We start from the raw sequence: 115,343 nt of genomic DNA, 5'->3' as shown, positions 1-115,343 counted from the left end.
TCAACTGCGGCCCGGGCGCGCCGGGTTGGCGCCGTGCGTGTGGGAGGCGGCGGTACTGGCGCACGAGCGGGAGGCGTTCGTGCGGCGGGTGCTGGACGGTGCCGGTCCGGTGGCGGAACGGCTGGCGGCCTGGGCGGCGGATGTGCTGACGGGTGAGGTCCGCTAGAGCAGCCCGGGAGTCCTGGCGCGAAAGCATAATGAAAGTCGTTTTCATCTAGGGTAAAGTGCGTGCTGCCGGGGTGGTCGCGCCCCGCCGCGCCCTGGCGGCATGCACATCCACACCCAGCATCCGGAGTCCTGCCATGTCCGAAAGTGAACCCACCGCTGACGCCATGGACGCCGTTCGACTGCCGGTCGTGGTGGTCGCGGGCCTGCACGCGGCCCGGCGCCGCCAGGCCGTGCTCGAACTGCTCGACGGCTGCGTCGAGGCCGTCGTCCTCCACCACGACCTGCGGGACGCCACCGACGGCATCGTGTACCGGCGGATCCGGGACGGCGGGGGCGAGTTCGCCCCGACGGCGGTTCCGCTGACCAATGACTGCCCCTGCTGCGCGCTGCGCGAGGACCTGCTGCCCGAGCTGCTGCGGATCGCCGAGCGGGGTCAACACGGGCTCGCGATCGTGGAGTTGTGGGGCGCCAGTGATCCCCATCCGGCGGTGGAGCTGATCGCCGAGGGCGAGGTGGACGGACGCCCGCTGCACGAGGTGATCGAACTCGCCGGTGTCATCACGGTGGTGGACCCGTTGCACCTGGTCGCCGACCTCTCCGTGCCGGACGAACTCGGCGCCCACGGTCTGCAGGGCTGTGCCCAGGACACCCGCACCCGGGCCGAGGCGCTGGCCCACCAGATCGAGTACGCCGGTGCGCTCGCCGTGCCACGGGCGGGAGCCGAGGGCGGTGACGCGCCCCGGCGGCGGACCGCACTGGCGATGCTGCGGCAACTGCACCCCACCGCGCGCATCGTCCGGCTCGCCACCGGCGAGCTGATCCGGGCCGCGCTCGCCGGTTTCGACGTGCCCGCCGCCCGGGACCGGGTCAATCCGGCGCTGGCCCTGCTGCCGCAGGAGCGCGACGAGGCGGGTGTGGCCACGGTGGTCTGGGAACGCCGCCGCCCGCTGCACCCGGCCCGGCTGTACGAGGCGCTGAACCGGCTCGTCCCGGCCGCCCAGCGCAGCCGGGGCCGGTTCTGGCTGGCCAACCGGCCCGACCAGCTGCTGGCCTGGGACGCGGCCGGGGCCAGCCTGGCGGTGGAGGAGTGCGGCCCGTGGCTCACCTGCCTGCCGGACGCCGCCTGGGAGCTCTACCCGCCCAGCCGCCGCGCCGCCGCGGCCCTGGACTGGCATCCCCTGCACGGTGACCGGGTGCAGCAACTCGCCTTCACCGCCGCGGGCCTGGACGCCGAGGGGATCGTCCGGCTGCTCGACTCCTGCCTGCTCACGGACGCCGAGCTGGTGGGCGGCGAGGCGGGCTGGAAGGCACTCGCCGACGCCTTCGAGGGCCTGCTCGACCCGGTCTCCTGACCGGCAGCCCCGAGCCCGAGATCCTGCCCGGCGGTCCGCCCCGGCGCCCCGATCCGGCCGCCGCCCCCGGTGCCTAGTCGGCTGCGAACGGCCCGTCGGTGACGAAGCGGTGCAGCTGGTGGGCGAAGGTCCTGGCCTCGGCGGCGGGCCAGGAGCCGAGGGCGGCCTCGATGCGGGAGGCCAGGCGCCGGCGGCTCTCGGCCACCACCGCCTCGCCCTGCTCGGTGAGGATCAGCAGGGCCGCCCGCCGGTCGGCCGGGTCGGGCTCGCGGCGCACCAGGCCCGCGTCCTCCAGGCGGGAGGCGCGCCGGGTGACGCCGGACCGGTCCAGCCCCACCTCGGGCGCCAGCTCGGCGGCGCTGCACGGGCCGGTCCGGGCCAGACCGCTGAGCACCGGGTAGGTCAGCTCGTCCACGCCCTCGCCCAGGCCCTCGGTCAGGCCGCGGTAGAGGCGTTCACGGGTGGTGCGCCGCAGCAGCAGCCCCAGCGCATCGGCGATCTCCCGGCCCACGTCGTTCTCCATGGCTCCAGAGTAGCGTGCGCTGCGCACGCTTCGCACGTTCAACACTCCTTCACCATCCCCTTGCGATTCCCTCGCGATTCGGGGTCCCACGGCTGAGAGCCGAGCCCCCGTGCCTCGTGGGCCCGTTCAGTCGGCCGGCCGGACGGGCCCACCGCCGTTCGCGGCCAACTCGGCGCGCAGTTCAGCCAGGTGGGCATCCGCATGGTCGTGCGGCAGGTACTCGACCACGTCGAGGAAGCGGAACATCACGTTGGTCCCGGTCACCGCGAACTCGTAGTCGCCGAACCCCACCACCGCACCCAGCGCCCCGCGCACCGCCCCGCGCACGACGTGCCCGGTCAGCTTGTCCGGCTGCTCCGCCGTCAGGCTCCGGCGCGCGTTGGGCCTGGCCAGGTACGGGCAGACCATCGAGGCGTACAGCATGCACGCGCGGTGCCCCGGCCCCTCCAGGGTCGGGGCCATGTTGCGGTACGGCCGCCCGGCCGCCAGCGCTTCGCCGATCGCGGCGCTCTCGCCCGCCCCGACCACCCGCCACACCGGTCCGCGCGGCATCAGCGTGTTGCAGACCGAGCAGAGCCGCTCGCGCGCGCAGTCGGCACTGCGTCCGTAGTCGGTCAGCGCGAACTGCGGCTGCCCCTCCTCCCACGGAGTGATGGCGGGCACGGGGTAGCCGCGGTCGTCCCGCGGTCGGTCCCGGACGGTCGGCGGCATGGGTACGAGATCGAAGCGCACGTACCCATACTTACCAGGCGGCATGGACCTGCCTACACCCTGTGGGCTCCACGTTCACTGCTTAAATGAATATTCACCCTTAAATTTGTCATATCTCCCCTCGTCGAAGTCTCGCCCCACGATGCTGTGGTGGCCGACCGTCAGGTCGGCGGAAGACCGTACTCACGTGGGGTGGGAACTTTGCTGAAACGAGGAGCGCGATGGTTCGCTGCAGGGGTGGCCGCGCTCACCCTGGCAGCGACCACGCAGGCCGTGGTGCCGGCCCTCGCGGCCACGCCGCCGCAGCTTGATCTGAAGGTGCTGCTGGTCGGTGGGGGATCGGACGACCCCACCACGACCGCCTGGCAGAAGGCGCTCGACACCGAGGGTGTGCCGTACACGCTGGTGACGGCCGCCGGGGCGATCGGCAGCGAGACCGTGACGCTGCCCGCGCTCTCCAGCGGGACCCACGGCTACTACAACGGCGTGGTGATCGCCGACTCGCCCACCTTCTTCGCCGCCGGCCAGCTGGGCGGCCTGGACAGCTACGAGTCCAGCTTCGGCGTGCGCCAGCTGGACGGCTACATGTACCCCTCGGCCTCGCTCGGCCTGACCGCCGCCGGTTCCGGTACGGTGACCGGGACCGCACAGCTGACGGCCCCGGCGCTCGCCCAACTCCCCGAGCTGAAGGGCCCGGTGCCCTTCGAGTCCGGCTCCTACGGCTACCCGGCCACGCCGGTGGCCGGCGCCCCGGTGACCCCGTGGCTGGAGAACCCGGCGGGCCAGACGCTGGCCGCCGTCTACCAGCACCCCAGCGCCGACGCGCAGGCGGGCGTGTCCGAGCTGTCGCTGACCTTCGACTACAACTCGACCATGCTGCCCTGGCTGCTGCTCTCGCCCGGGCTGATCGACTGGGTCACCCAGAACACCCACCTCGGCCTGTACCGGAACTACTTCGGTCAGGACATCGACGACATGTTCATCTCGGACAACGAGTGGAGCCGGCAGTACCAGTGCACGCCGGGTGCCACCGACCCGAACGACGTGCTCTGCCCGCAGGGGGTCGGCGGCAACGCGGCCGACGGTCCGCCGGACGTACAGATGAGCGCGGCGGACGTCGACTACGTGGCCAACTGGGAGCAGCAGACCGGCATCAAGCTGGAGTTCGCGTTCAACGCGATCGGCGCCTGCACCGCGCCCAGCAGCACCACGACGTCCGGCGCCAACTGCTCGGGCAGCACCACGGTGAACGGCAACACCTTCACCGACCCGGGGCAGACGGTGGACAGCGGCTACCCCAACGACGCGGCCTTCGTCAACGAACTCCTCAAGCAGCAGGCCTCGTTCAACTGGATCACGCACACCTGGTCGCACATGTACCTGGGCTGCCAGGTCGGCGGGCCGCAGCCGGCGAACGCGCCGACCGCGGGCACCGGCGGATCGCTGGCGGCGGGCGGCTACAGCTACGAGGTCACCGCGGCCACCGCCTACGGTGAGTCGGAGCCCTCCACCCCGCAGCAGGTCACCGTCGGCGCGAACGGCTCGGTCTCGCTGAGCTGGCCGGACGCCCCGAACGGCGGCGGCCCCTCGCTGGCCAAGCTGGAGTCCGAGTACTTCGGCGGCACCGGCTTCTGGGGCTACGACATCTACCGCGCCCCGGCCGGCTCGACCAGCTTCGGCCTGGTCGGCCAGGTCAAGGAGGACCCGACCGGCGCCACCGGCAGCTACTCCTTCACCGACACCGGGGCCACCGCTCCGGGCGGCGGCCCGGGCAGCACCAGCACCTTCCCCACCGCCACCGACCCCGGCATCGGCTGCTCCTCGGCCGCTGCCTGGCTGCCGGCCACCAGCGCCAACCCGGACTCCAGCATCGAGCAGGAGATCGGCCTGGACGACGCCTTCGCCGCCAACAACGGACTGACCAACTTCAGCCCCAGCGGCCTGGTCACCGGTGAGCACTCCGGCCTGGAGAGCCCCACCATGCCGCAGTCCATGGCGGACATGGGGATCAAGGTCTTCGGCAGCGACGCCTCGCGCCAGCCGCAGAGCTACACCATCTCGGGGACCTCGGCCTCCGGGGCGAGCAACACCGCGTCCTCCGCGCCGCGTTACCCGAGCAACATCTACTACAACGCGTCCAACTGGCCGGACGAGCTGAGCGAGTACAACACCGCCTACGTGGCGACCGGCTCCTCGATGGGCGACTCGCTGTACCCGGCCGAGACCGGCAAGTGCGAGGACACCCCGTCGACCACCTGCACCACCACCCCGGCCGGCGAGAGCTCGGTGCTCGCCAGTGAGTCCCGGATCCTGCTCGGCCACGTGCTGGCCGACGACCCGCGGATGAACTACGCGCACCAGACCAACCTGATCGGCCCGGCCACCCAGACCGTCAACGGGGTCACCTCCGACTACGGCTACACGATCCTGAGCCTGATCAACGACATGCTGGCGCAGTACAACAGCTGGTACACCGCGCCGCTGACCCAGATGACCGACGCGAGCACCGCGCAGACACTGGGCCAGTCGGCCGCCTGGGCCGCGGCCGAGCAGGCCGGCACCGTCACCGCCTCGGTGCAGAACGGCAACGTGGTGATCGCCGACTCCGGCAGCGGCTCGGTCGACGTCCCGGTGACCGTCCCGGCCGGGACCACCGTCAACGGCGCGGCCTTCGGCCAGTCCTACGGCGGCACGCTCTCCGCCTGGACCCCGATCGCGGCCGGCGGCTCCACCACGCTGACCATCAACGTCGCCCCGCTGATCACCAGCGCGGCCACCGCCGCCGCCACCGTCGGCGCCGCGTTCAGCACCACCGTCACCGCCACCGGCTCCCCGCTGCCCGCGCTCAAGGAGAGCGGCGCCCTGCCCGGCGGTGTCACCTTCACCGACAACGGCGACGGCACCGCGACCCTGGCCGGCACCCCGGCGGCCGGCAGCGGCGGCAGCTACCCGCTGGTCGTCACCGCGACCAACGGCGCGGGCTCGGTCACCCAGAACCTGTCGCTGACCGTTGCCCAGGGCCCGGCCGTCACCAGCGCGGGCACCGCGGCCTTCACCACCGGTACCGCGGGCACCTTCGCGGTGACCACCTCCGGCTACCCGGCCCCCGCGCTCAGTGCGAGCGGCACCCTGCCGAGCGGGCTGAGCTTCAAGGACAACGGCGACGGCACCGGCTCGATCGTAGGCACCGCCGCCTCGGGCACCGCCGGCAGCTACCCGGTGACCGTCACCGCGACCAACGCCTCGGGCAGCAGCTCCGCCCAGGTCACCGTCACCGTCACGCAGGCCACCGGTCCCTCGGTGACCAGCGCGAGCTCGACCACCCTCACCACCGGCGCGCCGGTCAGTTTCGCGGTGACCGCCACCGGCTACCCGGCCCCGGCCCTGAAGGTGGCCGGGGCACTGCCGAACGGCCTGTCCTTCAAGGACAACGGGAACGGCACCGGGAGCCTGACGGGCACCCCGGCGGCGACCAGCGGCGGCGTCTACCCGCTGACGCTCACGGCCACCAACCCGGTGGGCGCGGCGACCCAGGCGCTGGCGGTGACGGTCGACCAGCCGCCGGCGATCACCAGCAAGGCGAGCGCGACCGCCTTCCTGCTGATCCCGTTCAGCTGCACCATCACCACGACCGGTTTCCCGAACGCGGTGCTGAGCGAGAGCGGCACCCTGCCGGCCGGGCTGCGGTTCACCCCCGGGGCCAACGGCACGGCGACCATCTCGGGTTCCGAGCTGGCGCTCGGAGCCTTCCACCTCACCATCACGGCCAAGAGCGCGGCGGGCACCGTGAGCCAGCCCTTCACGCTCTACGCGACGCTGTGAGCCGCTGAGTCGGTGCGGTAGCCGACGCGGCACGGCCGCCCGGGACTTCGGTCCCGGGCGGCCGTGCTGTTTTGGCGGGGCCGCGCCGCCGGGCTCAAGGCGCTCCGGCGGCGTGTTCGGCGGCGTGTTCGGCGAGCAGCCGGGCGGCGCGCTCGGGGGTGAAGTCCATCGAGGTCAGCACGGCGGGGACGGTGATGCTGGGGAACAGGTGCCGGAGCAGCACGCAGAGGCGGTGCGGCAGGTCCTCGTAGCGGCTCATCGCGAAGGACATCAGCTGGATGCCCGCGAAGGTGGCGACCAGCAGCTCGGCGGTCTCGGCCGGGTCCACCTGGGGCAGCAACTCGCCCTGGCGGGCGGCGGCTTCGAGGATCTCCCGGTTGCGCCGGCTCCACTCCTCGAACGGGCCGCGCTGGTCCAGGCCGTCGGTCTGCCGGTCGAGGGTGAGCCGGACGCCGGCCCGCACCAGTGGGTCGGTGCGCAGCCGGTGGGCCAGCACCACGGTGGAGTCGACCAGTTCCTGCAGCTTGACGCTCTGCGGGTGGAGCGCGGCGGAGTGCTGCTCACCGAGCACGCACCGGGCGAGGTCTTCCTTGGACTGGAAGTGGAAGTAGAGGGCGCCCTTGGTCACGTCGGCCACCTTGAGGATCTCGGCGATGGTGGCGGCCTGGTAGCCCTGCTGCTCGAAGACGGTGGCGGCCGCTTCGAGGATCTTCCGGCGGGTGCGGATCGCTCGGTCCTGCTTGGCCACAGTCGCCCCTTTCCCGGGCTGTGCCGGCGCGGTGTCGGCGGTGCTGGTCGGCGGCGTTCAAGTGGGGAGCAGCGGGGGCCAGGCCTCGTCCGAGTGGTGACGCTTGAAAACAAAACCGACGCGTCCGTACGGTACCACCGCCCCCTCTCGGGCCCGATCGGTGGCCGACAGCGAGTCTGACGACCAGTCAGCAGGTGGTCCGCAGTTGTACATCTTCGGTGCCTGACGCCCTCTCACCTCGCCTGTCACGGAAGGATTTCGAGGATGCGGGGAAAGCCCCGGAGGATCCTTGAAAGCCGCTGGAGAGGTATGTTTCCATGTCTCGCCGGTGGTGGCCGAACGGGCGGCCGGACACGGGGCACAGCGGCCGGGCCGCGGCCACCACCCGCATACCGTGACTTCTTGAGCTGGGAAGGCGTGCCCTCGAATGGCCATCACGATCGAAGCCTGGTTCGACTACCGATGCCCGCTGAGTATGCTGACCCGCCGGTTGCTGACCCCGGTGGCCGCCTCGCACGGCGCCACGTTGCGCTGGCACCCGCACGAGAAGCAGGGCGGCCAGTCCTGGGACCCGGTGCCGTCGGCCCGGGTGTGGCGGCACGGGGTGCGACCGCTGGCCGAGCGCCTCGGGGTGACCGTCTCCGAGCGCCCGCCCGCGCCGGCCAGCGACTACCGACTCGCCTTCCACGGCTACCAGTTCGCCCTGGACCAGGGGCGCGCGGAGGCCTACGGCGACGAGGTGTTCGCGGCCCGCTTCGTGGCCGGGCTGGACCTCGGCGACCCGCAGGTGCTGACCGCGGCGGCGCAGCGCGCCGGGCTCGCCGGGCCGGAGTTCCGTGCGGCCGTGCGCTCCGAGCACTACGCCGACCGGCACCGCGCGGCACTGGTCGCGGGCTGCGGCCACGGCCCGGTCCGGTTGACGCCGACCACGGTGATCGGCGACCGCCGGATCGAGGGGGTGCCCGACCTGGCGCAGCTCGACCGGCTGCTCACCCGCGCGCAACTCACCGCCCCGGCCGCCCCGGTGGCCACGTCCGAGGCCGTCCTGCTGGGCTGAGCGGCGCCGCGCCGGCGGTGAGGCGTGCGGCCGCTCAGCGTGCCCGGCTACCGCTGAGCGCCCGCCCTGCGGGCTGCCCGCCCGCCGCCTCCAACTGCCCGACCGCCGTGTCCAGCAGCGCCGCCAGCGCCTCCGCGATGCCCTCGGGCAGCCGCTCCAGCAGCCGGGCGTGCTCGGCCGCCGCCGTGTCGGTGACCAGCCCGGCCAGCCCGCGCCCCTCCTCGGTCAGCTGCACCCAGGAGCTGCGCCCGTCCTCGGCGTTGGCCTCGCGGTTGACGTATCCCGCCTGCGCGAGGCGGTTGATGATGTTGCTCGTCCCGCCCGAGGAGAGTCCGCAGCCGGCCGCCAGCGTGGTGGGCCGCAGCCGGTGTTCGTGTGCCCGGTAGAGCGCCAGCAGCACGTCCGCGTCGGCGTGGGTGAGGCCGGCCTCGACGGCGGCCGCCTGGGTGGCGGCGTTCACCAGCTGCGCCAGCCGGGCGGCCTGGCGGGCCAGCCGGTCCAGGGCCGCGGGGCCGCCGGCTCGTTCGGTGTCGGGCATCTCTCTCCTTCTGCTGCGGTGCGGCGCACCCCTCATCATGCCGTCGCCGGACGGCTGCGGGGAGTATTCCCCCGATCTTCCCATCAAAAAAGGTTTCGAAGAACCTTTCTGCTGAGGGTGCAAACCCTCATCTACCCCCACAACACCACCCGTATCAGGCGGTCGGCGGCCGGTTGCCGCCCCGGGATCGGCGAGCTAGCATCTTCTTCGAAAGCTTTATTGAAAGCTATTAGTCGAGCTGAAGGGTGACGGCATGTCCTCCCCGGAGAGTCTGCGCGAGCTGGACGGTCACGCCCAGGCGGACCTGGTCCGCCGCGGCGAGCTGACCGAGAGCGAGTTGCTGCGGTACGCCGTCGAACGCATCGAGCGGTACGACGGACGGCTCGGTGCGCTCGCGGTGACCGCCTTCGACCAGGCGCTCGCCGAGGCGGCCCGAGCCGAACGGGCCGCCGGGCAGCGCGCCAAGGAAGGCACCAAGGAGCGCACCGGTCCGCTGCACGGCGTGCCGTTCCTGCTCAAGGACCTCGGGCCCACCGTGGCCGGCCTGGAGGCCACCATGGGATCGCGGTTCCTGGCCGGCTTCACGCCGCGCCAGGGCAGCGAGCTGACCGACCGCTTCCGCTCCGCCGGGCTGCGGGTGCTCGGCAAGAGCAGGACCGCCGAGTTCGGGGTGCTGCCCACCACCGAACCGGTCGCCCAGGGCCCGACCCGCAACCCCTGGGACCCGACCCGCAGCGCGGGCGGCTCCAGCGGCGGCGCGGCGGCGGCCGTGGCGGCGGGCCTGGTGCCCGTCGCGCACGCCAACGACGCGGGCGGCTCGATCCGGATCCCGGCGTCCAACTGCGGAGTCTTCGGCCTCAAGCCCACCCGGGCGCGCACCCCGCTGGGGCCGGCCGTCGGCGACCTGATGAACGGCCTGGCCGCCGAGCACGTGGTCAGCCGCTCGGTGCGGGACAGCGCGGCGGTGCTCGACGCGATCGCCGGGCCCGCCCCCGGTGACCCGTACTGGGCGCCGCCGATCGCCGGACGGTTCGCCCAGGCGGTCCGCCAGGGGCCGGACCGTCCGCTGCGGATCGCCTACACCACCCGCCCCGGCACCGGCCCGCTCGACCCGGCCTGCGCCACCGCCGTGCTGGACGCGGCCAAGCTCTGCGCGGACCTGGGCCACCAGGTCGGCGAGGCCGCGCCGGAGGTCGCCTTCGCCGAACTGGTCGACCCGTTCCTGGTGCTGTGGGCCGCCGGGGTCTCCTCGGCGATCACCTCCTACGCCCAGCTCAGCGGCCGGATCCCGAGCGCGGACCGGTTCGAGGAGCTGACCTGGCAGCTCTACCAGCAGGGCCGCACCCTCAGCGCCTCCCAGTACCTGCTGGCGGTCGGCACCCTGCAACGCGCCGCCCGCTCGATCGCCGGCTTCTACCAGTCCTACGACGTCCTGCTGTCGCCGGTGACCGCCTGGCCGGCGCCGGAGCTCGGCACCTTCGCGATCGGGAGTCCCGATCAACAGCTCATGCGGGCCATCGAGTTCTGCCACGAGACCCCGCTGGCCAACCTGACCGGCCAGCCCGCCATGTCGGTCCCACTGCACTGGACCGAGGCCGGGCTGCCGATCGGGGTGCACGCCACCGGCCGCTTCGGCGACGAGGCCACCCTGTTCGCCCTGGCGGCCGAGCTCGAAACCGCCCAGCCCTGGGCCGACCGCCTGCCGGCGCTCGCCCACCTGCGATCGGAGAGCTAGCCTTGCTGAAAATCACCGTGGTGCCCCGGAACTCCGCTCACTGGCTGGAAGCCGGCGAGCTGGTCCGCACCACCTACGCCAACACCTACGGGGCGATCGTCAGCCCCGATCCCGACGCCTTCATCGTCGCCACCACCCAAGCCGCGGACGGCGTGCGCCGGATCGCCGGCTGCGCCGGGTGCAGTTACGCCTCGGGGACACCGTTCTTCTCGGAGCGCTATCTGGACGTCCCGGTCGAGACCGCGATCGCCGAGCGCCTGGGCGTCCCGGTGGACCGCTCCCGGGTGATCGAGATCGGCCCGCTGGCGGGGCACGGCGGGGCCGGCCGGGAGATGATCCGGCTCACCCCCATCATCGCCTGGTCGATCGGCATGGAGTACATCCTGTGCACCGTCACCGACTACCTGCGCACCGCGCTGCAGCGGGTCGGGATCACCTTCACCCCGCTGGGCGTGGCCGACCCCGAGCGGCTGCAGCCCGGTCAGCGCGACGCCTGGGGCAGCTACTACGCCGGCCGGCCGCAGACCGGCTTCATCGAACTGCGCGCCCTGGCACCGCTGTTCGCCGAGGCCACCGGACGCTACGCGTTCCTGGACCCGGAGGTCGGACTGCTCGCCGAGGCGAGCGCACCCAGGGAGGTGGTCGGCGGTGCGGGCCGTTGACCAGGCGCTGAGTGAATTCGGGGAGAGCGAGCGGCCGTTGGTGCGGGTGCTGGACGAGCACGGGGCGACCGTGGCCCGGCACAGCTACCGCGAGATCACCCGGGCGGCCCGCGCACTGGCCGACCGCCTCGCACTCGCACCGGGCCTGCGGGTCGGGGTGATCTGCGGCAACACCCCCGAATTCGTGGTCGCCGACCTGGCCTTGCTCGCGTTACGGGCCACCGAGATCCCGGTGCCGCTGGCCTTCAGCCGCGAGCAGGCCGCCGGGCTGCTCGAATCCGCGGACCTCTGCCTGGTGGACGCGCAGGGTGCGGCCCGGCTCGCCGAGTGGGGCCTGGGCGCGGTGCTGCCCTCGGGCTGCCGGGTGGTGCTGGCCACGCTCGACGGCGGGTCCGCCCCGTGGCACCCGAACGCGGTCGAGGAGCCGGACGAGGAGTGGATCTGCAAGATCATCCACACCTCCGGTACCACCTCGCGGCCCAAGGGCGTGCGGATCCGGGCCGCCGGCATCGGCGCGCTGATCGACTCGCTGCACACCGCGATGCCCGCCAGGGCGTTCGGCGCCTACCTCTCGCTCGTCCCGTTCAGCCTGCTGATCGAGCAGGTCACCGGCCTCTACCTGGTGCTGCTGGACGGCGGCTGCGTCACCCTGCTGCCGCCCGGCTCCGCCCTGGTCGGCACCAGCGCGGGCGCGGTGGAGAGCGCGCTGCCGCAGCTGGCCGCCGCCCGGCCCACCGCCGTGGTCGCCACCCCGGCGCTGGCCGCCGCGCTGGCGGACGCCGCCGGGCGCGCCCGGCGGGCCGGACTGCCGGTCAGTCGGACCCTGTTCGGCACCGAGCAGCCCCCGCTGATCTGCTGCGGCGGTGCGCCCGTGCACCCCGACACGCTGCACGAGCTGGACGGCCACGGGATCGCCGTCCACGAGGGCTACGGGCTCTCCGAGAACAGCTCGGTGGTCAGCTGGAACACCCCGGCGGCGCGCCGGATCGGCACGGTGGGCCGCCCGCTGGCGCACGTGCGGGTCCGGCTCGCCGAGGACGGCGAACTGCTGGTCGCCAGCAGCTCGTTGTTCGCCGGCTACACCAGGCCCGACCCCTCCAGCTGCGCCGTCGTCGACGGCTGGCTGCACACCGGCGACCTCGCCGCGATCGACGAGGACGGCTACCTGACCATCACCGGACGCAAGAAGAACATCATCATCACGGCCGCCGGGCGCAACATCGCCCCCGAATGGGTCGAGGCGCAGTACGCCCGGCTCCCGTTCGTGCGCGCCGTCGGCGTGGTCGGCAACGACCTGCCCGCGCTGCACGGCCTGTTCGTCATCGACCCCGCCACCGACCCGGCCGAGGCCGCGGACGCGATCACCGCCTTCGGAGCCGAGCACCTGTCCGCGGTCGAACGCGTCGCGGAACTCCACCTGCTCCGCGCCGACCAGGACGGCTACCGCCGCTACTTCACCGTCACCGGGCGGCCGGTGCGGGCCGCGATCACCGCCGACCTCGCGCTGCTGGCGACCACCCGGCCCAGCACCCGGCCCAGCACCCGGGGCACCACCAGGGGCACCACCACACCCGACACCGACAAGGGGACAGCCATGGCCACCACCCGACCGGACGTGCGGCCCTACGGGACCGGCACCGGCAAGCTCGTCCAGCCCGCCCCGGGCCGCACCACCCTGGCCGATCTCGACCCGCGGCAGACCATCGACCTGCTCGCCGAGTCCGGCTTCCTGGTGCTGCGCGGCTTCGACCCCTCGATCGAGGACTTCTCGCTCTTCGTCAAGCAGCACTCCGACCGTGTGACCCTGGACCCGGCCCGCTCCTTCCACGGCGGCGACGTCGCGCAGAAGGTCGACGCCGGCACCGACGAGCTCGGCCTGCACATCGAGAACGGCAACAGCCCCTTCATCCCCGACCTGACCTGGTTCCTCTGCGAGAAGGCCGCCGCCTCCGGCTCGCAGACCACGGTCTGCGACGGCTACCGGGTCTGGGACGCCGCCACCGAGGCCGACCGGGCCGCCTTCGCCCAGGACATCGTCTACGCCCGCCGGGTCGAGGAGGCCAAGTGGCGGCAGTTCGTGGTGCACCAGCTCGGCGGGGTCAAGACCGTCGAGGAGGTCACCTTCGCCGACTTCCAGCAGCTGGCCGCGGTCGGCGGCGAGGGCACCACGGTCACCGAACTGCCGGACGGCGCCGTGCACTACGCCTTCCGCACCCCCGCCGCCCGCCCCACCCTGTTCGGCGCCCGGCTCTCCTGGGCGAACAGCATCTTCGGCCCGTCCTTCAACTACGAGAAGCCGACCATCACCTTCGCCGACGGCAGCGAGCTGCCCGCCGGGCTGGTCGAGCGGCTCAAGGAGCTCACCGACGAGCTGACTGAGGAGCTGGACTGGCAGGACGGTGACGTCGTGCTGGTCGACAACACCCGGGTGATGCACGGCCGGCGCGCCATCACCGACCCGGCCCGCACCATCTACAACGCACAGAGCTACCTGCGCCGCGAGCTGCTGGCGACCGACGAGGCCTGACCGCTCGCCCCACCGCTCCGCGCTCCTGCCCGCCCGCCCCTCGATCGTCCTCTTGCCCGGCCCGCCGCCCGCCCCACCGCGGGCGGCGGGCCCCGAACCCGGAACCGGGAGACCAGATGTCCGTCCTGCCCGCACGACCGGGCGCCCTCGGCCTCGACGACCCGACCGTGAGCTCCGTGCTCGCCCGGCTCTACGCCGACGCCCGCCAGGGCGACCAGCGCGCGATGGCGCACGCCTTCGCCGAGGCCGCCAAGCTCGCCGCCCCGCCCACCCCCGCCGAGACCAGCGCGCTGTGCGCCGACGCCTCGCTGCCCGTGCACCCGAGCACCGGCCAGTTCCTCTACACCCTGGCGCGGATGCTGCGCCCGCGCACCGTGGTCGAGTTCGGCACCTCCTTCGGCACCTCCGCGATCCAGCTGGCCGCCGCGCTGCGCGACAACGGCGCCGGCCACCTCACCGGCACCGAACTCGACGGGAGCAAGGTCGCCAAGGCCCGCGCCAACCTGGCCGAGGCGGGCCTGGCCGACTTGGTGACCGTGCTGGCGGGCGACGCCCGCGACACGCTGGCCACCGTGGCCGGACCGGTCGACCTGGTCCTGCTGGACGGCTGGAAGGAGCTCTACCTGCCGGTGCTCACCGTGCTGGAGCCGCTGCTGCGCCCCGGCACGGTGATCGTCTCCGACAACCTGCCGATGCTGCCGCAGGAGTTCCTGGCCTGGATCCGCGACCCGGCCCGCGGCTACGTCTCGGTCGAACTGCCGCTCGGCGACGGCGTCGAGCTCACCACCTGGACGGGGGACGCGGGATGAGCGGGCAGCACGCACAGCTGTGCATCGTCGGCGCCGGGCCGCGCGGGCTCTCCGTGCTGGAGCGGCTCTGCGCCCAGCTCTCCTCCGGCGAGGGCGGGGCCGACGTCACCGTGCACATCGTGGACCCCCACCCGCCGGGCGCCGGCGCGGTCTGGCGCACCGACCAGAGCCCGCACCTGCTGATGAACACCGTGGCCTCGCAGGTGACCGTCTTCACCGACGACTCGGTGGAGCTGGCCGGCCCGGTGCTGCCCGGACCGAGCCTCTACGAGTGGGCCCGGTTCCTGACCCTGATGGGGCCGGTGGACGAGTCCTTCGCCAGCAGCACCGAGGAGGTGCTGGCCGAGGCCAAGCGGCTGGGCCCCGACGACTACCCGACCCGCGCGCTCTACGGGCGCTACCTGCGCTGGGCCTTCGACCGGGTCTGCGGCACCGCCCCGGCCGGGGTCACCGTGCAGGTGCACGCCTCGCGCGCGGTGGCGCTGGACGACACGGGGGAGACCCAGCGGCTGCGGCTGGCCGACGGCACCGTGCTGTCGGACCTGTCCGCCGTGGTGCTGGCCCTCGGCCACACCGCCGCCCGCCCGGGGGAGACCGAGCGGCGGCTGACCGCCTTCGCCGACACCCACGGCCTGGCGTACCTGACCCCCGCCAACCCTGCCGACCTGGACCTGTCCTTCATCGTGCCCGGCGAGACGGTGCTGCTGCGCGGCCTCGGGCTCAACTTCTTCGACCACCTGACGCTGCTCACCCAGGGTCGCGGCGGCCGCTTCGAGCACCGGGACGGCCGGCTGGTCTACCTGCCCTCGGGCCGCGAGCCGAGGCTGGTGGCCGGCTCCCGGCGCGGCGTGCCCTACCACTCGCGCGGCGCCAACGAGAAGGGACCGCACGGGCGTTACTACCCGCGGCTGCTCACCGTCGAGCACGTCACCGCCTTGCGCAAGCGCGCGGCGGCGGGCGATCCGGTGGACTTCCGCGCCGAGATCTGGCCGCTGGTGGCCCGGGAGGTGGAGAGCGTCTACTACGAGGCGCTGCTGCGCCGGGCGGGCCGCGCCGCCGAGGCCGGGCCGCTGGCCGAGCGCTACCTGACGGCCGGGACCGCGGCCGAGCAGCAGGCGGTGCTGGACGCCTTCGCGGTGCCCGCCGCCGAGCGCTGGGACTGGCAGCTGATCGCCCGCCCGTACCAGGGACGGGAGTTCGCCTCCGCCGCCGAGTACCGCAGCTGGCTGCTCGACTACCTCGGCCGTGACCTGGCGAACGCCGCCCAGGGCAACGTCAGCGGTCCGGTCAAGGCCGCCCTGGACGTGCTGCGCGACCTGCGCAACGAGATCCGGCTGGCGGTCGACCACGCGGGCCTGCACGGCGCCTCGCACCACGGCGACCTGGACCGCTGGTACACCCCGCTCAACGCCTTCCTCTCGATCGGCCCGCCCGCCTCGCGGATCGCCGAGATGATCGCGCTGATCGAGGCCGGGGTGCTGGAGGTGCTCGGCCCGGACCTGGCCGTCGAAGCCGACGGTGCGTCAGGAACCTTCCTGGCCAGTGCACTCGGCGCCGGCGGTGGGACGGTCGCGGCCCGGGTGCTGATCGAGGCCCGGCTGCCCGAGCCGGACCTGCGCCGCACCGCCGACCCGCTGCTCGCCCAGCTGCTCGCCACCGGCCAGATCGCCCCCTACCGGATCCCCGGGCTGGACGGCGTCCCCGGTCACCAGACCGGCGGGGTCGCGGTCACCCCGCGCCCGTACCACGTCCTCGACGCGCGCGGGCGGGCGCATCCGCGCCGCTTCGCCTACGGGGTGCCGACCGAGTCGGTGCACTGGGCGACCGCCGCCGGGATCCGGCCGGGCGTCAACTCCGTGACGCTGGGCGACTCCGACGCGATCGCGAGCGCGCTGGCCTCGCTGGTCCGGGCCTCGGTCGCCGCACCGCTCGCCGAGGCGCGGGCGTGACCAGCACGCGGACCTGACCGGGGAGCCGACATGAAGCCCGGCCGACTCGCCCGGCCACCACCACGGTTCACTCCCTCATCCCTTCGACCTCGCCCAGCACGGAGACCCCATGAGTTCCTCGCCCACCCTGCACACCCCGCTGACCGCCGGAACGCTGGCGCTGGCCAACCGCGTCGTCATGGCCCCCATGACCCGCAACCGGGCCGACGCGGCGGGTGTCCCGACCGCCCTGATGGCGCGGTACTACGCCCAACGCGCCTCGGCCGGCCTGATCATCACCGAAGGCGCCCGGATCAGCCCCACCGGCCACGGCCCGGTGGGTCAGCCCGGTCTGCACACCGCCGCGCAGATCGCCGGCTGGGCTGCGGTCACCGAGGCCGTCCACCAGGCCGGCGGACGGATCGTGGTGCAGCTCGCGCACCACGGGCGGATCGCCCACCCCAGCCTGCTGCCGCACGGCGTCCGCCCGTTGGGGCCCTCGGCGGTGACGGCGGCCAGCGACGCGCGGACCACCCCGGACACCCTGGTGCCCACCGTCGAGCCGAACGCGATGTCCCGGGTGGACATCTCCGAGACCCTGGACGACTACGCGGCAGCCGCCGAGGCGGCGCTGCGGGCCGGCTTCGACGGCGTCGAGCTGCAGGGCGCCAACGGCTACCTGATCCACCAGTTCCTCTCCGACAACGCCAACCAGCGCACCGACGCCTACGGCGGCTCCGCCGAGAACCGGATCAGGTTCGCGGTGGAGGCCGTGCGGGCGGTGGCCGGCGTCGTCGGCGCCGGGCGCACGGCGCTGCGGCTGTCGCCCGGGTCCGGCTACAACGACATCCTGGAGCTGGACCCGGCCGACAGCTACGGCCTGCTGGCCGAGCGGCTCGGCGCCGGGCAGGGCGGGGAGTCGTACGCCTACCTCCACGTGATCGAGGGCCCCGACCCCAAGCTCACCCGCCTGCTGCGCGAGCGCTGGAGCGGCGCACTGATCGTCAACCCGTTCACCGGCGACGACCCCACCGACCCGGCCACCGCGCTCGCCCGGCTCGACGCGGGCGAGGCGGACGCGGTGAGCTTCGCCCGCCTGTTCGCCGCCAACCCCGACCTGGCGGAGCGGATCCGGTGGGGCGTGGCGCCGGCCGCCCCGGACCCGGACACCTTCCACGACGGTGGCGCCACCGGCTACACCGACCTCGCCCGGCACGACCTCGTACAGAAGGGCCCCACCCACCATGAGTGAGCAGACCGACCAGTATGCGGCGATCGGCGAGCGGTACTCCGACTTCAAGGACACCGCCCCCCTGGCCGGCCCCGAGCAGCACAACGTGCTCAAGCACCTCGGCGAGCTGCACGGCGCCCGGGTGCTGGACCTCGCCTGCGGGCACGGCCACTACACCCGGCTGATCAAGGCGGCGGGCGCGGCCGAGGTGCTCGGCGTCGACCTCTCGCCGGTCATGGTCGACCTGGCCCGCGACCTGGAGCGGGAACGGCCGCTCGGCATCTCCTACCAGGCGGCCGACGCCGTCGAGCTGCCCCGGCTGGGCAGCTTCGACCTGGTCAGCGCGGTGTGGCTGCTCAACTACGCCACCACCGAGGAGGAGCTGACCCGGATGCTGGCCGGCATCCACCGCAACCTGGCCCCCGGCGGACGGTTCGTCGCCGTCGCCGTGTGGCCGGAGTTCGACCCGGCCGGCCCGCGCTGGGACGAGTACGGCCTGCGGGTGGTCGGCGAGCAGCGGGACGGCGAGCGCGGCGTCCTGGTCACCGACCTGATCGGCACCGAGACCTCCACCATCACCACCTCGCGCTGGACCCGGGCGGCCTTCGCCCGCTGCCTGGCCGCCGCCGGGTTCGAGTCCTTCGACTGGCACCGGCCCGAGGTGCCCGCCGAGGCCGTGGCCCGCTTCGGCGACGCCTTCTGGGACAACTACCGGGCCAACCCGGTGCCGGGCCTGCTGGTCGGCACCCGGGCGGCGAGCCCGGACTCCGCCGCCCTGCTGGCCGCGGCCGGCCGGCTGGCCGAGGACCTGGCCGGCGGCAGCTGGGCGCCCAACGAGCTGGAGCGCACCCTGGCCCGACGCCTGGTCACCGCCTCGGCCGGCACCGGCCTGCTGACGGTGGCCGCCCTGCGCGCCGTCTTCTGGGAGGGCTCCGAGGCCTTCCCGCGGGAGAACGGCGGCCGGCTGGCGGGCCTGCTCGCCGCGGTCCTGCCGGTCGTCGAGGCCGACGGGCTCGACCCGGCGGTGGCGGCGGTGCTCGACCTGCTGCGGCAGCTGGAGCACTGAACCAGCCGGAGCGCTGAACCAGCTGGAGCGCTGAGGCAATTTCGGTGGGCAACTGCGCGTTCCATGCAGTTGCCCACCCCCGTTGGAGGGAACCGGAGATGACCGCCCTGCCCGTTCACGCGCTGCCGCCCGCCGCACCCGTCGGCGCGGTCCAGCTGCTCCCGATCGCCGCGCTGCGCCCGGCCGACTCGCCGCGTGCCGTCGCCGAGGACGCCGGGCACCTGCGCGCGCTGAGCACCACCGAGGGCGCGCTGCCGCCGATCACGGTGCACCGGCCCTCGATGCGGATCATCGACGGCACCCACCGGGTCCGCGCGGCCCACCTGCGGGGCCGCAGCCACATCGAGGCGCGGTTCTTCGACGGCACCGCGGACGACGCCTTCGTGCTGGCCGTGGAGTCCAACGTCAGCCACGGGCTGGCCCTCACGCTCGCCGAGCGCTCCGCCGCCGCCGAGCGGATCCTCGCCTCCCACCCGCACTGGTCGGACCGCGCCATCGCCTCGTCCACCGGCCTGTCCGCGCACACCGTCGCGAGCCTGCGCCGCACCGCGCCCGAGGCGCAGCCCGCGGCCCGGATCGGCCGTGACGGCAAGGTCCGCCCGCTGAACACCGCCCAGAGCCGCCGCGAGGCGGGCCGGCTGCTGACCGGCTCGCCGACCGTCTCGCTGCGCGAGGTCGCCCGCCGCACCGGCCTGGCCCCCGCCACCGTCCGCGACGTCCGCGACCGCCTGCAGCGCGGCGAGGACCCGGTCCCGCCCCAACAGGCCGGCACCGCGGCGCCGCAACCCGCTCCGGCGCCGCCCGCACCGCCGCCCGCCCCGCCGGCCGAGGAACTCGCCGCGCTGCACCGCAACCTCTGCCGCGACCCGGCCCTGCGCCACACCGAGCGGGGCCGCCAGCTGCTGCGCCTGCTCGGTGTCGCCCTGCTGCCCGGCGCCGACTGGTCCGCCCTGGCCGCCACCGTCCCGGCGCACCGCACCCGGGCGGTGGCGGAGCTGGCCCGCGCGTGCGCGCGCGGCTGGGAGTCCTTCGCGCAGGCGGAGTCCGCGGCGGCTAGCGCGGCGGGTGGGCGTCCGGGGTGGTGAAGGTGTAGCCGTCGTCGAGCAGCTGCGGCAGGTAGCGGCTCAGCGCCTCCACCGTCTGCGAGCGGTCGCCGCCGCTGCCGGGCTCGGGGTCGTCGTCGCCGCCGTCGGTGCCGTCGTGGTCGAGCACGATGGCCCCGGTGGCGGCGCCGTCGAGCACCCGCTGGACGATGGTGTCGGTGCCGGGGTTGGCCCAGTCCTCCGGATCCACCGACCAGGAGATCGGGCGCAGGCCGAGGTCGCCGCAGATCGCCAGCGTGTCGTCGGTGAACACGCCGTAGGGGGCGCGGAACAGCACCGGCGCCTTCCCGATGACGTGCGCGACGGCGTCCTGGGTGCTCTGGATCTCGTCGCGGATCTCGTCCTCGGAGAGGTCCTCGAGGTAGGGGTGGGACCAGGTGTGGTTGCCCACCGTGTGGCCCTCAGCGACGATCCGGCGCAGTACGTCCGGGTACAGCCCGAGGTTGTCGCCGCAGACGAAGAACGTCGCCTTGACGTCGTAGTCGGACAGCAGGTCCAGCACCTGCGGCGTGTACTGCGGGCTCGGGCCGTCGTCGAAGGTCAGGGCCATCACCATGGGTCCGGCATCGACCTCGGTCTCCGGCTCCAGGGCCGAGCGCGCCTGCGCGGCGGCGGGGCGGGCCACGGCCCCGAGGCCGAGCAGCGCGGTGGCGCCCGTGGCGAGGAAGTGACGGCGGGTCAGCGGACGGGGGGTCAGTCGCATCCGACCATTCTGTGCGGCCCCGGTCCGCCCCGGTGATCAGCCGCGCCGAGGTTGCTGCAGGCGTGGCGGCTCAGTACGTCACTGCGCGCAGCTGGGGTCCGTAGGGCGCCGCGTCCAGCCAGCGGCCGGCCCGGGGCCACCAGGGGGCTGCCGCCGCGGCGGCCCACTGGGCAGCGCGCCGGCGGGGGCGGGCGGCGAGGAGGTGGTCGAGGGCGCCGGCCGCGGCGTGGATGTTCTGCTGGGCGGCGGCGCGGCGGGCCACGGCGTAGGCGGGGACGGTGGCGGTGTGGACGGCCCGGGCGGCGGCGACGGCGTCGGCGATGCCGGAGTTCATGCCGCGTGCGCCGAACGGCGGCAGCAGGTGGGCGGCCTCGCCCGCGAGCAGGATCCGCTGGTGGCGGTCGGTGAAGGCGCTCGCCAGGCGCTGCTGGAAGCGGTAGACGGAGGACCAGGTGACCTCGTGCGCGGGCAGCTGGGGCAGCACGCCGGGCAGCCAGTCGGGCGCCTCGTCGATCAGCCGGCCGCCGTCCTCGCCGGGGCGGCACTGGACGTCCACCCGCCAGCCGCCGCGGAACGGGACCAGCAGCACGTTGCGCCCGCCGACGGCCGGGTGGCGGTAGTGGAAGATCCGCTCCGGCTCGGCGAGCCCCGCCGCGTCGGCGACGTCGATGACCACGAACCCGGTGGCCGAGGTGCTGCCGCGCAGCGCGAGCCCGGCCTCGGCGCGGACGGTGGAGCGCGGCCCGTCGGCCGCGATGACGTGGGAGGCCTCGTGCGCCACGCCGCCGGCCGTGCGCAGCCGCACGCTGCCCTTCTCGGACGCCACCCGGGCGACCGGGTCGCCCCAGTGCTGGGCGATGCCCGCGCGGTCGCAGGCGGCCCGCAGCAGGTCCTCCACCATGGTCTGCGGCAGGCTGGTGAACGGCGGTGCGGCGGACGAGGGGCGGTAGCTGCGGGCGTGCACCTCGCGCCCGGCCCACAGGGTCCGCTTGGTGCGCCAGACCAGCCCGCGCGCGGCGATCTGCTCCCCGAGCCCCGGGCTGATCCGCTCCAGCAGCTCCAGGGTGGCCCGGTGCACGAAGATGGCCCGGCTGCCGGGGCGGGCGGCGGCGGCCGCGCGGGGCTGCGCCTCCAGCAGGACGGCCGGCAGGCCGAGCGCGTGGGCGGCGAGGGCCGCGCTCAGGCCGACCGGCCCGGCCCCGACCACGGCGAGGGGTCCGGGGGCGGCGACGGCGCTCATGCGGCCCACCGCGAGGTGTCGGCGGGCGTGGTGTCGGCAGGCGTGGTGTCGTCGGGTGTGCTGTCGGCGGGCGTCGCCGGGACCACCGCCGGGTTGAACAACTCCAGGACGTACAGCGGGGCTTCCTGCCCGATCCGCAGCAGGTAGCGCCGCCGCACCGCCGTCGTGCCGTCCGGCCAGCGGCTCAGCGAGACGCCCAGCGGGGTGCGGTGCTCGGTGATGCCGTGGGCGGCCAGCGCCCGGCCCAGCGGTTCGGTGAGCCCGGTGACGATCTCGGTGAGCTCCTGCTGCTCGGGGAGCCGTCCGAGCACCAGGTTGCGCGAGACGACCAGCCCTTCGGGGGTCCGCAGTTCGGTGCGCCGGACCAGATGGGCCTCCTGGGCGGGCGGGTCCGGCACGACCAGCCGCTGGTCGATCAGCCGCAGCCGCAGCCGGGTGCCCAGCCGCTCCTCCAACTGCGCGGTGGTGGAGGCCGTCCGGCCCAGCAGGCGGCGGGTGAACGGGTCGGCGAAGGCGTGCGCCGGTATCCCGGTCGCGGTGGTGGTGGAGGGCATGGCGGTCTCTCCGATCGGCGGACAGGTCGGCGCACAGGACGGCGGACAGGACGGGCCGCCACCGCGCCGGAGGCGGACAGTGGCGGCCCTCGTGATGGTGGGCGCAGCAGCGGTGCTGGCGGATCGTCAGGCGCCGGGGGTGTAGCCGCCCGGCACCAGGCGCGGGGTGATCGCGGCCCGGTTGTAGCTGTTGATCACGATGATCACCCAGATCAGCTGGGCCAGTTGCTCCTCGCCGAAGACCTTGGCGGCCTTGTCGTAGACCGCGTCCGGCACGTGGCCGTCGTGGATCAGGGTGATCGCCTCGGTCAGCTCCAGCGCGGCGCGCTCGCGCTCGGTGTAGAACGGGGTCTCGCTCCAGGCGCTGACCGAGTAGACGCGCTGCTCGGTCTCGCCGGCGTGGCGGGCGTCCTTGGCGTGCATGTCCAGGCAGTAGGCGCAGCCGTTGATCTGCGAGGCGCGGATCCGCACCAGTTCGAGCAGCGGCTTCTCCAGGCCGGCCTGCTCGGCGGCCTCGGCGGCGGTGCCGGCCAGGCGGTTCATCGCCGCGTAGGTGCGGGAGGAGAGTTGACGGAGGTTCAGGCGCTCGGTGGCGCCGGGGGAGGTGGTCATGCCGCCGATGCTAGGCACGGCCCGGCGGCCCGGCCCAGCCGGCTTCGTGGGCAGTTGAACGGTGCCGCCCGGTAGGCGGTCGATCGCCCGGAACCTGCTTGACAGCCAAGGTGTCTCGCGGAAAAGATAAATTCACCGACAGGCCGGAGCGGTCCGAGGGAGCGATCCCCAGGGCCGGTCTCCGCTGCCGCGGCGCGGCCCGGCCGTACCCCGGTCCCGTCGCCGGCACCCCCTGCCCGCTCTTCGGGCCCGCCGAGTGCCGCACCCGACCGGCGCCGTGCCACCTGGCGTCTGCATGGCACGGAAACGCCTGAGCGCCACGGAACGCCTGAACGCCACGGAAACGCCTGAACGCCCCGGAATGCCGTCGTCCCGCCGCCCGCCGGGCCACCGGGACCGATTGACGAAACGGTTGGACGTACATGACTGAGCTGGCAAGCGTCGAGCATCCGAAGACCGACCGGCAGCACCCCGCCGCCACCACCGACGAGCACCTGCGCTCCATCCTGGCCTGGCACTTCAGCCCGGCCACCGGCTCGCCGTTCTGGCTGCGCAAGGCGGCGGGCCTCGGCTTCGACCCGCTCACCGACATCACCACCGTCGCCGACCTGCGCCGGTTCCCCGACGTCAGCGAGGAGTTGCGCCACGTCCCGGTGGAGGACCTGATCCCCGAGGGCCTGGTGGACCGCACCTTCGAGGTCTTCGAGTCCGGCGGCACCACCGGCGCGCCCAAGCGCGTGGTGGACGCCACCGCCCGTACCCGCAACGTGGACTGGACGAGCGAGGTGCTCGCGGCCCACGGCTTCCCCGAGCGCGGCCACTGGCTGCACGTCGGCCCCACCGGCCCGCACGTGGTGGGCCGCACCGTGCGGCGGCTGGCCGAGCTGCGCGGGGCGATGACCTTCACGCTGGACTTCGACCCGCGCTGGGTCAAGCACCTGATCGGCTCGGGGCGCACCGAACTGGCCGCCGAGTACCGGGAGTACCTGCTGGACCAGGTCGAACTCGTGGTCGCCTCGCAGAACATCAAGGTGCTCTTCATCACCCCGCCGGTGCTGGAGGCCCTCTGCGCCCGCCCGGCGCTCTACGACAAGCTGGCCGGCTCGCTGGAGGGCATCCTCTGGGCGGGCACCAGCATCAGCCCGGAGTCGCTGCACCAGATCGAGGAGACCTTCTTCCCGAACGCCAAGGTGGCGGCCATCTACGGCAACACCCTGATGGGCATCGCCCCGCAGCGCCCGCGCCAGGACGGCGACCCGTACCCGTGCGTCTTCCGCCCCTACGTTCCGCAGTCGATCGTCGAGCTGGTCGACCCGCAGAGCGGCGGCGAGGTGGCCTACGGCGAGCGCGGCCGGGTGCTGGTGCACCAGTTGAGCCAGGACCTGTTCCTGCCCAACGTGCTGGAGCGCGACACCGCGATCCGGGTCCGCCCGGCGGCCGGTGACGACGTGGACGGTCTGGCCGACATCGCCCCGCTGAAGACCGAGAACGCCCCCGCCGCGATCGAAGGGGTCTACTGATGACCACGCCTTCCCCCTCGGCCTCCCCGCCGACTCCCGCCACCGCCTCCCCTCCCGTCGTCAACCCCGTGATCGCCGGCCGCGAGGTGGCGAGCCGGGACCGCACCGAGCTGACCGCGGTCGACGGTTCGCCGCTCGCCTCGGTCGGGCTCGCCCCGCGCCTGCTCGCCCAGGCGGCCCTGAACCGGATCAGGGCGGCGGCCGACACCGCGCCGCCGAGCCCGGAACTGTTCGCCGCCGCCGGTGAGTTGTTCGCCACCGCGGAGCTGGACGGCGAGTCGCCGGCCGAGTACCGGCGCCGGGTGGCGCTGGCCACCGGCACCCCGGGCCCGGCGATCACCCGCGCGATCGACACCATCCGCGGCTCGCTCGGTATGGTCGAGCGGCTGACCCGCGCCGAGCTGCCGGAGCCCGTCGTGCGGCCCGGCTACCGCACGCACTGGGTGCCGCGCGGTGCGGTGCTGGCCGCGGTGGTGCCCAACAACCACCCCGAGCCGAACGTGAGCTGGGTGCGCGCGCTGGCCATGGGCGCCCGGGTGCTGGTCCGTCCGGGCAGCCGGGACCCGTTCACCCCGCGCCGGCTGACCGCCGCGCTGCTGACGGCGGGCCTGGACCCGCAGACCCTCGCCTTCCTGCCCGGCGGCCACGAGGTCGGCGAACACCTGCTGGAGCAGGCCGACCTGGGCCTGGTCTACGGCGGCCCGGCCGCCGCCGCCCGGTTCGCCACCCGCAACGACGTGCTGGTACGCGGCCCGGGCCGCAGCAAGGTGCTGGTCCCGGCGGGCGCCGAGCTGGACCACGGGCTGCTCGCCGACCTGGTGGAGTGGATCGCCGACGACGGCGGGGTGCGCTGCAACAACATCTCGCTCGTCCTGACCAGCGGCGAGGCCGCCCCGCTGGCCGAGGCGCTGGCCGAACGGCTCGCCGCACTGCCGGTGCTGCCGGTGCTGGACGAGCGGGCCGCGCTGCCCGCCGTCGGCGCGGCCGACGCCAAGGCGCTGGCCGACTACCTGACGGAGGTGATCACCGCCCATGGCGCCCGTGACCACAGCACCCACCGCTACGGCGGTTCCCCGCTCGCCGAGGCGGGCGACGGCAGCACCGTGCTGCGCCCACTGGTCCTCTCGGTGGACGGCCCCGCAGCCGCCCCGGCCGGCACCGAACTCGGCTTCCCCTTCGTCGTGGTGGCGCCATGGCGTGCGGTGGACGGGGTGCGACCGCTGCGCGAGTCCCTGGTGGTGAGCCTGCAGGGCGAGCACGCGGCACTCGCCGAAGCCGTGCTGCGCGAACCCTCGGTGCGCAAGGTGGTGACCGGCCGCGCCAAGCCCTGGGCCGGCCCGCCGGAGACCCCGCACGACGGCAGTCTCGCCCAGTTCCTGCTCGAACCCAAGGGCCTGCTCGCGGCAGTTGCCCCCGCCGCCGACCCGGATACCGCCGAGGTGACCCAGTGAGCACCCCGCAGCTGACCATCGCCCAGCCGGTCGTCAGCCCGCCGCAGACCACCGACTGGCGCAACCTGCCCGCCGACCAGCAGCCGTCCTGGCCGGACCCCTCGGCCGCCGCCCAGGTCCAGGACCAGCTCGCCCTGCAACCCGCGCTGACCGCCCCGGCCGATGTGCGCCGGCTCGGCTCCGCGCTGGCCCACGTCGCCGCGGGCCGCTCCTTCCTGCTCCAGGCGGGCGACTGCGCCGAGCCGATCGGCGCCCCGGGCCTGGCGGCCGTCCGCGGCAAGCACCGGATCATCGGCGAGATGGGCGAACTGCTCAGCGGGCACGCCGGACTGCCCACCCTCACGGTCGGCCGGATCGCGGGCCAGTACGCCAAGCCCCGCTCCAAGCCGCAGGAGAGCTACCCCGGCGGCGTCCTGCCGGTCTACCGGGGCGACCTGGTGAACGGCTTCGCCGCCGACCCCGAGGCCCGGACCGCCGACCCGCGCCGGATGCTGACGGCCTATCACACCGCCCGCGCGGTGCTGAACGAGCTGCACCTGATCGCCCACGAGACGGCCTCCGCCCTGCTGCCGCGCACCTGGCACGAGCCGGCCGGCACGCTCAGCACCCTGGCGGTGCCCACCACCACCTGGGACGGCACGCTGCGTTCGGTGCTCAAGGGCTACGGCCAGACCGTCGAGCTGGACGGCAGCTGGCGCCGCACCGGTCTGTGGACCAGCCACGAGGCGCTGGTGCTGGACTACGAGCAGGCGATGGTGCGGCGCGACTCGCGCACCGGCGAGCACTACCTGCTCTCCACCCACCTGCCCTGGATCGGCGAGCGGACCCGTCGACTGGACGGCGCCCACCTGGCCTTCCTCGCCCAGGTCGCCAACCCGGTGGCCTGCAAGATCGGTCCCGGCACCACGCCGGAGGACCTGCTGGAGCTGTGCCGCCGGCTCGACCCGCACCGCCGTCCCGGCCGGCTGACCCTGATCACCCGGTTCGGCGCCGGACAGGTCCGCGACCGGCTGCCCGCGCTGGTGCGCGCGGTGGCCGACGCGGGGCACGGGGTGGTGTGGTCCTGCGACCCGATGCACGGCAACACCGTCACCGCCGCCGGCGGGCTCAAGACCCGGCTGATGAGCGACATCCTGGCCGAGATCACCGGCTTCTTCGAGGTGCTCTTCCGGGCCGGCCGGTGGCCGGGCGGGGTGCACCTGGAGATCGCCGGCGACCAGGTGACCGAGTGCCTCGGGCATGGCGGCCCCAGCACCGAGGAGGGGCTGCGACGCGCCTACCGCACGCTCTGCGACCCCCGGCTGAACAACAACCAGGCCATGGTTGCGGCCCGCACCATCGCCGAGCTGCTCGCCCGGGGCTGACCCCGGCGCCCTCGGTCCACCCCGCTCCCCTGGCCCACCCCCACCCGTGACCCGTCAGAAAGCCGCGTGATGCGCACTCTGCTGATCGACAACCACGACTCCTACACCTACAACCTCTTCCAGCTGATCGCCGAGGTCAACGGCGTCGAACCGACCGTGGTCACCAACGACGACCCGCGGGCCGCCGAGCTCGACCTGGCCGGCTTCGACAACGTGGTGATCTCGCCCGGACCCGGACACCCGGCCCGGCCGCGCGACTTCGGCATCTCCGCCCGGATCGTGCGGGAGGCCGCGATCCCGGTGCTCGGCGTCTGCCTGGGCCACCAGGGCATCGGCCACGGCGAGGGCGCCGAGGTGGTGCCCGCGCCCGAGCCGCGGCACGGCTTCCTCAGCGCCGTGCGGCACGACGGCCGCGAGCTGTTCGCCGGCCTGCCGCAGGACTTCACCGTGGTCCGGTACCACTCGCTGAGCGTGGCCGAGCCGCTGCCGCCCACCCTGGAGGCCACCGCCTGGTCCGAGGACGGCGTGATCATGGCCCTGCGGCACACCGAACGGCCGCTCTGGGGCGTGCAGTTCCACCCCGAGTCGATCTGCACCGAGTACGGCCGCCAGCTCTTCGCCAACTTCCGCGAGCTGACCCTGGCCCACCAGGGCCGCAGCCCGCAGCAGGACCGCGGCCCGGCTCCGGCCGCCCCGGCGCCGCTGCCCGCCGCGCGGGCCGGGGCCGCCCCGGCCCAGCTCTACCCGTCCGAGCCGGCCGCGGGCCTGCGGGTGCACGTGCGCACCATCGAGACGGCCGTGGACACCGAGGCCGCCTTCACCCACCTCTACGCGGACTCCTCCGCGCCCGCCTTCTGGCTGGACAGCGCCCACGTGGAGCCGGGGCGCTCCCGGTTCTCCTTCCTGGGCGACGCCACCGGGCCGCTGGCCGAGACGGTGCGCTACCGCACCGGCGACGGCTCGGTGGAGGTGCGCCGCACCGGACAGCTGCCCCGGCACTTCCCCGGCACGGTCTTCGACTACCTGCAGACCCAGCTGCGCCGCCGCCGCACCGACGTGCCCGACCTGCCGTTCGACTTCACCGGCGGCTACGTCGGCTACTTCGGCTACGAGCTCAAGGGCGACCTCGGCGCGGACAACAAGCACGTCTCGCCGACCCCGGACGCGATGTGGCTCTTCGCCGACCGGGTGATCGTGGTCGACCACCAGGAGGACAGCACCTACCTGCTGGCGCTCAGCGACGCCGACCCCGGGACCGAGTCGGGCGCGCTCGGCTGGCTGGACCGCACCGCCGCGCGGCTGCTCTCGCTGCCGGCCACCGAGCCCGCCGCGCGGGCGGCGGCCGACTTCGAGCAGACCGAGGGCTGGCTGACCCACGACCGGGAGCAGTACCGGGCCCGGATCGCCGAGATCCAGCAGCAGCTGCGGGCCGGCGAGAGCTACGAGGTCTGCCTGACCACCTCCGCCTGGCTGCCGGCCGTGGAGGACGGCTACTCCTTCTACCGCTCGCTGCGCCGCTCCAACCCGGCGCCCTACGCGGCCTATCTGCGCCTGGACGAGCTGGAGATCGCCAGCTCCTCGCCCGAGCGGTTCCTGACCATCGACCGCTCCGGCGTGGTGGAGACCAAGCCGATCAAGGGGACGGTGCCGCGCGACGCCGACCCCGCGCGGGACGAGGAGCTGCGCGCCTCGCTGGCCGCCAGCCCCAAGACCCGGGCCGAGAACATGATGATCGTGGACCTGCTCCGCAACGACCTGGGCCGGGTCTGCGAGGTGGGCAGCGTCCACGTGCCGCGCCTGATGGCCACCGAGAGCTACACCACCGTCCACCAGCTGGTCTCCACCATCCGCGGCCGGCTGCGCCCGGGCAGCGACGCGATCGACGTGGTGCGGGCCTGCTTCCCCGGCGGCTCGATGACCGGGGCGCCCAAGCTGCGCACCATGGAGATCATCGACGAGCTGGAGAACGAGGCCCGCGGGGTCTACTCCGGGTCGATCGGCCTGCTCTCCACCAACGGCACCGCGGACCTGAACATCGTGATCCGCACCGCCGTCAAGGTCGGCGACCAGTGGCGGGTGGGGGCCGGCGGCGCGATCATCCTGGACTCCGACGCGGACGAGGAGTTCGACGAGATGGTGCTCAAGGCGTCCGCCCCGCTGCGTGCCTACCGGGTCGCCGACCCGCTGGCCGCCTGAGCCGCCGCCGAGGGACAGGAGCCCACGCGATGAACCTGGCCGCTTTCCTGGCGGACGCCGCCACCGAGGGCGGGTGGCAGGACCGCCCCGCCTTCCACGAAGGGGAGCGCACCATCACCCACGGTGCGCTCCACCCGCTGGCCGCCCGCGCGGCCGGCGTGCTCGCCGGGCACGGCGTCGGCGTCGGCAGCCGGGTGCTGATCGCGCTGCCGGACTCGATCGCCTGGGTGGTGGCGTTCCTCGCCACCGCCCGGCTCGGGGCCACCGCCGTGCTGGCCAACCCGCACCTGACCGCCGAGCGGCACCGGTTCCTGATCGACGACAGCGCCGCCCACCTGGTGATCGCCGACGACGAGTTGGCCGAGCGCTTCGCCGGCCTGCCGCGGCTGACCGGCCGGCGCCTGCTCGACCTGGCAGCCGGGCAGGCGCCGGCCCCGGCGCCCGAACTGGCCGACGGACACGAGCTCTACCTGCAGTACACCTCGGGAACAACCGGGCGCCCCAAGGGTGTTGTGCACCGACACGGGGACCTGCCGCGCTACTGGAGCGGGGCCGGTGCCCAGGTGCTCGGCTTCGGCCCGCAGGACGTCGGCTTCTCGGTCTCCAAGCTGTACTTCGCCTACGGTCTGGGCAACTCCCTCGCCTTCCCGCTCTGTTCGGGCGGCTCGGCGGTGCTGGAGCCCGGGCTGCCGCGGCCGGCGCGGATCGCCGAGCTGGCCGCCCGGCACCGGGTGAGCTACCTGTTCGCCGTCCCCTCCGCCTTCGCCAACCTGCTCGCCGAGACCGACCCCGCCGCCTTCGCCGGCGTGCGGGCGGCGGTCTCGGCGGGGGAGCGGCTGACCGCGGACCTGGCGGCCAGGGTGGCCGACTTCCTCGGTGCCCCGCTCTACGACCAGCTCGGCTCCACCGAGGCGGGCCACGCCATCGCCACCAACGGCGCCGCCTTCCACGCGCCCGGCACCGTCGGGCGTCCGGCCCCCGGCTTCGAGGCGCAGATCCGCGACCGCGAGGGACGGGTGCTGCCCGACGGCACCGAGGGCGAACTGTGGGTGCGCGGCACGACCGTGACGACCGGCTACCTCGGCCTGCCCGAGGAGAACGCCCGCACCCTGGTCGACGGCTGGCTCGCCACCAAGGACCGGGCGCTGCGCAACCCGGACGGCAGCCTGGTCCACCTCGGCCGGGTCGACGACCTGGAGATGGTCGGGGGCATCACCCTCGCCCCGGCCGAGATCGAGCAGGTGCTGGCCCGTCACCCGGCGGTGCGCGACGTCGCGGTGGCCGGCGTCAGCAACGAACGCGGCGCCACCAAGCTGCGCGCCTTCGTGGTCCCCGAGCCCGGCACCGTGCACGCGCTGGACGCCGCGGCCCTGGAACGCGAGCTGATCGCGCTGGCCCGCACCGAGCTGGAGCCCTACAAGGTCCCGCGCCAGGTGGCGGTGGTCGAGCGGCTGCCGCGCACCGCCTCCGGCAAGCTCCAGCGGTTCCTGGTCCGCCAGGGCCGCTGGTGACAGCGCCCGCACCTCCGCCCCGACTCCCGACTCGCCCGACTCGCAGAAAGTGGTAGGAACCATGTTCGCAAACGTCTCGAAGCTGGTCCGCAAGCTGCCCGAGCAGGCCTTCTACCTCGGTCTGCTCTGGGAGCGGGCGGCGGCCAAGTTCCCGACCGCGCCGGTCACCCTGGACCAGCCGCTGGCCACCCTGCCCGGCCTCGGCACCGAGTTCAGCTACGCCTCGCTGGCCGACGTGGTGGACGACCTGGCGGCCCGGCTCTGGCAGTTGGGCGTGCGCCCGGCCGAGCGGGTCGCGGTGCACAAGAGCGACAACTTCGACATCTCGCTGCTGGCCGCGGCGATCTCCCGGATCGGCGCCGTGCCGGTGATGGTCTCCTCCGCGCTCTCCGGCGAGATCGTCGCCCAGCTGCTCGGCCGCCTGGAGCAGCCCTGGCTGATCACCGACGCCGCCAAGCTGGCCGGCCCGCTGGACGGCGTGGCGGTCGGCGAGCTGACCCGCGAGACCGTGCTGGCCGGCACCGCCGCCTTCGGCGGGCTGCGGCTGATCGCCGAGGTGACCGGCGCCCCGCGCCGGCCCTCCGTCGAACTGCACCCCGGCCAGCCGGCCCTGATCACCCACAGCTCCGGCACCACCGGCGTCTCCAAGCTGATGGTGCACAACGCCCGCGGGCTCTTCCACCGCCTGCTGCCGCAGCAGATCATCGCCTGGCCGGTGCGCCGCAAGGAGACGGTGGCGCTGTGCATGTCCTTCGTGCACTCGCGCTTCTTCCACTCGCTCGGCGTCTTCCTGAACTTCGGCAACCCGCTGCTCATCCTCAACGACCCGAACCCGGACAAGATCGGCCCGCTCTTCGTCACCCACCGTCCGGGCCTGGTGGAGACCCACCCGAACAACTTCGTCCAGTGGGAGGACCTGGCCCAGGCGCCGGACGCCCCGCTGTCCAGCATCCGCTACTACAGCAGCACCTTCGACGCGATCCACCCGCGCACCATCCAGCGGCTGCTGGCCGCCTCCCGCCGCCACCGCCCGCTGCTGGTCCAGCTCTACGGGCAGAGCGAGACCGGCCCGATCTCGGGCGCCTGGTACACCCAGAAGAGCGCCGAGAAGAACGACGGGCGCGACGTCGGCTACGTGCTGCCGGGCTTCATCCGGGTCCGGGCGGTGGACGAGAACGGGCGCGAGGTGCCCAAGGGGCAGCCCGGCCACCTCGAACTGCGGGGCCGCAGCACGATCATGACCTACCTCGGCGAGCACGAGCGCTACCTGCGCAACAAGACCGAGGGCTGGTGGCGGCTGGGCGACATGGGCTACCTCGGCCGGTTCGGCAAGCTGCACCTGATCGACCGGGAGATCGACCAGATCGAGGACATCGACAGCAACCTGGAGGTCGAGGACGTCCTGATGTCCCGCCTCGAGGAGCTGCTGGAGGCCGTCATCGTGGTGGGCCCCGAGGGCGAGCCGGTGCCGGTGGTCTGCACCCGGCGGGACGCGCCGCTGGACCCCGAGCGCTGGGCGAAGGCCACCGCCGACCTGCCCACCCTGGCCGCCCCGCTGCACTGGGCCTTCACCGAGGTGCCGCGCACCTCCACCTGGAAGGTGCGCCGGGTGGAGATCACCCGGATGCTCCGCGAGCACACCGCGCCCGCCAACCTCAGCCGGTAGCCGGCCCTCCGCTCGTCCCGCTCTTCGAGGAGAACCCGAGATGTCCCACACATCAGAGCCCACCGCCGCCGAGCACGGGACGCTGCCCGTGGTGGTGGTCGGCGCGGGGCCGGTCGGACTGACCGCGGCCCTGGCCCTGCGCAGCCACGGCCTGCCGGTCACCGTCCTGGAGGCCGAGCCCGAGGACCGCGTGCGCCCCGGCAGCCGCGCGCTCTTCGTGCACCGCGAGTCGCTCGACCTGCTCGGCCGGATCAGCCCCGGCCTGGACCGCACGCTCATCGACAACGGCGTGATCTGGCCGACCCGGCGCACCGTCTACCGCAGCCGCACGGTCTTCGCGCGCAGCTACCCCGCCCAGCCGGCCCGCCCCGGCGTCACCCCGCCGTTCACCAGCCTGCGGCAGATCGAGACCGAGCGGCACCTGCTGGCCGCCTGCCGGGCGGCGGGCGTGGAGTTCCTCTGGGGCGCCGAGCTGCTCGACCTGCGCAGCCACCCGGACGGCGCCGAGCTGACCTGCGCCGACGGCACCGAGCTGAGCGCCCGCTACGTGATCGGCGCCGACGGGGCCCGCTCCCAGGTGCGCCGCTCACAGGACATCACCATGGAGGGCGAGCGCTCCGAAGCCTTCCACGTGGTGGTCGACATCGAGGAGGACCAGGCGGACCCGCTGCCGCTGGAGCGGGTGTTCATCTACGAGCACCCCGAGCTGGGCCACCGCAGCGTGATGCGGGTCCCGTTCGCCGGAGGCTTCCAGCTCGACCTGCAGTGCAAGGACGGCGACCGGCCCGAGGACTGGGCCGACGAGGAGGCGGCCCGCAGCTGGGTGGCCAAGGTGGTCGGCGCCAAGTACGCTGACCGGCTGCTCTGGGTCTCGCGCTACCACTTCCTGCACGTGGTGGCCGAAAACTTCACCGATGCCAACCGCCGGGTGCTGCTGGTGGGCGAGGCCTCCCACCTGTTCCCGCCGTTCGGTGCGCGCGGCATGAACAGCGGCATCGCCGACTCGGTGGCCGCCGCCGAGGCGGTGGCACAGGCGCTCGCCGATCCCGGCCGACACCTCGCCGCCATCGACGCGTTCGCCGACTCCCGCAAGGCCGCCGCGCGGTTCAACAGCGAGGCCGCCCGCACCGCGCTGGCCCACCTGCGCCCGCGCCGGCGGATCACCAGGCTGCGGCAGGCGGCCGGGGCCGCGCTCTCCCCGCTGGTCGGCTCCTGCGGCGAGTGGCTGGAGCGCGCACCGTACGGGCCGCGCACCGGTGCGCCGACCAACAGGGCCGGGCGGTACTGAGCGATGACCGGCCCGACCACCCCCACCGGTCCCACCGCCCCCGCCGCCGAGCGCTGGCTGGCCTGGGAGCCCGAGCGAGGCCTGGTCACCCGACCCGACCTCGGGGCACCCGGCCTGCTGGCCGCCGACTCCTGGCTCGTCGAGGACGGCCGGGTGCGCGCGCTGGAGCTCCATCAGGAACGCTTTACCGCGGCTTGCCTGGAACTCGGCCTGCAGCGGCGGGCGGTGGACCGGTTCTGGGCGGCGGTCACCGCCGAACTTCCCAGAGTAGGCGTGTGGTTTCCACGAGTTGAGCTCCGCGTCGGGGGCCGGCTGGGGCTGCGGCTGCGCCCGGCCCCGCCGCGCACGCACAGCGTGAAGGTCTTCCCCTGGACGCCCGGCGACCCGCGCACCGTTCCCCATCGCAAGGGCCCTGACCTGGCGCTTCTGGCCGACCTGCGGGCCGGCGCGCAGGCCCGGGGAGCCGACGACGCGCTGCTGAGCACCGAGTCGGGGGAGCTGATCGAGTCCGCCACCGCGAGCCTGCTGTGGTGGTCGCAGGGGGCGCTGTGCCGGCCGGCGGCCCATGGACAACTGTCGAGTGTCACAGCAAGACTGATCGCCCGTCAGGCCGAGAGCCTGGGCATCGCGGTGCACCGCCGTCCGGCCAAGCTGGCCGAACTGGCGGACTGCGAAGCCTGGTTGGTCAACGCGCTGCACGGTATCCGCCCGGTGACGCACTGGGTGGGCACCGAGTACCAGGCCGGGCAGGCCGAGCGCGCCCTGCGGTGGCGGCGGCTGCTCAGCGGACTGACGCAAGCACTTCCCACCACTCGTCAGGTATCCGCTCCAACCGATGGAGGCCACCCATGATCAGCCGCAGGACCCTGCTCGGGGCCACCGCCGCCACGGCCGCCACCGCCGGCCTGGTACTGGCCGGCCCCGCCGTGGCCGCCGGCCGGCGCCGTCCGTCCAGCACCTGGGACCGGCTGGACAACGCGCTCGCCGGCGACCTGGTGCTGCCCGGCGACCCGGGCTACGACCAGGCCCGCCAGCTGGAGAACGCCCAGTTCGACACCGTCTTCCCGCAGGCCGTCGTCTACGCGGAGAACGCCGCCGACGTGCGCACCGCGATCCGGTTCGCCCAGGACGAGGGCCTGCCCACCGCGGTGCGCAGCGGCGGCCACAGCTACGCGGGCTGGTCCACCAGCGAGGGCCTGGTGATCAACCTGACCCGGCTGAACAAGGTCGCGGTCAAGGGCGGCACCGTCAGCCTGCAGCCCGCCGTGCAGGCCGTGGACGTGCCGGGGCAGCTGGCCCCGCGCGGGCTGAGCGTGCCGGCCGGCTTCTGCGCCACCGTCAGCCCCGGCGGCTTCGTCAGCGGCGGCGGCACCGGCTGGCAGTACCGCAAGTACGGACCGGCCTGCGACCGCCTGGTCGGCGCCGAGGTGGTGCTGGCCGACGGCCGGATCGTCAACGTCTCCAAGGACTGCCACCCCGACCTGCTCTGGGCGCTGCGCGGCGGCGGTGGCGGCAACTTCGGCGTGGTCACCGAGTTCAGGATGGCCCCCACCCAGGTCGGCCGGGTCGGCCACTACACCCTGACCTGGGACTGGGCGCACGCCCAGCAGGCAGTGGCCGGCTACCTCCAGTGGACCACCGAGGCCTCGCCCGACCTGTCCTCGGACGGCGTGCTGCTGCTGCCCGACGCGAGCCCGGGCGCCGCGCCCAGCTTCCTGGTCACCGGCGTGGACCTGGCCGGAATCGACGCGCTGAAGCAGGAGTTGGCCCATCTGACCGCGCTGATCGGGGTGCCGCCGGCCACCCAGGTGGTCCAGGACCTCAGCTACCCGGACGCGTTGATGCAGGTCTTCGGCTGCGGCAGCCTGACCGTGGACGCCTGCCACACCACCGGCGCCAACCCGCACGCCTCGCTGCCGCGCCAGGCCTACGTCAAGAACCGTGGCCGGATGTTCACCCGGGTGCTGCCCGCCGACGGGATCGACCGGCTGCTCACCGCCTTCGACGCCGACCGCCGGGCCGGCCAGACCCGGGTGGTCAGCCTGCTGGGCCTGGGCAAGAACGCCAACAACCGCTCGCTGGACTACGGCGCCTGGCCGCACCGCGACTCGCTCTACAGCGCCATCGCCACGGTGAGCCTGGCGAACTGGAACCCGCCCGCCGAGGAGCGGGAAGCCGCGCAGGACTGGATCGACGGGGTCTTCGACGCCTTCGACCCCTACTCCAACGGCCGCTCCTACCTGAACTTCCCCGACACCAGGCTCACCGACTACGCCGACGCCTACTGGGGCCCCAACCTGTCGCGGCTGAGCCGGGTCAAGCGGGCCTACGACCCGCACGACTTCTTCCACTACGCGCAGTCCGTGCCGCTCGGTTGAGCAGCGGCTCAAGCGATTCGCAAGGGGCCGGGGGCAGACTCGTCCCCGAGCTCGCCGGATTCCCCCGTTTCCAGTGCGAGCGAGGTCTCGCCCCGCGGCCCGTCCGGCCCGGGGCGAGGCCCTTGCCGGTGTCGGCGCCGCTCGTGTGGATCTCGCCGGGCGCGGTGGCCTTCCCGTGGCGGCGCTCGATGCGGCCCGCAGCCGATGTGCGCCGGCTCAGAGCGGCACCCCGCGCGGGTGCGGCGGGCGTGGCAGGGTGAGCGGTGGCGGAGGAGTCCGATCCGCCCCCTTCGTCCCCTGCCTGACCGTTCGAGCGAGGAGCAGCGCATGAGCCTGAGCATCCGCAACCGGATCCCCGGCACCGTCACCGCGATCACCGGCGGCGCCGTGATGGCGACCGTGCGCGCCCGCCTGGTGGGCGGCCAGGACATCACCGCGGCGATCACCCTGGAGGCCGTGCGGGAGCTGGGCCTCGCCGAGGGGTCCCGGGTCGAGGCACTGGCCAAGTCCACCGAGATCGCCCTCGCCGCCGCCGACGCCCCGGTCGCGGGCCTGAGCATCCGCAACCAGCTGCCGGGCACCGTCACCGAGGTGGCCGCCGGTGGCGCCATGGCCACCGTCAAGGTCGCCATCGAGGGCGGCGAGCTGACCGCGGCGATCACCAAGGACGCCGTCGACGACCTCGGCCTGCGCACCGGCACCCCGGTGGTGGCCCTGATCAAGTCGACCGAGATCTCGCTGGCCGCCGCCTAGCGCGAGTGCCTGTCCTGCGTTGCGCCGGAGGCGTCCGGCCCCTGATACTGCGTCAGTGCGGCAATCAAACTGAGAGGCGGGCCGGATGGATCACCAGGAGCTTCAGAAGCGCTTCGAAACCCTGACCACCGCCCACCTGGCGGACGCCTGCCTCCGCGCGCGGGTCCCGGTGCGCTGCGCGCCTGCGCAGCTGCGGCCCGTGGTGCCGGGCGGCCGGGTGGCCGGGCGGGTCCGCCCGGCCCGGCACGTCGGCAGCGTGGACATCTTCCTGGAAGCCTTCGAACGGTCCGCGCCCGGCGACGTGCTGGTGGTCGACAACGCCGCCCGGCTCGAAGAGGCCTGCATCGGCGACCTCGTGGTCCTGGAGGCCCGCGCGGCCGGGCTCTCGGGCCTGGTCGTCTGGGGCCTGCACCGCGACACGGCCGACATCCTGGCCATCGGGCTGCCGGTCTTCAGCCTGGGCGCCCTGCCCACCGGCCCGCAGCGCCTGGACCCGCGCCCCGCCGAGGTGCTCGACTCCGCCCGGGTGGGCGAGTGGACGGTGACCCAGGAGGACCTGGCCCTGGGCGACGAGGACGGCGTGCTCTTCCTCCCCGCCGCCCGCGCCGCGGAACTCTTCGCACTCGCCGAGCAGATCCGCGACACCGAACGCCGCCAGGCCGAGCGGATCCGCACCGGCGACACCCTGCGCACCCAGGTCCACTTCGACCGCTACCTCGCCGCCCGCCGGACCCGACCCGACCTCACCTTCCGCGACCACCTGCGCGCGGTGGGCGGCGCGATCGAGGAGTGACCACCCGGCCCCACGGGTCTCACGGGCGCAGACAGAGCAGGCCCTCGTCCGTCGCCAGCAGGACGCGGCCGTCCCGGAGGACGGCGGCCGAGCGCCCGGGGGAGCCGAGCTGGAGGTCCCGGGCGGTGCCCGCACCGGCGAGGTGACCGACCCGCACGAGGCCGTCGGTCCAGGCCGTGACGAAGAGCAGCCCCTGCGGAGTCTCGGCGGCGGCCACGGCCGTGACCGGACAGGCACGGGCCTCCACCGGCCGGGGCAGCGGTTCCCGCCCGGGGACCCACGCCCGCACCCGCCCGTCGAGCCCCCCGCTGAGGAGCAGCAGCTCGCGCTCCGTCGACAACCAGGTCGCCGCCAGCGCGGTGACCCGCCCCTGGTGCAGGGCCTCGGGCGAACGAAGGCCGCGGTCGAAGGTACGGAACCAGTGCACGTGGCCGGTGCTGTCGCCCACTCCCAATCCCGGGCTCTTGAGTTCGTCGTACAGCGGCGCGAGGGCCGTCAGCGTGTCGCCGAACATCCCGGAGATGATGCCGGCGACCTGGGCCGGAAACGACACCTGCGCGGACACGTCCTCGCTCGGGGCCACGATGCGCAGTGCCTCACCATGCCTCAGCGCCAGCAGGTCGCCGTCGGTGGTGCAGCTGAGGACCACCGGAAGGGCGCCGGGGAACGGCCGCGGCTGCCCGACGGGCAGGCCGTCCGCCAACTGGAGCTGATGGATCCGGCTGTCGGGGCCGAGGACCAGCAGGCTTTGGGCGTACGGCCCCTGGCCCAGAGTCATGGCCGGGGTAGGGGACCAGTGTCTCCAGAGGACCTGCGGCGGCTTGCTGATGAGTGGTGACAGCAACTGGCCCACCGCGGTGTCCCGGTCGGTGAGGTGGAGCCGGAGTGCGGCAGCGCGCTCAGCAGGATCGCCGACCGCGGTCAGAGCCGGACCTGCTCGGTCCCAGGCTTGTCCCAGCGCGCTCTCGCACACCTCGTCGGGGACGCAGTCGAGCGCGAGGGCCGCCGTTGCCGGATCGGCGCGAACCAGTAGCGGTGCATCGGCGAGGAGTTGGGCCCCGCTGTCGGCCTTGACGGCGTGCCGGGCGAACAGGTCCAGGAGTTCGGGGTCAGCCGTCCCGGAGTCGATCCCGCCGCCCGGGCTCCGGGGCAGCTTCCGGAGCAGCGCGGCCATGCTCTCGGCCGCAGGCGGAGCCGGGTGGGCCTGCGCGGCGATCTCGGCGAGGCCGGCGGGGCGCAGGCTCCAGGTGGTCCCACCGGGTTCGGCCGGCAGCAGCGTTGCCGCGCGGTCCACGCGGGCCTGGTCGGTTGCGCCGGGCAGCGCGGCCCACTGGCGCTTGGTCAGCGGCCGTGGGCAGGCGGCGAGTGCGGCGACGACGGGACGCAGGTCGGTGGGCAGCGCGTCCCACCATGCCTGGCAGATGTCGCCGCCGGAAGCGTCGCCGTGCCCGGAGCCCGGGACACCGGCGGCCAGCAGGGCCAGCCCCGGATTGGGGTAGGCGCATGCGGCCGAAGGCTCGGCGCACCAGGCTGTGAAGCGATCCCGGTCGGTCCAGCGTGCCTCGTCCAGGTTCAGCAGTGCAGGGCCGGGAGCCGTTGCGGTCAGGGCGGCCGTGACGTCGTGGTCCTGGCCGCTCGGTGCCTCCACCAGCAACCGGGTCCGGGGCAGAGACAGAAGCGGGACGAGCAGGTCATGGGCGATCGCCCTCGGTGTCTCGGCCCGGTGCAGGTCGGTGACGGCGATCACCAGCGGCTCCGCCGCCTGTGCCAGTTCGGCCGCCAGTGCTGCAGGTGTCCGGGCGGCGTGCATCAGCAGGCGGCCGAGGCGCCAGGTGGCGCCTCGCAGGCTCAGGCCGGCCGTGTCCAGCACCGTGTGCACCTGACCGGCGGCTGCCGGGGCGGAGCACGGTCGGGCTGCGGCCAGCCAGGTCAGGAGGTGGCTCCGGCCGCTGCCCGAGGCCCCGGCCACCAGGCAGAGCCTCGGTGCCCGCTGGTCGTCCAGCCACCCCAACAGGGCCCGGGCCGCTGGGTGGCGGCCGGCTCCGATCGGTGGCAGGGGAGTCCCGTTCAGCCTCACAGCGCGGAATCACCCGCTGAACCGGCGACGTCCGCCAGCGGGATGGTGACGCTCACTCGGGCCCCCGGATTGAGTCGAACCCTGGCCGTGGGCAGGGCGTCAGCAAGCTGGCGCCCGGTCAGCTGCCGGAAGCCGGGCCAGCTCGTGGGGAGCAGATCCGGCGTCAGTGCTGCCAACCGCTCGCCCAAGCCCGCCCCGGTCACTTGCTCCCCGTAACACCCAGTTATGCATAAGATCATTTAAGTGTTCGCAGGCTACCTGTGTGCGAGGACGGAAAACAACATGGGTCGCCACCAAGACGCCGATGACCTGCGAGTTCCTCACACCCCGCCAGGGAGGCGCACCAGGCCCTCGCGGCGGAGGTCGGCCAGCGTCGGGTAGCCGTCGACTGCCATGATCAGGTCGGCCTCGGCGAGCAGGGTGCGCAGGACGTGGACGATGCCGTCGGTGCCGCCGAGGGCCAGGCCGTAGGCGTAGGGGCGGCCGATGCCCACGGCGGTGGCGCCGAGGGCGAGGGCCTTGGCCAGGTCGGCGCCGCTGCGCACGCCGGAGTCGAAGAGCACCGGGAGGCCGTCGGCCGCGGCGACCACGCCGGGGAGGGCGGTGAGGGCGGGCAGGCCGCCGTTGGCCTGGCGGCCGCCGTGGTTGGAGCAGTAGACGGCGTCCGCTCCGGCGTCCTTGGCGCGGCGGACGTCGTCGGGGTGCAGGATGCCCTTGAGGATCAGCGGCAGGGTGGTCAGCGAGCGCAGCCAGGGCAGGTCGGCCCAGGTCAGCGGGGTGGCGAAGATGTTGGTCCACTCCAGGACGGCGGCTGCCGGGTTCTGCTCCGGCGGCTCCTTCAGCCGGGCCCGGAAGACCGGGTCCGAGGTGTAGTTGGCCAGGCAGTGGCCGCGCAGCTGGGGGAAGTTGCCGGTGCGCAGGTCGCGCGGGCGCCAGCCGGTGACCCAGGTGTCCAGGGTGACCACGATGCCCTGGAATCCGGCCGCCTCCGCCCGCTGCACCAGGCTCGCCGCGAGGTCCCGGTCGGTGGGGGTGTAGAGCTGGAAGAAGCCGGGGGTGTCGCCGAGTTCGGCCGCCACCTGCTCCATCGGGTCCACGCTCAGGGTGCTCGCGGTCATCGGCACGCCGGTGCGGGCGGCGGCCCTGGCGGCGGCCAGGTCGCCGTGGCCGTCCTGGGCGCAGAGCCCGAGCACGCCGATCGGGGCCAGGAAGAGCGGCGAGGGCAGCGTGCGCCCGAACAGTTCGACCGTCAGGTCGCGCTGCGCCGCGCCGACCAGCATCCGCGGGACCAGCGCCCACTGCTCGAAGGCGCTGACGTTGGCCCGCTGGGTGAACTCGTCACCCGCGCCGCCCGCCACGTAGGACCAGATGCCCGGTGGCAGCGCGGCCTGCGCCCGTTCGGCCAACTCCGCGAAGGCCATCGGGAACTCGGGGAGGACGCCGCCCAGGGCGTTGAGGTAGATCTCGTTCTGGTAGTCACCGAAGTGCGAGGTCATGCCGGCCATCCTGCCACCGCGGGCCGCCGCTCGCGGGCCGAACCGCGAACCGGCGGGCGGACTACCGAGCGGACTGGTGGGCGGACTACCGGGCGAGCAGCCGGGTGAGGTTGCCGGTGAGGACCTGGTCGAGCAGCCCGGGGTCGGGGACGGCCGCCTCCACGGTGCAGCGCGCGGCGAGCACGTCGCCGTACGGGGTGTTGGAGCCGAAGAGGCACTGCGCGGGCAGCGCCTGGACGGCCATCCGGACGGCGAACACCTGGAGCGCGCTGGACAGGTCGACGAAGAGGTTGCGGTGTTCGAGCGCGAGGTCGACCAGGTCCATCCAGTTCAGGCCGCCGAGCGCGCCGACGATCACCGGCACCTGCGGGAAGCGCGCCGCCATCGTCGCGTAGGTCCGCAGGTCGGCCGCGGTGTGCGGGGCGAACCCGTGGACCAGGATGGGCAGTCCACCGTGGTCGGCGCTGACCGCCAGCACCGGTTCGATCGCCTCCGCCTGCCCGGGGGTGGGGCTGAGCTCGCCGATGCCGACGATCCCGGGCAGGGCGAGGTGGTCGGCGAGCCAGGCACCGGTGGCCTGTTCGGTCAGGCCCAGCGGGACGTTGACGAAACCGGCCAGCTCGGTGGGGTGGGCGGCCAGCGCGGCGGTCAGCTCGGCCGTCGCCGTGCGGTAGCCGTCGAACGAGGAGCGCTCGCCCCCGAGGACGCTGCCGAGCCGGGCGAACTCGGCCCGCAGGTCCGTCAGATCGGCCGACGCCTCGGGGTGCACGTGGGTGGAGAGCAGCACGGTGCGGGTCACCCCGGCCCGGCGGGCCCGGGCGAGCTGGGCGGGGAGGTCGGTGGTGACATGGGCGTGCACGTCGAAGGCCATGGCGGATCACATCCGTTTCCTGGGGGGCGGTGATCCTCACGCTAAACTTTGACACCGGTGACAAGGTCAAACGCGACGGGGGCGGCGGTGCTGATCAACGAGCTGGCACGGCGCACCGGGATCAGCACCCGGGCGCTGCGCCACTACGACCAGCGGGAGTTGCTCCCCTCCACCCGCCGCACCAACGGCTACCGCGACTTTCCCGAGCCGGCGGTCGAGCAGGTGCGGCGGATCCGCCTGCTGCTGGACATCGGGCTCGATCTGGACGCGGTCGCCCGCCTGCTGCCCTGCTTCGCCGAGGACGGCAGGCTCAGCCCCTGCGAGAGCGCGCAGACGCGGCTGCGCGCCCAGATCGAGGCGATCGACCGCTCGATGGCGACCATGCGCGAGACCCGCGCGATGCTGGTCACCGCGCTCGGCCAGGGGAGGTGACGGCCCGTCAGGGAGCGATGACGGTCAGCGCCCCCGGTCGCACCCGGATGTCGGCGGGCAGCTGCGCGATCTCGTCGCCGTCCGCGCAGACCGGTATCGGGCGGTCGGCGTCCACCGTCACCCGCCGCGCGGTCCGCACGGTGACCTCGGGGCGGCTCGGGTGGGTGCCCCGCTTGGCCTCGCGCATGAAGGCGACGATCTTGGCGCGCGGTCCGTCGCCGACCACCATGACGTCGAGCAGCCCGTCGTCCAGCACGGCCGACGGCACGATGCGCAGACCGTGGCCGTAGGCACCGGAGTTGGCGACGACCACGGTGTGCGCGCGCACCTCGCGGCGCTCGCCGTCGACGGTCAGCGTGTAGCCGGCCGCGCGCCAGCGGAGGATCGCCTGCAGCGGGGCCAGCCGGTAGAGCAGCAGGGCCGGCAGGCCGCGGCCCGCGTTGATGATCCGGGTGGCCAGCGAGTCGATGCCGATGTACACGTTGCCGGGCGCGATCACCCCGTTGACCTCCAGCACGTCGAGCGTGCGGGTGGGCGCGGCCAGCAGCAGCTCGGCGATCGCGGTCGGGTCGCCGGTGCCCGGCAGGCGCAGGGTGCGGGCCAGGTCGTTGCCGCGGCCCGCCGGGACGATGGCCATGGTGCCGCCGCCGCGCACGGCGCCCTCCGCCACGTCGCGCACCATGCCGTCGCCGCCGACCGCGACCACCACGTCACCGCGCTCGGCGGCCTGGGTGGCGCAGCTGATGGCGTGGGCGCGGTCGTGGGTCGGCACCGTGCGGACGGCGGCGCCGGCCGAGCGCAGCAGGACGGCGACCGGCTCCCACCGGGCGGCGGCGTGGCCGCCGCCCGAGACGGGGTTGACGATCGCCGTGAAGGTGGCGGGGGCCACCTCAGTTCCCGCCCTCGGCCCGACCGCTCCCGGCCTGACCGCCCTCGGCCCGACCGTCCTGCGCCGCCGCGTCCTGCATCGCCGCGTCCGAAGTGGCGATCAGCACACCCGGGTTGAGGATGCCCGCCGGGTCCAGCACCTGCTTGACCGCCCGCAGCGAGGCCACCGCCAGCGGGCCCACCTCGCGGGCGTAGACCTCGCGGTGGTCGGTACCGACGCCATGGTGGTGGGTGATCGCGGCGCCGGCCGCGCGGATCGCCTCGTTGGCGGCCTCCTTGGCCAGCCGCCACTGCGCCACCGGGTCCTCGGTCTGCGCGCAGGCGACGGTGAAGTAGAGCGAGGCGCCGGTCTCGTAGACGTGCGAGAGATGGCACAGCACCAGCGGCGGAGTGCCCTGCGCGGTCAGCGAGTTGCTCAGCGCCTCGGTGACGGCGGTGCGCAGCGCGTGCAGGTTGGACCAGAAGGTCACCGTCTCCAGTGTCTCGATCAGCACGCCCGCGTCCAGCAGCGGATCCCGCAGGTAGGGCGCGCGGTAGCGGCCGCTGCGCCAGGACTCGCCGGGCTCGGTGCCCAGCGACTGCCCGCCCGCCGCGGCGAGCACCGCGCTCGCGCCGGCCCGGCGGGCGGCCACCTCGGCGGCGCTGCCCTCGTAGCCGGTGACGGCCAGGCAGCCGCCGGGGCCGCCGCCGAACATCGCCGCCGGGTCCGCCAGGTTGATCGAGGTCTCCGCCTCGTCGGACAGCCGCAGCACGGTCGGCACCGGGCCGTCCTGGACGAGCCGGCGCAGCGCGTCCGCGCCGGCCGCGAAGGAGTCGAACCGCCAGGCCTCGTAGAGGCGTTCGGCCGGCACCGGGCGCACCCGGACGGTCACCGAGGTGATCACGCCGAGGCTGCCCTCCGAGCCGAGCACCAGCTGGCGCAGGTCGGGGCCGGCCGCCGACTTCGGCGCGGTGCCCAGCGTGAGGGTGCCGCGCGGGGTGGCCAGCACCAGGCCGACCACCATCTCGTCGAACCGCCCGTAGCCGGCGGAGGCCTGCCCGGCCGACCGGGCCGCCGCGTACCCGCCGATGCTCGCGCCCTCGTAGGACTGCGGGAAGTGACCCAGCGTCAGACCGTGCGCGCGCAGCAGCCGTTCGGCCTCGGGGCCGCGCACGCCCGCCTGCAGGGTGGCGGTGCGGGAGATCTCGTCCACTGCGAGCAGGGCGTCCAGCCGCTTGAGGTCGAAGGCGATGACGCCGGTGAAGCCGGCCCGCTCGGGTGCGAGGCCGCCGACCACCGAGGTGCCGCCGGAGTAGGGGACGACCGCGATCCGCTCGCGCTCGCACACCTCCAGCAGGGCCACCACCTCTTGGTGCGAGCCGGGCAGCACGACGGCGTCGGGCGCGTCCGTGACGTCGCCGGCCCGCAGCCGCAGCAGGTCGGGGGTGGACCAGCCGCGGGTGTGCGCGAGCCGGGCCGCGGTGCCGGTGTCCAGGTGCTCGGCGCCGACCAGCTGGGCCAGCTCGGCCAGCACCTTGGCGTCCACCGCCGGGTCGGGCAGCGTCAGGTCGGCCAGGTCGACCGGCGGCTGCGCGGGTGTGCGCACCCCGAAGGCGGCCAGCGTCTCGCGGGCGGCGGCCGGCAGGTCGGTGTGGTGGGCGGGGTCACCCCAGCGGTAGGGGTGGAAGTCCGCGACGGGCAGGTCTGACTCGGTCATCGAGGTCCTCGGGGCTGGAGAGGTGGGCGCTGATACACTTGTACATGTGGTGTCGCAGCGAATCAACAGCAGGGCAGACAGCAGCGAGCCGGAGGCCGGCCGAGTCGCACTACGGGCCGCGAACGCGATCCCCGAGGAGCGGATCCTGGACGCGGCCTACCAACTGCTGCTCACCATCGGCATGCAGCGGATCACCATGGCCGACATCGCCCGCCGGGCCGGGGTCTCGCGCGCCACGCTCTACCGCCGCTGGGGCGGGGTGCGCGAGGTGCTCGGCACCCTGACCACCCGGGTCTGGACGGAGCTCGCGGAGAGCGCCTTCCCCTCGGCGGACGCCGCCGGGGCCGCGCCTGCCCCGCAGGCCGCGCACGGCCGGGCCCACGTGGTCGACGGGGTGGCGCGCCTGGTGGCCGCCATCCGGGTCCACCCGCTGCTGCGCAAGATCATCGAGCTGGACCCGGACTTCCTCACCCCGTACCTGCTCAAGCGGCGCGGCGCCAACACCAACCACCAGCTCGCGATGCTCGAAGCCGGCCTGCAGGCGGGCATCGCGGACGGCTCGATCCGGCCGGGCGACCCCGCCCTGCTGGCCCGGGCCGTGCTGCTCACCGCCTGGTCGTTCACCCTCACCGGCCCGGTCTTCGTGGACGCCCCCGAGGGCACCGGCGAGGCCGTCGGCCGGCTGGACGACGAGCTGCGCCTGCTGCTCGACCGGTACCTCGCGCCCGAGGCGCCGTCCGCATCCTGTGCCCCGTCCGCGCCCCAGGCCCCGTCCGCACCCTTGACCGAAGGCGGTACCGAGCAATGACCAGCACCCCCGCCGCCGACCGGCCCACCGCCTCGCTGAACGCCGCCCGCCGGGTCCGCGAGCTGGCGCAACTGGCCGAACCCGGCGCCGTGGTCGACCTGCTGGTGATCGGCGGCGGGGTCACCGGCGCCGGCATCGCGCTGGACGCGGCCGGCCGCGGCCTGTCCGTCGCCCTCGCCGAGAAGCACGACCTCGGCTTCGGCACCAGCCGGTGGAGCTCCAAGCTGGTCCACGGCGGTCTGCGCTACCTCGCCTCCGGCAGCGTCGGCATCGCCCGCGAGAGCGCCGTCGAGCGCGGCATCCTGCTGGAGCGCACCGCCCCGCACCTGGTGCACGCGCTGCCGCAGATCGTCCCGCTGCTGCCCGGCACCACCCGGGCGGGCGCCGCGCTGGTGCGCACCGGCTTCCTGGCCGGGGACCTGCTGCGGGTCACCGCCGGCACCCCCGCCACCACCCTGCCCCGCTCCCGGCGGCTGACCGCCGCCGAGGTGCTGCGCTACGCGCCCACCGTGCAAGCCGCCGGGCTGCGCGGCGGGTTGGTCTTCTGGGACGGCCAACTCGTGGACGACGCCCGCTTGGTGATCGCCCTCGCGCGGACCGCGGCGGCGCACGGCGCCCGGATCCTGACCCGCTGCTCGGCCAGTGGCGCGAGCGGGTCCGGCGCCCGGCTGCGGGACGAACTGACCGGCGAGAGCTTCGAGTTGCGTGCCCGCGCGGTGATCAACGCCACCGGCGTCTGGGCCGGCGAACTGGCCCCCGGGATCACCCTGCGGCCCAGCCGGGGCACCCACCTGGTGCTGCCGGCCGCCGCCTTCACCGGCCCGACCGGCGGCCTGAACGCCGGGCTCACCGTGCCGGTGCCCGGCGAGAGCAACCGCTTCGTCTTCGCGCTGCCGGCCCCCGACGGGCGGGTCTACGTCGGCCTCACCGACGAGGACGCCCCCGGGCCGATCCCCGACGTGCCGCAGGCCGCCGAGGGCGAGATCGACTTCCTGCTGCGCACCATCAACACGGCGCTGCGCACCCCGCTCACCCGCGCCGACCTGCTCGGCACCTTCGCCGGACTGCGCCCGCTGCTGGACGACGGCACCGGGCGGACCGCCGACGTCTCGCGCAAGCACGCGGTACTGACCGACGCGGACGGGCTGGTCACGGTGGTCGGCGGCAAGCTCACCACCTACCGGCGGATGGCCGAGGACGCGCTGGACGCGGCCCTGGCCCGCACCGGTCTGCCCGCCCGCCCCTGCCGCACCCGCTCGCTGCCGCTGGTCGGCGCCGCGCCGCGGGCCCGCCTCGACCGGCTGGACGCCCCGCTGCGGCTGGTCCGCCGCTACGGCACCGAGGCCGCCGCGGTGCTGGCCGAGGCCGGGGACGACCCCGCGCAGCTCACCCCGATCGCACCCGGCACCGAGACCACCGCCGCCGAACTGCGCTTCGCCGTCCGCCACGAGGGCGCCCTCGACGAGGCCGACCTGCTCGACCGCCGCACCCGCATCGGCCTGGCCGCCGCCGACCGCGCCGCCGCCCTGACGGCAGCCCGGCAGGCGCTGGCCTCCGCCTGACACTCCCCAGCACCTACGCGCCACCGGGCCCACGCGCCTCCGGGCCCACGCGCCTCCGGGCCTCCGGGCCTCCGGGCCTCCGGGCCTCCGGGCCTCCCGGCCGGAAGGCCGGGGCTGGGGCCGCGGGACCTGGCGCGGGCTTGCTGGTTGGGTGGGGCACCGGTGCGGTCGGGCAGGCAGGCGGGCCGCTCGCCGTGCGAGGCGGCGCGGGCCCGTTGCCCCTGCCCCTGCCCCTACCCCCGGGCCTGGGCCTTGCGCTGGCGCTTGCTCAGCGCCGCCTTCGACATGTCCTCGGCCTGCGAGCGCAGGTTCTTGTAGCCGTAGCCGCGCTCCTCCAGCCAGGTCGCCGCCGCGGCCTCGGCCCGCGCGCCGGCCGCGACGATGTCCTCGTCCGCCTCGCCGGTCTCCAGGTAGCGGAAGGAGAACACGTCCCGGGGCGCGAGCTCGTAGCTGAGGTTGCCCTCGGTGGTGAAGGTGGCGAAGAGCATGCTGTGCCGGTCCGCCTGCGCCGCCAGCTCGGCGCGCTGCTCGGCGCTGAGGGTGGCGAAGCTGCCGCGGACGGTCACTCGGAAGGTGCGCTCGGTCATGCGCGCGACCCTAGCCCGCGAAGCTCCGCCCGTTCCACCCGAATACGAGGGGCCCCGAATACGAGGGGCCCCGAACCGGACGCGCCCCGAACCGGACGCGCCCCGGCTCAGCGCCTGCGGGCGAGGAAGAGGTCGGTGAGGTGGAGCATGCCGATCCCGCCGCCGCGCGCGTCGAGCAGGCGGCCGGTCTCGGCCAGCGCCCGCTCGCGCTGCTCGGCGGGCAGGACGCGGTAGGAGGAGATGGAGGCGAGCATGCTCAGGTAGCGCTCGGTGTCGTACTGCACCTGGACCCCGTGGCGCAGCGAGCGCAGGTCGGTGAAGCGCCCGTCCTGCCGGCACTCCGCCTCCGGCCAGCCGCTCGGGTCCTCGTCCCCGTCGGCCCAGTAGCCGGCCTGGTCACCGTAGTCGGCCGCGAGGGCGGCGTGCGGCGAGCTGGCCACCTCGTACCGGCGGTCGATCTCGCCGAGCTCGGCGTGCAGGTCGGGGTCGAGCACACCGTGCGGGTTCCAGAGCAGGGCCACCGCGCCGCCGGGGGCGAGGGCCGCGTGCACGAGGTCCCAGCGGCGGGCGGGGTCGAACCAGTGCCAGCAGGTGGCGGCGAGGAAGAGCCCGAAGCGCCGGTCGCCGGGCTGCCACTGCTCGAAGCCGCTCACCTCCACCGACACCCGGGGGTGGCCCGCGGTGTTGCGGCGCAGCACCTCGGCCATCTGCGGGTCGGGCTCGACGCAGACCAGCGGGACGTCCCGCTCGGCGAACAGCACCGAGGCCTTTCCCGTCCCCGCGCCGGCTTCGAGCGCCGTCAGACCGTCCAGCGCGGCATAGCCGAGCACCTCGTCGACCAGCTCGGCCGCGTACCCGGACCGCCCGGCGTCGTACTCCTCGGCCGCCTGACCGAACACCAGCGCCCGCGGGTCCTGGACGTGTTCCTCGGTGCTCATCGTTCCCCCTCGTGATCAGGTACCGCCGTGATCAGGTACCGCCGGATACAGCTACCGCCGCCCCGCGCTCGCCGTCAACGGCTTTTCGCGCAGCAGGGCCCGCCCCGGCAGGGCGGTCGCGGCCAGAGCCAGCAGCACCACACCGGCCGCCACCGGCAGCACCAGCGCCGGCGAGACGTACGGAGCGGAGTCGGTCAGGCCCCGGGCGACCGGGACCAGGGTGACCCAGGCGATCGCGCCGCCGAGCAGCAGGCCGGTGGTCGCCACCAGCAGCGCCTCCCAGCGGAACATGCCCCGCACCTGGCGCCGGGTGGTGCCCGAGAGCCGGAGCAGGCCGACCTCGCGGCGGCGGTCCAGCACCGTCATCACCAGGGTGTTCGCCGCCGCGACCGCCGCGAAGCCGCCCAGCACGCCGGCCATCACGGTGTTCGCCCAGGTGTTGAGCTCCTGGTCGCGGTCGGAGGCGGCGGCGTACCCGGCCGCGTCCGTCACGGTGAGGGGCGCGCCGTCGCCGAGCCGGGCCAGCGCGGCGGCCACCGCCGCCCGGTCGGCCCCGGGGGCGTCGTGCACCAGCACCTGGCTGTCGTAGCCGGTGCCGACGTGGCCGGCCAGCGCGGCCCGCGGCAGCACCAATGCGCCCAGTCCCAGGCCGCGCTGGTAGACGGCCACCACCGTCGGCCGGACCGGCGTGCCGTCGCCGAGCTGCAGCGGCAGGCGGTCGCCGACCTTGACCTTCATCGTGTCGGCCACGGAGGCGTCGACGGCGACCGTGTCGGTGCCGCCGGCCAGCCCGCTCAGCGAGCCGTCCCGGACCCCGAGGTCCAGCACCTTGGACGGATCGCCGGAAACACCCAGCACCGTCGCGGTGTTCAGCGTGTCGCCCGAGCGCAGCACCGCCCCCGTGTGCAGCACCCCGACGGCGTCCGCCACCCCGGGCACCTTCGCGGCCCGCGCGGCGGCGTCGACCGGCAGCCCGGGCCCGGCCGAAGCGACGATCTGGTCGGCCACCATCCCGCCGCGCACCTGCTCGGCCGAGACGTGCGCGATGCTGCTGCCCATCACCAGCAGGGTGCCGCAGAACGCGGTGACCATCACGATCGGGGTGATCGCCGAGGCCAGGCGGCGGGCGTTGGCCCGGGAGTTGTCGGCGGCCAGCGAACCGGCGGCACCCGCCGGGCGGGTGCGCAGCGGCAGGCCGAGCACGGTGGTGGCGAGCCAGGCGACCAGCGGGCCGAGCAGCGCCATCGCCAGCAGGAAGCACATCACCACGCCGAGCGCGGTGTTGGCGGCGTCCGCCCCGCTCTGCCCGGTCGTCACCCCGGCCAGTACGCAGCCGCCGACCAGCGCCAGCAGGCCGACCGTGGTGCGGATCCAGCCCGGCCGGGCGCGCTCGACGGCGCTCTCGCCCAGCGCCTGGCTCGGCCGCAGCTTCGCCGGGCGGCGCGCGCCGAGGTAGCCGGCCAGCAGGGCGGCCAGCAGACCGGAGCCCGTGGCCGCGAGCATCGGGATCGAGCCCACCGAGAGCGACAGGCCCGCCGGAACGGCGCCGCGCGAGACCATCTGTCCGAACCACCAGTGCGCCAGGCCCAGACCGGGCAGGATGCCGAGCAGGCCGGCCAGCGGCGCGATCAGCATCGCCTCGGTGGCGATGGTGCGCCGGATCTGCCGCGGGGTCGCGCCGATCGCCCGCAGCAGCGCGAACTCGCGGGCCCGCTGGTTGGTGGCCAGCGCGATGGTGCCCATCACCACGAAGACCGCCGTCATCGTCGCGATGCCGCCGAAGCTGCCGCCGAGCGCGGTCAGCATCACCTTGGCCTGGAGCAGCAGCGGCTGCTCCACGGTCGCCCGGCCGTCGCCGGTGAACACCTGGGCCTGGCCGCCGACCGCCTGCCGCACCTGGGCGGCCACCTCCTTGACCGAGGCTCCGGGACGCACCTGGACGGCGATCGCGTCGATGCGCCCCGGGTGGCCGGAGAGCTGCCCGGCGACGGCGTCGGTGAACCAGGCGCCGGCCGTCCCCACCCGGGGGTCGGCCAGCCCGGCGACGCGGTAACTGCCGCTGCCGGTCGGCGCGGTGAGGGTGACGCGGTCACCGACGGCCAGGTGCGCGGCGCGCGCCGTCGCGGTGTCCAGCACCACCTCGCCGACCCCGGGGGCCCGGCCCTCGGCGAGCAGGCCGCCGCCCGCCCCGGGCTGCGGGCCCGAGGCGGTCAGCCCGATGCTCGCGAAGCCGTGCGCGGTGAGCACCGGCGCGCCGGGCACGGCGGCCTGGACCGGGAAGGCCAGGTCGGGCAGGGCCGCCGCGACGCTGGGCAGTGCAGCCAGCCTGTCGGCCAACGCCGCTTCCACCCGGGCCCGTTCGGGCAGCGGGGTGCTCTCGGTCTCACGGCTCTCGCCGTGCCGCACGGAGATCTTCGCGGACGGGTCGGCGGCCACCACCACCGGCGCGTTCGCGTAGCGGACCGGGGCGAGGTGGGCGGTCACCCCGGTCTGCAGCAGCAGGCCGCAGGCGGTGATCACCGTGCTGGCGAGCAGCAGGGCGACGAAGCTGCCGACGAAGGAGGCGGGTCGAAAGCGCACGGCCGCGCGGGCCAGGCCGTTCATCATGCCGCCACCGCCGCGCTGTAACCGGCGGCGGTGCCCGTGCCCGTGCCGGTGACGGCGGCGGTCAGGCTGAGCATCCGGGCGGCGACCGTGCCTGGGTCGGGCTGGGCGAGGCAGTCCACCAGCTGCCCGTTCGCCAGGAAGAGCACCTGGTCGGCCTGGGAGGCGGCCACCGCGTCATGGGTGACCATGACCACGGTCGCGCCGAACTGGTCCACCGCCTGGCGCAGCAGGCCGAGCACCTCCAGCGCGGTGCGGCTGTCCAGTGCGCCGGTCGGCTCGTCGGCGAAGACCACCTCGGGGTCGGTGATCAGCGCCCGGGCGATCGCCACCCGCTGCTGCTGCCCGCCGGACAGCTCCCCGGGGCGCCGCCTGCCGTGCTCGCCCAGGCCCACCCGGGCCAGCAGCTCCTGCGCCCGCCGCCTGTCCTGCCGCTTCCCGGCGAGCCGCTGCGGCAGCAGCACGTTCTGCTGCACGGTGAGCGAGGGGAGCAGGTTGAAGGACTGGAAGACGAAGCCGATCCGGCTGCGGCGCAGCGTGGTCAGCCGGTTCTCGCTCAGCCCGGTCAGCTCGGTGCCGCCCAGCAGCACCTGCCCCTCGTCCGCCCGGTCCAGGCCGGCCGCGCACTGCAGGAAGGTGCTCTTGCCCGAGCCGGAGGGGCCCATGACGGCGGTGAAGGTGCCGTGCGGCAGCGCCAGGTCGACGCCGCGCAGTGCCTGCACCGCCTGGTCCCCGCGGCCGTAGACCCGCCGCACCCCGCGCATCTCCACCGCGAACGGCGAATCGGCGGGGCGCTGCGGTGAGGCGGCGGCGGAGTCGTGACGAGGGCGGCGGCCTTCGCGCGGTGCCATGGGAGTTCCTTCCAGCGCGGGTCTTTCTGACCCTGCCAACGCTAGGAACTCGCGGCCGCACGAACCATGGTGATCACCCGCGTCCTGGGGGTGGGGTTATCCCCCCGTCGTGCCGGGGGGTTCCCTCAGGAGCCCTGCCCGCCCCGCCCGAAGAGCTGCTCCAGCGCCCGGCGGTCGCGCTTGGTCGGCCGCCCGGCGCCGTGGTCGCGCACGGCCACCGGGGCGGGGCCCTGCGAGGCGGGGGCGGGCGGGCTGTTGTCGACGAAGCAGTCGACGGCGACCGAGGCGCCCACCCGCTTGTTGATCACCCGGGAGACCACGACCACCCGGCCCCAGTCGCCCTGTCGCACCCGCACCTCGTCACCGACCCGCACCGGGTGCGCCGGCTTGACCCGCTCGCCGTTCACCCGCACCTGCCCGGCCCGGCATGCCGCAGCCGCGACCGCACGGGTCTTGGCCAGGCGCACCGACCAGATCCAGCTGTCGACCCGCGCGGTGCCTTCGTCTACGCCCATGCCTCCGACTCTAAGCCACCACCACGGCCTGTTCGACTCTGTTGGTGTCTGTGCGCTGCTGCGCAGTGCGGCGGAATTGCCGAGTTCGTGTCCGATGGTCCGGGGCGCCGAAAAAGAGCCCCGGTTGCGCAAGCGGGAGAGTATCTGCGTGTGACGTGACATCAGCATTGCGCTACATCAACAATCCTGACGGTAATTCAGTGTATGCGGGCCCGGTCGGTTAACGCCTCAGGTCAGCCAACCTGCGATGCTCATCGGGTAGTTGTTTCCGTCGATGGCGCCCGCAGGTAACGATCGGTCACTCGTGCTGCTCCCAGGTAAATCCAAGGTTGAATCCTGCGCGGACTCTTGTTTGACCTGACCATGCCTGGCTAATCTCAACGCCAGTTGCCCGGCCGAACGTTGATTCGGGCCGCTCACCCCCACATTTTGCAATGCCCCCGATCCACCAGCCATTGGAGGCAGTTCGTGCTCAGCACCCTCACGGCGACCGGCACCCCCACCGCCGCTCGCGCCCGCCGCATCGCGCTCGCCCTCACCGGGACCGCCGCGCTCGCGCTCTCCGCGTTCGCCACCGCCGGTCCGGCCGGCGCCGCCACCGCGGCCACCGTCCACACCAAGAACGGTGTCTCCTGGGTGCAGTCCTGCGCGACCCTCGCGGCAGGCGACAACATGGCGTGCAACGCGCTCCGGGTGACCAGCGTCGCCCAGCACATCGCGCCGCTGGGCGTCACCCCGAACGCGGCGCCCTCCGGCTACGGCCCGAGCGACCTGCGCAGCGCCTACAACCTGCCCGCCAACGGCGGCGCGGGCCAGACGGTGGCCATCGTGGACGCCTACAACGACCCGAACGCCGAGTCCGACCTGGCCGTCTACCGCTCGCAGTTCGGCCTGCCGGCCTGCACCACGGCCAACGGCTGCTTCAAGAAGGTCAGCCAGACCGGCAGCACCACCAGCCTGCCGACCAACGACTCGGGCTGGGCCGGGGAGATCTCGCTCGACCTGGACATGGTCTCGGCGATCGCCCCCAACGCGCACATCATCCTGGTCGAGGCGAAGACCGCGACCACCGCCAACCTCGGCACGGCGGTCAACGAGGCCGTCAAGCTGGGCGCCAAGTTCGTCTCCAACAGCTACGGCGGCAGCGAGTCCTCCTCGGACACGACTTACGACAGCCAGTACTTCAACCACCCGGGCGTGGCGATCACCGTCTCCGCGGGTGACTCCGGCTACGGCGTCGAGTACCCGGCGGCCTCGAAGTACGTGACCTCGGTCGGCGGCACCGCGCTGTCCAAGGCGTCCAACGCCCGTGGCTGGACCGAGAGCGTCTGGAACACCAGCAGCACCGAGGGCACCGGCTCCGGTTGCTCGGCCTACGACGCCAAGCCCACCTGGCAGAAGGACACCGGCTGCAGCAAGCGCACCGTCGCCGACGTCTCGGCGGTCGCCGACCCGGCCACCGGTGTCGCGGTCTACCAGACCTACGGCGGCTCGGGCTGGAACGTCTACGGTGGCACCAGCGTCGCGGCCCCGCTGATCGCCGGCGTCTACGCCGACGCGGGCACCCCGAAGGCGGCCGTCCCGGCGGCCGACGCCTACGCCCACCCGAGCGCGCTGAACGACGTGACCACCGGCTCGACCGCGAGCTGCTCGCCGTCCTACCTCTGCAAGGCGGGCGCGGGCTACGACGGCCCGACCGGCCTCGGCACCCCGAACGGCCTGGCGGCCTTCACCGGCTGACGGTTGCCCGGCCCGGTCGAGCATCCCCCTCGCCGGTCCGAGGAACATCCCCCGCTCGCCACTGCGCCCCGCCCTCCCCGGCGGGGCGCGCTGGCGTGCGGGCTCCGGAATTCGCCTGGCCGCGTGTCCGCGCGGGCTGGCAGGATGGTTCGCAATGACCGCCAACCCTGCGAACCCGACCGGCTCGACCGGTCCGATCAACCCGACCGGTACTGCTCTCCCCTTCGACCACCGCGCCGCCGCCCGCGACTGCCTGCGCGGCCTCGCCACCGGCGACGCCTTCGGCGCCCAGTTCTTCGTCCCGGCCAACCTCCCCGCGCTGCACGAGCGGCGCCTGCCGCCCGGCCCCTGGCCCTGGACCGACGACACCGAGATGGCCTGCTCCGTCCTCGCCGCGCTGCGCGACCGCGGCACCGTGAACTCCTACGAACTGGCGCACTCCTTCGCCGAGCGCCACGACTTCGACCGCGGCTACGGCGCCGCCACCAACCGCCTGCTGCGCCTGGTCCGCAAGGGCGGCAACTTCCGCAAGCTGGCCGCCGAACTCTTCGACGGCCAGGGCTCCTGGGGCAACGGCGCCGCCATGCGGGTGGCCCCGCTCGGCGCCTGGTACGCCGTCGACCCGGCCGAGGCCGCCTGGCAGGCCGTCCGCTCGGCCGAGGTGACGCACACCCACCCCGAGGCGGTGGCCGGTGCGGTCGCGGTGGCGCTGGCCGCCGCCTGGGCGACCCGCGCCCGCGTCCAGTGGCTCACCGACGCGGACCTGCTGGCCGCCGTCCTGGAGTCGACCCCGCCCAGCCGGGTCCGCGACGGCATCGCCGAGGCCCGCCGCCTGCTGGGCCAGGACGCCGCCCACGTCGCCCAGGTGCTCGGCAACGGCCGCTACGTCAGCGCGATCGACACCGTCCCCTTCGCCCTGTGGTGCGCGGCCACGCACCTGCGCGACTACCCGCAGGCGCTGTGGACCACCGCCGGCCAGGGCGGCGACATCGACACCACCTGCGCGATCGTCGGCGGCATCGTCGCGGCCTGCGTCGGCACCGAGGGCATCCCGCCGGAGTGGCGCGCGGCGACGGAGCGGCTGCCGCAGTGGGTGGGGGAGGAGCGGCTGGGCGCGGACGTCGGGCCGGCCGACTTCCGGCGCCACGGGAAGATGCAGCAGCCCGAACCGCTCCCGCTGCCGCAGCCGGCCTGGACCCCCGGGCAGTGGCAGCGCATCCGACACGGCGTCATCTCCCGTGAGATGGAGGAGCGCTGGGAGGCCTACCTGGCGGCCGCGGGCGACCATCTGCTGATCTTCCGCAACTCCATGGACCGACCGCTGTACGACCTGGCCATCACCCACACCCCGCACGGCCCACGCCCCACCGCCGCCTGGGTGGAGGGCACCCACCGGGAGCGCCGCGGTGGTGTGGCGGCCGACCTGGCGTTTCTGGAGCTCCTGCTGGACATGCTCTTCGGCCACGACCGGCCGCAGTTGTGGGACCGGTACCAGAAGCTGTCGACCGGCTCGTGAGGGTGGCGGGCGACTCGGGATGATCTTGGAGGTCTGAGCGGTTGGCTGCGAGCGGGCCCTGACGCCCGCCCGCAGCCAACCGCACGGAACCAAGGGGGCCAGACGTGATCGACGCACGGCAGCGCAACACCGCTCTCCTTGTCGCCGGGTGCTTCTTCATGGAGAACCTCGACGGCACGATCGTCACCACCGCGGCCCCGGAGATCGGCAGGTCGCTCGGCGCGCCCCCGACCTCGGTGGGCCTGCTCGTCACCGTCTACCTGTTGACCCTCGCCGTCCTGATACCGCTCAGCGGGTGGCTCACCCGACGCTTCGGCAACCGCAGGGTGTTCCTGTCCGCGATCACCATCTTCACCCTCGCCTCGCTCGGCTGCGCGGCCGGCGGCAACCTCGGCGAACTCCTCGCGCTGCGGGTCCTGCAGGGCGTCGGCGGCGCGATGATGGTCCCGGTCGGGCGGCTCATCGTGGTGGCCAGGACCGAGAAACGGGACCTGATCAGGATCACCTCCTACATCGTCTGGCCCGGTCTGCTCGCCCCCGTCATCGCCCCGCTGGCGGGCGGCCTGATCACCACGTACATCTCGTGGCACTGGCTGTTCCTGATGAACATCCCGCTCGGGATCGCGGCGTTCGGCGTCGCCTGGCGGCTGATCGAGAACACCGGCACCACCGCGCCGCCGCCGCTGGACCGGGCCGGCGTCCTGCTCACCTGCACCGGCCTGGGCGGGCTCACCTACACCGCGCACCTCGTCGCCGAGACCACCGCCTCCTGGACGGTGGCCGCCGCAGCCGGCGCCGTCTCCCTCGCGCTGCTCGTCGCGGCCGTGCTGCACCTGCTGCGCACCCCGCACCCGCTGGTCTCGCTGCGGCCCCTGCGCACGCCGACCTATCGGGCCACGGAGACCGGCGGCTTCCTGTTCTGGCTCGTGGTCGGTGCCGCCCCCTTCCTGCTGCCGCTGCTGTTCCAGACCCAGTTCGGCTGGAGCCCGGTCAAGTCGGGCTCCGTGGTGCTCTGCGTCTTCGCCGGGAACATCGCCATCAAGCCCGCGACCACCCCGCTGATCCACCGCTTCGGCTTCAAGCCCCTGTTGATCGCGGCCACCCTCGGCGTCGCCGTCACGATGGCGGGCCTCGGACTGACCACCGCCGGTACCCCGCTGCCGGTCATCGCCGTGCTGAGCCTGCTCAGCGGTGTCGCCCGCTCGGTCGCCCTCAGCGGGTACGGCACGGTCTCGCTCAGCGACATCGCGCCGGACCAGATGCGCGACGCCACCACCCTCGGTGCCACCACCCAGCAACTCGCGAGCGGCCTCGCCGTCGCGGCGGCCACGGTCGCGCTGCGGCTGGGAGAGCGCTTCGGTGGGCTGCTACCCGGCGCGCCCAGCCGCACCGCCGCCTACACGGTGGCCTTCGGGCTGCTCGCCTGTGTGGCGCTCGGCGCGACCCTCTCGGCACTTCGGCTGCCCTCGCAGGCCGGTGACTCGCTGCGCCGCGAGCGTCCCGTGACCGACCCGCCGGGGGGTGGCGCGGGCGGGTCGGTGGCCGTCACGCGCGGTTCGCTCCCCGGATCGGGGAGGCGCCAGCCGCAGTCGGCGCCCCCGGACGGTCGGTTCGACCGGCCCTGACGCCGCCCGCGCGCGCTCACGCCCCCACGGTGCCGTCGATGCCCTCGCGCAGGAAGTCCGCGTGGCCGTTGTGGCGGCCGTACTCCAGCAGCACGTGCACCATCACCATCCGCAGGGATACCTCCTCCTCCCAGCGCGGCTGGTAGCCGGCCAGGTCCAGGGACTGCGCCGCCTGCTCGATCCGGCGCGAGTGCTCCACCTCGGCCTGCCAGGCGGCGAACGCCTCTTCCCTGGTCGACCCGCTCGCGTCGTACGCCGCCTGGAAGTCCATCGTGTCGGACCACACCAGCGGCAGGTCCCGGTCCTCGAAGACCCGGCGGAACCAAGTGCGTTCCACCTCCGCCATGTGCCGCACCAGGCCGAGCAGCGTGAGGGTGGACGGCGGCATCGAGCGCCGGCGCAGCTCCTCGTCGGAGAGCCCCTCGCACTTCATCGCGAGGGTCGCGCGGTGGAGTTCCAGGAAGGCCCGCAGCATCTCGCGCTCGGTGCCGAAGTGGGGCGGTCCCACGCGGTTGTCACTGGTCATCGGTCGTTCTCCCCGTTCGTACCTGTTCCGCACCTGCATCGAGCAGCCAGTATCCACCCCCGCCCGCCCCGCGGGACGTCAGTGCGAGACCGCCCACTGCACCCCGCGGTGCGGCGGCGCCTCGATCTCGTCCAGCACCGCCACCGCCAGGTCCGCGTGCGAGATCCGGCCCTGGCCCACCACCGCGCCGACCGCGCTCCGGTACCTCCCGGTGGACTCGGCCTCCGGGGCCAGGTCCATCGGCTGGACCACCATCAGCCGGTCCAGCTCCCCGGCCGTGGCCTGCAGCAGCTCGAACTCGGCCACGTGCCCCTGATCCTGCGCTGCGTCGAGGACGGTGCGCGACGGCTGGATCACCCGGACCGCCTACGACGAGAACCCGCCGCGGGTCGAGTACCCCCTCACCGGGTTGGGGCGTTCGCTGCTCGGCCCGATGGACGTCGCCTGCGCGTGGGCGCGGGAGCACCTCGACGAACTCCCGCGCATCGACGCACGCTGATCGACCCCCTCAGCCCTCAGTCCGCAGTGCGCGAAAGCAGGGCGCACTCCGCCGCCGTGAGCCGCAGCGCGCCCGCTGCCACGTTCTCCGCCAGGTGCACCGGATCACCCGTCCCCGGGATCGCCAGCACGTGCGGCCCCTGCTGCAGGGTCCAGGCGAGCCGCACCTGCGCGGGCGAGGCGCCGTGCGCGCGGGCCACGGCGAGCACCTCGGCACCGTTCTCCTGGTACCCGCGCCCGCTGCCCGCGATCGCGAAGAACGGCACGAAGGCGATGCCCAGTTCACCGCACTGCCGCACCAGCTCCTGCTCCTCCCGCGGCGCCCCGATGCCGTAGGCGTTCTGCACGCAGACCACGGGCGCGACGGCCCGCCCCTCGGCCAACTGCTCGCCCGTCACGTTGGACAGGCCCAGATGCCGGATCAGCCCGGCCTGCCGCAGCTCGGCCAGTGCCCCGACGTGCTCGGCGATCGAGCTGCCCCGACGGCTGGGCGGCACCCGCAGGTTGACCACGTCCAGGTGGTCGCGGCCGAGCTGGCGCAGGTTCTCCTCGACCTGGCCGCGCAGTTGGCCGGGTGCGGCCCACCACCAGGCGCCGGAGGGGTCGCGGCCCGGCCAGACCTTGGTGGTGATCACCAGGTCGTCGGGGTAGGGCGCGAGCGCCCGGTTGATCAACTCGTTGGCGGAGCGCGTCGAGGAGAAGTAGAACGCGGCGGTGTCGATGTGGTTCACGCCGAGTTCGACCGCGCGTCGCAGCACGCCGAGCGACCGCTCGCGGTCGCTCGGCACGCCCTGGTCGAAGGGCGCGCTGCCGGTCAGGCGCATCGCGCCGAAGCCGATCCGGTGAACGGGCAGGTCGCCGCCGAGCCGCCAAGTCCCGGCGGCGGCAGCGGTGGTGTGGGGTGACATGGGTGAAGGCATGAAAAAAGCCTCCTGTCGGGGACCGGAGTCCGCGGCGAGGAGGCTCGAAGCATCGGGTGATGTTCTATCAGGACTGCTCCGGCCCCGTCCACCCCCAGGGCAAGGGCGGTGGCTGGTAAAGCGGTTGCCTGGTGTCGGGCGTTCGGCGAGGATCCCTTGTGTGATGACCGACCTCTTCAGCCGCCGCCCGACCACCGCCACGCCTGCAGAGGATCACCACCATGAGCTACACCATCCGCGCGTACACGCCCGCTGACGAGACCACCTGGCTGCGCTGCCGGGTCCTCTCCTTCCTCGACACGCCGTACTTCGACGACGTCCTGCGGACCAAGCCCGTCTCCGCGACCCCCGGGCCGGACCTGGTCGCCGTCGACGCGAGCGGTGCGGTCGTCGCGATCATGGACGTCGGCATCGAGGGCGAGCTCGCCACCGTCGACACCGTCGCCGTGCACCCCGACCACCAGCGCCGCGGCCTGGGCCGCCGCCTGCTGCGCGAAGCCTGCTCGCGCGCCCGGCAGCTCGGGGCGACCACGCTCGACGCCTGGACGCGCGACCACCCCGGCACCCTCGCCTGGTACCGCGACATGGGCTTCACCGAGAGCAGCCACTACCTGCACGTCTACGCGAACCACTACACGGCGCCCGAGGAGCCGGTCCGGGCGGTCGAGCAGGCCGGCGACGGCCTGCGCCCGATCGCGGCGTTCCTGCACGCGAGGCTCGCCGACGAGGAGCGGTTGCGCGGCGAGTACACCCGGGTGCACGTCTGCCGGCGCTTCGCGCTGCCGCTGAGTGGGCCGGGGAGTGGTCTCGCAGCTCGCCCGTGCCCAGCAGCTCCCGCAACGCGCTGTGGCCCGGCACCGACCGGGGTCGCAGCCGGTGGGCCGGCCGGCCGTGGTTGGTCATCGACTTGCCCGGACCCGCACAACCCGGAGTAAAGCCCAGGGTGTGATTTGGCCATGTGATGCCCATCACCAGCCTGCCCGCAGGTGGCGGTCCGCATGCGTCCCGATTGCCTGATTTACCAGGTTCATGCCCCAACCATTGGGGGGTTGACGGGGAGAATGCCGGCTGCTATCTGCGAGCTCCCGTCAGTTCCTGTCATGAGCAGCGACTTTAACCACGTTTGACGTAAGCAAATTGTTCCCACTACCGTCCGCAAGGCTTGAACTATGCCAGCTCGGGGGCGTTGGCGGCCCCGTGCGCGTCAAAACACCGGGGAGTCATCGTGCGTGTAAATCGGAGACTGATATGGCCGCTGGCGGCTGCTTTGGCGGCGCCCGTCCTGGCGGCCACCTTCTCCTCGTCCTCCGCGACGGCGGCGGAGCCCGTCGCCCCGTCCGGGGTTGAGGACTTCTCCTACCCGGGGGCGGCGAAGATCCTCGCCGACCGCGGCATCACCCTCAAATCGGGCGACGGGCGCATCGTGCTGGCCGACTGCGCGTCGGGCACCGACCTGATCCAGCTCTACAGCCGCGTCGCGAACCCCAGCGAGGTCTGCTTCCAGGTCACCGACCGGACCGGGTACCTGGCGCTGGAGATCCCGCAGGTCTACAACATCAAGGGCGACGACCACACGGTCAAGGCCACGCTGAACACCGCGGGCAACGTCACCAGCCTCGACCTCGCCAAGGACGCCTGGACCCCGGTCGGGGAGGGCAGTTCCCAGGGCACCACGACCCTGCTGGAGCTGAACGCCACCGACGGACCGGGGGCCTCGTCCGCGACGAACCCGACCCCGGCGGTCGGCACCGTCACCGTCGGTCAGCCCGGTCAGCCGGGCTCGCGCTCCTGCACCGCCACGCTGGTCTCCCCGCAGTGGGTGCTGACGGCGGCCAGCTGCTTCACCGACAAGCCCGACGACCTCAGCACCGTCCAGTCGGGCATGCCGCAGACCCCGACCATCGTCACCATCGCCGGCCGCCGCCTGGACGTCTCCACGATCGTGCCGCGCACCGACCGCGACGTCGCCATGGTCCGGGTGGTCCAGACGGTCAGCGACATCACCCCGATCGCCGTCGCCACCACCGCTCCCACCGCGGGCGAGGACCTCCAGGTGCTCGGCTTCGGCCGCACCAGGACCGGCTGGCTGTCCGCCCAGCCCCACAACGCGACGTTCACCACCGGCACGGTCACCGCCGCCGGCCTCGACGTCACCCCGAAGACCCCCGCCGACGCCACCGTCTGCAAGGGCGACGCCGGCGGTCCCGCCCTGCGCGCCAAGAACGGCGGCTTCGAGCTCGCCGCCGTCACCAGCCGTGCCTGGCAGGGCGGTTGCCTCGGTGAGACCGAGACCCGCCAGGGTGCCACCGAGGCCCGGGTCGACGACCTCGCCAAGTGGATCGCGGACACCCGCGACCACCGCTCGGCGACGCCGAACGAGGTCGGCGGCAACGGCCGGGTGCGCTTCGCCGACTTCGACGGTGACGGCAAGCCCGACTACTGGGTGATCAACGACGACGGTTCGGTCAACGTCTGGCTCAACCGCGGTGGCGACGGCACCGGCCCCAACGGCTGGTTGCCGATCGGCAAGGTCGCCAACGGCGTGACCAACGACCGCAGCCGGGTGCGGATCGCCGACTTCGACGGTGATGGCAAGGCCGACTACTGGGTGGTCAACCCGGACGGTTCGGTCAACGTCTGGCTCAACCGCGGTGGCGACAAGCCCGGCGCCAACGGCTGGCAGTTGATCGGGAAGGTCGCCGTCGGTACCACCACCAACCCGGACGCGGTCCGGCTCGCCGACTTCGACGGTGACGGCAAGGCCGACTACTGCGTGATCAACGACGACGGTTCGGTCAGCGTCTGGCTGAACCACGGCGGCGACATCTCCGGCGTCGCCGGCTGGCAGAGCATCGGCAAGGTCACCACCGGCGCCACCACCGACCGCAGCCGGGTCCGGCTCGCCGACTTCGACGGTGACGGCAAGGCCGACTACTGGGTGGTCAACCAGGACGGTTCGGTCAACGTCTGGCTCAACCACGGCGGCGACAAGCCCGGCGTCGCCGGCTGGCAGCTCCTCGGCCGCGTCGCCACCGGCCTGACCACCAACCAGAGCCTGGTCTACTTCACCGACTTCGACGGTGACGGCAAGGCCGACTACCTCTGGAACCCCGGTGACGGCAGCATCCACGGCTACGCCAACAAGGGCGGCGACCCGAGCGGCCCGAACGGCTGGGCGGACCTCGGCCGGGTCGCCAGCGGCGCCTGACCGCACCCCGGCTGACGGGCGGCCGCGCCTGGCCGCCAGCCGGGCCGCCCCTACCCCGGAGCCGCCGCTCCGCCGCACGGCGGGCGGCGGCTCCCGGGCCCTGCCCCATTCCACGGCCGGCCGCCACCGGCCCTGTTCGAAGGTCACACCGCTGCCATGAAACAGACCGCTCCCCGGATGCTGACGGCCCTCCTCACCGTGACCGGGCTGGGCCTCGGCCTGGCACCGACCGCCGCCCACGCCGCCGTCAAGCCCACACCGCCCCTGGTCAAGGTCATGCCGCTCGGCGACTCGATCACCTACGGCGTCGGCAGCAACACCGGTGTCGGCTACCGTGGACCGCTCTGGGACCTGACCGCACGCCAGTCCCCCTACGCCATCGACATGGTCGGCTCGAACGACGCCGGCTCCATGGCGGACCCGGACAACGAGGGCCACAGCGGCTACCGGATCGGCCAGATACGGGACGGCATCGACCAGTGGCTGTCCGCCGCCGACCCCGACGTCGTCCTGCTCCACCTGGGCATCAACGACCTCAAGTGGGACAAGGCCGATCCGGCACAGGCCGCCACCCACCTGTCCGAGCTGGTCGACCGCATCCAGAGCGACAAGCCGAACGCCGCCGTCATCGTCCAGGGCCTGCTCACCGCCACCCCCGGCCTGGAGCAGCAGACCGCCGACTACGACCGCGCGGTCGGCGCCCTGCTGGCCGACCGGCAGAGCGCCGGCCGGCACGTGCGCTACGTGGCCCCGGCCGACGTCACCCCCGCCGAGCTGCCCGACCAACTGCACCCCGACGACGAGGGCTACGGCAAGATGGCCCAGGTCTTCCACGACGCCCTCGACCGGACGGTCGCCGACGGCTGGGCCCCGCGCCCCGCCGTCCACCGTGCCGGCACCGAGGCCGGGGACAGCGGCCGGGTCCGCTGGGCCGACTTCGACGGCGACGGCAAGCCCGACTACTGGGTGATCAACGACGACGGTTCGGTCGACGTCCGGCTCAACCGGGGCGGCGACACCGCCGGCCCGAACGGCTGGCTGCCGCTGGGCAAGGTCGCCACCGGCATCACCACCGATCGCAGCCGGGTGCGCTTCGCGGACTTCGACGGTGATGGGAAGGCGGATTACTGGGTGATCAACCCCGACGGTTCGGTCGACGTCTGGCTCAACCGCGGGGGCGACACCGCCGGCCCGAACGGCTGGCTGCCGCTGGGCAAGGTCGCCACCGGCCTGACCACCAATCAGGATCAGGTGCGCTTCGCCGACTTCGACGGTGACGGCAGGGCGGACTACTGGGTGATCAACGACGACGGTTCGGTCAAGGTCTGGCTCAACCGAGGGGGCGACGTGTCCGGCCCGAACGGCTGGCAGGCCCTCGGCCAGGTGGCCACCGGTGTGACCACCGACCGCAGCCGCCTGCGGCTGGCCGACCTCGACGGTGACGGCAAGGCCGACTACAACGTCATCAACCCGGACGGCTCCGTCTCCACCTGGCTCAACCGGGGCGGCGACGGACACGGCGGCTGGCAGCCTGCCGGCCGGACCGCCAGCGGGACCACCACCGACCAAGCCGGCGTCCAACTCGTCGACTTCACCGGTGACACCCACGCCGACTACCTCCAGACCGGCGCGGGCGGCCAGGTCTTCGGCTACGCCTACAACGGCGGTGACCAGAGCGGTCCGAACGGCTGGACCTTCCTCGGCCAGATCGCCAAGGGCGACTGACCGTACGGAGTCCGACGGCACGCAGGGAGCGGTCCGACTCCCGTGCCACGGCCTGGAACCGCTCCCATCCATCCACCTGACCGGCGGCAGCACCAGCACCCTCCAGGACCTGTCCGACGGATCCTGCCCGGCCCCCGCGCCCGGCCGGACCCGCCGGGCCGGTCCTCGGGGACGTAGGAGGCCCCGTGCACGCGTACGGCGCTTCGCGTCACACCGCGCACGCCGGCGCCCTCCACGGCCGCCGGTGGGATTCCGGCCTCCAAGCGGTACCCAGAGGGCTGGGTGCCCCGGATCAGGATGGAACAGAAGATCTCGATGAGGATGTCCCTGACATCACGAGCCAGGGTGCCGCGCCTCGCGGTCGGGCTCGTGGCCGGCAGCCTGTTGACCGGGTTGCTGGCGATACCGGCGGCGGCCGACACCACGCCGGCCGCCGCCCCGAACCCGGACCGGGTCAAGGTGGTGGCCGCCTGGCAGTCCGGCGGCCCGGCCGTGCGACGTGCGGCGGAGACCGCGTTGACGGGCACGGGCGACGACCTGACGGCCTTCCTGACCAAGGGTCAGGCGACGGCTGCCGACCAGGACCTGCGGGCGCAGATCGAGCAGATCATCGCGACCTCGGGCCCCGGCGTCCGGGCAGCCGGGACGGCCGCGCTGGCCGGGTCCGCCGCCGACCTGCAGAAGTTCATCACCAAGGACGGCAAGAAGGCGTACGAGGACGATCAGCGGGTGCGGGTGTCGCAGCTGATGTCCACCGGCGGCCCCGGGGTGAAGGCCGCCGCCGCCAAGGCCATGGACGGCACCCTGGACGACGTCAACCAGTTCCTCAACGAGGGCCAGTTCAAGGCGCGGGACGACGACGACCGGGTCCACCTGACCCAGCTGATGGCCTCGGGCGGCCCGGAGGTCAAGAAGGCCGCCAACACCGCGCTGAACGGGACGATGGACGACGTCCAGCAGTTCCTCCAGTACGGCTATCAGACCGCCGCCGCCCATGACCAGGAGACCCTGACGGTCGGCCAGTTGGCCGACCTCACCAAGACCGCCTCCGACCAGGCCGGGCAGCAGGCCCAGACCGCCAAGGACGCGGCCGGCCAGGCCGTGGACGCCACCCTGCTGGCCAAGCAGGCCGCCGAGCGCGCCTCGGCCGAGACCAAGGCCGCGCAGAACTCGGCCGGGGACGCCTCGAACGCGGCCGGCCGGGCGGCGGACGCCGCCGGCCGTGCCGCCGACGCGGCCCAGACCGCGTCGGCGGCGGCGAAGGCCGCGAACGAGGCGGCCCGGCAGGCCGCGAACGCCGCGGCCAACGCCGCGGCAGCCGCCACCAAGGCCGGCAACGCCGCCGCGGCGGCGCTCAGCGCCGCTGCCGCGGCCGGCAGCGACGCGAGCAAGGCCGACGCCGCCAACAAGGCTGCGGCCACTGCCCGCGACGCCGCCGTCAACGCCCGCACCGCGGCGGAAGCCAGCCAGTGGGCGGATGTCGCCGCGACCCAGGCCGGTGCCGCCGCCCAGTCCGCCGCCTCCGCGGGTGCGAACGCCGCAGCCGCCGCCCAGGCAGCCGCCGACGCCGCCACCTACACGGGTGTCGCCGACTCGGCCGCCTACCGGGCCCGCCAGGCCGCCGCCCGTGCCAGGACCGCCGCCGCCGAGGCCACCCGGGCGGCGAACGCCACCGTCGCCATCGCCAACCAGGCCGCCGCCGCGGCCGGCGACGCCCAGCGCGCCGCCAACGACGCCGCCGCGCACGCGGACGCCGCGGCGACCGCGGCCGAGGAGGCCGCCAAGCACGCCGGTGACGCGTCGAACTGGGCCAACACCGCCCAGACCGCCGCCACCGCCGCCGGCCAGGCCGCCGACTCGGCCGCCTCCTCGGCCACCCAGGCCCACAAGGTCGCCGACATCGCCCGCGCCAGCGACCAGGAGCGCCTGAACGAGCAGCAGGCCGACGAGATGGCCGCCGCCGACCAGGCATCCCGTGACGCGGACCTGAAGGCGAAGACCTCGGCCTGGCAGGCCGGCCAGGTCACCCAGTTCGCCGCCGACACGGACCAGCTGATCAAGGACGCCACCGCGCCCGGCGTCGACCAGAAGACCGCGGTCCTCAAGGGCCGTCAGGCCGCGCTGCGGCTGCTGGACTCCGGTGGTCCGTGGACCAAGGCCGCCGCCCAGACCGCGCTGGAGGGCGACGACAGTGCCGTCCAGGCGTTCCTGAGCACCAACCTCGCCACCGCCCGGGACCGCGACGACCGCAGCAGCGTCATGGCGATCGCCCAGGCCCCCGGCAAGCTGGAGAAGCGCCTGGCGGCGGAGACCGCCTCGGTCGGGACTCCGGACCAGGTGCGGGCCTTCCTGACCACCGGGCAGTACCCGGGCAAGGACGACGACGACCGGGTGCTGCTGTCGCAGATCATGGCCGCCGGCGGCCCCGGGGTGAAGGCGGCGGCCGGCAAGGCGCTGTCGGGCACCATCGACGACGTCCGCGCGTTCCTGGCCACCGGTCAGTACACGGCCCGCGACGACGACAACCGCGTGCTGGTCAGCCAGGCCATCGCCACCGGCGGACCGGAGGTCAAGGCCGCGGCCCAGGCCGTCATGTCCGGGCCGGCCTCCGGTCTGGAGCCGTTCCTGCAGACCGGCCTGCTCAAGGCCCAGCAGCGCGACGCGGTGACCGCGGCCCACGTGGCCACCATCCAGTCCTACCTGGCCACCATCGACGGCTCGGTCGCTCTGGCGCGGGAGTACGCGGCGCAGGCCGCGCAGTCCGCCGCCACCGCGCGCGGCGCCGCCAACGACGCCGCCGGCTATGCCAACCAGGCCGGCCAGTCCGCCCAGCAGGCCCAGGGCTTCGCCGACCAGGCCGCCCAGTCCGCCCAGCAGGCCAAGGCGTCCGCCGACCAGGCCGCCACCTATGCCCAGCAGGCCCAGACCGCGGCGGCGTCCGCCAACGCCGCAGCGAGCCGCGCCACCGCCTCGGCGGCCATGGCCACCAGCTACGCGGCCCAGGCCCAGCAGTACGCGGCCAGCGCCAAGACCGCCGCCGACCAGGCCCAGAGCTCCGCGGCTGCCGCCCAGCAGAGCGCGCAGCAGGCCGCCCAGGCCGCCGCCGACGCCCAGGCCGCGGTCTGGCAGAAGCAGCAGGCCGAGGCCCTCGCCGCCCAGACCGCAACCGCGACCACCGGCAACGAGGGCGTGGACGGCAGCGGCGGTGACGGCGGCCGGGCTTACTACGTCGAGGTCGTCCCGCACGACGACGTGAAGCAGGAAATCGTCAAGAGCGACATGTCCAAGTGCATCGCCGAGGACCCCACCTCCGTGCTCGGCCTGTGGGACAAGTACGTCCACCATTCCAAGACGTGGCACGACAACGCGTCCGGCCAGTCGTTCTGCACCGTCCCGGTCAAGGTGAAGGTCACTGGCACCGTCGACTACGTCATGCGCACCTGCCCCGAGGCCGGACTCAGCCTCGACGCCTGCAAGGGCAAGTACACCACCTGGGACTCCCTGGTCCTCAGCACCCAGACGCTCGACGGCAAGACCCTGTTCGACGACACCATCGAGCTCAGCTACGACGACTACGCCAAGCACTACAAGGTCTACTGCGACCCTGAGGGCGGGTGTGCGAGCGGGGACAGTGCCCGGCTGCTGTTCCACCTGCTGACCGACGACTTCGTCAAGTGCTTCAACAACCCCGGCCTCAACGCTTCCTGCGGCTGGGCGGCGGCATCCCTCATCCCCGCCGGCAAACTGACCGAAGCCGCCAAGGGCATGGTCGCCTTCCGCTACGCGCTGGAGACGGGCGTCGGCATCGAGGACGCCAAGCTCGCCCTCCAGGCGACGCTCAACGGCTACAACGCGGCCGTGGTCAACACCTTCGGCGCCCTGGCCGACAACGTCGCCAAGTTCCGTGCCACCCTGAAGGACGGTGCCGGGACGGACGCGGCGCTCGCGGCCCTGCGCAACGACCCTACGATCGACCACGCGCTGTTCAACGAGCTCCAGAACGAGGCCGACCTCGCGGATGGCGCGCGCACGTCGTGCCCGGTCAACAGCTTCCCGGCCGGCACGGGCGTGGTCATGGCCGACGGGACCTCCCGCGCCATCGAGACCCTGCGGGTCGGTGACAAGGTGCTCGCGACCGACCCCGCCACGGGTGCCACCGCCGCCGAGCCGGTGGTCGATACCTACGGGCACGCCACCACCCGCCTGGTCGACATCGACACCGAGCGGGTGGGCCGGATCACCAGCACGGTCGGACACCGCTTCTACGTCGACGGGGCTGGCTGGCGCGAGGTATCGGACCTGCACGTCGGCGACGTCCTGCTCGGCAGCGACGGGGTCCGCAACCCGGTGACGGGACTGCACGAGCGGGCCGAGGCCACGCAGTCGGTCTACGACCTCACCGTCGACGGACTGCACACCTTCTACGTGCGCGGCTCGCAGACCGTGGGCGCCGGCATCCTCGTCCACAACTGCTTCGACCTGTGGGGCGACGAGCGGGGCACCCCGAACCGCGCCGCGGACCCCCGATCCCACACCATCAAGAAGCACGTGGCGCAAGGCCCATGGGGCCCGAACGGCGAGACTGCCGGGGTCACCCCCGCCGAGGCGGCCGCGCTGACCACCGCCACCGACGCCAACGGGGTGTTCAGTGACCTGAGCATCGCCAACGACGCGCTGCGTTCGGCGATCGGCAAGAGCAACTCGACCATCGCCACCTGGCTCGGCCAGGGCGGCTCGGACTTCAAGGAGTTCACCGTCGACGTCGACGTCATGCGCAACGGCCAACGCCTGACCACGCTGGGCAAGGTGTACCCTCCGGGTGGCAGTGTCAGCGGCGCCATCGACTCCGGTACCAAGGTCCGGGTCCGGCTGGTGAAGGCCCTGGACAAGCACAACGGGAAGAGTTGGACCGTCAGTTCCATCTACCCCCTGGCCGGTCGGTGAGGCGTGATGACTGAGAGGTACGGCGGGGACGAGTTCGGGCTGCCCCACCTGGGGCAGGTGTTCCACCACAGCTGGCGGGACGAGTGGCCCACTGAGGTCGAGGCGCTGGCGCGCTACGTCGACGGTGCGGCGCCGTACCTGGTCGAGGCGGTCCTGTCGGACGCGCTCCGGCTGGCCGATCCGGCCGTGCCGACCTGGGTGTTCGAGACGCTCTGGTCGGTGGGCACCGAGCGCCGTCTGGAGCTGAGGAGTGCGGGGATCGACCCGCGCGACTGGCTCCTGAGGATCATCCGGCTCTGCCGGGAGCGGCTGGACCGGGAGGGCATCGGCCACCCGCAGGTGGTCGGGCGAAGCCCGTACGAACACCTCACGGGGCTCGTCCTGGACGAGATCATGATCGTCACTCCCGGTCTCCTGGAGCTGGCGCAGGACTCGTCCTGGATGACCGTCCCCGGTGTGGTGCCCGCGCTCGGGCACGCTGCCGTCCACGCCTGCCCGGACCTGGCCTTCCGGTTCCTGCTGCGCGCGCTCACCTACGGCCCGCAGCTCACCCGCAAGCAGTACGAGCGGTACGTGGAACTCGGGCGCCGGTTCGAGTACGGGCCGTTCCTGGTCGCGGGCCATGAGCACCTGATGGCCTGAGACCGCGGACCGACAAGGGGCGCGCAGCCGGTGCGGATCACGCACCGGCTGCGCGCCCTCGCGCTTTCCCGCTCCCGGCGCCCGTGCCCCGCGCGTTCAGAGACCGCCGCCCTCCGGTCGCTCCCGCAGTGCGTTGATCCCCCGGCTGTCGTACGGATCGCGGAGGTCGACGAAGAGGACGTGGTGTCCGCCGTCATGGGTGTAGACGTCGAGATAGCCGCTGGAGTACCCCGGCCGCCGCCCCGTCGCCCACTCGGCGGACTCGATCTCGGCCAGGTCGAACTCGCGGCTGTTGAGGCTGATCACCCGCGGTGGGGAGGCGTACAGCAGGTCGAACTCGCGCAGCAGGCTGCGTGCCCGCGCCGCCGTCGCACTGTCCGCCCCGGCGATGGCCGCCAGGTAGACCTCACGGACCTGCTCGCTGCGGCCGGAGTCGACTTGGGCCAGTCGCCGGTGCGCCCGCGAAGCCGTGTCCCCGACGAACGGCGGGGCCATGGCCCGCAGGAACAGGTCGCAGCCCTCGCTCACCCGGCCCTGGTCGACCGCCAGGTTCGCGAGGTTGAACAGCGCCTTGCGGGCGTGCTCGGGATGCCCGCTGGCGACGGCCCGTTCGTACAGCTCACGGGCGTGCGCCGGCTCGCCGTTGCGCTGCTGGAAGATCGCGAAGTTGAACATCGACTGCGGCGCGTGGTCCGGATGCCCTGTCGCGATCGCCTGCTCGAACGCGGCGCGCGCCTGCGCGACCCGTCCGGCCGAGGCCTCCAGCACGGCCAGGTTCGCCAGCGCCTTGGGGCCGACCTCCGAATCACCGGTCTCGACGGCCCGCTGGAACGCCCGGCGCGCACCGTCCACGTTCCCCGCGGCCCGTTCGCTCGCCCCCAGCTCGAACGCCTCCTCGGCCGGTAGCTCCGGATCGTCCTCGGGACGGCCCAACCGCTGGTCCTCGACGAGGTTCCCGCTCTCGTCCCAGCGCCGGTGCCGGTACGGAACCCCGTTCGGCGCGTGCGAGACGAGGGCGGACAACTGCCCGTTGGGATGCCACTGCCGTGTGTCGCCCAGGTTCATACCCTGGTCGACCACGCGCTCGGACTCCTTCGTCCCGTCCGGGTACCAGGTCAGCTGCGGCCCGCTCTTGTGCCCGCTCAGGTACCCGTACACCGCGAGCAGCTGCCCATCGGGTCCGGTCACCTCCACCTCCCCGGTGTACAACTCGCCCTGGTACAACAGGCGGTGCCCATCGCCGTACTCCGTGTCCCGCTGGTTGATCCGCATCCCCACAGTCTCGGCGCCCCACCTCCCCCGGACAAGGCGGGGAGGGGCCGGGCCGCCCGGCGTGCCCGTTCAGGCAGAGGCCCGCGCGCCCGCAACCGGCGCCCAGCCATTCGCGTCCGATGCGATACCGGGGACCGGTGTGACGACGGAGAGAGCGGGGGGCGGCGGACGTGCGCGTGCTGGTGGTCGAGGACGAGGAGATGCTGGCCATGGCCATCGCCGAGGGTCTGCGTCAGGAGGCGTTCGCCGTCGACGTGGTGCACGACGGGGCGGCGGCGGTGGAGCGGCTGGGCGTCCACAGCTACGACGTGATGGTGCTGGATCGCGACCTGCCGCGGTTGCACGGCGACGAGGTGTGCCGGTGGGTGGTGGCGCAGGGGCTGGAGGTGCGGGTGCTGATGCTGACCGTCTCCACCACCGTCGCCGAGCGCGTCGCGGGCCTGAACCTGGGCGCGGACGACTACCTGGCCAAGCCCTTCGCCTTCGCCGAGCTGGTCGCCCGGATCCGCGCGCTGGGCCGGCGCTCGCGCCCCGCCACGCCGCCCGTGCTGGAGCGCGCGGGGCTGCGGCTGGACCCGCACCACCACGCGGCCAGCCGGGACGGGCGGCCGCTGGCGCTCTCCCGCAAGGAGTTCGCGGTGCTGGAGGTGCTGCTCGGCGCGCAGGGGGCGCCGGTCTCGGCCGAGCAACTGCTGGAGCGCGCCTGGGACGAGAACATCGACCCGTTCACCACGATCGTCCGGGTCACCATCCGCAGCCTGCGCCGCAAGCTGGGGGACCCGGACCTGATCGAGACGCTGACCGGCACCGGGTACCGCATCCCCTGACGCCCTCCCGAGGTCCGCTGGCGGGCTGCCCCGAGGAACCGTCAGCTCCGGTCCGTCGGCAGCACCACCCGCACCTCGATCCCGCCGCCCGGCAGCGGTCGCGCGGTCGCCTCCCCGCCGTGCGCCTGGGCGACCGCGCGCACGATGGACAGCCCCAGGCCGCTGCCGCGCGCCGAGCCCACCCGGTCGGTGAGCCGGCGGAACGGCGCGAAGAGCACCGGGATCTCGTGCTCGGAGATCACCGGTCCGGTGTTGCCGACCAGCGCCTCGGCGCCGTACAGCCCGCCCCGGGTGCGCACCGTGACCCGCCCGCCCGGCACGTTGTAGCGGATCGCGTTGTCGACCAGGTTGCGCAGCACCTGCTCCATCAGGATCGGGTCGCCGGTGGCGCGGGCGGGCGCCAGGTGGCACTCCAGCGTGACGTCCTGGCGGGCGGCCTCGGCACCGGCGGCGGCCACCACCGCCTCGGCCAGATCGGCCAGGTCGAGCGGCAGTTGCTCGGTCAGCGCGTCGTCGGCCCGGGCCAGGGTGAGCAGCGCGTCGATCAGCCGCTCGTGGCGCTCGCTGACGGCCAGCAGGTTCTCGCCGAGCGTCCTGACCTCGGGCGGGGCGGTGGGCCGGTTCATCGCGACCTCCACCAGGGTGCGGGTGACGGCGATCGGGGTCTTCAACTCGTGCGCGGCGTTGGAGATGAAGCGCGACTGGCCGGCGAAGGCCTGGTCGAGCCGGTCGAGCATGCTGTCGAAGGAGTCGGCCAGGGACTTCACCTCGCCGGGCGGTGCCTGGAGGCCGATCCGCCGGTGCAGGGTGCGGGTGGCGATCCGCTCCGCGTGCGAGCTGATCACACTGAGCGGGCGGGTCAGCCGCCCGGCCACCAGCCAGCCCGCCGTGGTGGCGACGACCCCCACGGCGAGCACCGTGAGGCCGCCCTTGATCAGCAGGTTGCGCTTCATCGAGGACAGGATGACGGCCTTGGTGGCCGCCTCCCCGCCGTGCTGCCGGGCGAGGTACTGCTGGAGGGCGGCGGAGGGGTGCGGGTCGAGGGCGTAGCCGGGGGAGAAGGCCAGGTCCAGGCTGTACCGCATCGAGTTGTCGACCAGGATCAGGGTGACGGCCAGCACCGCGGCGGCGGCGACGAAGAACATCAGGCCGAAGACCAGCGAGAGCCGGGTCCGCAGGCTGCCGCGCCATGCACCGCGCCCGCCGCCGCCCCCACCAGGCCGGTCGGAAGCGCTGCCCCGGTCGGAAGCATCGCCCCGGTCGGAAGCGCCGCCCTGGTCGGATTGCTGCTCGGGCCCGCGGACCGGTGTGCGCATACTGCCCGTTCGTCGTCGTGGTGGCCCGCCGCGTGCGGTTCAACGCGGCGTCCCACCCAGTATGCAGACCCGGTGTGAGCTGGGTGTGAGTGATCACCTCACCGGGGTTTAACGGGGTCTCGGCTGGAGTGGCGTGCGGAAACGGCGACACCAGGAGGCCGGTGCTCATGCGGAGCGCGACGAGAGAACGGGGCCCGGTGCCCCACGACGGGCACAGCAGGGCCCGACGGGGTCAGGACACCTGCACCACCACGCGGTCGACCGGGAGCGGCGACGCCTACGCCGAGGCGGTGGTCGACCTCGGCGCGATCGCGCACAACACCCGGCTGCTGGCGGCGCGCTCGCGCGGCGCGGTGATGGCGGTGGTCAAGGCGGACGGCTTCGGGCACGGCGCGGTGCCGGTGGCCCGTACCGCGCTGGCCAACGGCGCGAGCTGGCTGGGCGTCACCTCGACCCGGGAGGCGCTGGAACTGCGCGCGGCCGGTCTCACCGCGCCGGTGCTCAGCTGGATGCAGCTGCCCGACGAGGACTTCACCCCGGCGCTGCGGGCCGGGATCGACCTCTCGGTCTCCTCCTACCTGCACCTGGCCGGCGTCGCGGCCTGGGCCGCGCGCACCGGGCTCACCGCGCGGGTGCACCTCAAGGTCGACACCGGGCTGCGCCGCAACGGCGCCGCACCGCGCGACTGGGCGGCGCTGGTGCGGGCCGCCCGGGCCTTCGAGCTGCGCGGCACCGTGCGGGTCCGCGGGATCTGGTCGCACCTGGTGGACTCCGACGGCTCGATGGGGTCCGCGCCGAGCTGCACGGCGCGCCAGGTACGGGACTTCGAGGAGGCGGTCGCCTTCGCCCGCACGGCCGGACTCCGCCCCCGGCTGCTGCACCTGGCCAACTCGGCCGCCGCGCTGAACGATTCGAGCACCCACTACGACCTGGTCCGGGCCGGGATCGGGCTGTACGGCGTCGAGCCGGTGCGGGGGCGCACCTTCGGCCTGCGCCCGGCCATGACGTTGCGCGCCCGCGCCGTCATGGCCCGCCCGGTGCGGGCCGGTGAGGGCGTGTCCTACGGGCACGAGTACCGCGCGCCGCAGGACGGCAGCCTGCTGCTGGTGCCGCTCGGCTTCGCGGACGGCGTGCCGCGCGCCGCCTCGGGCCGCGCCGCGATGTGGGCCGCCGGGGCCCGCCGCCCGGTCGCGGGACGGATCGCGATGGACCAGTGCGTGCTCGACGCCGGGGCGGCCGAGGTCGGCATCGGCGAGCCGGTGGTGGTGTTCGGACCGGGGGACCACGGCGAGCCCACGGTCGGCGACTGGGCCCGCTGGGCGGGCACCAACGCGCACGAACTGCTCACCGGCATCGGCCCCCGGGTGCCCCGGCGCCATCTGCCGGCCGTTCCCCCCGGCACCACCCACCAGTTGGACAGCAGCGAGGAGAACCGGCATGGCTGAGCAGGACCGGATCCGGGTCGCGGTGGTCTTCGGTGGCCGTAGCGGTGAGCACGACGTCTCCTGCGCCTCGGCCGCGGGCATCATCACCCACCTGAACCGCGACCGCTACGCGGTCCGGCCGGTGCGCATCACCAGCACCGGCTCGTGGGTCCCGGGCCCCGAGGACCTGCCCGCCGGCCCGTACGGACCGGACGACCTCCAGCGCCTGCTGCCCGACACCGGCGCGCCCTGCTGGGCCGGCCTGGCGCAGGCGCTGCCGGTCCTCGCCGCCGCCGACGTCGTGCTGCCGGTGCTGCACGGTCCGTACGGCGAGGACGGCACGGTGCAGGGCCTGTTGGAGACGCTGGACGTCCCGTACGTGGGCAACGGCGTGTTCGCCGGCGCGGCCGGGATGGACAAGGACGTCACCAAGCGGCTGCTGGCCTCGGTCGGCCTGCCGGTGGCGGCCTCGGTGCTGCTGCACGGGCCGGCGGCCGAACTGCCGGAGCAGGAGCGGCAGTGGCTGGGCCTGCCCGCCTTCGTGAAGCCGGCCCGGGCCGGCTCCAGCCTCGGTGTCACCAGGGTGAACGACTGGGCGGAGCTGGACGCGGCGCTGGCCGGCGCCCGCGCCTTCGACACCAAGGTGCTGGTGGAGGAGGCGGTGCTGGGCCGCGAGGTGGACCTGGCGGTGCTGGAACACCCGGACGGCCGCCTGGAGGTGGGCCCGGCGCTGGAGATCCGGGTGCGCGGCGGGCAGCCGTTCTTCGACTACGCGGCCAAGTACCAGGACAGCACGACCCGTTTCGAGATCCCCGCCCGGCTGCCCACCCGGGTCGCCGAGCGGTTGCGGGAGATGGCGGTGGAGGTCTTCCGGACGCTGGGCTGCTCGGGGCTGCTGCGGATCGACTTCCTGCTGCGGGACGACACGGAGCCGGTGGTGAACGAGGTGAACACCTTCCCCGGCTTCACCGCCGCCTCCCAGTACCCGCGGATCTGGGCCGCGACCGGGCTGGCGTACCAGGAGCTGCTGGACGTGCTGATCGCCACCGCCCTGGCGGGCGGCGGCCCCCGGACGGCCCCGGCCGCCGTGCCGGCCGCGGCCCGGTGAGGGCGCCCGCCTGGCGGCGGCTGGCGGGGGCGGCCGCCGTCCTGCTGGGCGTGGCCACCTGCGTGGGCGCGGTCCTGCTCCACGCACCCCCACCGCCACCGCGAACACCGGCCGCCCCCCTGACGATCGGGCCGGACCCTCACTAGCCGAGGTCCGGGACCAGGTCCTTCGTCATGAACACCCGGCTGGTGCCCGGCGGGTCGCACGGGATCTCGCCGAACACCCGCCAGCCGTGCCGCTGGTAGAAGCCGGGGGCCTGGAAGGTGATGGTGTAGAGCACGGCGCTGCGGCAGCCGCGGCGCCGGCCCTCCTCCTCGGCCCGCCGCAGGATCTCGCTGCCGAGGCCGTGGCCGCGCAGCGCGGGCGGCAGGTGGAACAGGTCCACGAAGAGCAGCCCGAGCGAGGTCCGGCCGGTCAGGCCGCCGAGCACCGCGCCGGTGTCCGGGTCCTTGACCAGGACGGCCAGCGGGCGGCGGTCGGCGGTGCCGCTGGCCTCGGTGTTGAAGCGGTCCAGCTCGTCCGAGATCAGCGCGAGGTCGGCCGGCGCCGGGGAGTCGGTGACCACGATGTCGGGGGCGGCGGTTCGGGAAGCAGTCGGTTCAGCCATCCGGCGACCGTAGCCCCGCCCGCTGACACTGATCGTCGTACCGGGCCCCCGCGGCCCGCCACCGCAGCTAGTGCCGCGTCAGGACAGGTCCGTGTTCGCCCCGCACAGCACCACCGCGACCCGCTCGCCCGGGGCGCTGTACGGCACGGGGTGGGCGTGCTCTAGGCTGCGCGCCATGCTTGTGGTCGGATCATCACATCAGTGCCTGGCCAGCGAAGCGGGCTGGTGACCATGGCCGACTGGAACGTCATCTCCGCGCTGGCCACCGCCGCGGGCACCCTGGTGCTGGCCGGCGCCTCGTTCGCCTCGATCCGCTCGGCCGACCGCGCCGCGCTCTCGGCGGAGCGCGCGCTGCAGGCCTCGCTGCGCCCGCTGCTGATCACCTCCCGGCTGGAGGCGCCGCAGCAGAAGCTGATCTGGCAGGACGGCCACGGGGCCTACCTGCCGGGCAGCGCGGGCTACCTGCGGCTGACCGAGGACAACCTGTACCTGGCCGCCTCGATCCGCAACGTCGGCCCCGGGCTCGGCGTGATCCACGGCTGGCGGTTCGCGCCGCCGGAGACCTACCAGGACGTGGTCCACCCGGACCCGGCCGACTTCCGCCGCCAGGCCCGCGACCTCTACGTCGCGCCCGGCGACACCAGCTTCTGGCACGCGGCGCTGCGCGACCCCGAGGACCCGTACCACCGGGCGCTGGTCGACCCGGTCAAGAACGGGGAGCGGGTCAACATCGACCTGCTCTACGGGGACGCCGAGGGCGGGCAGCGCACCATCAGCCGCTTCTCGCTCATCCGGGTCGGCCCCGAGCTGGAGGAGCGCTGGATCTGCCAGGTGGTGCGGCACTGGAACCTCGACCGGCCCGATCCCCGCTGAGCGCTCAGTGCGCCGTCCAGCCGCCGTCCAGCGTCAGCGAGGTCCCGGTGACGTACCCCGCCGCCGGTGAGCAGAGCCAGCGCACCGCCTCGGCGACCTCGGACGGCTCGATCAACCGCTTGATCGCGGTGCGCTCCAGCATCACCTCCTCGATCACCTGCTCGGCGGGGATCCCGTGGGCGGCCGCCTGGTCGGCGATCTGACGCTCCACCAGCGGGGTGCGGACGTACCCCGGGCTGACGCAGTTGCTGGTCACCCCGTGCGGTGCGCCCTCCAGCGCGACCACCTTGCTGAAGCCCTCCAGGCCGTGCTTGGCGGTCACGTAGGCGACCTTGAACGGGGAGGCGCGCAGGCCGTGCACGGAAGAGAGGTTGACCACCCGGCCCCACCCCTGCCGGTACATGTGCGGCAGGGTGCGCCGGACGATCCTGAACGGCGCCTCCACCATCACCCGTTGGATCAGCGCGAACCGGTCGGGCGGGAACTCCTCCACCGGCGCCACGTGCTGCAGGCCCGCGTTGTTGACCACGATGTCGGCGTCGGCGGGCAGCCGGTCCACGGCCGCGGGGTCGGCCAGGTCCACCACGTGCGCCTCGCCGCCGAGTTCGGCGGCCAGTTCGCGCGCGGCCGCGCCGGCCAGGTCCACCACGTGGACCCGGGCGCCCGCCGCCGCGAGGGTCCGGGCGCAGGCCCGGCCGATCCCGCTCGCCGCGCCGGTGACCAGCGCGGTGCGTCCCGTCAGCTCGGTGCTCTCCATGCGCCGACACGCTACGGGCGGTGCTGGTCGGCCCCCATGGGTGCCGACCCCACAGCGAAGGCCTCGGAGGTGGTGCCAGGAGCCATGACGATTTCCCGGTCTCGCTGACCGGATCGTTCCGCACCCGGGCCTGATCGGGCCTTCGCGCGGGGCCTGCCCGGCGGCCAGGATGGTGCCCATGGAAATTACGCAGGCAAGCGCCGCCACCACCCGCACCGCACTGATCGTCATCGATGTCCAGGAGTCCTTCCGCCGCTACGACAACTGGCCGTCGGTCTCCAACCCGCAGATCGTCGAGCAGGTCGACCGCTTGGTCCGGCTCGCCCGCGCCAAGGGCGACCTGGTGGTCTGGGTGCTGCACAGCGAGCCGGGGACGGGCAACCTCTTCGACCCGGCGCTCGGCCACGTGCACCCGATCGAGGGCCTCGCGCCGATCGACGGCGAGCCCGTGGTCACCAAGACCTCGCACAACGCCTTCACCACCACCAACCTCCAGCAGCTGCTGGTCCAGCACGGCGTGGGCGAGCTGGTGATCTGCGGCATCCGCACCGAGCAGTGCTGCGAGACCACCACCCGGGTCGGCTCCGACCTCGGCTACCAGGTCGTCTTCGTCACCGACGCCACCGCCACCCACCCGATCGAGCACCGCGACGCCCCGGCCGGGCGCAGCCTGGCGGAGATCCTGGCCGACCCGCGCACCCTGGGCACCGCGGAGATCATCGCGCGCACCGAGTACGCGCTGGCGGGCCGCTTCGCCCGGATCGCCACGGTCGCCGAACTGGAGCAGGGCTGAGCCCTGGCCGGCGCCGGACGCGGTCGACCGGTGGCTGACCGGATCGTGCCGCACCGGCGGGGCCCGGCGGTAGACTGACGGGATGAGCAAGGTCGTCTTCCTCCTCGCCCCCCAGCTGCACCTGCTGGACCTGGCCGGCCCGGCCCAGGTCTTCTCCTCCGCCGCCGAGCTCGGTCACTCCTACGAGATCCACTTCGTGGGCGAGCAGGAGTCGATCCACACCGCCCAGGGCCTCGAACTGCGGGCGGCCACCGCCTGGCCACGGCTGGCGGTGGACGACCTGGTGATGGTCCCCGGCTGGAGTTCGCGGGACCCGCGCGAGCGCGAGCGCGGGCAGCCGCAGGACAACGGCCGACTGGAGCAGGCCACCCTGGACCGCCTGACGGCCCATCACGCGGCGGGCGGCACGGTGGCCAGCATCTGCGCGGGCGCCGACGCGCTCGGCCGGGCCGGCCTGCTCGACGGCCGCCGCTGCACCACCCACCACGACCTCCAGGAGGACCTGGCCCGCCGCTACCCGCGCGCCACCGTGCTGCGCGACGTGCTGTACGTGGTGGACGACCGGCTGATCACCTCGGCCGGCATCGCCAGCGGCATCGACCTCGCACTGCACCTCATCGCGGTGCGCCACGGCCCCTACGACGCCGCCCGGGTGGCCCGCGCGATGGTGGTCTACGCCCGGCGCAACGGCGACGAGCAGCAGGCCAGCGCGATGCTCCGGCACCGCGCGCACCTGTCCGACGCCGTGCACCGGGCCCAGGACCTGATCGACGGCGGCTACACCGGCCCGCTGGCGCTGGCCGACCTCGCCGCCGCGGTGGGCGTCAGCGAGCGGACGCTGACCCGGCGGTTCGTCGCCGCCACCGGGCTGACCCCGCTGCGCTACCAGCAGGAGCTGCGGATCGAGCACGCCGAGCACCTGATCGCCCAGGGCGGCACCGCCGAGGCCGCCGCCCGTGCGGTCGGTTTCCAGGACGCCCGGATGCTGCGCCGGCTGCGCGCGGCACGGTCGGTGGCTAGCGACGCTCCTGCGGCCGGTCCGGCGGGTCACCCAGCGCCTGTGTCACCGCGTGCCAGGCCGGTGCACTCAGCAGGGGCCGCAGCGAAGTGAAGAGCCGCCCCAGGGCCTCGCCCCAGCGGGCCCGGATCTCCGGGCTGATCAGCAGCAGGTCGAGCTCGTTGGCCACCGTCAGCTCGGCGAAGTCCCGGCGCTGGGCCGGGGAGGGGACGAACGCGGTGCCGGTGAAGCGGTCGTGGAAGGCGCCGTCGGCCCGCGGCAGTGCGGCGTAGGAGGCCTTGCGGTCGCAACTGGCGTAGCGGTACACGATCTCCTCGGCCGCCGGGCCGATCCGCCGCACCAGCTCGGCGCGGCCCGGTCCCTGCGGCGCGAGCAGCGCGACCGCGAAACCGTCGGTGCCGTAAGCGGCGTGGCACAGGCCCGCCGACTGCAGCTCGGGGCGGGCGCCCCAGGCGGCCAGCATCGCCCGTACCCGCTCCAGGTGCGCGAGCAGGGTGCCGCCGGGGTGCTCGATCCCGGCCGCGCCGAGCGAGCCCAGCCAGGCGACCGCCGGGTCGACCGCCTCCGGTTGATTCCCCGTCACCATGTCCTCCTCCGATGCCGGGTCGGCACCTGTCCAGCCCGGTCGACGTCCGGATTCCGGCTCGCCGCCACGGCCCCCCTGCTGCGGCGGACAGGTGGCCGCCCCGGTCGTAGACGATGGTTCTGCACCGGTGACACCCAAGTCAATCCTCGGGTTTTCTTCCATTCCTCCAAGCAATACCTTGACATGCCCCTTCAGCTGGTCGGCCTGGTAGCTTGCCTCCCCGTGACCCTCGACGATCTCCGCGTCTTCGTCGCCGCCTGTGAGAGCGGCAATCTCAGCGCCGTCGCGCGCGAGTTGTCCCGCACCCAGTCGGCGATCAGCCAGCACGTCCGCCGCCTGGAGACCGAGCTCGGGCTGACCCTGCTGGAGCGCCGCCCGCGCGGGGTGGCGCCGACCCAGGCCGGGCGGATCCTGCACCGGGCGGCGGCCCAGGGCCTGGGCCACCTCGATCTGGCGCTGCGCGAACTGCGCGATCTGCGCACCGGCGAGCGCGGCACGGTGCGGGTCACCACGGGGGCCACCACCATGCGGCACTTCATGACCGCGGCCGTCGTCCAGTTCCGGCGGCAACACCCGGACGTGGACCTGGAGTTCCGTACCGAGACGTCCAGCCGCAGCTGCTTCGACGCGCTCGCCGCGGGCGAGGCCGACCTCGCCTGGATCACCATCGGCGCCCCGGTCCGCGGGATCGAGCAGCGGCTGGTGGTCGAACTGCCCTGGGTGCTCGCCGTCCATGCCGAGGACCCGCTGGCCCGGCGGGAGTCGATCGACCCCGCCGACCTCGCCCGGATCCGCCCGATCCGGCTGCCGGAGAACTCGGTGGCCCGTGCCCAGCTGGACGGCCAACTCGCCCACCACGAGGACGAGTCGGCCGCCGGGACCAATGCCACCACGAGCGTCGCCGACTGGGACACCGCGGTGCTGCTGGCCGGGATCGGCCTGGGCCACGCCGTGGTACCCGCCCTCCCCGGCTGGCGCGGCTCGGACCACCCGACGCTCCGGCTGGTCCCGATCCCCACCCTGCCGCCCCTCGCGGTCGGCTGGGCGGTCCGCCAGTGGGGCGCCCTGCCCACCCTGGCCCAGGAGTTCGCCGAAACCGTCGCGACCCGGGCAACCCGCTAGGGTCGTCCCCCCGGCGCGGTCAGCCGGTCAGTTCGCGCTCCAGCGGCGTGCGGAACCGCGGGGTGACCCGCACCGCGCCGAGCCAGCCGGCCAGCCGCTCGGCCTCGGCCGCGATCGCCCGGCCGGCGGGCTCGGCCTCGGTGCCGAGGTCGGCGAGCAGCCGCCAGACCAGTTCACCGTCCGCGCGCTGCGCCCAGCCGCCGACCACCCGGCCCCGCCACCAGACGGTCGGGCCGGGGTTGCCGGCCCGGTCGAAGAGGGCGGGCATGTGGGCCGGGTCGAGGTACCAGTCACGGCCGCGCCAGCCCAGCACGGTCGGATCCAGGCCCGGCAGCAGCGCCGCCCACGGCTCCAAGGCCCGCCCCTGGCCGGCCCGCTCCTCGTCGGGCAGGTCGTCCCCGGGCAGCGCCAGCCCCGGGCCGTCCGACAGCCCGACCTCGACGGCGCCGACGTCGGCCAGCGCCTTGCGGGTGTCGCCGAGCGTCCACCCCGTCCACCACTTCACGTCCTCCACCGTGGCCGGTCCGAAGGCGGCCAGCCAGCGCCGGACCACCTCGGCCTTCGCCTCGCGGACCGGCAGGTCGGGCCACTGCGGGACCAGCGCCCACGGGTAGCTGCTGCTCAGCCACGAGCCGCGCGGGCGGCACCGCCGGACGTGCCCGTCCGAGGCGAGCAGCCGCAGCAGCCGGCTGCCCACGCTCTGCCGCGCCTCGTACGGCTTGCCCGGCGCCATCAGGATCGTCTCGCGCAACGCGGGCACGTCGGCGGCGAGTTCGGCGGTGGTGGCCTCGCCGCGGGCGGCCAGCGCGGCCAGCACCGCCTGTTCGGTGGCGGCCAGCCGCGGCTCGTCCCAGCCCTCGGCGCTCTCCCGCAGGTGCTTGACCAGCGTGGCCCGCTCCTTCACCGCGATGGCGCGCGCGGTGGAGGAGCTGACGTAGGGCGCGAACTCCTCGGTCACGGCGAAGATGGTGCGTCGCATGGAGAGCAGCTTCACCAGCGACACGTCCTCGTAGAGGGCCCGCTCGACCTCGGCCGCGGCCGGCCGCGCCAGCCTGGCGCAGACCGAGAGGTAGACGGTCGCGGGGTCGGTGGCGTGCAGGCCGACCATGGCCTCGGTGACCTGCTCCACGGTGGCCGCCCGGTACGCGGGGGCGAGCAGGTGCCGGCGGGCGAGCCGGGCGCGGCGCTCGTCGTCGTCGAGGAACGGGGGTTGACGGGTCATGGGCCCGAGCGTAGCCGGGGAGCGGGTCAGGACTCGTGCGTGTGGCGGTGGTGTTCGTGGTGCTCGTGGTCATGGTGACCGTGCCCCTCGTGCTCCTCGTGGCCCTCGTGCTCCGCGTCCGGCGAGCCGCCCATCATCCGCAGCATCGCCCGCCCGCCGGTCCGCAGGAACCGCACCACCAGCACCGCCGCCAGCAGCAGGAAGACGATGTTCAGCCAGCTGGTGTAGTCCCAGCTCACCCCCGCTGTCGGGACCTCGGCGTCGTGCTGGTCGGGCACCAGCCCGAGCCCGCCGAAGAGGAGCTCCACCACGTACCCGGCCACCACCATGGCCGCGTAGAACGTCGCGAGCAGGAAGCCGGCCGTCCTGGCGCCGTAGTACTTCCGGTAGATGTTCAGGATCGGCAGGATCAGCAGGTCCGCGAAGATGAACGCGACCACCCCGCCGAAGCTGATCCCGCCCTTCCAGAGCACCACCGCCAGCGGCACGTTGCCGATCGAGCAGACGAACGAGAGCATCGCCACCAGCGGCCCGATCAGCGGCCCCCAGATCTTGCTCGCCACCGGATGGCCGGCGAAGAAGAACCCGTGCCAGAAGCTGTCCGGCACCCAGGCGGCGATGGCGCCCGCGATGAACAGGCCGATCACCAGGTCCTTCAGGATCGCCGCCCACTCCATCACGAAGACGTGCGCGGTCGCGGTGAACCCGGCGGGGGAGAGCAGCCGGCGCCCGAAGGAGCCCTCGCCGCCCACCGACATGTCCATCGCGGCGTGTCCCTCCATCGACCCCGCCACTCCGCGGTCGGCCTGCTCGCGGGCCGCGCGCAGCAGCCGGTCCCGCAGCAGCAGCCGGAAGAGCAGGGCCAGCACCAGGATCATCACCGGGCCGCCGATGAACTCGGCCGCGGTGAACTGCCAGCCCATCAGCAGCGCTAGGATCACGCCGAGTTCGACCACCAGGTTGGTGGAGGCGATCTCGAAGGCCATCGCCGCCGTGAAGTCCGCGCCCTTGCGGAAGAGCGAGCGGGCCAGCGCCACGGCCGCGTACGAGCAGGACGAGGAGGCCGCGCCGAGGGCCGCGGCGACGGCGAGCGTGCGCGGCCGGTCGTCGCCGAGCAGCCGGACGATGGTGGATTTGCGCACCACCGCCTGGACCACCGCGGAGAGCGCGAAGCCCAGGATCAGGGCCCAGGTGATCTCCCAGGCCATCGAGCCGGTGATGGACAGGGCGTGCCGGATCGCGTCCATGGCCGATGGTCCGCCTTCCTCGACGTGGGCAGGACAGCGGACCGAGCCTATACCCCTGAGGGGTATAAACCCGTGCAGGTTGCGAGCAGGCGGCGGCGGTTCGACCGCCCTCGGGGAACCCGCCTCCGCTCGCGTCCCCCGGCCGACCGGCCCAGCCGTCCGCCGCCCTCGTCGCCACCCGGCCGTGGCACCCCGGCCGTTGTCACCCGGCCGTCGCTACCCGGCGGCCTTCTGCGCGGCCACCACCCGGACGCGTTCGCCCAGCCGCCGCACCGCCCGGCTGCCCGGGTGGCTCACCACGCTCTGCCGCAGCACGTCGAAGTGCTCGTCGCCGCGGGCGGTGGCCAGCGTGGTGTAGTCGTCCAGGAACTCGCCCCAGGTCAGGCAGGCCGCCTCGATGTGCCCCAGCTCCCACTGCCGCGCCGCCAGCAGGCCGTTGGCGTGCAGCCGGCCCTGGCGCTCGGTGGCCGGCCGCAGGCGGTTGGACTGCTGCATCGCCTGGATCGAGCCCGGCAGGTCGCCGAGCGCGTACAGCACGCTGCTGACGTGGAAGTGGTACGCGGACCAGTCGTAGCCGCCCACCGCGTCGTTGCGCCCGTCGGCCTTGGCGAGCGCCGCCTCGGTCTGACCCAGTCGGGTGAAGGCCAGCCGCTGGTTCTGCACCAGGGCGGCGCCGTGCGCCTGCTGGCCGCGCAGGAACGCGGTCAGCCGGGGCCCGGCGGCCGGCGCGCACTCGGCGGCGGCGTCCGCGTACTCCAGCGCACGCGGGCCGTAGCCGAGGTTGGCCGCCTGCAGGGACATGCCGCGCAGGGTCCGGCAGTAGGTCACGTGGTCCTGGCCGTCCTGGGCCAGCGTCAGGGCCTCGGTGAAGTACTGCTGGCCCAGCCCGTGGGCGCGTTCGTACATGGCCATCCACCCGGTCAGGTAGACCAGGTCGGAGGCGGCGGCGAGCATCGAGCGCTTGACCTTCGGCGTGCCGTCGGCCTGCAGCCACGGCATCACCGTGTTGGCCAGGAATGCCGCGCTCATCGGGCGGGCGTGGCCGCCGCCCAGCTCGTCGAGGATCCCCGCGATCCGGACCGTCATCGCCCGGACCGTCTCCACCTCGCTCTCTCCTATCCGCACGGTGCGCCCCGCCCGCACCTCCTGCTTCGAGGTGTCCAGCCGGTGCGCCAGCTCGGTGTAGCCGGGCACCAGGAGCGCGGCCGAGTAGAGCCCGGCGGTCAGCACGCTGCGGCGCGACGGGTCCATGTCGCTGCGCACCAGGTCGACCAGGTCCGCGCCGGGCTTGCCGTCGGTGGGCGCCGGCCCGAGGCCGGCCTCCTGGACGGTGACCGGTCGGCCGAGCCGGCGGCTGAACGCCTCGGCGACCACCGGGCGGACGGCCGGTTTCGGACGGACGCCTTTCAGCCAGTGCGAGACCGCAGAGTGATCGTATGTCAGTTCCAGGCCGGCGTCCCGGCCGATCCGGTTCACCGCGCGGGCCAGCTGGTCATTGCCCCAACGGGCTTCCGACAGCAGTGCCGCCAGCTGTCTGTTCGGCGTGCGAGTCATAGCTCCCCCTGCCTGATTCACGTCGTTCACGGCTTCGCCCAGCATGAACCGTTCTCTTCTCCGGCGTAAGTCGGTTGACTGTCAATCAGCCGCTCGGGGACGGCGGAACGGTAGCTCGGCCGCTCCCTGGATCGTCGAGGAGATGCCCTACATGGAGCGCGTGTACCTTCCCCAGTCGGATGTATTCCAGGTCACCGCGGGAGCCGGCGCCGTTCGGCACGCCCGTGACCGGATCGTTGCCGTGGCCGTCGCCTGGGGTGTGCCGCTCGCCCCGGAGGCACTGGGGGACCTGCGGGTGTGTGCCAGTGAGGTCGTCACCAATGCGCTGGAACACGCGGGCGGGGAGTGCCGGGTCACGGTGCGCTGGACCGGTCGGCGGCTACTGGTGGAGGTGGCCGACCGGTCCAGGCGCGCACCCGTGATGCTCGCCCCGGGCGACGAACTGCCCTCGGGGCGCGGCCTGCTGATGGTGCAGGCGCTGGCGGGTGGCTGGGAGTGGGAGCGCACCGAGAGCGGAAAGGTGGTCCGCTTCGCGTTCGCCGCCGGAGCCTTCGCCACTGGGGCCTTCGCCGCGGGCGCCACCGTCGCCGGGTGCGACGTCGCACTGGTGGCCCACTCCCGCTGATCCGCGCTACGCCCGACTCTCCGTCGACAGCGGGGTGAGCAGTCGGTGCGGCCGGGTCAGGGCGCGGGAGACCGGGTCGGTGCGCGGGCTGAGCCGGCCGTGGGGGGCGGGGCGGATGATGACGTGGGCAGGGGGGACGGCGATCCCGCAGGGCACGCAGAGGCCGGCCGGGCTCAGCCGGTTTCCGCAGGTGTCATGGGTGAAGACGCGGTACGACTCCTGTTCGGCGGCGTGCCGTTCGCCCCAGCGGGCCAGCGCGTGGATGGGCGGCCAGAGCTCCAGGCCCGCCTCGGTGAGCAGGTAGCCGTACCGCACGGGCGAGTCCTGGTAGGGCTCCTTGTAGAGCACTCCGGCCTCGACCAGCGCGCGCAGCCGGGCCGTGAGCACCGCCCGCGGGATGTCCAGGTGGACCAGGAAGTCGTTGAAGCGGCTCACCCCGTAGAAGGCGTCGCGCACGATGAGCAGGCTCCACCGCTCGCCGATCACCTCCAGTGCGCGGGCGAGCGAGCAGTCCTGCTGGGCGTAGTCCGTTCCGAGCGCCATGGAAGCAGTGTACCCGGGGTCGGTTCGTTGAACAGACTCATGGTGTAGGGTGGCTTCTGGGTCAGTTCGTTCAGCGGACCCATGTGGTCGAGTGAGTTCATTCACCAGACCTTCCCGGCGTCCAAGCCGGCGAGTGACTGGATCCGACTGGTCGGGGAGGCCGCGGAGATGACGTTGCACACCACCCACCCAAGCCCGGTGGCGAGCGGCCCGGTCAGCGCCACCGCGGTGCGCGGACCGCGCCGGGCGCTGCTGACCGCCTGCTACGGGACGCTGCTGGTCCTGATCACCTACACCGTGCCGACCACCACGCTGGCGCCCACCGCCGCCGCGCTGCACGCCGGTGCCGCCGCGCAGACCTGGATCCTCACCGGCGCGCTGCTCGGCCTCACCGCCCTGCTGCTGATCTCCGGCACCCTCGCCGACGACCATGGCCGCAAGCGCGTCTTCACCCTCGGCGCGGTGCTGCTCGCCGCCTCGGCCGCACTCGGCGCGCTCGCCCCGGACACCGCCGTCTTCCTGGTCGCCCGGGTGGTCCAGGGCGGCGCCTCGGCCGCCGTGCTCGCGCCGAGCCTGGGCCTGGTCAGCCATGCCTACCCGGCCGGTGCGGCCCGGGTGCGGGCACTGGGCGGCTGGGGCGCCGCCGTGGGCCTCGGGATCGCGGTCGGCCCCGTCTACGCCGCGCTGCTGGCGCAGTGGGCCAACTGGCGCGCGGTCTACGGCGTGCTCGCCGCGCTCGCGCTGCTGCTGGCCGGCCTCGCCGCCGCCTTCCTCACCGAGTCGCGCAGCGAGCATCCGCGCCGGCTCGACCCGCTCGGCGCGCTGACCCTGGCCGCGGCCACCGCCGCGCTGATCGCGGGCCTGGCCGAGGGCCGCAGCGGCTGGCTGCGCACCACCCCGCTGCTGCTGCTCGCGCTCGGCGTGCTGGGCCTCGCGGCGTTCGCGCTGGTGGAGTCCAAGGTGGCCGAGCCGATGCTGGAGCTCGCACTCTTCCGTGACCCGGGCTTCATCGCCTCCGGCACCGGCGCACTCTTCACCGGGCTCTCCATCGTCGGTCTGATGAGCTGTCTGCCCACCGTCCTGGAGCGCGGCCTCGGTCAGACGCCGCTGGCCGCGGGCCTGGTGCTGGCGATCTGGTCCGGCCTGTCGGTGGTCGCCGCCCTGCAGGCCCGCCGTCTGGCCACCCGGCTCGCCCCGACCACCCAGCTGGCCGCCGCGCTGCTGGCCTGCGCGATCGGCGAGGCGGCGCTGTTCGGGCCGGCGCCCGGCTCCGGCTGGCTGCGGCTGGTGCCAGGGCTGGCCGTGGCGGGTGTCGGCAGCGGGGTGCTGAACGCGGCGCTGGCCCGGCTGGCCGTCAGCAGCGTGCCGGCCCACCAGTCCGCGATGGGCTCGGGCGCCAACAACACCGCCCGCTACCTGGGTTCGGCGCTCGGGGTGGCCATCGCGCTGGCCCTGATCAACTCGGGCCATGCGGCCGCCGGGCCCGCCGCCGGCGTCACGGCGGGCGCCGACCGGGCGATCGTGGTCGCCGTCGTGCTCTGTCTGCTGGGTGCGGCCGTCGCACTCTGGGCCCGCGCGGCGAGCCGACGCCGCACCGCCGCACCCGAGGCCTGACGGGCGGGATCAGCGGCGCGGCTCAACGGTGGGATCAGCGGGGCGGCTCCAGTGAGCCGAGCGAGGCGAAGAACGCCGCGTCCAGCGGCAGCTCCCAACTCCCCACCGCCACCAGGTAGCCGCGCCACCCGAACCGCGCCGTCCGCAGGCGCGGTTCGGACCAGCTCTCCAGCACCGCGCGCACCGGTACACCGTCCACCTGCACCGTCAGGGCCCGGGCGCCCAGCGACTCGACGTACTCGGGGCGCCCGGTCGGGTCGAGCAGGTTGCGGCGCACCGCCTCGGACTGGTCGCGCTCGCTGGACTGCCCGAAGACCACGGCGGCCGGCGAGCGCCGGGTGTCCCCGGCCAGGTAGGAGTGGATCGCCGACCGGGGCGCCGGCCCCGCGCCGCCGGTGATGGTCAGCCCGCGCCGGCCGGGCCAGCCGGGGATGCCGAGCAACGGGAAGGAAGACTCGTCGAGCACCGTGCACCTTTCCAGGAACTGACACACTTTCAACCATTGTGCTCTGCCCGGTGCATGGAAAGTCGGACGGCTCCGGTCATCCCGTCGGACCAGCCCTTCAACAGCCTGGCCTCCACCTCGGCGCTGATCCCGGCGGGGGTCTCAGCTCAGCGCGTGCCGGACCCAGACGTTCGGTTCGGTGTAGACCGCCGCGTCGGCGTCCGGCATGCAGTGCACCGGCACCAGGGCGCCGGGCACGATCACCGGCCCCGGGGTGTCGAAGGGCAGCCCGGTCCAGGCGCGCCACTGCGCGAGCGGACCGGCCACCGTCATCGAACAGGGCGCGATCGAGTCGATCACCCCGCCGGCGCGCACATGGGTGCGCAGCCACGGGTCGGCGGGCAGGCCGTCCGAGGGCCGGGTGCGGAACGCGTACTCCGCCATCGCCGTGGCCGGCTCGAGGTGCTTGCCGGTCGGCCGCACCGGCGCGACCAGCTCGGCGAAGCCGCGCGAGCGCGCGTTCTCGCGCATCGCGGCGAGCATCAGGGCGGACAGGCCGTGGCCGAGCCAGTCGGTGTGCACGGTGACGTCGATCGCGCTGACCGTGTCGGGCCCGGTCCCGAGCCGGCGGTCCCGGAACGCCCAGAGCAGCACCTCGTCCCAGCCGCCCGGCGGCAGGCCGGCGCGCTCCGGCTGCCGCAGCGCGAACGGGACGCTGTGCCCGACCGCGACCACCGCTCCCGCCGGATTCGTCGCCACGATCGTGAACTCGGGGAAGACGTCGTTCAGTTGACCGAAGAAGGCGCGGCCGACCGGATCGGCCAGGATGAACTCGGGCCAGTTGTCCGGGAACGAGAGCGCCGCCTGCAGCTCCGGGCGGTCGGCGAGCGTGGTGATCTTGACATCCATGCGCGGCAGATTAGTGTCGCCCGAGTCCCGGGCCAACCGGGTTTCCGCCGGTCACAACCGGGTGACCCGCACCCGCGGGAGCAGCGCGTGGTAGGCGGCCTCGTCGTAGCCGCCCGCCAGCGGGCTGAGCACGGTCGCGGCGGAGAGGGCGACCGCCTGGGCCAGCCGTTGCGACCAGGGCAGGAAGTCGACCTGGCCGACGCTCAGTGCCGCTACCGCCGAGTCGCCGGCCCCCGTCGGATTGCCGGCCAGGTGCTCGGGCGGCTCGGCCCGCCAGGCGCCCTGCGGGGTCACGGCGAGCACGCCCTCGGCGCCGAGCGAGGCGACCACCGCGCCCGCGCCCCGGGCGAGCAGGGCGCGGGCGGCGGCCATCGGGTCGGCCAGGCCGGTGGCCTCGCGCAGCTCCTCGGCGTTGGGCTTGACCAGCTCGGGGCCGGCGGCGAGGGCGGGCAGCAGCCAGGGGGAGGCGGTGTCCAGCAGGACCGGGACGCCGCGGTGACGGGCGAGGGCGACCAGCGTGGCGTAGGCGTCCGGCGCCAGGCCGGGCGGCACGCTGCCGGAGAGCACCGCCGCCCGGCAGCCCGCGTCGAGCAGGGCGGCGAAGTGGGCGGTGAACCCGGTCCACTCGTCGGCGGTGATCCGCGGTCCGGGTTCGTTGAAGAGCGTGGCGTCCGCCGCGAGCGGATCCACCACCGCGATGGTGCGCCGGGTCTCGCCCCGCACGGCGAACAGCGCGTCGGTCGGCCCGGCGGTGGCGAGATCGGCCCGCACCGCGCCGCCCGTGGCGCCGCCGACCAGCCCGGTGACCACGGCGGGGTGCCCGAGCCGGTGGAGCACCCGGGCGACGTTGACCCCCTTGCCGCCCGCCCGCGCGGCGACCTGCGCCACCCGGTTGCTCTGGTGCAGTCGGACGGCGGGCACCTGGTAGGTGAGGTCGAGCGCGGTGTTCAGCGTGACGGTGAGGATCGGGTCGGGCGCAGGCACGGGGGAGCCCTCCGGTGTGATTGATAGTGCTTATTTCATAGCAGTTCCGCGCAGAACTGAGCAAGAGCGAACGAGGCAGGGGATGCGCGGATCGTCCTCGCGCCTCCGCGAGGGTGACGGACCGCCGGGCGAGGATCGTCCGGTGAGGATGAGCGAGCACGACGACGACCCGGCCGACCCGGGCGGCACCGGAACCGGCCTGCTGGTGCCGCCCGCCTGGCTGGTCCGCACGCTGCGCCCGCAAGCGACCGCCGTCCCCAAGGCGGCGGCGGTCCGGGCGGCCATCGGGATGGCCCTGCCGGTGGCCGTCGGTGCGGCGGTCGGCCGCAGCGCGGAGGGCGCGCTGGTCGCGATGGGCGCGCTCGGCGCGGTGCTCGGCGACACCGCCGACGCCTACCGGCTGCGGGTCTTCAACATCGCCGTCCCCCAGCTCTTCGCCGCCGCCGGGCTCGCGCTCGGCGAACAGGTGCACGGGCACGGCTGGGTCGCGGTCGGCGCGCTCACCGGGCTCGCCCTGGTCGCGGGGATGATGAGCACGATCGGCGCGGTCTCCTCCGCCGCCGGGCTCAACGTGCTGCTGATGGCGGTGATCGGCGCGGGCCTGCCGTTCCCGCCGCCCTGGTGGCGCGGGCCGGTGCTGGTCCTGCTCGGCGCCGCACTGATCCTGGCGATGGCCCTGCTCGCCTGGCCGGCCCGCTCGCGCGTCCCGGAGCGGACGGCGGTGGTCCAGGCGTACCGGGAGACCGCGAACCTGCTGGAAGCCGCCGGCGGCGCCGACTGGAGCCTGGCGCGCACCCGGCTGACCGCGGCCCTGGACCACGCCTACGACCTGCTGCTCAGCCGCCGCGCGCTGGCGCCGGGGCGCAGCCGGGGCATGGTGCGCCTGATCGCGCTGCTCGGCGCGCTCACCCCGCTGGTCGAGGTGGCCCCCGCCGTGCACGCGGCCGGCGGCCACCTCGGCGCGGGGCTCGCGGGCGAGGTGCGCGTGATCGCCGTGGCGGTGGACAGCCGCAGGCCGCTCCCCGCGCTCCCTGGGCACCCCGCCGAGCCGGCCCCGGGCGAGGCCGCCGACCCCGTCGAGCGGGCCGCCGCAGCCGCCCTTCTGCACGCGCGCGAGGTGCTGGCCGGCGGCTACCAGGACGGCGCGCCCACACCGGTGCTGCGCCCGGCGCCACTGCGGGTGCGGCTGCGCGACCGCACCCGCGAGGTGCTGCTCTCGGCCGACTCCTGGCACTACGGCCTGCGGCTGGCGCTCTGCCTGGGCCTGGCCCAGACGCTGGTCTCCACCGTCACGGTGCCCCGCTCCTACTGGGTGCCGCTGACCGTCACCTTCGTGCTCAAGCCGGACTTCGGCTCGGTCTTCTCGCGCGCCGTGCTGCGGGCGCTCGGCACCGTGGTCGGCCTGGTGCTGGCCGCGGCCGTGCTGGAGACCGTCCCGCGCGGCGGTTGGGAGGCGCCGGTGGTGGCCGTGCTGGCCGCGGCCCTGCCGATGGTGTCGCGGCGCAGCTACGGCCTGCAGACCGTGGTGATGACCCCGCTGATCCTGATCCTCTCCGACCTGCTGAGCCATCAGGGCGTCCACCTGATCGCGCCCCGGCTGCTGGACAGCCTGCTCGGCTGCGCGATCGTGCTGGTCGCGGGGTACGCGCTGTGGCCGGAGAGCTGGCACTCGCGGGTCGGCGCCCGGCTCGCGGACGCGGTGGACGACGTGGCGCGGTACCTGGAGTGCGCCTTCACGGGTGAGGGCGGGGGCGGGGGCGGCGCCGCGTCCGCGGGCGGTGCTGACACGGCGCCGCTGCCCGGGGTGGTGTTCCCGCCGGCCGTCCCCGCGCCGGCCGTCCCCGCCGCGGCCGCCGTGCCCGGGTCCCGGGCCCGGCTGCGGCGCCGGCTCTACCGGGACCTCGCCGGCGTGCGCACCGAGTTCCAGCGGGCGCTGGGCGAGCCGCCGCCGGTGGGCGCGCGGGCCGCCGCCTGGTGGCCGCTGGTGGTCGCGGTCGAGCGGGTGATCGACGCGAGCACGGCCACCGCCGTCCGCACCGAGCAGGGCGCCGAACCGCCGCGGCCCGCCGAGGTCGCCGCCGTGGCCGCCGAGCTGCGGGCACTGGCCACGGCGATCCGCGCGGGCGGCGCGGACCCGGGCCCTGTCGCCCTGCCGCGCGACACCACCACCGGCAGCGCGCTGGCCGCCGTCCGCCGCGAGGTCGCCGCCGCCCGCTCCGCGCTGGCCGGCCCGGGGTAGCCGGTCGGACGGCCCTACTGCGCCAGGCCGTTGAAGCGGACCAGGCGCGGGCCCGGCGGGGTGAGGGCCGCGGCGGCGGCCAGTTCCTCGCGGATCGCCTCGACGGTGTGCCGGACGAACAGCTCCGGCGTCGCCGGCTCCGGCAGGATGCGGTCGATGACGCCCTCCCGCAGCAGCTCCGCGGCGCCGATCCGCTGCTGCTCGGCGAGGCGCGGCGCGTGCTCCGGGGTGCGGTAGAGGATCACCGAGGCGCCCTCGGGCGGCAGCGGGGAGAGCCAGGCGTGCTCGGTGGCGAGCGCCCGGTCGGCGGGCAGCAGCGCGAGGGCCGCACCGCCCGCGCCCTCGCCGAGCAGCAGGCTGACCACGGGGGTGGGCAGGGTGCTCAACTCGGCCACGCAGCGGGCGATCTCGCCGGCCAGCGCGCCCTCCTCGGCCTCCTGGCTGAGCAGCGCCCCGTGGGTGTCGATCACGGTGAGCAGCGGCAGCCGCAGCTCCGCCGCCAGCCGCATGCCGCGGCGGGCGGTGCGCAGCGCGCCCGGGCCCACCGGGCCGTGCACGGCCGCGGCGGCCCGGTCGTGGCCGACCACCACGCAGCTGCGGTCGCCGAACCGGGCGAGCGCCAGCCGCAGCGCGTCGTCCCGCTCCCCGGCGCCGGTGCCGGACAGCGGCAGCACGGTGTCGGCCTCGGCCAGCAGCTCGGCCAGACCGGGCCGGCCGGCCCGCCGGGTCTGCTGCACGGAGTCCCAGACGGAGCCCGCGGCAGCCGCTGCGGGCTCGTCCGGGTGCCGGGCCACCACTGGTTCGGTGACCGAATCCTGAGGGCCGGTCAGCAGACCCACCGCCGTCGTCAGCCACTCCCGCAGCCCGCCGGCCGTCAGCACCGCGTCCACCGTCCCGAACCGCGCCAGGTGCTCGGCCCGCTGCACGCCCTCGGGGAACGGCGCACCGTAGAGCGCCTGGTACACCCGCGGGCCCAGGAATCCGACCAGCGCCTGCGGCTCGGCGGTGGTCACCTGGCCGAGCGAACCCCAGGAGGCGAGCACCCCGCCGGTGGTGGGGTGGCGCAGGTGCACCAGGTACGGCAGCCCGGCCGCCTTGTGCGCGGTCACCGCGTTGGCGATGGCGATCATCCGGACGAACGCTGGGGTGCCCTCCTGCATCCGGGTGCCGCCCGAGGCCGGGAACGCGAGCAGCGGCAGCCGCTCGGCCGTCGCCCGCTCCACCGCGTGCAGCAGCCGCGCGGCGGTGGCCGCCCCGATCGAGCCGGCGAGGAAGGTGAACTCGCTCAGCAGCACCGCGACCCGCCGCCCGCCGATCCGCCCCTCCCCGGTGAGCGCGGCCTCGTCGGCTCCGCTGCGCGCCCGGGCCCGGGCCAGATCGGCGGCGTAGCCGGCGTTCCGGACGCCCTCCTCGGCATGGCTCGGCGGCTCGTCCCAGCTACGGAACGAGCCCGGGTCGAGCACCTGGCCGGCGAAGACCAGGGCGGCGGGCACAGCGGGCGTCGAAGTCGGTTCGTCCACAAGGTCAAGTGTCCTGAGCCGGACCATGATCGGACAACCCCTGCCTTGCTCACACTCCACCGCTGCTCAAGCCGGCCTGGCGCGTCACAGCAGTGTCGGCGTCAGGGCGGTGTCAGTCGGCCGCCGCCGCGCCACCGAGCAGGGCCTCGGCCAGCGGCGTGCGGCAGTAGAGCACCGTGCGGCCGGACCGGGCCCGGTGGAGCAGGCCGGCGCGGCGCAGCACGGCGAGGTGGTCGCCGACCGCGCCGGTGGTCATGGCCAGGCTGCGGGCGAGCTGGGTGGTCCCGGCCGGCTGGTCGAGCGCGGCGAGCAGACGGGCCCGGGAGCTCCCGAGCAGGGCGGCCAGCGCCTCGGGCGCCGCCTGTGGCCGCTCCTCCCACAGCGCCGCGATCCCCCGGGCCGGGTAGACGATCGCCTTGGGCCACGGGTCGTCCACGTACGCCGCGATCTCCGGGTGGACGAAGACGGAGGGGACCAGCAGCAGCCCCTCACCCGCCAGCGGGACGGCCGGCTCGGTGGTGCGGCCGGCCACTTCGATCCCGCCGTCGCGCCAGCTCAGCCGCGGGTGCAGCCCCTCCAGCGCCGCCGCCCAGCCGTGCCGCCCCAGCAGTCCCGCCCGGTGCACCACGTCGCGCTCGCAGATGGCCCGCAGTTGCGGCCAGTCCGGGGCGAGCAGCGCGTGCCAGGCCTGGTCGAGCGCGGTGGCGATCCGGTCGACCGCGTCCGGCGCGGCCAGCACCGCCCGCACGGCGGGGCGGGCGGGGCGCACGGTCGGCCGGGCGGTGAGGCAGCGCGCGATGTCCGCGCGGGCCGTGGCGGGCGCGGTGCGCCGGATCGCGGCCAGGTCGTCGGCCCAGCTCTGGGCGAGGCCGGTGGGCGGCGGCGCGATGAAGTTCGCGCCGAAGGACGGGTTCTGCAGGCTGAGCACCGCGTCCAACTCGGTGCGGACTCGCAGCTCTTCGAAGACCGGGCGCAGCCGGGCCGCCCAGCCGGCGGGCAGCCGGCGGCCCGGTACTCCCTCCAACAGGCGCAGCAGGGCGCAGAGTTCGAAGGAGGGGGAGAGCGCGAAGCGGCTGTGCAGCAGGTCCTCGGTGCCCACCTCGAAACGCGGCATGCACCGAGCTTACGTCCAGCGACGAATGAGTGGGCCGGGCCGGGCACCCTGCGGGAGGCTGCCGCGCATGACCGCTGCCGCCACCGACACCACCACGACCCCCGCGGGCCCGGCCGGCTACCGGGAGGTCCTGGCCCGCCCGCTGTTCCGCCTGCTCTTCGTCACCCGGACGCTCGCCGTGGTGGCGGACAGCCTGCGGATCACCACCCTCTCGGTGCTGATCTACGCCACCACCGGGTCACCGCTGCTCGGCGCCCTGGCCTTCGGCGTCGGCTTCGCGCCGCAGCTGCTCGGCACCCTGCTGCTCGGCGCGCTCGCCGACCGGGGCCGCCCACGCCCGCTGATCGTCGCGGGCCACCTGCTGCCGGCGCTCGCCGCGGCAGCCCCGGCGCTGGTGTGGCTGCCGACGGCGGCCACCCTCGCACTGGTCGGCGCCGTCTCCTGCCTGACCCCGGTCTTCGGCGCGGCGAGCAGTCGACTGATCGCGATTGAACTGACGGGCGACGCCTATGTGTTGGGCCGCTCGTTGAGCAATGTCGCCAGCTCGGGCGGGCAGTTGCTCGGGCTGGCGGGCGCGGGGGCCGCGGTGACCGTGCTCGGGGCACGCGGTGCGCTGCTGGTCAGTGCGGCGGGGTATCTGGCGGCGGCGCTGCTGGTCCGGCTGCGGCTGCCGGCGCTGCCCTCGTCGTCGGGCGACGGCAGGGGAGCGGCGGTGCTGCGGCACAGCTGGACGGGCAACCGCGCGCTGCTCGCCGACCGTGCGGTGCGCCGGCTGCTGCTGGTCCAGTGGCTGCCGCCCGCCTTCGCGGCGGGCGCCGAGGGGCTGATCGTGGCGTACACCGGCGAGCGCGGACTGCCGCCCGGCTACGCGGCGTTGCTCCTCGGGGCGCTCCCGGTGGGGATGCTGGCCGGCGATCTCGTGGTGGGCCGCCTGCTGCGCCCGGCGCTGCGCGAGCGGCTGGTCGCGCCGCTGGTCGGCCTGCTCGGGATGCCGCTGCTCGGCTTCGCGCTGCATCCGGGCGTGCTGGTGGCTGTCCTGCTGCTGGCGGCGTCCGGCGGCGGGTTCTCGTACGGGCTCGGGGTGCAGCGCCGCTTCCTGGCCGTGCTGCCGGCGCAGCGACAGGGGCAGGCGTTCGGGCTGCTCTCGGCCGGGGCGATGACCGCGCAGGGGCTCGGTCCTGCCCTCTTCGGCGGCCTCGCGCAACTCGGTTCCGCCGCTGGGGCGATGGCCGGTGCCGGCGTCGCGCTGCTGCTGACGGCCGGCTGGATCCGGTGGCGCGCCGGTCATTGACACGGACTGGCCCGGACCGCTTCAGTGGTCTAGTCCAACGGGGTCGCTGCGCGCTGCGGGGTCGCTCCCCGTGCTGCCCCGACGGGCCCTCCCACCCCATCCGTCCGGCAGCAGAGACGCAGGAGCATCCCCCACATGCGCAGTCTCACCAGAGCAGGTTCCCCGTACGAACACGCCCGCCCCCGCCCGCGGGTCCGCAGTCTGGCCGCCATGACGACCGCCTGGGCGCTGGCCGCCGCCGGTGCCGTGGGCCTCACCTTCGGTCTGGCACCGAGCGCCTCGGCCGGCGAGTACCTGGTCAACGGCGGCTTCGAGAGCGGTGCGCTCAATCCGTGGAGCTGCGACGGCAGTTCCGGAAGCGTCGTCAGCAGCCCGGTGCACGGCGGCAGTCACGCGCTGGCGGGTGCGGCCACCGCGGCGGACGACGCCCAGTGCACGCAGACCGTCACCGTCACGCCGAACACCACGTACACGCTCAGCGCCTACGTGGACGGCGCCTACGTCTACCTCGGCGTCAACGGCGGTACCAGCACCTGGACTCCGAGCACCGGCGGCGGCTACCAGCAGCTCTCGGTCAGCTTCACCACGGCGTCGAACCAGACCAGCGCGACGGTCTACCTGCACGGCTGGTACGGCGAGGGCACCTACTACGCCGACGACGTCTCGCTCAGTGGACCCGGCGGCCCGACCTCCTCGCCGACCTCCACCGTCTCGCCGCCGTCCTCGCCCACCGGAAGTCCCACCGGCAGCCCCACCGGCAGCCCCACCGGAAGTCCCACGGGGACGCCGACGGGGACGCCCACCTCCTCGCCCACCGGCAGCCCCACGCCGCCGCCCGACAACGGCCTGCCCACCCATGCCCTGGTCGGCTACCTGCACGCCAGCTTCGCCAACGGCGCCGGCTACCTGAAGATGTCCGACGTCCCCAGCTCCTGGGACGTCATCGACCTCGCCTTCGGCGAGCCCACCTCGGTGACCTCCGGCGACATCCAGTTCAACCGCTGCTCGGTCACCGACTGCCCGACCGCCGAGTCCGACGCCGACTTCAAGGCGGCCATCGCGGCCAAGCAGGCCCAGGGCAAGAAGGTGCTGCTCTCCATCGGCGGCGCCAACGGCGAGGTCCAACTCACCACCACCGCGGCCCGCGACGAGTTCGTCAGCTCGGTCTCGGCGATCATCGACAGGTGGGGATTGGACGGCCTGGACGTCGACTTCGAGAACCAGTCCCTGTCGCTCAACGCCGGTGACACCGACTTCAAGAATCCGACCACGCCGGTCATCGTCAACACCATCGCGGCGCTGCAGCAGCTCAGGGCCAAGTACGGCGCCAAGTTCGTGCTGACCATGGCCCCGGAGACCTTCTTCGTCCAACTCGGCTACCAGTACTACGGATCCGGCCCCTACGGCGGCCAGGACCCGCGAGCCGGCGCCTTCCTGCCGGTGATCTACGCGCTGCGCAACGACCTGACCCTGCTGACCGTCCAGGACTACAACTCCGGCTCCATCATGGGCCTGGACAACCAGTACCACTCGATGGGCGGCGCGGACTTCCACATCGCGATGACGGACATGCTGCTGGCCGGCTTCCCGGTGGCGGGCAACACCAACAACATGTTCCCGCCGCTCGCACCCTCCCAGGTGGCGATCGGCATGCCGGCCAACACCTATGCGGGCAACGGCTATGTGGCGCCCAGCGCGGTGGACCAGGCACTGGACTGCCTGACCAAGGGCACCAACTGCGGTGGCTACGTGCCGCGCAGCGGACCGCAGCCCAGTCTGCGCGGCCTGATGACCTGGTCGATCAACTGGGACCAGTACAACGGCAACGAGTTCTCCGGCAACTTCCACAGCTACTTCGGCTGAGACCGCTGCTTCGGCTGGGTCCGCGCCGCCCTCCGCGCCGCCGTCCGTCCGCCCGCCGGCTACGGCCGCGGCGTCTTCACCCCGTGGACGGCGGCGTACTCCTCGGCCAGCCACGGGCCCAGCTCCGTGAGCAGCAGGGCGAGCGCGCGTGGATCCGTGCTGCCGGCGCGGGCGATCGCGGCGGCGGCGCGCATCCGGTCGCCGTGCTCGGGGTAGTAGCGGGCGAAGACCTCGGCGGACTCGGCGAGATCGCTGGTCCAGCCCTGCCAGCGTGGCATCACGAGGGTGAAGCCGGCCCGCACGATCGTGCGGGCCGCGCCCCGGCTCAGCGTGCGGCGCTCCGCCTCGGTGCCGGCGGCCGTCGCGCGGGCCTGCCAGCGGGGCAGGAGGCGCCCGAGATCGCCGTTGGTCTCCCGGGCGAGCAGGCTGTCGGCGCGGTAGCGGGGGAGCCGCTCGGCGAGGTCGGGGCCGAGCAGCGGGGTGCACAGGCAGGCGACGAACCACCCCAGGTCGTGCCGCTCCAGCTCGCTGAGCAGCGTCTCGGCGCCGAAGAGCAGGATGCCAGCGCCGTTGATCTGCTCGAACCGCGCGTCGAGTCCGGCCTGCAGGGCGTCGGCGGCCGAGCGGTCGGCCGCCGTGGGCGGCCGGCGCAGCGCCAGCAGCAGATCGAGGTCGGACTGCCCGGGGACGGCCGTGCCGCGCGGGATGCTGCCGTAGAGGTAGGCGCTGTCCAGCAGTTCGGGGCCGAACGCCGCGGTGATCCCCTCCCGTGCCGCGGCGACCACCGGCGCGAAGGCCGCGGGCACCTTGCTCAGCGCGCCCTCACGGACGAACAGGCCGTGCTGGTCCAGGCCCTTGGGCGTCACGCCGATGATCTTCGTCATGGCCCTCAGCCTGCCACGGTCCCGCCTCCGGGCGCGCCTCGGTTTCGGTGCCGGGCCAGGACGGCACGGTGGCGGCGAGGATCACCAGCGCGTCGGCGCCCTCGTCCGCGCGGAACTGGAAGGCGGTCCCGAGCGGAATGCTCACCGTGATGCCGACCAGGAGCGCGGTGACCTCCTCCCGGTCGCCCTGCCGCCGCCACAGCCGGCCCGAGCCGGCCACCACGTGCCAGATCTCCTGCACCGTCGCGTGCGACACCGCCCGCGCCACCGCGCCCGCGGCCAGCTCGAAGCGGGCCATGCTGGCCACCCCGGGCAGCGCGCCGAGCGGCGTGACCGTGGAGCCGTCCGGTGCCGGCACGTCCACCGCGTCGGCGAGCTGCCAGGTCCGGTAGGGCTGTTGCGTCATCCCTGTCCCTCTCCGTGGGCTGTCTGGGCGGCCTTGGCCGCTTGGGCTGTCGCCCAGGCCCGTGCCGCCGCGATCCGGCGGGCCGTGCTCGGGTGCGTGGCGAAGAGCAGCTCCAGCAGCCGCGGCGGGTCCACATCCGCGACGTTGGTCAGCGCGAGGCGGCGCTGCATCGCGATGAACTGCTCCGGATCGCCGGTCAGTCGCAGCGCGTGCTGATCCGCCCTGGCCTCGATCCGGCGGCTCACCGCCGCCTGCACCGGCCCGCTCAGCGCGCCGAGCAGCGCGGCGAGGGCCGCGAGCAGCGGCAGCGAGCGCGGGTCGGCCACGTCGGGGGCGCCGGCGGCGGACAGCAGCGGGTGCAGCGAGGCCAGCAGGCCGAGCACGGCCACCGCCACCGCCGCGCCGAGGGCGCCCAGCGCGGTGCCGCGCGGCACGTCGCGGTGCACCACATGGCCCAGCTCGTGCGCGACCACCAGCTCCACCTCACGCGGTTCGGCGGTGCGCAGCAGGGTGTCGTAGGCGACGATCCGGCGGGTCGCACCGAACCCGGAGACATAGGCGTTGAGGGCGGTGGTGCGCCGCGAGGCGTCGGCGACCAGGACGTCCCGCACCCGTACCCCGTCCCGCTCGGCGAGGGCCAGCAGCGTGCTCCGCAGCTCGCCGGGCGGCAGCGGGGTGAAGCGGTTGAAGAGGGGCTCCACCAGCAGCGGGAAGAGGAACGAGAGCGCGACCGTGAGCAGCGCGGCGGCCAACGCCGCAGGGGCCCACCACCAGCGGGTCGACCACCCGGTGAGCGCGTAGACGCCGAGCACGGTGGGCAGCGCGATGAGCAGGCCCAGTGCCAGGGCGCGCAGCTGGTCCACCGCCCAGCCGGCCCAGCCCTGGGTGACCAGCCCGTAGCCGCGCCGCACCACCCGCACCCCGGCGGCGAACGGCAGCTCGACCAGCTGCCCGATCAGCACCAGCGCCGTCGTCCCGGCGAGCAGCTGGGCCGTCCACGAGCCGCCGAACAGCCCGCCGGCCCCGTTCACCAGGTGCGCTCCGGCGGGCGTCAGCCCGAGCACGAGGGTCACTGCCAGGCTCACCAGCCGCCCGCCGAGCACCCAGGGCACCTGCGCCCGCCGCAGCGCGCGCCCGCGGGCCAGCTGCTCGGGTGTGAAGTCGGGCCCGACCCCCGGTGGGTTGCCACCCTCGTGCCCGGCCTGCGCCGCCACCCCGCTCACCCGCGACCACCTTCCGCTCGCCCATCGCTGCCAGCCACCCTAGGCCGCTCACCCGCACGGCGGCAGCCGCCCCGCACCGGCTACCGCGTCCCGGCGGAGCCGTCCTCGGGCACCCGCTCCACCGCCACCATCGCCGCGTCGTCCCCCAGCCGCCCGCCGGCGTGGGCCAGCAGGTCGTGCCGCAGGTGTTCGAGCAGGGGCATGGGGCGGTCGGCCGTCCAGGCGCGCAGGCGCTCGGTGAGCGGGTAGAACGCGCGGGTGGCGTCGCGGGCCTCGATCACGCCGTCGGTGTAGATCAGCAGCCGGTCCTCGGCCGTGAACGGGAACTCCTCCGCGCAGTAGGCGCTCTCCAGCAGGTTGCCCAGCCCGAGCGGCGGCGCCGGGCACCCGGCGTCCAGCGACAGCACCTCGCCCCGGTGCAGCAGCAGCGGCGGCGGGTGACCGCAGTTGATGACCTGGATCCGGTCGCCCTTGTCGGGGATGTCCAGCAGCACCGCGGTGATGAACGACTCCGTCGGCTGCTGGTCCACCCCCAGCAGCAGGTCGGCCTCCTGCGGCGGAGCATCCTGCGGGTCGTCCAGCGGGCTGGGCTCCAGGGCCGCCGCCAGGTCCCAGCTGACGCTGCCGTCCAGATAGGCCGCCAGCTCCGGCAGCGAGGCCTGCAGGTGCGCGGCGGCCCGGAACGCGCCGAGCAGCAGCGAGGCCTCGCCCAGCGAGGTCAGGCCCTTGCCCCGGACGTCGCCGACCAGCAGCCGGGTGCCCGAGGCGGTGCGGGCCGCCGCGTAGAGGTCGCCGCCCACCTGGGCCTCGGCCTCGGCGGGCAGGTAGACCGAGGCGATCCGCAGCGAGCCGATCCGGGGCGGCAGCGGACGCAGCAGCACCTGCTGGGCGGCCGTGGCCACCGAGCGGACCTGGACCAGCTCGCGGGCGTGCCGGTCGCGCAGCGCCGTGAACGCCACCACCGTGGCCGAGACCACCACCAGGGCGGCGAGCTGGGTCTCGTGGTTGGAGGTGCCCAGGCCGTCGCGCATCACCCCGATCACCGTCAGCGCGGCCAGGGCCAGCAGGCTGACCAGCGCGGTCAGGCGGGTGCCCGCGAAGGAGGCGGTGATCGCGGGGGCGACCACGAGCAGCGGACCGAGGTGGATCTGCGGCGGGCTCAGGATGTCCACCGTGGTGATCACGACGATCAGGGTGAGGGGAAGCAGCACCAGGGCACTGCCGGATCGCCGGGGCCGGGGGACGAAGTCGTCGGAACGCCGCTGGGGAGGCACCTTTCCTCTCTACACCTCGCCTGCCCGCCGCGCACCGCGAGGTAAAGTCGCGGCCAACGGATCTCGGGGGCGGGGGCGAGGGGGAGCGGGCGTGAGCACGGGCGGGAGCGGGGGTTCCTGGCGCTTCGACGACGAGGAGGGCGCGGCGGGCGAGCCGATGGAGGTGCTGGCCGACCCCGCCTCCTCGTCCCCCGGGCGGCGCCCCGGGCCCACCCGTCGACAGCTGTTGTTCGGCGGGGCCGTGGTGCTGGCGGGCGGCGTCGCCTGGGCGGTGAGCCGCGGCTCGGCGAGCCCGCCCGCGCGGTCCGCCGCGCTGCCGTCCGCCGCGCCCGGCCCGGGCTCTCCCCGGCCGGCGCCCAGCGGGCCGAAGCCGCGCTGGACCTATCGCGGCACCGGGCGGCTCCAGAACGACCGGGTGGCCGGGCCCACCCATCCGCCGCTCTTCCTGTCCGGCGCCGACCTGGCGCAGCTCGATCCGGCCTCGGGCAGCGCACTGCGGCACTTCTCGGTCTCCACCGCGGGGCCGCTGATCGTGGGCGGAACGCTGCTGCTCGACGCCGGCGGTGCCGAACTGGACCGCATCACCGCCCACGACCTGGACAGTGGCGACTCGGACTGGCAGTACACCCTCCCGGCGAGCGGATCCGGCAGCGGGCCGGGGCAGCTGCGGGCGCTCGACAGCGACGGCACCACCGTCTACTGCCGCGGTGAGAGCTCCGGCGGGCCCGGCCCGAACGATCCCGGACTCACCGGGAGCACCCTGATCGCCGTCTCGCTCGCCACCCGCCAGCCCCTCTGGCAGGTGCCGCTCGACCACAACGAGCTGGCCCTGCGGCTCGCCGTGGTCCCGGGCGGACGACTGCTGGTCCAGGGCACCTTCAGCACGTTCCTGCTGGACGCCCGGGACGGGCACCGGCTCTGGACGCTCGGCGGGATCGGCTGGTTGACCGCCGACCAGCAGTGGATCTACGCGTCGGACAGCAGCACCGGGCTGCGCGTGCTCAGCCTGGCGGACGGCAGCGTGCACCGGACGATCAGCCCCGGGGCGGGGGAGTCCTGGCGCTACCTGTCCCCGCTGCCGGGCGACGGCGGGCGGCTCGTCCTCTTCAACGACGACGGGCTGGTCACCGCGCTGGACTCGCCCGACGGCCCCACGCGGTGGACCTGCCAGCTGCCGTTCCGGCTGGACTACCGCAGCCGGCCGCTGTCGGCGGGCGGCCTGGTGCTGGTGCCGGGGCCGACGGACGGCGGCGTGGTCGCGCTCGACGCTGCCACGGGGGCCAGGCGCTGGACCTTCCAGGACGGCGAGCCGGGCGTGGACGTCTGGTCGCTGACCACCGACGGCCGGTACTGCTACGCCGGGCACGACCTGGTGCTGCACGCCATCGATCTGCGGAGCGCGTGAGCGGGGGCCACCTGGGCGGGGCCACCTGAGCGGGGGCTACTTGACGACGGTCACGTGCACCGTCATGGTGCCCAGCACGCAGGGGGTCGGGTCGCGAGGGTCCTTGGCCGGGCTGCAGCTCGGCAGGTTCTGGTAGGACCAGGTGAGGTCGGTGTCACCGACGGCGGTGGCGGTGTAGAGCTCCTGCACCTCGCTCTCGCAGCCGGCGTTGGCGGGTGCGCAGCCCTCCGTGGTGACCTCCGGATCCTGGTGCACGATGCGGGAGTTGGCGCTGGTGCCGGTCGTCCAGGCGTGGGACTGGGCGTTGTGGACGGTGGCGACCCCCAGTCGTTGGCCGACGTGCAGCCGGACTTGGCTGGACTGGTCGGCGTTCGTGCTCAGGGGGAGGGCGATCGTCTGGGCCGGCACCGGCCGCGGCGTCCCCGATGAGCAGCCGGCCACCGCCAGCAAGGTCACTGCCAGCAGGCTCATGTGACGCTTCGTCAGATGATGGTGCGTGCATGTCGGGACCGTGGCCATGCTGCTTCTCCCCCGTGCCTGCTCGGCTACCGCGCCCGCTTCGGTGCGTGCGGGCGCGGTAGCCGAGCATAGAGGGTGGTCCGTGTACGGCCGCGGGGCGCCAGGGGTGCGGGGTGCGGGGCGCCAGGGGGAGCCGGTGGGGGCGGTGGGAGGTCGGCGGGAGGTCAGCGGGGGTCCGGCCAGCTGCCGGAGGCGATCGGGGCGGGGTTCGCCCGCAACCGGGCGGCTTCGTCCGGGCCGGCCAGGTAGACCCAGGCGGTCACCTGCTCAGTGGGGCCGGGGCCGGGGGTGCCGGTGGCGCCGGTATCGGTGGAGCTGTCGGCGGTGGTGACCGTGACGGGGAGCGGTCGGCGCACGTAGAGCCCGCTCCCGTCCGGGCGGCACTCCTCCAACAGGTCCAGCGCGGCCAGCACCTGGGCGAACTCGCCCGGCCGGACGGTGACCAGCTCGCCGTGCACCCGGCGCCGGGGGTCGGGGTCGGCGACCAGGTACGGGTAGCCGGGCCCCTCGTGCAGCAGCGCGCCCGGCAGCACCGCCGGTTGGATCCGCGCGCAGTGGCCGCCCAGGAAGTGCGCGTGGTTGCGCTGCCCGGGGCGCAGCGTGCCGTAGACGAAGAACGGCAGCGAGCGGTCGGTCACGGTGGGCCTTCCTTCTCCGTGGCGCGGGTGTGGTGCACCGTCGATTCTCGCCGCTGGCCGGGTGCCGGGAACAGGGGCCTGCTCGGTCCTCCCGGCCCGATCGGCCCGTGATACCTGCTGGCGGCGCAGGGCTCCGATGCGCTCTGATGTCCCCTGGCCGGACAGCACCGACATGGGGAGACACGCATGACATCGATGGGGGCCCAACGCTCCGCCGCCGCCTCGGACCCGGGTCCGGGCCCCACCGCCCCGCCCGAACCGGGTGGCGTGCGGATTTCCAGCACCGTCTGGGCCGCGCTCGCCGTGGTCTACGTGGTCTGGGGCTCCACCTACCTCGGCATCCGGATCGCGGTGGAGACCATGCCGGCGCTGCTCTCCGGCGCGGTCCGCTTCCTGGTCGCCGGGCTGTTGCTGTTCGGCGTGCTTGCCTGGCGGCTGGGGCCGGGCGCGCTACGGGTGACCCGGCGCCGGCTCGGCTCGACGGTGCTGGTCGGCGTGCTGCTCCTGGTCGGCGGCAACGGGCTGCTGGTGCTGGCGGAGGGCCGGATCCCGTCGGGGCTGGCGGCGCTGCTGGTGGCGGTGGTGCCGCTGTGGGTGGTGCTGCTGCGCACCGTCTTCGGTGACCGGCCCGGGGGAGCGGCGCTGGTCGGGGTACTGCTCGGCCTGGTCGGGCTGGGGGTGCTGTCGGCAGCCGGGTTCAGCGGCAGCGTGTCGCTGAGCGGCGTCGTGCTGATCATGGTGGCGTCGTTCTCCTGGGCGGTCGGCTCCTTCGCGTCGAGCCGACTGCCGATGCCCGCCAACCCGCTGGTGGCGAGCGCGTACGAGATGCTGGCGGGCGGACTCGGCTGCCTGCTGGTGGCGCTGGCCCGGGGCGAGGAGCGCGGCCTGGACCTCGGCGCCGTCTCCACCCGCTCCTGGCTCGCGCTGGCCTACCTGATCGTGGTCGGCTCGCTGGTCGGCTTCACGGCCTACGCATGGCTGCTCCAGTCCGCCCCGCTCAGCCTGGTCGCCACGTACGCGTACGTGAACCCGGTGGTCGCGGTCTTCCTCGGCTGGCTGGTGCTCTCCGAGCGGCTGACCGGGTCGGAGCTGCTGGGCGGCGCGATCGTGGTGGCGGCGGTCTGTGTGGTGGTGAGCACGGAACGGCGTCGGTGAGGCCGGCGGAGCCCGGGGGGCGGAGGGTGTCGGCATGGGTGGGCGGGCTGCGCCGGCGCGGGCGGGCAGGGGGCGCGGGGCGGCCGTACCTTGGGGGGGAGGGGGCTAGGAGTGATTGGAGTCCTTGATGCCTGGTTCCGTCACGATCGGCCACACCGAGGCCGTCACCGCTGTCGAGCACGCGGATGCCGAGCGGCTGGCCGTGCTGCTGGATGAGATGGGCCACCTGCTGGCCATGGGCGGCCCCAACCGCCTGACCGACGCCCAGGTCAGCGCCCTCTGCGGTGGCCAGGAGCGCAGTCGGGACGAGTTCGCCCGCTGGTGCCGTGGGATGGCGGCCCACCTGCACGAGAAGCACTAAACCCGCGGCGCGGTTTGCGGTTTGCGGTCTGCGGTCAGCTGATCGCTGAGGGCCGACCGCTGACCGCTGACAGCCGACGGTCGTCAGCGGTCAATCGGTGGATAGCAGATGACGGATGACAGATTTCAGAATCTGTCATCCGTCATCTGCTATCCACTATCCACTATCCAGTCTCCGCTCTCTGCCATCTGCTATCCGCCAGCGCTTTGACCACATCGCCCCAACGCCCGCCCCCATCGCCCCATCGTCCCCCCGACAGAGCATCAACCCCCCTGCCAGGCACGGCACACGGAACCCTTGACAGTGATCGCGGGCCCGTGAGTACATGCCAACCGTGCCGATACCCGCTCCCGCCCCAGCCTCCCTGCGGCGCCCGCTCGCCCGCGCCGTACCCGCTCTCGTGCTGGCTTTCGCCGCCGCACTCTGCCTCCCCACCGCCGCCACGGCGGCGACCGCCCCCGCCGCCCGCGCCCTCGCGGCACCTGCGACCGCATCTGCGACCGCACCCCTGGCCACCCCCGCGGCCACGCCCTCCACCGGCGCCCCCGCCCCCACCGGGCACCTGGAGACCAACTACGGCAACCCGGCCACCGCGCTGCCCCCCATCAGCCGGCCGGACACCCCGCACTGCACGGTCACCGCCATGCAGCACGACTTCGCCAACAGCTACGGCCAGCCGTTCACCGGCACCCTCGCCCCGCCCGCGTCCTGCTCGGGACCGTGGAACAAGGTGGTGCTGGACTGGAGCGGCAGCGTGGCGGGCCGTCAGTACGACCGGCTGGCCGGGGTCTGGATCGGCGGCTCCGAGGTCCTGCGCACCAGCACCCCCGAGCCCGACCCCGCCGGCATCAGCTGGCACGTGGACCAGGACCTGACCAGCTTCATCCCGCTGCTGCGCACCCCGCAGCCGCTCGTGGTGGACCTCGGCAACGTGGTCAACTCCACCTACACCGGCGTCTACCACATGACGCTCACGGTCACCTACTACCAGGCCGACCGGCACCACCCGGCGGCCACCACGGCCGACCAGGTGCTCCCCGTCTCGCAGTCGACCACCGCCGCGGGCTGGTGGACGCTGACCAAGGGGCAGACCGCCACGTCGACGCTGACCTTCCCGCGCAACCTCACCAGCGCCCACCTCCAGCTCTACGCCCGCGGGGGCGGCTGCGAGGAGTTCTGGTACTCCAACGTGCCGGACGACTACGCCGCCGCCCACCCCTCCTGGGGGCTCTGCGGCGGCGGCACCTACCGCGAGGTGCAGGTCCTGGTCGACGGTCGGCTCGCCGGGACGGTGCAACCGTTCCCGGCCATTTACACGGGTGGGATCAGCCCGATGATGTGGCGTCCGATCCCCAGCATCGACGCGTTCCGCACCCAGCCCTACGACGTCGACCTGACGCCGTTCGCGGGCACCCTCACCGACGGCAAGCCGCACACCGTCACACTGGTCCCGCCGGCCGGGATCAGTGACGGCTGGACGCTCGACGGCAGCCTGTTCCTGAACACCGACCCGCTGCGCGCACAGACCGGCGGCGCGGTCACCACCGACACCATCACCGCCGCGCCGCAGGTGGCCACCACCGAGACCGCGCAGGCCGACGGCGGCGAGCTGATCACCGCGAGCACCGGCCGCGACTGGACGGTGGCCGGCTACGTCGACACCTCGCGCGGCCGGATCACCACCCGGCTCGATCACCACGCCGAGTACCGCAACAGCGACACCATCTCCGGCCAGGGCCAGAACCAGGTCACCTCGCAGCAGGACAGCGGCTGGACGGTGACCAGCACCGACCGCGGCCACGGAACCCCGGAGCAGGCGCGCAGCAGTTGGTCCTACCCGATCGACGTGACCAGCACCTACGTGCCGGGCTCGGACGCGGACAGCTACCTGGCCCGCGGTCAGGTCACGGTGGCCCGCCATCTGGTGGACGAGACGCGCCGCGGCAACGGGCGCTGGCACGAGCAGGCGAGCACCGACGACCGGATGTCGTCGCAGGGCGTGCTGCAGCGCCAGTCCGGGACCATGGTGCAGGCCGACGGCAGCTCGGACGAGCACTACGTGGGCCGCACGGCCGACGGCGGCTGCTACGACCACGAGTTGGCCTCCGATCACGGCTACCTGACGCTGGACAGGCTCCGCTCCTGTCATTAGGGCCTGTCCAGTTTCTGTTCCGGCGGTAGTTGACGGTCCGTGTGCCGTCGACTGCTGCCGGAAGAGGTGCCACGGACCGCAATCGCCGCGCTGATCCGGATTCCCTTCGTCGGCGAACTCTCCACTCGTCGCCCCACCGTGGACGGCGATCGTCGCCCGATCCGAAAAGCGCTTTCCGCCCACCTCGGCCGGGCTCGCCGGATTCGGCTCGCTCGCGCACCGTCCCCGGCCGGGGAACACGGCGGGAAAGGGATGCGGAACCGGCGAGGCGGTGGTCTGCGGCTCCGCGAATTCTCCGGCCGGCGATCTGTCGCGCCGTCCGCCCGCGTGCTCCCACGGTGCGGGCGGACGAGGCGTCAGGGACCCGTCAAAGTGCCTCTGGCCTGCCCTCATGTCCGTTCGCGGATGGTCGGAGCATGCGGCGCCGGACCTTCGTCGGGCGGGGCGCGGCCAGCCGCCTGATGCTCCGTCGGCCGAGTGGCCGGTATGACCCTGTGTGCGATGAGATCTCCGTCACATCATCGTTCCCGAAGGTTTTCGTCCGACGGCCAGTGATACATCTGTGACCTGCGGAAACGCGCTGCAGTGGGCATCGCACTTGGAGGATCGACCAAGTCCACCGACTGAGTTGATCTTGTTCTCGACTGTGTTCTGCGCTTCACTCGTGCGGGTGTCAGCGGCGGAACGGGGTGCGGCCGCCTGTCTGAGAGTGCGATCGGGGCCGGGCGCGGCGTCGATGCTTGAGGCCTGACGAGATTGAGAGCACCTTTGCGTAAGAGGACCGCGCGTCAGAAACCCGCGCTGCGCCGCCACCTGGCTCGGGTGACGGACCGGCGGCTGCCGCGTCGCCTCCTCGGGACGCTCGTCGCCCTGCCCGCCCTGACCTCGCTGACGGGCTGCGACACCGGGCACGGACAGGGCGGCAGTGAGCTGTGGGTCGCCGGTGGCGCCGCCGCCGTGGTGCTGCTCGGCGGGACCGCGGTGGTGGTCCGCAGGGTCACCGCCCGGCCGTTGGAGAAGGCCCGCGACCTGGCCACCCGCAACCTGGCCGCGCTGCTCGACGAGCGCGGCGGCCTGTTGGAGGAGCGCGCCCGGCTGACCGCCGAACGCGACGCGCAGAGCGGTCAGGTGCAGTCGCTCGCCGGAGAGCGCCGGATGCTGCTCCAGGAGCGGGAGGAACTCCAGCGTCAGCAGCAGGAGTTGAACCGCAAGTGGAGCGAGGCCGTGGCTGCCGGCGGCGAGTCGGCCGAGCGGGTCGAGGAACTGCTGCGCGAGTGCGAGCTGCTGCTGGCCGAGCGGGACGGCCTGGCCAAGGAACGGGACGAGCTGCAGGGCAGCGTCGACGCGACCTTCGTCAACCTCGCGATGCGCACCCTGACCCTGGTCGAGCGCCAACTGGTGCTGATCGAGGCACTGGAGAGCCGTGAGGCCGACGCGGCCCAGTTGGAGAGCCTGTTCCGGCTCGACCACCTGGCCACCCGGATGCGCCGCAACAGCGAGAACATGCTGCTGCTGGCCGGGTTGGAGAACAGCTCGCGCAGCCGCAAGACCGTCACCCTCCTGGACGTCGTGCGGGCCGCGGTCTCCGAGATCGAGCGCTACGAGCGGGTCAGGATCGGTTTCCTGGCCGCCGTCCGGCTCTCCGGTGCGGTCGCCGACGACACCAGCCATCTGCTGGCCGAACTGCTGGAGAACGCCACCGCCTTCTCCCCGCCGCAGGAGCAGGTCGAGGTCGGCGGCTGGCAGCTCGACAACGGCGAGGTGATGATCTCGGTCAGCGACCGGGGCATCGGCCTGCCCGCCGAGCGACTGCACGCGATCAACGGGCAGCTCGCCGAGCCGTTGGCCTCCGGGGCAGCCGACCGCCGGGACGTGCTGCTCTCGGGCGCGCTGTCCGGCCGCAGCATGGGCCTGTTCGTGGTGGCCCGACTGGCCGCCCGGCACGGCGTGCGGGTGCAGCTGCGCGAGAACGGGCAGGGCGGCGGCGTGACCGCCATGGTGGTGCTGCCGCGCGAGGCGCTGCACCAGGACGGGACGGGCACGGCCGACCTGGACGACCAGCGGCGCGCCGAACGCAGCGCCGCCGCTCAGGCGCAACAGGTCCGCACAGCGGCGGAGTTCGCCGCGGCCGAGCTGCCGTCGGCAGCGCCGTCGGCGGCATCGTGGCCCGCGCCGTCGGCAGCGCGACCGGAGGCGGGTGCGGGCGGCGAGGCGGCTCCCGACGCGGAGCTGCCGCCGTTGCCGCGCCGTCGCCCGGCCCATGCGGCGCCGGGTGCCTCCCCCGCCGAGCCGGCGCCCGCCGCCCCTGCCGCGCCCGCCGCAGGCACGCCTTCGGCGGACCCTGCCGCCGGGCCGGCGCCGGTCGCCGAGGACGACCGGGCCGCCGAGATCGACCCGCCGACCCAGCAGTTGATGGTCGGCCATCTCCGCCGGGCGCTCGGCGCCCAGGCCGGGGCAGCCGCCGAGACCCCGGCAGGCACCGAGTCCGCCGCCGAAGTCCTCCCCGAGGCCGCCCCCGGCGCCGGTACCGCTGAGGCCACCGAGGCCACCGCGATCCCTGAGGCCACCGCGGCCCCCGAGGGCGGCGAGGTCACCGCGCTCGGCCTCCCGAGGCGGGTTCCCCGAGGCGGTGGGCTCCCGGGCACCGGCGAGACCCCGACCTCCGGCCTGCGCCGGCTCGCCGCCGAGCCGACCGCTCCCGAGACCGGCCAGGGCACCGCCGCCACGCCGCCGCGCCGGCCCCGTACCTCCGCCGAGGAACTGCGCCGCAGGCTCGGCGGCTTCCAGAGCGGGCTGCGTCAGGCGGCCCGCGACTCCGCCGCCGAGGAACAGGACCGATGACCGAGCCCGACCACCGGAACACCCCGGCAGCCGCCCCGCTGTCCAGCTCGTACGCGACCCCCTACGCCCTGGGACAGCCCGCCACCGGGCAGGCCGGTCCGGGGCAGGGTCAACTCGCCGTCAGCCACCAGCCGGTGAGCCAGGGCGCGTCCAACGTCCGATGGCTGCTCGGAGACTTCTGCGGCTCGGTCATCGGCGTGGAGGAGGCCGTCGTGGTCTCCTCGGACGGGCTGCTGCTCGCCGACGCGCGGCACAGCACGCGCTCCGACGAACTGGCCGCCATCGTCTCGGCGTTGACCAGCCTGGCCGGCGGTCTGGCGCGGGCCATCGAGTTCGGCGGGGTCAAGCAGACCATGGTCACCATGGACGAGGGGCACCTGGTGGTGATGGCCATCAGCGACGGGTCCTGCCTCGGCGTCTACGCCTCGCTGCACAGCGATCTCGGCGTGCTGGCCTACCAGATGGCGCTGCTCGTGGAGCGCGCCGGACATGCGCTGACACCCCAGGTGCGCAGCGAACTCCACCGGGCGATGGCCGTCCGATGAGTGCAGAGACGAGTCCAGAGGAGGTCGGGAGCATGCCTGGCACCGTCGGGAGCGGGAGTACGGGGAACGGTGGGTTCGGCCCGAGCGGCCCCGGGGGCGTCGGCCCCGGACACGGGCGGCGCACCGACACCGCCCGTCCCGGGCAAGGGCGTTCGTCCCGGGTGCGGCCGTACGCGATCACCCGCGGCCGGACCAGGTTCGGCCGGGTGCTGCTGGTCGAGACCCTGGTGTCGGCGCTCAACCGGCCGGCCGACCCGGCCGACCGCGGGCTGCCCGAGCTGACCGCGATCTGCGATGTCTGCCGGGGGCAGATGCGCTCGATCGCGGAGATCTCCGCGTTGCTGCACATGCCGCTCGGCGTGGTGAAGGTCCTGGTCAGTGACCTCGCCGACCAGGGCAGGATCCGGGTGCACGGTGCGGACGTGGCCGACGGTACGGATCTGGCCGGGGAGCTTCCCGGTGCGTCGAAGCGTGATCTGCTGGAGAGGGTGCTGGGTGGACTTCGCAAGCTCTGAGGCGGTGCCGCCCGGCGTCCCGTTGGTCGCGGGGAACGCGACCTCCACCAAGATCGTGGTGGCGGGCGGGTTCGGCGTCGGCAAGACCACCTTCGTCCGCTCGGTCTCCGAGATACCCCCGCTCACCACCGAGGCGGTGATGACCGAGGCGAGCGTCGGGGTGGACGACACCGCGGCGGTCCCGGCGAAGACCGCCACCACGGTGGCGATGGACTTCGGGCGCATCACCCTCGAATCCGACCTGGTGCTCTACCTGTTCGGCACGCCGGGGCAGGGCCGCTTCTGGTTCATGTGGGACGACCTGGTGCGTGGCGCGGTCGGTGCCGTGGTGCTGGCCGACACCCGTCGACTGGCCGACTCGTTCCCGGCGTTGGACTACTTCGAGGGAAGCGGGCTGCCCTTCGTGGTGGCGGTCAACCAGTTCGACGGCGCGCCGGTCTACACGCCCGAGGCGGTCCGCGACTCGCTGGCCGTGCCGGAGCAGGTGCCGGTGCTGATCTGCGACGCCCGCCGGCGGTCCTCCGCGGTCGAGGTGCTGACCGCCCTGGTGACGCGCGCGCTGGCCGTCGACCCCGGGGCGCCGTCCGCCGGTTCGGTTCTGACCGCCCAATTCTGACAGTTCATCAAGTGCCGTGGAGCCGTCAGGCACGTCAGTGATCCACCAAGCAAGAAGGCAGGCAGCGATGCGCAAGATACTGATCGTCGGGGCCGGGCAGGCCGGACTCCAGCTGGCGCTGGGCCTCCAGTCGCACGGCTACGACGTGACGGTGATGACCAACCGCACCGCGGCCGAGGTACGCGACGGGCGGGTGCTCTCCACCCAGTGCATGTTCCACACCTCGCTGGGCCACGAGCGCGAGCTGGGCATCAACTTCTGGGAGGACGCCGCACCCAAGGTCGAGGGGCTCGGCGTCTCGGTCAGCGGCCCGGAGTCCGCCCGGGTGATCGACTGGGTGGGCGAGCTGGACGGCTACGGGCAGTCGGTCGACCAGCGGATCAAGATGTCCGGCTGGCTGGAGACCTTCGCCCAGCGCGGCGGCCAGGTGGTCATCCACGGCGTCGCCGTCTCGGACCTCGACTACTTCTCCCGCACCTACGACCTGGTCCTGGTCGCCGCCGGCAAGGGCGAGTTGGTCTCGATGTTCGGCCGCGACGCCGCCCGGTCGCCGTACGACGCGCCGCAGCGCGCCCTCGCGGTCTCCTATGTGCACGGCCTCGGCCCGCGCCCGGAGCACGACTTCAAGGCGGTGCGCTGCAACCTGGTGCCGGGCGTCGGCGAGTTGTTCGTGATCCCCGCGCTGACCATCTCCGGCGCCTGCGACATCCTGTTCTGGGAGGGCATCCCCGGCGGCCCGCTGGACGTCTTCGGGGGCGTCAAGGACCCGGGCGAGCACCTGCGCCTGACGCTGGACCTGATGAAGACCTACACCCCCTGGGAGTACGACCGCGCCCGCGGCGGCGTCGAACTCACCGACGCGGGCGGCACGCTGGCCGGCCGCTACGCCCCGGTGGTGCGCAACCCGATCGGCGAACTGCCCAGCGGCGGCCTGGTGCTGGGCGTGGCCGACGTCGTGGTCGCCAACGACCCGATCACCGGCCAGGGTTCGAACAACGCGGCCAAGTGCGCGGCCGTCTACCTGGACGCGATCCTGGCCCACGGCGACAAGCCGTTCGACCGGGACTTCATGCAGGCGGCGTTCGACCGCTACTGGGAGAACGCCCAGCACGTCACCAAGTGGACCAACGCGATGCTGGCCCCGCCGCCGGAGCACGTGCTCAACCTGATCGGCGCGGCGGGTCAGCTCCCGGCCGTGGCCCACCGGTTCGCCAACGGCTTCGACAACCCCGCCGACTTCGAGAACTGGTTCTACGA

The 115,343-nt window shown here is 74.1% G+C and carries 96 protein-coding genes and 1 pseudogene (2 of these 97 cut by a window edge); 56 read left to right on the top strand and 41 right to left on the bottom strand.

All coding sequences use genetic code 11. The features are described 5' to 3' along the window. Together OG500_RS10080 and OG500_RS10075 are read left to right on the top strand one after the other, a co-directional pair. Window positions 1–166: the final stretch of a hypothetical protein gene (locus OG500_RS10080; RefSeq protein ID WP_329578839.1), read on the top strand. It extends 410 nt beyond the left edge of the window; only the last 166 of its 576 coding nucleotides appear in the window; its start codon lies beyond the left edge, outside the window; its stop codon occupies window positions 164–166. A 136-nt stretch (window positions 167–302) separates the two neighbouring features. Next, window positions 303–1,520 (top strand): CobW family GTP-binding protein, encoded by a 1,218-nt coding sequence (locus OG500_RS10075; RefSeq protein ID WP_327066185.1) that lies wholly within the window; start codon window positions 303–305, stop codon window positions 1,518–1,520. Window positions 1,521–1,593: 73 nt separating this feature from the next. Here the strand turns inward: OG500_RS10075 and OG500_RS10070 are convergent, their stop codons facing one another. Continuing rightward, complete coding sequence (locus OG500_RS10070) at window positions 1,594–2,043, bottom strand: MarR family winged helix-turn-helix transcriptional regulator (RefSeq protein WP_327066184.1); 450 nt, start codon at window positions 2,041–2,043, stop codon at window positions 1,594–1,596. Window positions 2,044–2,169: 126 nt separating this feature from the next. Next, a complete protein-coding gene (locus OG500_RS10065; RefSeq protein WP_329578835.1) occupies window positions 2,170–2,775 on the bottom strand; it encodes a hypothetical protein in 606 nt (201 codons plus the stop codon). Between the two features lie 216 nt (window positions 2,776–2,991). Between OG500_RS10065 and OG500_RS10060 the strand changes: the two genes are divergently transcribed. Then, complete coding sequence (locus OG500_RS10060; RefSeq protein WP_329578832.1) at window positions 2,992–6,576, top strand: Ig domain-containing protein; 3,585 nt, start codon at window positions 2,992–2,994, stop codon at window positions 6,574–6,576. Window positions 6,577–6,670: 94 nt separating this feature from the next. On the opposite strand, the gene OG500_RS10055 is transcribed toward OG500_RS10060, so the two are convergent. Continuing rightward, window positions 6,671–7,324: a ScbR family autoregulator-binding transcription factor gene (locus OG500_RS10055; RefSeq protein ID WP_327066181.1), complete on the bottom strand. Its 654-nt coding sequence runs from the start codon at window positions 7,322–7,324 to the stop codon at window positions 6,671–6,673. A 427-nt stretch (window positions 7,325–7,751) separates the two neighbouring features. On the opposite strand from OG500_RS10055, the gene OG500_RS10050 reads away from it, so the two are divergent. After that, entirely contained in the window at window positions 7,752–8,381 is a 630-nt protein-coding gene (locus tag OG500_RS10050; protein WP_329578829.1) for a DsbA family oxidoreductase, read from the top strand. Window positions 8,382–8,415: 34 nt separating this feature from the next. On the opposite strand, the gene OG500_RS10045 is transcribed toward OG500_RS10050, so the two are convergent. After that, window positions 8,416–8,919, bottom strand: a complete 504-nt coding sequence (locus OG500_RS10045) for a MarR family winged helix-turn-helix transcriptional regulator (RefSeq protein ID WP_329578826.1) — start codon at window positions 8,917–8,919, stop codon at window positions 8,416–8,418. Between the two features lie 253 nt (window positions 8,920–9,172). Between OG500_RS10045 and OG500_RS10040 the strand changes: the two genes are divergently transcribed. From OG500_RS10040 to OG500_RS10005, 8 genes are all read left to right on the top strand, one after another. Then, window positions 9,173–10,654: an amidase gene (locus tag OG500_RS10040; protein WP_327066178.1), complete on the top strand. Its 1,482-nt coding sequence runs from the start codon at window positions 9,173–9,175 to the stop codon at window positions 10,652–10,654. 20 nt (window positions 10,655–10,674) lie between these two features. After that, window positions 10,675–11,316, top strand: a complete 642-nt coding sequence (locus tag OG500_RS10035; protein WP_329578823.1) for a thermostable hemolysin — start codon at window positions 10,675–10,677, stop codon at window positions 11,314–11,316. Continuing rightward, a complete protein-coding gene (locus OG500_RS10030; RefSeq protein WP_329578820.1) occupies window positions 11,303–13,843 on the top strand; it encodes an AMP-binding protein in 2,541 nt (846 codons plus the stop codon). Before OG500_RS10035 ends, OG500_RS10030 begins: the two co-directional genes overlap by 14 nt. Window positions 13,844–13,959: 116 nt before the next feature. After that, on the top strand, window positions 13,960–14,652 hold the full coding sequence (locus OG500_RS10025) for an O-methyltransferase (protein ID WP_329578816.1): 693 nt from the start codon (window positions 13,960–13,962) through the stop codon (window positions 14,650–14,652). Further along, a complete protein-coding gene (locus OG500_RS10020) occupies window positions 14,649–16,601 on the top strand; it encodes an FAD/NAD(P)-binding protein (protein ID WP_329578813.1) in 1,953 nt (650 codons plus the stop codon). The genes OG500_RS10025 and OG500_RS10020 overlap by 4 nt, the downstream gene beginning before the upstream one ends. A 109-nt stretch (window positions 16,602–16,710) precedes the next feature. Next, the gene (locus OG500_RS10015; protein ID WP_329578810.1) at window positions 16,711–17,832 is read left to right on the top strand and encodes an alkene reductase; all 1,122 of its coding nucleotides are present in this window, start codon (window positions 16,711–16,713) and stop codon (window positions 17,830–17,832) included. Beyond that, complete coding sequence (locus tag OG500_RS10010) at window positions 17,825–18,877, top strand: class I SAM-dependent methyltransferase (protein WP_327066172.1); 1,053 nt, start codon at window positions 17,825–17,827, stop codon at window positions 18,875–18,877. The genes OG500_RS10015 and OG500_RS10010 overlap by 8 nt, the downstream gene beginning before the upstream one ends. 98 nt (window positions 18,878–18,975) lie before the next feature. Then, a complete protein-coding gene (locus OG500_RS10005) occupies window positions 18,976–19,962 on the top strand; it encodes a ParB/RepB/Spo0J family partition protein (protein WP_327066171.1) in 987 nt (328 codons plus the stop codon). Here the strand turns inward: OG500_RS10005 and OG500_RS10000 are convergent. From OG500_RS10000 to OG500_RS09985, 4 genes are all read right to left on the bottom strand, one after another. Continuing rightward, window positions 19,931–20,683 carry a polysaccharide deacetylase family protein gene (locus tag OG500_RS10000; RefSeq protein WP_327066170.1) on the bottom strand — a complete coding sequence of 251 codons (753 nt, stop codon included), beginning with the start codon at window positions 20,681–20,683 and terminating at the stop codon, window positions 19,931–19,933. The two genes, OG500_RS10005 and OG500_RS10000, sit on opposite strands and share 32 nt — an antisense overlap. A gap of 70 nt (window positions 20,684–20,753) precedes the next feature. Then, the gene (locus tag OG500_RS09995; RefSeq protein ID WP_329578805.1) at window positions 20,754–21,923 is read right to left on the bottom strand and encodes an FAD-dependent monooxygenase; all 1,170 of its coding nucleotides are present in this window, start codon (window positions 21,921–21,923) and stop codon (window positions 20,754–20,756) included. Then, a complete protein-coding gene (locus tag OG500_RS09990; RefSeq protein WP_327066168.1) occupies window positions 21,920–22,477 on the bottom strand; it encodes a hypothetical protein in 558 nt (185 codons plus the stop codon). The genes OG500_RS09995 and OG500_RS09990 overlap by 4 nt, the downstream gene beginning before the upstream one ends. 126 nt (window positions 22,478–22,603) lie before the next feature. Beyond that, complete coding sequence (locus OG500_RS09985; protein WP_327066167.1) at window positions 22,604–23,089, bottom strand: carboxymuconolactone decarboxylase family protein; 486 nt, start codon at window positions 23,087–23,089, stop codon at window positions 22,604–22,606. Window positions 23,090–23,511: 422 nt separating this feature from the next. Between OG500_RS09985 and OG500_RS09980 the strand changes: the two genes are divergently transcribed. The 11 genes from OG500_RS09980 to OG500_RS09930 all read left to right on the top strand — a co-directional run bounded on the left by OG500_RS09980 (window position 23,512) and on the right by OG500_RS09930 (window position 38,009). Beyond that, the gene (locus OG500_RS09980) at window positions 23,512–24,609 is read left to right on the top strand and encodes an AMP-binding protein (protein ID WP_327066166.1); all 1,098 of its coding nucleotides are present in this window, start codon (window positions 23,512–23,514) and stop codon (window positions 24,607–24,609) included. Next, window positions 24,609–26,060, top strand: a complete 1,452-nt coding sequence (locus tag OG500_RS09975) for an aldehyde dehydrogenase family protein (protein ID WP_329578802.1) — start codon at window positions 24,609–24,611, stop codon at window positions 26,058–26,060. The genes OG500_RS09980 and OG500_RS09975 overlap by 1 nt, the downstream gene beginning before the upstream one ends. Continuing rightward, complete coding sequence (locus OG500_RS09970) at window positions 26,057–27,424, top strand: 3-deoxy-7-phosphoheptulonate synthase class II (RefSeq protein ID WP_327066164.1); 1,368 nt, start codon at window positions 26,057–26,059, stop codon at window positions 27,422–27,424. The genes OG500_RS09975 and OG500_RS09970 overlap by 4 nt, the downstream gene beginning before the upstream one ends. 69 nt (window positions 27,425–27,493) lie before the next feature. After that, complete coding sequence (pabB, locus tag OG500_RS09965) at window positions 27,494–29,620, top strand: aminodeoxychorismate synthase component I (protein WP_329578800.1); 2,127 nt, start codon at window positions 27,494–27,496, stop codon at window positions 29,618–29,620. A 29-nt stretch (window positions 29,621–29,649) separates the two neighbouring features. Beyond that, the gene (locus tag OG500_RS09960) at window positions 29,650–31,131 is read left to right on the top strand and encodes an AMP-binding protein (RefSeq protein WP_329578797.1); all 1,482 of its coding nucleotides are present in this window, start codon (window positions 29,650–29,652) and stop codon (window positions 31,129–31,131) included. Window positions 31,132–31,192: 61 nt separating this feature from the next. Next, complete coding sequence (locus OG500_RS09955) at window positions 31,193–32,797, top strand: class I adenylate-forming enzyme family protein (protein ID WP_327066161.1); 1,605 nt, start codon at window positions 31,193–31,195, stop codon at window positions 32,795–32,797. A gap of 40 nt (window positions 32,798–32,837) precedes the next feature. After that, complete coding sequence (locus OG500_RS09950) at window positions 32,838–34,085, top strand: FAD-dependent oxidoreductase (RefSeq protein WP_329578794.1); 1,248 nt, start codon at window positions 32,838–32,840, stop codon at window positions 34,083–34,085. 3 nt (window positions 34,086–34,088) lie between these two features. Beyond that, complete coding sequence (locus OG500_RS09945) at window positions 34,089–34,937, top strand: aminotransferase class IV (protein ID WP_329578791.1); 849 nt, start codon at window positions 34,089–34,091, stop codon at window positions 34,935–34,937. After that, window positions 34,934–36,463 (top strand): FAD-binding oxidoreductase, encoded by a 1,530-nt coding sequence (locus tag OG500_RS09940; protein WP_329578788.1) that lies wholly within the window; start codon window positions 34,934–34,936, stop codon window positions 36,461–36,463. Before OG500_RS09945 ends, OG500_RS09940 begins: the two co-directional genes overlap by 4 nt. Before the next feature lie 327 nt (window positions 36,464–36,790). Next, window positions 36,791–37,216 (top strand): TOBE domain-containing protein, encoded by a 426-nt coding sequence (locus tag OG500_RS09935; protein WP_327066157.1) that lies wholly within the window; start codon window positions 36,791–36,793, stop codon window positions 37,214–37,216. Window positions 37,217–37,301: 85 nt separating this feature from the next. Next, a complete protein-coding gene (locus tag OG500_RS09930; RefSeq protein WP_327066156.1) occupies window positions 37,302–38,009 on the top strand; it encodes an RraA family protein in 708 nt (235 codons plus the stop codon). 19 nt (window positions 38,010–38,028) lie between these two features. Here the strand turns inward: OG500_RS09930 and OG500_RS09925 are convergent, their stop codons facing one another. The 3 genes from OG500_RS09925 to OG500_RS09915 all read right to left on the bottom strand — a co-directional run bounded on the left by OG500_RS09925 (window position 38,029) and on the right by OG500_RS09915 (window position 42,453). Further along, window positions 38,029–39,978 carry a hypothetical protein gene (locus tag OG500_RS09925; RefSeq protein WP_329578784.1) on the bottom strand — a complete coding sequence of 650 codons (1,950 nt, stop codon included), beginning with the start codon at window positions 39,976–39,978 and terminating at the stop codon, window positions 38,029–38,031. Between the two features lie 428 nt (window positions 39,979–40,406). Next, entirely contained in the window at window positions 40,407–41,582 is a 1,176-nt protein-coding gene (locus OG500_RS09920) for an alpha-hydroxy-acid oxidizing protein (RefSeq protein WP_327066155.1), read from the bottom strand. 85 nt (window positions 41,583–41,667) lie between these two features. Continuing rightward, on the bottom strand, window positions 41,668–42,453 hold the full coding sequence (locus tag OG500_RS09915) for an amidohydrolase family protein (protein WP_329578780.1): 786 nt from the start codon (window positions 42,451–42,453) through the stop codon (window positions 41,668–41,670). Between the two features lie 57 nt (window positions 42,454–42,510). Between OG500_RS09915 and OG500_RS09910 the strand changes: the two genes are divergently transcribed. Next, window positions 42,511–42,885, top strand: coding sequence for a MerR family transcriptional regulator (locus tag OG500_RS09910; protein ID WP_329578777.1), 375 nt, complete (start codon window positions 42,511–42,513; stop codon window positions 42,883–42,885). A 7-nt stretch (window positions 42,886–42,892) separates the two neighbouring features. Here OG500_RS09910 and OG500_RS09905 read toward each other — a convergent pair whose 3' ends face one another. Further along, entirely contained in the window at window positions 42,893–43,774 is an 882-nt protein-coding gene (locus OG500_RS09905; RefSeq protein ID WP_329578775.1) for a diacylglycerol/lipid kinase family protein, read from the bottom strand. 1 nt (window position 43,775) lies between these two features. Next, window positions 43,776–45,470, bottom strand: coding sequence for an FAD-binding oxidoreductase (locus OG500_RS09900; protein ID WP_329578772.1), 1,695 nt, complete (start codon window positions 45,468–45,470; stop codon window positions 43,776–43,778). 46 nt (window positions 45,471–45,516) lie between these two features. Here OG500_RS09900 and OG500_RS09895 point away from each other — a divergent pair, with 46 nt between their 5' ends. Next, window positions 45,517–46,278, top strand: coding sequence for a TetR/AcrR family transcriptional regulator (locus OG500_RS09895; RefSeq protein ID WP_329578770.1), 762 nt, complete (start codon window positions 45,517–45,519; stop codon window positions 46,276–46,278). Beyond that, window positions 46,275–47,840 carry a glycerol-3-phosphate dehydrogenase/oxidase gene (locus OG500_RS09890; protein WP_329578767.1) on the top strand — a complete coding sequence of 522 codons (1,566 nt, stop codon included), beginning with the start codon at window positions 46,275–46,277 and terminating at the stop codon, window positions 47,838–47,840. The genes OG500_RS09895 and OG500_RS09890 overlap by 4 nt, the downstream gene beginning before the upstream one ends. A gap of 233 nt (window positions 47,841–48,073) precedes the next feature. Here the strand turns inward: OG500_RS09890 and OG500_RS09885 are convergent, their stop codons facing one another. The 5 genes from OG500_RS09885 to OG500_RS09865 form a co-directional block, all read right to left on the bottom strand. Next, window positions 48,074–48,427 carry a DUF6204 family protein gene (locus OG500_RS09885; protein WP_327066148.1) on the bottom strand — a complete coding sequence of 118 codons (354 nt, stop codon included), beginning with the start codon at window positions 48,425–48,427 and terminating at the stop codon, window positions 48,074–48,076. A gap of 107 nt (window positions 48,428–48,534) precedes the next feature. Beyond that, a complete protein-coding gene (locus OG500_RS09880; RefSeq protein ID WP_329578764.1) occupies window positions 48,535–49,365 on the bottom strand; it encodes a class I SAM-dependent methyltransferase in 831 nt (276 codons plus the stop codon). A gap of 51 nt (window positions 49,366–49,416) precedes the next feature. Beyond that, the gene (locus tag OG500_RS09875; protein WP_329578761.1) at window positions 49,417–51,972 is read right to left on the bottom strand and encodes an FtsX-like permease family protein; all 2,556 of its coding nucleotides are present in this window, start codon (window positions 51,970–51,972) and stop codon (window positions 49,417–49,419) included. Continuing rightward, a complete protein-coding gene (locus OG500_RS09870; protein ID WP_329578758.1) occupies window positions 51,969–52,820 on the bottom strand; it encodes an ABC transporter ATP-binding protein in 852 nt (283 codons plus the stop codon). The genes OG500_RS09875 and OG500_RS09870 overlap by 4 nt, the downstream gene beginning before the upstream one ends. Window positions 52,821–52,945: 125 nt before the next feature. Further along, the gene (locus OG500_RS09865) at window positions 52,946–53,335 is read right to left on the bottom strand and encodes an RNA-binding S4 domain-containing protein (RefSeq protein ID WP_327066144.1); all 390 of its coding nucleotides are present in this window, start codon (window positions 53,333–53,335) and stop codon (window positions 52,946–52,948) included. A gap of 468 nt (window positions 53,336–53,803) precedes the next feature. Here OG500_RS09865 and OG500_RS09860 point away from each other — a divergent pair, with 468 nt between their 5' ends. The 3 genes and pseudogenes from OG500_RS09860 (at window position 53,804) to OG500_RS09850 (ending at window position 58,216) form a co-directional block, all read left to right on the top strand. Continuing rightward, on the top strand, window positions 53,804–55,075 hold the full coding sequence (locus OG500_RS09860) for a S53 family peptidase (RefSeq protein ID WP_442789132.1): 1,272 nt from the start codon (window positions 53,804–53,806) through the stop codon (window positions 55,073–55,075). Window positions 55,076–55,271: 196 nt separating this feature from the next. Further along, window positions 55,272–56,171: pseudogene (locus OG500_RS09855) on the top strand (ADP-ribosylglycohydrolase family protein); the annotation flags it as partial. Between the two features lie 524 nt (window positions 56,172–56,695). Then, complete coding sequence (locus tag OG500_RS09850; RefSeq protein WP_329578753.1) at window positions 56,696–58,216, top strand: MFS transporter; 1,521 nt, start codon at window positions 56,696–56,698, stop codon at window positions 58,214–58,216. Between the two features lie 16 nt (window positions 58,217–58,232). Here the strand turns inward: OG500_RS09850 and OG500_RS09845 are convergent, their stop codons facing one another. Both OG500_RS09845 and OG500_RS09840 read right to left on the bottom strand, forming a co-directional pair. After that, window positions 58,233–58,742 (bottom strand): DinB family protein, encoded by a 510-nt coding sequence (locus OG500_RS09845; protein ID WP_327066142.1) that lies wholly within the window; start codon window positions 58,740–58,742, stop codon window positions 58,233–58,235. A gap of 78 nt (window positions 58,743–58,820) precedes the next feature. After that, on the bottom strand, window positions 58,821–59,048 hold the full coding sequence (locus OG500_RS09840; RefSeq protein WP_329578750.1) for a hypothetical protein: 228 nt from the start codon (window positions 59,046–59,048) through the stop codon (window positions 58,821–58,823). 31 nt (window positions 59,049–59,079) lie between these two features. Between OG500_RS09840 and OG500_RS09835 the strand changes: the two genes are divergently transcribed. After that, a complete protein-coding gene (locus tag OG500_RS09835; RefSeq protein WP_329578747.1) occupies window positions 59,080–59,241 on the top strand; it encodes a winged helix-turn-helix transcriptional regulator in 162 nt (53 codons plus the stop codon). A 16-nt stretch (window positions 59,242–59,257) separates the two neighbouring features. Here OG500_RS09835 and OG500_RS09830 read toward each other — a convergent pair whose 3' ends face one another. Beyond that, complete coding sequence (locus OG500_RS09830; RefSeq protein WP_329587474.1) at window positions 59,258–60,148, bottom strand: aldo/keto reductase; 891 nt, start codon at window positions 60,146–60,148, stop codon at window positions 59,258–59,260. Window positions 60,149–60,381: 233 nt separating this feature from the next. On the opposite strand from OG500_RS09830, the gene OG500_RS09825 reads away from it, so the two are divergent. The 5 genes from OG500_RS09825 (at window position 60,382) to OG500_RS09805 (ending at window position 70,679) form a co-directional block, all read left to right on the top strand. Beyond that, window positions 60,382–61,095 (top strand): GNAT family N-acetyltransferase, encoded by a 714-nt coding sequence (locus OG500_RS09825; protein WP_329578744.1) that lies wholly within the window; start codon window positions 60,382–60,384, stop codon window positions 61,093–61,095. A gap of 332 nt (window positions 61,096–61,427) precedes the next feature. Then, a complete protein-coding gene (locus OG500_RS09820; RefSeq protein ID WP_329578741.1) occupies window positions 61,428–63,368 on the top strand; it encodes an FG-GAP-like repeat-containing protein in 1,941 nt (646 codons plus the stop codon). A 156-nt stretch (window positions 63,369–63,524) separates the two neighbouring features. Next, window positions 63,525–65,093: an FG-GAP-like repeat-containing protein gene (locus OG500_RS09815; RefSeq protein ID WP_329578738.1), complete on the top strand. Its 1,569-nt coding sequence runs from the start codon at window positions 63,525–63,527 to the stop codon at window positions 65,091–65,093. Between the two features lie 321 nt (window positions 65,094–65,414). Continuing rightward, window positions 65,415–70,037 carry a polymorphic toxin-type HINT domain-containing protein gene (locus tag OG500_RS09810; RefSeq protein ID WP_329578734.1) on the top strand — a complete coding sequence of 1,541 codons (4,623 nt, stop codon included), beginning with the start codon at window positions 65,415–65,417 and terminating at the stop codon, window positions 70,035–70,037. A 6-nt stretch (window positions 70,038–70,043) separates the two neighbouring features. Then, window positions 70,044–70,679, top strand: a complete 636-nt coding sequence (locus tag OG500_RS09805; protein ID WP_329578730.1) for a hypothetical protein — start codon at window positions 70,044–70,046, stop codon at window positions 70,677–70,679. Between the two features lie 96 nt (window positions 70,680–70,775). Here OG500_RS09805 and OG500_RS09800 read toward each other — a convergent pair whose 3' ends face one another. Then, window positions 70,776–71,951 carry a tetratricopeptide repeat protein gene (locus tag OG500_RS09800; protein WP_329578727.1) on the bottom strand — a complete coding sequence of 392 codons (1,176 nt, stop codon included), beginning with the start codon at window positions 71,949–71,951 and terminating at the stop codon, window positions 70,776–70,778. A 170-nt stretch (window positions 71,952–72,121) separates the two neighbouring features. Between OG500_RS09800 and OG500_RS09795 the strand changes: the two genes are divergently transcribed. Next, on the top strand, window positions 72,122–72,778 hold the full coding sequence (locus OG500_RS09795) for a response regulator transcription factor (RefSeq protein WP_329578724.1): 657 nt from the start codon (window positions 72,122–72,124) through the stop codon (window positions 72,776–72,778). Between the two features lie 41 nt (window positions 72,779–72,819). Here the strand turns inward: OG500_RS09795 and OG500_RS09790 are convergent, their stop codons facing one another. Continuing rightward, window positions 72,820–74,094 carry a sensor histidine kinase gene (locus OG500_RS09790; protein WP_329578721.1) on the bottom strand — a complete coding sequence of 425 codons (1,275 nt, stop codon included), beginning with the start codon at window positions 74,092–74,094 and terminating at the stop codon, window positions 72,820–72,822. 197 nt (window positions 74,095–74,291) lie between these two features. On the opposite strand from OG500_RS09790, the gene alr reads away from it, so the two are divergent. Further along, on the top strand, window positions 74,292–75,539 hold the full coding sequence (alr, locus tag OG500_RS09785) for an alanine racemase (RefSeq protein WP_329578718.1): 1,248 nt from the start codon (window positions 74,292–74,294) through the stop codon (window positions 75,537–75,539). After that, complete coding sequence (locus tag OG500_RS09780) at window positions 75,532–76,626, top strand: D-alanine--D-alanine ligase family protein (RefSeq protein WP_329578715.1); 1,095 nt, start codon at window positions 75,532–75,534, stop codon at window positions 76,624–76,626. The genes alr and OG500_RS09780 overlap by 8 nt, the downstream gene beginning before the upstream one ends. A gap of 142 nt (window positions 76,627–76,768) precedes the next feature. Here OG500_RS09780 and OG500_RS09775 read toward each other — a convergent pair whose 3' ends face one another. After that, the gene (locus tag OG500_RS09775; RefSeq protein WP_329578712.1) at window positions 76,769–77,233 is read right to left on the bottom strand and encodes a GNAT family N-acetyltransferase; all 465 of its coding nucleotides are present in this window, start codon (window positions 77,231–77,233) and stop codon (window positions 76,769–76,771) included. Between the two features lie 201 nt (window positions 77,234–77,434). Between OG500_RS09775 and OG500_RS09770 the strand changes: the two genes are divergently transcribed. Further along, window positions 77,435–78,106 (top strand): hypothetical protein, encoded by a 672-nt coding sequence (locus tag OG500_RS09770; RefSeq protein ID WP_329578709.1) that lies wholly within the window; start codon window positions 77,435–77,437, stop codon window positions 78,104–78,106. A gap of 4 nt (window positions 78,107–78,110) precedes the next feature. Here the strand turns inward: OG500_RS09770 and OG500_RS09765 are convergent, their stop codons facing one another. After that, complete coding sequence (locus OG500_RS09765) at window positions 78,111–78,863, bottom strand: 3-hydroxybutyrate dehydrogenase (protein ID WP_327066133.1); 753 nt, start codon at window positions 78,861–78,863, stop codon at window positions 78,111–78,113. A 178-nt stretch (window positions 78,864–79,041) separates the two neighbouring features. On the opposite strand from OG500_RS09765, the gene OG500_RS09760 reads away from it, so the two are divergent. After that, the gene (locus OG500_RS09760) at window positions 79,042–79,656 is read left to right on the top strand and encodes a cysteine hydrolase family protein (protein ID WP_329578704.1); all 615 of its coding nucleotides are present in this window, start codon (window positions 79,042–79,044) and stop codon (window positions 79,654–79,656) included. 82 nt (window positions 79,657–79,738) lie between these two features. After that, window positions 79,739–80,767 carry a GlxA family transcriptional regulator gene (locus OG500_RS09755; RefSeq protein ID WP_329578701.1) on the top strand — a complete coding sequence of 343 codons (1,029 nt, stop codon included), beginning with the start codon at window positions 79,739–79,741 and terminating at the stop codon, window positions 80,765–80,767. Here OG500_RS09755 and OG500_RS09750 read toward each other — a convergent pair. Further along, window positions 80,673–81,260, bottom strand: coding sequence for a DUF6817 domain-containing protein (locus OG500_RS09750; protein ID WP_327066130.1), 588 nt, complete (start codon window positions 81,258–81,260; stop codon window positions 80,673–80,675). The genes OG500_RS09755 and OG500_RS09750 overlap by 95 nt on opposite strands. Before the next feature lie 222 nt (window positions 81,261–81,482). Between OG500_RS09750 and OG500_RS09745 the strand changes: the two genes are divergently transcribed. Continuing rightward, the gene (locus tag OG500_RS09745) at window positions 81,483–82,382 is read left to right on the top strand and encodes a LysR family transcriptional regulator (protein ID WP_329578697.1); all 900 of its coding nucleotides are present in this window, start codon (window positions 81,483–81,485) and stop codon (window positions 82,380–82,382) included. Window positions 82,383–82,401: 19 nt separating this feature from the next. Here OG500_RS09745 and OG500_RS09740 read toward each other — a convergent pair whose 3' ends face one another. The 3 genes from OG500_RS09740 to OG500_RS09730 form a co-directional block, all read right to left on the bottom strand. Further along, window positions 82,402–83,604, bottom strand: a complete 1,203-nt coding sequence (locus tag OG500_RS09740; RefSeq protein ID WP_329578694.1) for a winged helix DNA-binding domain-containing protein — start codon at window positions 83,602–83,604, stop codon at window positions 82,402–82,404. A 26-nt stretch (window positions 83,605–83,630) separates the two neighbouring features. Beyond that, window positions 83,631–84,851, bottom strand: a complete 1,221-nt coding sequence (locus tag OG500_RS09735; RefSeq protein ID WP_329578691.1) for a permease — start codon at window positions 84,849–84,851, stop codon at window positions 83,631–83,633. A 216-nt stretch (window positions 84,852–85,067) separates the two neighbouring features. Next, window positions 85,068–86,405 (bottom strand): hypothetical protein, encoded by a 1,338-nt coding sequence (locus tag OG500_RS09730; protein WP_329578688.1) that lies wholly within the window; start codon window positions 86,403–86,405, stop codon window positions 85,068–85,070. Between the two features lie 151 nt (window positions 86,406–86,556). Here OG500_RS09730 and OG500_RS09725 point away from each other — a divergent pair, with 151 nt between their 5' ends. Next, on the top strand, window positions 86,557–87,030 hold the full coding sequence (locus OG500_RS09725) for an ATP-binding protein (RefSeq protein ID WP_329578685.1): 474 nt from the start codon (window positions 86,557–86,559) through the stop codon (window positions 87,028–87,030). 6 nt (window positions 87,031–87,036) lie between these two features. On the opposite strand, the gene OG500_RS09720 is transcribed toward OG500_RS09725, so the two are convergent. Further along, window positions 87,037–87,573 carry a winged helix-turn-helix transcriptional regulator gene (locus OG500_RS09720; protein WP_329578682.1) on the bottom strand — a complete coding sequence of 179 codons (537 nt, stop codon included), beginning with the start codon at window positions 87,571–87,573 and terminating at the stop codon, window positions 87,037–87,039. Between the two features lie 168 nt (window positions 87,574–87,741). Between OG500_RS09720 and OG500_RS09715 the strand changes: the two genes are divergently transcribed. After that, on the top strand, window positions 87,742–89,187 hold the full coding sequence (locus tag OG500_RS09715; protein ID WP_329578680.1) for an MFS transporter: 1,446 nt from the start codon (window positions 87,742–87,744) through the stop codon (window positions 89,185–89,187). Window positions 89,188–89,221: 34 nt separating this feature from the next. Here OG500_RS09715 and OG500_RS09710 read toward each other — a convergent pair whose 3' ends face one another. The 3 genes from OG500_RS09710 to OG500_RS09700 all read right to left on the bottom strand — a co-directional run bounded on the left by OG500_RS09710 (window position 89,222) and on the right by OG500_RS09700 (window position 91,525). Next, window positions 89,222–89,653 carry a hypothetical protein gene (locus tag OG500_RS09710; protein ID WP_329578677.1) on the bottom strand — a complete coding sequence of 144 codons (432 nt, stop codon included), beginning with the start codon at window positions 89,651–89,653 and terminating at the stop codon, window positions 89,222–89,224. Between the two features lie 141 nt (window positions 89,654–89,794). After that, window positions 89,795–90,541: an N-acetyltransferase gene (locus OG500_RS09705; RefSeq protein ID WP_327066121.1), complete on the bottom strand. Its 747-nt coding sequence runs from the start codon at window positions 90,539–90,541 to the stop codon at window positions 89,795–89,797. A 51-nt stretch (window positions 90,542–90,592) separates the two neighbouring features. Further along, window positions 90,593–91,525, bottom strand: a complete 933-nt coding sequence (locus OG500_RS09700; protein ID WP_327066120.1) for a 1-phosphofructokinase family hexose kinase — start codon at window positions 91,523–91,525, stop codon at window positions 90,593–90,595. A gap of 148 nt (window positions 91,526–91,673) precedes the next feature. Between OG500_RS09700 and OG500_RS09695 the strand changes: the two genes are divergently transcribed. After that, entirely contained in the window at window positions 91,674–93,764 is a 2,091-nt protein-coding gene (locus tag OG500_RS09695) for an FUSC family protein (RefSeq protein ID WP_329578673.1), read from the top strand. A 14-nt stretch (window positions 93,765–93,778) separates the two neighbouring features. On the opposite strand, the gene OG500_RS09690 is transcribed toward OG500_RS09695, so the two are convergent. After that, the gene (locus OG500_RS09690; RefSeq protein ID WP_329578670.1) at window positions 93,779–95,284 is read right to left on the bottom strand and encodes a carboxyl transferase domain-containing protein; all 1,506 of its coding nucleotides are present in this window, start codon (window positions 95,282–95,284) and stop codon (window positions 93,779–93,781) included. 112 nt (window positions 95,285–95,396) lie between these two features. After that, on the bottom strand, window positions 95,397–96,398 hold the full coding sequence (locus OG500_RS09685) for an ArsR/SmtB family transcription factor (RefSeq protein ID WP_327066117.1): 1,002 nt from the start codon (window positions 96,396–96,398) through the stop codon (window positions 95,397–95,399). Window positions 96,399–96,465: 67 nt separating this feature from the next. Here OG500_RS09685 and OG500_RS09680 point away from each other — a divergent pair, with 67 nt between their 5' ends. Further along, on the top strand, window positions 96,466–97,689 hold the full coding sequence (locus tag OG500_RS09680; protein WP_329578665.1) for an MFS transporter: 1,224 nt from the start codon (window positions 96,466–96,468) through the stop codon (window positions 97,687–97,689). A 210-nt stretch (window positions 97,690–97,899) separates the two neighbouring features. Then, complete coding sequence (locus OG500_RS09675) at window positions 97,900–99,552, top strand: chitinase (RefSeq protein WP_329578663.1); 1,653 nt, start codon at window positions 97,900–97,902, stop codon at window positions 99,550–99,552. A 59-nt stretch (window positions 99,553–99,611) separates the two neighbouring features. Here OG500_RS09675 and OG500_RS09670 read toward each other — a convergent pair whose 3' ends face one another. The 4 genes from OG500_RS09670 to OG500_RS09655 all read right to left on the bottom strand — a co-directional run bounded on the left by OG500_RS09670 (window position 99,612) and on the right by OG500_RS09655 (window position 103,276). Beyond that, the gene (locus tag OG500_RS09670; protein ID WP_329578659.1) at window positions 99,612–100,436 is read right to left on the bottom strand and encodes a nucleotidyltransferase; all 825 of its coding nucleotides are present in this window, start codon (window positions 100,434–100,436) and stop codon (window positions 99,612–99,614) included. Beyond that, on the bottom strand, window positions 100,375–100,842 hold the full coding sequence (locus tag OG500_RS09665; RefSeq protein WP_329578657.1) for a cupin domain-containing protein: 468 nt from the start codon (window positions 100,840–100,842) through the stop codon (window positions 100,375–100,377). The genes OG500_RS09670 and OG500_RS09665 overlap by 62 nt, the downstream gene beginning before the upstream one ends. Continuing rightward, complete coding sequence (locus OG500_RS09660; RefSeq protein WP_329578654.1) at window positions 100,839–102,065, bottom strand: M48 family metalloprotease; 1,227 nt, start codon at window positions 102,063–102,065, stop codon at window positions 100,839–100,841. Before OG500_RS09660 ends, OG500_RS09665 begins: the two co-directional genes overlap by 4 nt. 80 nt (window positions 102,066–102,145) lie before the next feature. Then, on the bottom strand, window positions 102,146–103,276 hold the full coding sequence (locus OG500_RS09655; protein ID WP_329578651.1) for a PP2C family protein-serine/threonine phosphatase: 1,131 nt from the start codon (window positions 103,274–103,276) through the stop codon (window positions 102,146–102,148). 154 nt (window positions 103,277–103,430) lie between these two features. On the opposite strand from OG500_RS09655, the gene OG500_RS09650 reads away from it, so the two are divergent. Next, window positions 103,431–104,744 carry an outer membrane protein assembly factor BamB family protein gene (locus OG500_RS09650; protein WP_327066110.1) on the top strand — a complete coding sequence of 438 codons (1,314 nt, stop codon included), beginning with the start codon at window positions 103,431–103,433 and terminating at the stop codon, window positions 104,742–104,744. Window positions 104,745–104,780: 36 nt separating this feature from the next. Here the strand turns inward: OG500_RS09650 and OG500_RS09645 are convergent, their stop codons facing one another. Continuing rightward, a complete protein-coding gene (locus OG500_RS09645; RefSeq protein ID WP_327066109.1) occupies window positions 104,781–105,215 on the bottom strand; it encodes a hypothetical protein in 435 nt (144 codons plus the stop codon). Window positions 105,216–105,427: 212 nt separating this feature from the next. Further along, complete coding sequence (locus OG500_RS09640; protein WP_327066108.1) at window positions 105,428–105,901, bottom strand: gamma-glutamylcyclotransferase family protein; 474 nt, start codon at window positions 105,899–105,901, stop codon at window positions 105,428–105,430. Window positions 105,902–106,087: 186 nt separating this feature from the next. Here OG500_RS09640 and OG500_RS09635 point away from each other — a divergent pair, with 186 nt between their 5' ends. From OG500_RS09635 to OG500_RS09600, 8 genes are all read left to right on the top strand, one after another. After that, window positions 106,088–107,056 (top strand): EamA family transporter, encoded by a 969-nt coding sequence (locus OG500_RS09635; RefSeq protein WP_327066107.1) that lies wholly within the window; start codon window positions 106,088–106,090, stop codon window positions 107,054–107,056. Between the two features lie 127 nt (window positions 107,057–107,183). Beyond that, the gene (locus OG500_RS09630; protein ID WP_327066106.1) at window positions 107,184–107,417 is read left to right on the top strand and encodes a hypothetical protein; all 234 of its coding nucleotides are present in this window, start codon (window positions 107,184–107,186) and stop codon (window positions 107,415–107,417) included. Between the two features lie 325 nt (window positions 107,418–107,742). Beyond that, window positions 107,743–109,569 carry a peptide-N4-asparagine amidase gene (locus tag OG500_RS09625; RefSeq protein ID WP_329578644.1) on the top strand — a complete coding sequence of 609 codons (1,827 nt, stop codon included), beginning with the start codon at window positions 107,743–107,745 and terminating at the stop codon, window positions 109,567–109,569. A 768-nt stretch (window positions 109,570–110,337) separates the two neighbouring features. Next, window positions 110,338–112,410, top strand: a complete 2,073-nt coding sequence (locus tag OG500_RS09620) for an ATP-binding protein (RefSeq protein ID WP_329578642.1) — start codon at window positions 110,338–110,340, stop codon at window positions 112,408–112,410. Then, the gene (locus OG500_RS09615) at window positions 112,407–112,955 is read left to right on the top strand and encodes a roadblock/LC7 domain-containing protein (RefSeq protein ID WP_329578639.1); all 549 of its coding nucleotides are present in this window, start codon (window positions 112,407–112,409) and stop codon (window positions 112,953–112,955) included. Before OG500_RS09620 ends, OG500_RS09615 begins: the two co-directional genes overlap by 4 nt. A 32-nt stretch (window positions 112,956–112,987) precedes the next feature. Then, entirely contained in the window at window positions 112,988–113,470 is a 483-nt protein-coding gene (locus tag OG500_RS09610; RefSeq protein ID WP_329578636.1) for a DUF742 domain-containing protein, read from the top strand. After that, on the top strand, window positions 113,451–114,086 hold the full coding sequence (locus tag OG500_RS09605; RefSeq protein ID WP_442907017.1) for a GTP-binding protein: 636 nt from the start codon (window positions 113,451–113,453) through the stop codon (window positions 114,084–114,086). The genes OG500_RS09610 and OG500_RS09605 overlap by 20 nt, the downstream gene beginning before the upstream one ends. Before the next feature lie 67 nt (window positions 114,087–114,153). Beyond that, window positions 114,154–115,343, top strand: the 5' portion of a protein-coding gene (locus tag OG500_RS09600) for a styrene monooxygenase/indole monooxygenase family protein (protein WP_327066101.1). Its footprint extends 49 nt past the window's final position; the window shows 1,190 of its 1,239 coding nt (coding positions 1–1,190); its start codon is at window positions 114,154–114,156; its stop codon lies off the right edge, out of view.

This window comes from Kitasatospora sp. NBC_01250 (assembly GCF_036226465.1).
Lineage (GTDB): Bacteria > Actinomycetota > Actinomycetes > Streptomycetales > Streptomycetaceae > Kitasatospora.
Note: the sequence above shows the minus strand (reverse complement) of the source record. Positions and strands in the feature narration are given on the sequence as shown.

Bases quoted from the DNA above. Each gene is read 5' to 3' on its own strand.
- OG500_RS10075 (WP_327066185.1), top strand. From the start codon at position 303: ATGTCCGAAAGTGAACCCACCGCTGACGCCATGGACGCCGTTCGACTG.
- OG500_RS10070 (WP_327066184.1), bottom strand. From the start codon at position 2,043: ATGGAGAACGACGTGGGCCGGGAGATCGCCGATGCGCTGGGGCTGCTG.
- OG500_RS10050 (WP_329578829.1), top strand. From the start codon at position 7,752: ATGGCCATCACGATCGAAGCCTGGTTCGACTACCGATGCCCGCTGAGT.
- OG500_RS10045 (WP_329578826.1), bottom strand. From the start codon at position 8,919: ATGCCCGACACCGAACGAGCCGGCGGCCCCGCGGCCCTGGACCGGCTG.
- OG500_RS10040 (WP_327066178.1), top strand. From the start codon at position 9,173: ATGTCCTCCCCGGAGAGTCTGCGCGAGCTGGACGGTCACGCCCAGGCG.
- OG500_RS10025 (WP_329578816.1), top strand. From the start codon at position 13,960: ATGTCCGTCCTGCCCGCACGACCGGGCGCCCTCGGCCTCGACGACCCG.
- OG500_RS10020 (WP_329578813.1), top strand. From the start codon at position 14,649: ATGAGCGGGCAGCACGCACAGCTGTGCATCGTCGGCGCCGGGCCGCGC.
- OG500_RS10015 (WP_329578810.1), top strand. From the start codon at position 16,711: ATGAGTTCCTCGCCCACCCTGCACACCCCGCTGACCGCCGGAACGCTG.
- OG500_RS10010 (WP_327066172.1), top strand. From the start codon at position 17,825: ATGAGTGAGCAGACCGACCAGTATGCGGCGATCGGCGAGCGGTACTCC.
- OG500_RS10005 (WP_327066171.1), top strand. From the start codon at position 18,976: ATGACCGCCCTGCCCGTTCACGCGCTGCCGCCCGCCGCACCCGTCGGC.
- OG500_RS10000 (WP_327066170.1), bottom strand. From the start codon at position 20,683: ATGCGACTGACCCCCCGTCCGCTGACCCGCCGTCACTTCCTCGCCACG.
- OG500_RS09995 (WP_329578805.1), bottom strand. From the start codon at position 21,923: ATGAGCGCCGTCGCCGCCCCCGGACCCCTCGCCGTGGTCGGGGCCGGG.
- OG500_RS09990 (WP_327066168.1), bottom strand. From the start codon at position 22,477: ATGCCCTCCACCACCACCGCGACCGGGATACCGGCGCACGCCTTCGCC.
- OG500_RS09985 (WP_327066167.1), bottom strand. From the start codon at position 23,089: ATGACCACCTCCCCCGGCGCCACCGAGCGCCTGAACCTCCGTCAACTC.
- OG500_RS09980 (WP_327066166.1), top strand. From the start codon at position 23,512: ATGACTGAGCTGGCAAGCGTCGAGCATCCGAAGACCGACCGGCAGCAC.
- OG500_RS09975 (WP_329578802.1), top strand. From the start codon at position 24,609: ATGACCACGCCTTCCCCCTCGGCCTCCCCGCCGACTCCCGCCACCGCC.
- pabB (WP_329578800.1), top strand. From the start codon at position 27,494: ATGCGCACTCTGCTGATCGACAACCACGACTCCTACACCTACAACCTC.
- OG500_RS09960 (WP_329578797.1), top strand. From the start codon at position 29,650: ATGAACCTGGCCGCTTTCCTGGCGGACGCCGCCACCGAGGGCGGGTGG.
- OG500_RS09955 (WP_327066161.1), top strand. From the start codon at position 31,193: ATGTTCGCAAACGTCTCGAAGCTGGTCCGCAAGCTGCCCGAGCAGGCC.
- OG500_RS09950 (WP_329578794.1), top strand. From the start codon at position 32,838: ATGTCCCACACATCAGAGCCCACCGCCGCCGAGCACGGGACGCTGCCC.
- OG500_RS09945 (WP_329578791.1), top strand. From the start codon at position 34,089: ATGACCGGCCCGACCACCCCCACCGGTCCCACCGCCCCCGCCGCCGAG.
- OG500_RS09940 (WP_329578788.1), top strand. From the start codon at position 34,934: ATGATCAGCCGCAGGACCCTGCTCGGGGCCACCGCCGCCACGGCCGCC.
- OG500_RS09935 (WP_327066157.1), top strand. From the start codon at position 36,791: ATGAGCCTGAGCATCCGCAACCGGATCCCCGGCACCGTCACCGCGATC.
- OG500_RS09930 (WP_327066156.1), top strand. From the start codon at position 37,302: ATGGATCACCAGGAGCTTCAGAAGCGCTTCGAAACCCTGACCACCGCC.
- OG500_RS09920 (WP_327066155.1), bottom strand. From the start codon at position 41,582: ATGACCTCGCACTTCGGTGACTACCAGAACGAGATCTACCTCAACGCC.
- OG500_RS09915 (WP_329578780.1), bottom strand. From the start codon at position 42,453: ATGGCCTTCGACGTGCACGCCCATGTCACCACCGACCTCCCCGCCCAG.
- OG500_RS09900 (WP_329578772.1), bottom strand. From the start codon at position 45,470: ATGACCGAGTCAGACCTGCCCGTCGCGGACTTCCACCCCTACCGCTGG.
- OG500_RS09890 (WP_329578767.1), top strand. From the start codon at position 46,275: ATGACCAGCACCCCCGCCGCCGACCGGCCCACCGCCTCGCTGAACGCC.
- OG500_RS09885 (WP_327066148.1), bottom strand. From the start codon at position 48,427: ATGACCGAGCGCACCTTCCGAGTGACCGTCCGCGGCAGCTTCGCCACC.
- OG500_RS09880 (WP_329578764.1), bottom strand. From the start codon at position 49,365: ATGAGCACCGAGGAACACGTCCAGGACCCGCGGGCGCTGGTGTTCGGT.
- OG500_RS09875 (WP_329578761.1), bottom strand. From the start codon at position 51,972: ATGATGAACGGCCTGGCCCGCGCGGCCGTGCGCTTTCGACCCGCCTCC.
- OG500_RS09870 (WP_329578758.1), bottom strand. From the start codon at position 52,820: ATGGCACCGCGCGAAGGCCGCCGCCCTCGTCACGACTCCGCCGCCGCC.
- OG500_RS09865 (WP_327066144.1), bottom strand. From the start codon at position 53,335: ATGGGCGTAGACGAAGGCACCGCGCGGGTCGACAGCTGGATCTGGTCG.
- OG500_RS09845 (WP_327066142.1), bottom strand. From the start codon at position 58,742: ATGACCAGTGACAACCGCGTGGGACCGCCCCACTTCGGCACCGAGCGC.
- OG500_RS09830 (WP_329587474.1), bottom strand. From the start codon at position 60,148: ATGTCACCCCACACCACCGCTGCCGCCGCCGGGACTTGGCGGCTCGGC.
- OG500_RS09825 (WP_329578744.1), top strand. From the start codon at position 60,382: ATGAGCTACACCATCCGCGCGTACACGCCCGCTGACGAGACCACCTGG.
- OG500_RS09815 (WP_329578738.1), top strand. From the start codon at position 63,525: ATGAAACAGACCGCTCCCCGGATGCTGACGGCCCTCCTCACCGTGACC.
- OG500_RS09810 (WP_329578734.1), top strand. From the start codon at position 65,415: ATGTCCCTGACATCACGAGCCAGGGTGCCGCGCCTCGCGGTCGGGCTC.
- OG500_RS09805 (WP_329578730.1), top strand. From the start codon at position 70,044: ATGACTGAGAGGTACGGCGGGGACGAGTTCGGGCTGCCCCACCTGGGG.
- OG500_RS09800 (WP_329578727.1), bottom strand. From the start codon at position 71,951: ATGCGGATCAACCAGCGGGACACGGAGTACGGCGATGGGCACCGCCTG.
- OG500_RS09790 (WP_329578721.1), bottom strand. From the start codon at position 74,094: ATGCGCACACCGGTCCGCGGGCCCGAGCAGCAATCCGACCAGGGCGGC.
- OG500_RS09780 (WP_329578715.1), top strand. From the start codon at position 75,532: ATGGCTGAGCAGGACCGGATCCGGGTCGCGGTGGTCTTCGGTGGCCGT.
- OG500_RS09775 (WP_329578712.1), bottom strand. From the start codon at position 77,233: ATGGCTGAACCGACTGCTTCCCGAACCGCCGCCCCCGACATCGTGGTC.
- OG500_RS09765 (WP_327066133.1), bottom strand. From the start codon at position 78,863: ATGGAGAGCACCGAGCTGACGGGACGCACCGCGCTGGTCACCGGCGCG.
- OG500_RS09760 (WP_329578704.1), top strand. From the start codon at position 79,042: ATGGAAATTACGCAGGCAAGCGCCGCCACCACCCGCACCGCACTGATC.
- OG500_RS09755 (WP_329578701.1), top strand. From the start codon at position 79,739: ATGAGCAAGGTCGTCTTCCTCCTCGCCCCCCAGCTGCACCTGCTGGAC.
- OG500_RS09750 (WP_327066130.1), bottom strand. From the start codon at position 81,260: ATGGTGACGGGGAATCAACCGGAGGCGGTCGACCCGGCGGTCGCCTGG.
- OG500_RS09740 (WP_329578694.1), bottom strand. From the start codon at position 83,604: ATGACCCGTCAACCCCCGTTCCTCGACGACGACGAGCGCCGCGCCCGG.
- OG500_RS09735 (WP_329578691.1), bottom strand. From the start codon at position 84,851: ATGGACGCGATCCGGCACGCCCTGTCCATCACCGGCTCGATGGCCTGG.
- OG500_RS09730 (WP_329578688.1), bottom strand. From the start codon at position 86,405: ATGACTCGCACGCCGAACAGACAGCTGGCGGCACTGCTGTCGGAAGCC.
- OG500_RS09725 (WP_329578685.1), top strand. From the start codon at position 86,557: ATGGAGCGCGTGTACCTTCCCCAGTCGGATGTATTCCAGGTCACCGCG.
- OG500_RS09720 (WP_329578682.1), bottom strand. From the start codon at position 87,573: ATGGCGCTCGGAACGGACTACGCCCAGCAGGACTGCTCGCTCGCCCGC.
- OG500_RS09715 (WP_329578680.1), top strand. From the start codon at position 87,742: ATGACGTTGCACACCACCCACCCAAGCCCGGTGGCGAGCGGCCCGGTC.
- OG500_RS09705 (WP_327066121.1), bottom strand. From the start codon at position 90,541: ATGGATGTCAAGATCACCACGCTCGCCGACCGCCCGGAGCTGCAGGCG.
- OG500_RS09695 (WP_329578673.1), top strand. From the start codon at position 91,674: ATGAGCGAGCACGACGACGACCCGGCCGACCCGGGCGGCACCGGAACC.
- OG500_RS09685 (WP_327066117.1), bottom strand. From the start codon at position 96,398: ATGCCGCGTTTCGAGGTGGGCACCGAGGACCTGCTGCACAGCCGCTTC.
- OG500_RS09680 (WP_329578665.1), top strand. From the start codon at position 96,466: ATGACCGCTGCCGCCACCGACACCACCACGACCCCCGCGGGCCCGGCC.
- OG500_RS09675 (WP_329578663.1), top strand. From the start codon at position 97,900: ATGACGACCGCCTGGGCGCTGGCCGCCGCCGGTGCCGTGGGCCTCACC.
- OG500_RS09670 (WP_329578659.1), bottom strand. From the start codon at position 100,436: ATGACGAAGATCATCGGCGTGACGCCCAAGGGCCTGGACCAGCACGGC.
- OG500_RS09665 (WP_329578657.1), bottom strand. From the start codon at position 100,842: ATGACGCAACAGCCCTACCGGACCTGGCAGCTCGCCGACGCGGTGGAC.
- OG500_RS09645 (WP_327066109.1), bottom strand. From the start codon at position 105,215: ATGAGCCTGCTGGCAGTGACCTTGCTGGCGGTGGCCGGCTGCTCATCG.
- OG500_RS09635 (WP_327066107.1), top strand. From the start codon at position 106,088: ATGACATCGATGGGGGCCCAACGCTCCGCCGCCGCCTCGGACCCGGGT.
- OG500_RS09630 (WP_327066106.1), top strand. From the start codon at position 107,184: ATGCCTGGTTCCGTCACGATCGGCCACACCGAGGCCGTCACCGCTGTC.
- OG500_RS09625 (WP_329578644.1), top strand. From the start codon at position 107,743: ATGCCAACCGTGCCGATACCCGCTCCCGCCCCAGCCTCCCTGCGGCGC.
- OG500_RS09615 (WP_329578639.1), top strand. From the start codon at position 112,407: ATGACCGAGCCCGACCACCGGAACACCCCGGCAGCCGCCCCGCTGTCC.
- OG500_RS09610 (WP_329578636.1), top strand. From the start codon at position 112,988: ATGCCTGGCACCGTCGGGAGCGGGAGTACGGGGAACGGTGGGTTCGGC.